The 115,343-nt window shown below is 35.5% G+C and carries 105 protein-coding genes and 1 riboswitch (1 of these 106 only partly in view); of the genes, 37 read left to right on the top strand and 68 right to left on the bottom strand.

The window, feature by feature from the left end:
- The 4 genes from lhgO to KPL75_RS18670 all read right to left on the bottom strand — a co-directional run.
- Positions 1 to 1,017: the 5' portion of an L-2-hydroxyglutarate oxidase gene (gene lhgO, locus KPL75_RS18685; RefSeq protein WP_219917306.1), read on the bottom strand. 186 nt of this gene lie to the left of the window's left edge; the window shows 1,017 of its 1,203 coding nt (coding positions 1-1,017); the start codon lies at positions 1,015 to 1,017; its stop codon lies off the left edge, out of view.
- Between the two features lie 58 nt (positions 1,018 to 1,075).
- Positions 1,076 to 2,014, bottom strand: coding sequence for a glutarate dioxygenase GlaH (gene glaH, locus KPL75_RS18680; RefSeq protein ID WP_219917305.1), 939 nt, complete (start codon positions 2,012 to 2,014; stop codon positions 1,076 to 1,078).
- Between the two features lie 262 nt (positions 2,015 to 2,276).
- The gene (locus KPL75_RS18675; RefSeq protein WP_219917304.1) at positions 2,277 to 2,453 is read right to left on the bottom strand and encodes a hypothetical protein; all 177 of its coding nucleotides are present in this window, start codon (positions 2,451 to 2,453) and stop codon (positions 2,277 to 2,279) included.
- A gap of 137 nt (positions 2,454 to 2,590) precedes the next feature.
- Positions 2,591 to 2,944 (bottom strand): DUF3870 domain-containing protein, encoded by a 354-nt coding sequence (locus tag KPL75_RS18670; protein ID WP_002134650.1) that lies wholly within the window; start codon positions 2,942 to 2,944, stop codon positions 2,591 to 2,593.
- Between the two features lie 240 nt (positions 2,945 to 3,184).
- Between KPL75_RS18670 and KPL75_RS18665 the strand changes: the two genes are divergently transcribed.
- A complete protein-coding gene (locus KPL75_RS18665) occupies positions 3,185 to 3,400 on the top strand; it encodes a YflJ family protein (RefSeq protein WP_219917303.1) in 216 nt (71 codons plus the stop codon).
- A 138-nt stretch (positions 3,401 to 3,538) separates the two neighbouring features.
- Here the strand turns inward: KPL75_RS18665 and KPL75_RS18660 are convergent, their stop codons facing one another.
- The 3 genes from KPL75_RS18660 to KPL75_RS18650 form a co-directional block, all read right to left on the bottom strand.
- Positions 3,539 to 4,492: a TRM11 family SAM-dependent methyltransferase gene (locus KPL75_RS18660; protein ID WP_070138810.1), complete on the bottom strand. Its 954-nt coding sequence runs from the start codon at positions 4,490 to 4,492 to the stop codon at positions 3,539 to 3,541.
- Between the two features lie 172 nt (positions 4,493 to 4,664).
- Positions 4,665 to 6,284 (bottom strand): N-acetylmuramoyl-L-alanine amidase, encoded by a 1,620-nt coding sequence (locus KPL75_RS18655; RefSeq protein WP_219917302.1) that lies wholly within the window; start codon positions 6,282 to 6,284, stop codon positions 4,665 to 4,667.
- A 454-nt stretch (positions 6,285 to 6,738) separates the two neighbouring features.
- Positions 6,739 to 7,788, bottom strand: coding sequence for a M42 family metallopeptidase (locus KPL75_RS18650; RefSeq protein ID WP_219917301.1), 1,050 nt, complete (start codon positions 7,786 to 7,788; stop codon positions 6,739 to 6,741).
- A gap of 128 nt (positions 7,789 to 7,916) precedes the next feature.
- Here KPL75_RS18650 and KPL75_RS18645 point away from each other — a divergent pair, with 128 nt between their 5' ends.
- The gene (locus KPL75_RS18645; RefSeq protein WP_219917300.1) at positions 7,917 to 8,096 is read left to right on the top strand and encodes a hypothetical protein; all 180 of its coding nucleotides are present in this window, start codon (positions 7,917 to 7,919) and stop codon (positions 8,094 to 8,096) included.
- Between the two features lie 20 nt (positions 8,097 to 8,116).
- Here the strand turns inward: KPL75_RS18645 and KPL75_RS18640 are convergent, their stop codons facing one another.
- Complete coding sequence (locus KPL75_RS18640) at positions 8,117 to 8,443, bottom strand: nucleoside triphosphate pyrophosphohydrolase (RefSeq protein WP_219917299.1); 327 nt, start codon at positions 8,441 to 8,443, stop codon at positions 8,117 to 8,119.
- Between the two features lie 290 nt (positions 8,444 to 8,733).
- Positions 8,734 to 9,522, bottom strand: coding sequence for an enoyl-CoA hydratase (locus KPL75_RS18635; protein ID WP_219917298.1), 789 nt, complete (start codon positions 9,520 to 9,522; stop codon positions 8,734 to 8,736).
- Positions 9,523 to 9,851: 329 nt separating this feature from the next.
- Here KPL75_RS18635 and KPL75_RS18630 point away from each other — a divergent pair, with 329 nt between their 5' ends.
- Entirely contained in the window at positions 9,852 to 11,246 is a 1,395-nt protein-coding gene (locus tag KPL75_RS18630) for an O-antigen ligase family protein (protein ID WP_219917297.1), read from the top strand.
- Positions 11,247 to 11,466: 220 nt separating this feature from the next.
- On the opposite strand, the gene KPL75_RS18625 is transcribed toward KPL75_RS18630, so the two are convergent.
- Positions 11,467 to 13,923, bottom strand: a complete 2,457-nt coding sequence (locus KPL75_RS18625) for an S-layer homology domain-containing protein (RefSeq protein ID WP_219917296.1) — start codon at positions 13,921 to 13,923, stop codon at positions 11,467 to 11,469.
- 564 nt (positions 13,924 to 14,487) lie between these two features.
- Positions 14,488 to 16,335, bottom strand: a complete 1,848-nt coding sequence (locus tag KPL75_RS18620) for an S-layer homology domain-containing protein (RefSeq protein WP_219917295.1) — start codon at positions 16,333 to 16,335, stop codon at positions 14,488 to 14,490.
- Between the two features lie 259 nt (positions 16,336 to 16,594).
- Here KPL75_RS18620 and KPL75_RS18615 point away from each other — a divergent pair, with 259 nt between their 5' ends.
- Entirely contained in the window at positions 16,595 to 18,025 is a 1,431-nt protein-coding gene (locus KPL75_RS18615) for a glycosyltransferase family 39 protein (protein ID WP_219917294.1), read from the top strand.
- Positions 18,026 to 18,037: 12 nt separating this feature from the next.
- On the opposite strand, the gene csaB is transcribed toward KPL75_RS18615, so the two are convergent.
- Positions 18,038 to 19,126, bottom strand: a complete 1,089-nt coding sequence (gene csaB / locus KPL75_RS18610) for a polysaccharide pyruvyl transferase CsaB (RefSeq protein ID WP_219917293.1) — start codon at positions 19,124 to 19,126, stop codon at positions 18,038 to 18,040.
- A 147-nt stretch (positions 19,127 to 19,273) separates the two neighbouring features.
- Positions 19,274 to 20,794 carry a putative polysaccharide biosynthesis protein gene (locus KPL75_RS18605; RefSeq protein WP_219917292.1) on the bottom strand — a complete coding sequence of 507 codons (1,521 nt, stop codon included), beginning with the start codon at positions 20,792 to 20,794 and terminating at the stop codon, positions 19,274 to 19,276.
- A 252-nt stretch (positions 20,795 to 21,046) separates the two neighbouring features.
- Between KPL75_RS18605 and secA2 the strand changes: the two genes are divergently transcribed.
- A complete protein-coding gene (gene secA2 / locus KPL75_RS18600; protein WP_219917291.1) occupies positions 21,047 to 23,410 on the top strand; it encodes an accessory Sec system translocase SecA2 in 2,364 nt (787 codons plus the stop codon).
- A gap of 13 nt (positions 23,411 to 23,423) precedes the next feature.
- On the top strand, positions 23,424 to 24,302 hold the full coding sequence (locus KPL75_RS18595; protein WP_219917290.1) for an accessory Sec system S-layer assembly protein: 879 nt from the start codon (positions 23,424 to 23,426) through the stop codon (positions 24,300 to 24,302).
- A gap of 64 nt (positions 24,303 to 24,366) precedes the next feature.
- Here the strand turns inward: KPL75_RS18595 and KPL75_RS18590 are convergent, their stop codons facing one another.
- The gene (locus KPL75_RS18590) at positions 24,367 to 24,735 is read right to left on the bottom strand and encodes a hypothetical protein (protein ID WP_219917289.1); all 369 of its coding nucleotides are present in this window, start codon (positions 24,733 to 24,735) and stop codon (positions 24,367 to 24,369) included.
- Between the two features lie 227 nt (positions 24,736 to 24,962).
- A complete protein-coding gene (locus tag KPL75_RS18585; RefSeq protein ID WP_219917288.1) occupies positions 24,963 to 26,441 on the bottom strand; it encodes a SulP family inorganic anion transporter in 1,479 nt (492 codons plus the stop codon).
- A 387-nt stretch (positions 26,442 to 26,828) separates the two neighbouring features.
- Between KPL75_RS18585 and KPL75_RS18580 the strand changes: the two genes are divergently transcribed.
- Positions 26,829 to 27,299 carry a hypothetical protein gene (locus tag KPL75_RS18580; protein WP_219917287.1) on the top strand — a complete coding sequence of 157 codons (471 nt, stop codon included), beginning with the start codon at positions 26,829 to 26,831 and terminating at the stop codon, positions 27,297 to 27,299.
- A gap of 149 nt (positions 27,300 to 27,448) precedes the next feature.
- On the opposite strand, the gene KPL75_RS18575 is transcribed toward KPL75_RS18580, so the two are convergent.
- Entirely contained in the window at positions 27,449 to 28,267 is an 819-nt protein-coding gene (locus tag KPL75_RS18575) for a MerR family transcriptional regulator (RefSeq protein ID WP_219917286.1), read from the bottom strand.
- Between the two features lie 109 nt (positions 28,268 to 28,376).
- Here KPL75_RS18575 and KPL75_RS18570 point away from each other — a divergent pair, with 109 nt between their 5' ends.
- Together KPL75_RS18570 and KPL75_RS18565 are read left to right on the top strand one after the other, a co-directional pair.
- Positions 28,377 to 29,009, top strand: a complete 633-nt coding sequence (locus KPL75_RS18570) for a GNAT family N-acetyltransferase (protein WP_219917285.1) — start codon at positions 28,377 to 28,379, stop codon at positions 29,007 to 29,009.
- 199 nt (positions 29,010 to 29,208) lie between these two features.
- Positions 29,209 to 29,814, top strand: a complete 606-nt coding sequence (locus tag KPL75_RS18565) for a DedA family protein (RefSeq protein ID WP_219917284.1) — start codon at positions 29,209 to 29,211, stop codon at positions 29,812 to 29,814.
- Between the two features lie 158 nt (positions 29,815 to 29,972).
- Here the strand turns inward: KPL75_RS18565 and KPL75_RS18560 are convergent, their stop codons facing one another.
- The 5 genes from KPL75_RS18560 to KPL75_RS18540 form a co-directional block, all read right to left on the bottom strand.
- On the bottom strand, positions 29,973 to 32,378 hold the full coding sequence (locus tag KPL75_RS18560; protein ID WP_219917283.1) for a Cna B-type domain-containing protein: 2,406 nt from the start codon (positions 32,376 to 32,378) through the stop codon (positions 29,973 to 29,975).
- Positions 32,379 to 32,987: 609 nt separating this feature from the next.
- Positions 32,988 to 34,544: a fatty acid--CoA ligase gene (locus tag KPL75_RS18555; protein WP_219917282.1), complete on the bottom strand. Its 1,557-nt coding sequence runs from the start codon at positions 34,542 to 34,544 to the stop codon at positions 32,988 to 32,990.
- A gap of 274 nt (positions 34,545 to 34,818) precedes the next feature.
- Positions 34,819 to 36,309 carry a coproporphyrinogen III oxidase gene (locus tag KPL75_RS18550; RefSeq protein WP_219921130.1) on the bottom strand — a complete coding sequence of 497 codons (1,491 nt, stop codon included), beginning with the start codon at positions 36,307 to 36,309 and terminating at the stop codon, positions 34,819 to 34,821.
- A 141-nt stretch (positions 36,310 to 36,450) separates the two neighbouring features.
- Positions 36,451 to 40,287, bottom strand: a complete 3,837-nt coding sequence (locus KPL75_RS18545) for a SpaA isopeptide-forming pilin-related protein (protein WP_219917281.1) — start codon at positions 40,285 to 40,287, stop codon at positions 36,451 to 36,453.
- Positions 40,288 to 40,708: 421 nt separating this feature from the next.
- Positions 40,709 to 41,581 carry a Cof-type HAD-IIB family hydrolase gene (locus tag KPL75_RS18540; protein ID WP_219917280.1) on the bottom strand — a complete coding sequence of 291 codons (873 nt, stop codon included), beginning with the start codon at positions 41,579 to 41,581 and terminating at the stop codon, positions 40,709 to 40,711.
- 134 nt (positions 41,582 to 41,715) lie between these two features.
- On the opposite strand from KPL75_RS18540, the gene KPL75_RS18535 reads away from it, so the two are divergent.
- The 3 genes from KPL75_RS18535 (at position 41,716) to KPL75_RS27855 (ending at position 43,676) form a co-directional block, all read left to right on the top strand.
- Positions 41,716 to 42,330: a DNA-3-methyladenine glycosylase gene (locus KPL75_RS18535; RefSeq protein ID WP_219917279.1), complete on the top strand. Its 615-nt coding sequence runs from the start codon at positions 41,716 to 41,718 to the stop codon at positions 42,328 to 42,330.
- A gap of 238 nt (positions 42,331 to 42,568) precedes the next feature.
- Entirely contained in the window at positions 42,569 to 43,438 is an 870-nt protein-coding gene (locus tag KPL75_RS18530) for a cation diffusion facilitator family transporter (protein ID WP_219917278.1), read from the top strand.
- Between the two features lie 154 nt (positions 43,439 to 43,592).
- Positions 43,593 to 43,676 carry an IS3 family transposase gene (locus tag KPL75_RS27855; protein ID WP_375141033.1) on the top strand — a complete coding sequence of 28 codons (84 nt, stop codon included), beginning with the start codon at positions 43,593 to 43,595 and terminating at the stop codon, positions 43,674 to 43,676.
- A 39-nt stretch (positions 43,677 to 43,715) separates the two neighbouring features.
- Here the strand turns inward: KPL75_RS27855 and alsD are convergent, their stop codons facing one another.
- Together alsD and alsS are read right to left on the bottom strand one after the other, a co-directional pair.
- Entirely contained in the window at positions 43,716 to 44,474 is a 759-nt protein-coding gene (gene alsD, locus KPL75_RS18525; protein WP_219917277.1) for an alpha-acetolactate decarboxylase, read from the bottom strand.
- Positions 44,475 to 44,490: 16 nt separating this feature from the next.
- Entirely contained in the window at positions 44,491 to 46,179 is a 1,689-nt protein-coding gene (alsS, locus tag KPL75_RS18520; RefSeq protein WP_219917276.1) for an acetolactate synthase AlsS, read from the bottom strand.
- A 435-nt stretch (positions 46,180 to 46,614) separates the two neighbouring features.
- On the opposite strand from alsS, the gene KPL75_RS18515 reads away from it, so the two are divergent.
- Together KPL75_RS18515 and KPL75_RS18510 are read left to right on the top strand one after the other, a co-directional pair.
- Positions 46,615 to 47,175 (top strand): HAAS signaling domain-containing protein, encoded by a 561-nt coding sequence (locus tag KPL75_RS18515; RefSeq protein ID WP_219917275.1) that lies wholly within the window; start codon positions 46,615 to 46,617, stop codon positions 47,173 to 47,175.
- A 21-nt stretch (positions 47,176 to 47,196) separates the two neighbouring features.
- Positions 47,197 to 47,817 (top strand): NDxxF motif lipoprotein, encoded by a 621-nt coding sequence (locus KPL75_RS18510; RefSeq protein ID WP_219917274.1) that lies wholly within the window; start codon positions 47,197 to 47,199, stop codon positions 47,815 to 47,817.
- Between the two features lie 161 nt (positions 47,818 to 47,978).
- On the opposite strand, the gene KPL75_RS18505 is transcribed toward KPL75_RS18510, so the two are convergent.
- Complete coding sequence (locus KPL75_RS18505) at positions 47,979 to 48,332, bottom strand: YlbF/YmcA family competence regulator (protein WP_219917273.1); 354 nt, start codon at positions 48,330 to 48,332, stop codon at positions 47,979 to 47,981.
- Positions 48,333 to 48,454: 122 nt separating this feature from the next.
- Positions 48,455 to 49,600 (bottom strand): DUF445 domain-containing protein, encoded by a 1,146-nt coding sequence (locus KPL75_RS18500; RefSeq protein ID WP_219917272.1) that lies wholly within the window; start codon positions 49,598 to 49,600, stop codon positions 48,455 to 48,457.
- 125 nt (positions 49,601 to 49,725) lie between these two features.
- Here KPL75_RS18500 and KPL75_RS18495 point away from each other — a divergent pair, with 125 nt between their 5' ends.
- Both KPL75_RS18495 and KPL75_RS18490 read left to right on the top strand, forming a co-directional pair.
- The gene (locus KPL75_RS18495; RefSeq protein ID WP_219917271.1) at positions 49,726 to 50,778 is read left to right on the top strand and encodes a YheC/YheD family protein; all 1,053 of its coding nucleotides are present in this window, start codon (positions 49,726 to 49,728) and stop codon (positions 50,776 to 50,778) included.
- 19 nt (positions 50,779 to 50,797) lie between these two features.
- On the top strand, positions 50,798 to 52,258 hold the full coding sequence (locus KPL75_RS18490) for a YheC/YheD family endospore coat-associated protein (RefSeq protein ID WP_219917270.1): 1,461 nt from the start codon (positions 50,798 to 50,800) through the stop codon (positions 52,256 to 52,258).
- 142 nt (positions 52,259 to 52,400) lie between these two features.
- Here the strand turns inward: KPL75_RS18490 and KPL75_RS18485 are convergent, their stop codons facing one another.
- On the bottom strand, positions 52,401 to 52,646 hold the full coding sequence (locus tag KPL75_RS18485) for a hypothetical protein (protein WP_219921128.1): 246 nt from the start codon (positions 52,644 to 52,646) through the stop codon (positions 52,401 to 52,403).
- A 731-nt stretch (positions 52,647 to 53,377) separates the two neighbouring features.
- Here KPL75_RS18485 and sasP point away from each other — a divergent pair.
- Positions 53,378 to 53,581, top strand: a complete 204-nt coding sequence (gene sasP, locus KPL75_RS18480; protein WP_000013349.1) for a small acid-soluble spore protein, SasP family — start codon at positions 53,378 to 53,380, stop codon at positions 53,579 to 53,581.
- Positions 53,582 to 53,632: 51 nt separating this feature from the next.
- On the opposite strand, the gene KPL75_RS18475 is transcribed toward sasP, so the two are convergent.
- The 5 genes from KPL75_RS18475 to KPL75_RS18455 form a co-directional block, all read right to left on the bottom strand.
- Positions 53,633 to 54,367 carry an amino acid ABC transporter ATP-binding protein gene (locus KPL75_RS18475; RefSeq protein WP_219917269.1) on the bottom strand — a complete coding sequence of 245 codons (735 nt, stop codon included), beginning with the start codon at positions 54,365 to 54,367 and terminating at the stop codon, positions 53,633 to 53,635.
- A 28-nt stretch (positions 54,368 to 54,395) separates the two neighbouring features.
- Positions 54,396 to 55,094, bottom strand: coding sequence for an amino acid ABC transporter permease (locus tag KPL75_RS18470; protein WP_219917268.1), 699 nt, complete (start codon positions 55,092 to 55,094; stop codon positions 54,396 to 54,398).
- On the bottom strand, positions 55,081 to 55,878 hold the full coding sequence (locus KPL75_RS18465; protein ID WP_000732862.1) for an amino acid ABC transporter substrate-binding protein: 798 nt from the start codon (positions 55,876 to 55,878) through the stop codon (positions 55,081 to 55,083). The genes KPL75_RS18470 and KPL75_RS18465 overlap by 14 nt, the downstream gene beginning before the upstream one ends.
- Positions 55,879 to 56,198: 320 nt before the next feature.
- Positions 56,199 to 58,199: an ABC transporter ATP-binding protein gene (locus KPL75_RS18460; protein ID WP_219917267.1), complete on the bottom strand. Its 2,001-nt coding sequence runs from the start codon at positions 58,197 to 58,199 to the stop codon at positions 56,199 to 56,201.
- On the bottom strand, positions 58,196 to 59,956 hold the full coding sequence (locus tag KPL75_RS18455; protein WP_219917266.1) for an ABC transporter ATP-binding protein: 1,761 nt from the start codon (positions 59,954 to 59,956) through the stop codon (positions 58,196 to 58,198). Before KPL75_RS18455 ends, KPL75_RS18460 begins: the two co-directional genes overlap by 4 nt.
- A gap of 645 nt (positions 59,957 to 60,601) precedes the next feature.
- Between KPL75_RS18455 and gapN the strand changes: the two genes are divergently transcribed.
- From gapN to KPL75_RS18435, 4 genes are all read left to right on the top strand, one after another.
- The gene (gapN, locus tag KPL75_RS18450; protein WP_002150320.1) at positions 60,602 to 62,041 is read left to right on the top strand and encodes an NADP-dependent glyceraldehyde-3-phosphate dehydrogenase; all 1,440 of its coding nucleotides are present in this window, start codon (positions 60,602 to 60,604) and stop codon (positions 62,039 to 62,041) included.
- A gap of 179 nt (positions 62,042 to 62,220) precedes the next feature.
- Positions 62,221 to 62,402, top strand: a riboswitch (Lysine riboswitch).
- A gap of 146 nt (positions 62,403 to 62,548) precedes the next feature.
- The gene (locus KPL75_RS18445; protein ID WP_219917265.1) at positions 62,549 to 63,973 is read left to right on the top strand and encodes an amino acid permease; all 1,425 of its coding nucleotides are present in this window, start codon (positions 62,549 to 62,551) and stop codon (positions 63,971 to 63,973) included.
- 60 nt (positions 63,974 to 64,033) lie between these two features.
- Positions 64,034 to 65,233 (top strand): ABC transporter permease, encoded by a 1,200-nt coding sequence (locus tag KPL75_RS18440; RefSeq protein ID WP_219917264.1) that lies wholly within the window; start codon positions 64,034 to 64,036, stop codon positions 65,231 to 65,233.
- A gap of 301 nt (positions 65,234 to 65,534) precedes the next feature.
- Positions 65,535 to 65,738: a hypothetical protein gene (locus KPL75_RS18435; RefSeq protein WP_219917263.1), complete on the top strand. Its 204-nt coding sequence runs from the start codon at positions 65,535 to 65,537 to the stop codon at positions 65,736 to 65,738.
- Between the two features lie 51 nt (positions 65,739 to 65,789).
- Here KPL75_RS18435 and KPL75_RS18430 read toward each other — a convergent pair whose 3' ends face one another.
- Positions 65,790 to 67,052, bottom strand: a complete 1,263-nt coding sequence (locus KPL75_RS18430) for an MDR family MFS transporter (protein ID WP_219917262.1) — start codon at positions 67,050 to 67,052, stop codon at positions 65,790 to 65,792.
- Between the two features lie 106 nt (positions 67,053 to 67,158).
- On the opposite strand from KPL75_RS18430, the gene KPL75_RS18425 reads away from it, so the two are divergent.
- Both KPL75_RS18425 and KPL75_RS18420 read left to right on the top strand, forming a co-directional pair.
- Complete coding sequence (locus KPL75_RS18425) at positions 67,159 to 68,898, top strand: SgrR family transcriptional regulator (protein ID WP_219917261.1); 1,740 nt, start codon at positions 67,159 to 67,161, stop codon at positions 68,896 to 68,898.
- Positions 68,899 to 68,930: 32 nt separating this feature from the next.
- Positions 68,931 to 69,449 carry a general stress protein gene (locus KPL75_RS18420; protein ID WP_219917260.1) on the top strand — a complete coding sequence of 173 codons (519 nt, stop codon included), beginning with the start codon at positions 68,931 to 68,933 and terminating at the stop codon, positions 69,447 to 69,449.
- A gap of 254 nt (positions 69,450 to 69,703) precedes the next feature.
- Here the strand turns inward: KPL75_RS18420 and KPL75_RS18415 are convergent, their stop codons facing one another.
- Entirely contained in the window at positions 69,704 to 70,252 is a 549-nt protein-coding gene (locus KPL75_RS18415; protein WP_219917259.1) for an NAD(P)H-dependent oxidoreductase, read from the bottom strand.
- A gap of 23 nt (positions 70,253 to 70,275) precedes the next feature.
- Positions 70,276 to 70,815: an ester cyclase gene (locus KPL75_RS18410; protein ID WP_219917258.1), complete on the bottom strand. Its 540-nt coding sequence runs from the start codon at positions 70,813 to 70,815 to the stop codon at positions 70,276 to 70,278.
- A gap of 169 nt (positions 70,816 to 70,984) precedes the next feature.
- Here KPL75_RS18410 and KPL75_RS18405 point away from each other — a divergent pair, with 169 nt between their 5' ends.
- Positions 70,985 to 71,323 (top strand): winged helix-turn-helix transcriptional regulator, encoded by a 339-nt coding sequence (locus KPL75_RS18405; protein ID WP_001059473.1) that lies wholly within the window; start codon positions 70,985 to 70,987, stop codon positions 71,321 to 71,323.
- Positions 71,324 to 71,356: 33 nt separating this feature from the next.
- On the opposite strand, the gene KPL75_RS18400 is transcribed toward KPL75_RS18405, so the two are convergent.
- From KPL75_RS18400 to KPL75_RS18380, 5 genes are all read right to left on the bottom strand, one after another.
- Positions 71,357 to 72,559, bottom strand: a complete 1,203-nt coding sequence (locus KPL75_RS18400) for an MFS transporter (protein WP_219917257.1) — start codon at positions 72,557 to 72,559, stop codon at positions 71,357 to 71,359.
- Between the two features lie 211 nt (positions 72,560 to 72,770).
- The gene (locus tag KPL75_RS18395) at positions 72,771 to 73,349 is read right to left on the bottom strand and encodes a TetR/AcrR family transcriptional regulator (RefSeq protein ID WP_219917256.1); all 579 of its coding nucleotides are present in this window, start codon (positions 73,347 to 73,349) and stop codon (positions 72,771 to 72,773) included.
- 138 nt (positions 73,350 to 73,487) lie between these two features.
- The gene (locus KPL75_RS18390) at positions 73,488 to 73,802 is read right to left on the bottom strand and encodes a DMT family transporter (RefSeq protein ID WP_002150343.1); all 315 of its coding nucleotides are present in this window, start codon (positions 73,800 to 73,802) and stop codon (positions 73,488 to 73,490) included.
- A gap of 2 nt (positions 73,803 to 73,804) precedes the next feature.
- Positions 73,805 to 74,161 carry a DMT family transporter gene (locus KPL75_RS18385; RefSeq protein WP_002150346.1) on the bottom strand — a complete coding sequence of 119 codons (357 nt, stop codon included), beginning with the start codon at positions 74,159 to 74,161 and terminating at the stop codon, positions 73,805 to 73,807.
- Positions 74,162 to 74,653: 492 nt separating this feature from the next.
- Positions 74,654 to 75,013 (bottom strand): MerR family transcriptional regulator, encoded by a 360-nt coding sequence (locus KPL75_RS18380; RefSeq protein WP_219917255.1) that lies wholly within the window; start codon positions 75,011 to 75,013, stop codon positions 74,654 to 74,656.
- Between the two features lie 141 nt (positions 75,014 to 75,154).
- Here KPL75_RS18380 and KPL75_RS18375 point away from each other — a divergent pair, with 141 nt between their 5' ends.
- Positions 75,155 to 75,925 (top strand): SDR family NAD(P)-dependent oxidoreductase, encoded by a 771-nt coding sequence (locus tag KPL75_RS18375; protein ID WP_219917254.1) that lies wholly within the window; start codon positions 75,155 to 75,157, stop codon positions 75,923 to 75,925.
- A gap of 80 nt (positions 75,926 to 76,005) precedes the next feature.
- Here KPL75_RS18375 and KPL75_RS18370 read toward each other — a convergent pair whose 3' ends face one another.
- Positions 76,006 to 76,461, bottom strand: a complete 456-nt coding sequence (locus KPL75_RS18370) for an N-acetyltransferase (RefSeq protein ID WP_000686685.1) — start codon at positions 76,459 to 76,461, stop codon at positions 76,006 to 76,008.
- 128 nt (positions 76,462 to 76,589) lie between these two features.
- A complete protein-coding gene (locus tag KPL75_RS18365; RefSeq protein ID WP_219917253.1) occupies positions 76,590 to 77,084 on the bottom strand; it encodes an Lrp/AsnC family transcriptional regulator in 495 nt (164 codons plus the stop codon).
- 205 nt (positions 77,085 to 77,289) lie between these two features.
- On the opposite strand from KPL75_RS18365, the gene KPL75_RS18360 reads away from it, so the two are divergent.
- Complete coding sequence (locus tag KPL75_RS18360; protein WP_219917252.1) at positions 77,290 to 78,201, top strand: DMT family transporter; 912 nt, start codon at positions 77,290 to 77,292, stop codon at positions 78,199 to 78,201.
- A 32-nt stretch (positions 78,202 to 78,233) separates the two neighbouring features.
- Here KPL75_RS18360 and KPL75_RS18355 read toward each other — a convergent pair whose 3' ends face one another.
- From KPL75_RS18355 to KPL75_RS18315, 9 genes are all read right to left on the bottom strand, one after another.
- Positions 78,234 to 78,716: a PRK06770 family protein gene (locus KPL75_RS18355; protein ID WP_002159153.1), complete on the bottom strand. Its 483-nt coding sequence runs from the start codon at positions 78,714 to 78,716 to the stop codon at positions 78,234 to 78,236.
- 87 nt (positions 78,717 to 78,803) lie between these two features.
- Entirely contained in the window at positions 78,804 to 79,205 is a 402-nt protein-coding gene (locus KPL75_RS18350; RefSeq protein ID WP_219917251.1) for a nuclear transport factor 2 family protein, read from the bottom strand.
- Positions 79,206 to 79,362: 157 nt separating this feature from the next.
- On the bottom strand, positions 79,363 to 79,767 hold the full coding sequence (locus KPL75_RS18345; protein ID WP_219917250.1) for a DoxX family protein: 405 nt from the start codon (positions 79,765 to 79,767) through the stop codon (positions 79,363 to 79,365).
- A 153-nt stretch (positions 79,768 to 79,920) separates the two neighbouring features.
- The gene (locus KPL75_RS18340) at positions 79,921 to 80,994 is read right to left on the bottom strand and encodes a DUF871 domain-containing protein (RefSeq protein ID WP_219917249.1); all 1,074 of its coding nucleotides are present in this window, start codon (positions 80,992 to 80,994) and stop codon (positions 79,921 to 79,923) included.
- A 50-nt stretch (positions 80,995 to 81,044) separates the two neighbouring features.
- Positions 81,045 to 82,409 carry a PTS transporter subunit EIIC gene (locus KPL75_RS18335; protein ID WP_219917248.1) on the bottom strand — a complete coding sequence of 455 codons (1,365 nt, stop codon included), beginning with the start codon at positions 82,407 to 82,409 and terminating at the stop codon, positions 81,045 to 81,047.
- Between the two features lie 23 nt (positions 82,410 to 82,432).
- Positions 82,433 to 83,317: an N-acetylmuramic acid 6-phosphate etherase gene (murQ, locus tag KPL75_RS18330; RefSeq protein WP_219917247.1), complete on the bottom strand. Its 885-nt coding sequence runs from the start codon at positions 83,315 to 83,317 to the stop codon at positions 82,433 to 82,435.
- Between the two features lie 156 nt (positions 83,318 to 83,473).
- Complete coding sequence (locus KPL75_RS18325) at positions 83,474 to 84,337, bottom strand: MurR/RpiR family transcriptional regulator (RefSeq protein ID WP_219917246.1); 864 nt, start codon at positions 84,335 to 84,337, stop codon at positions 83,474 to 83,476.
- 30 nt (positions 84,338 to 84,367) lie between these two features.
- A complete protein-coding gene (locus KPL75_RS18320; RefSeq protein WP_219917245.1) occupies positions 84,368 to 84,685 on the bottom strand; it encodes an outer surface protein in 318 nt (105 codons plus the stop codon).
- Between the two features lie 124 nt (positions 84,686 to 84,809).
- Complete coding sequence (locus KPL75_RS18315; protein ID WP_219917244.1) at positions 84,810 to 85,991, bottom strand: cation:proton antiporter; 1,182 nt, start codon at positions 85,989 to 85,991, stop codon at positions 84,810 to 84,812.
- Between the two features lie 202 nt (positions 85,992 to 86,193).
- Here KPL75_RS18315 and KPL75_RS18310 point away from each other — a divergent pair, with 202 nt between their 5' ends.
- Positions 86,194 to 87,630, top strand: coding sequence for a branched-chain amino acid transporter BcaP (locus KPL75_RS18310; protein WP_193657631.1), 1,437 nt, complete (start codon positions 86,194 to 86,196; stop codon positions 87,628 to 87,630).
- Between the two features lie 131 nt (positions 87,631 to 87,761).
- On the opposite strand, the gene KPL75_RS18305 is transcribed toward KPL75_RS18310, so the two are convergent.
- Together KPL75_RS18305 and KPL75_RS18300 are read right to left on the bottom strand one after the other, a co-directional pair.
- On the bottom strand, positions 87,762 to 87,965 hold the full coding sequence (locus KPL75_RS18305) for a hypothetical protein (RefSeq protein ID WP_000391508.1): 204 nt from the start codon (positions 87,963 to 87,965) through the stop codon (positions 87,762 to 87,764).
- 80 nt (positions 87,966 to 88,045) lie between these two features.
- A complete protein-coding gene (locus KPL75_RS18300) occupies positions 88,046 to 90,508 on the bottom strand; it encodes a LamG-like jellyroll fold domain-containing protein (protein WP_219917243.1) in 2,463 nt (820 codons plus the stop codon).
- A 304-nt stretch (positions 90,509 to 90,812) separates the two neighbouring features.
- Here KPL75_RS18300 and KPL75_RS18295 point away from each other — a divergent pair, with 304 nt between their 5' ends.
- Positions 90,813 to 91,232, top strand: a complete 420-nt coding sequence (locus tag KPL75_RS18295) for an S-Ena type endospore appendage (RefSeq protein ID WP_219917242.1) — start codon at positions 90,813 to 90,815, stop codon at positions 91,230 to 91,232.
- Positions 91,233 to 91,295: 63 nt separating this feature from the next.
- Here the strand turns inward: KPL75_RS18295 and KPL75_RS18290 are convergent, their stop codons facing one another.
- From KPL75_RS18290 to KPL75_RS18270, 5 genes are all read right to left on the bottom strand, one after another.
- Positions 91,296 to 91,634 carry a DUF3992 domain-containing protein gene (locus KPL75_RS18290; RefSeq protein WP_002150369.1) on the bottom strand — a complete coding sequence of 113 codons (339 nt, stop codon included), beginning with the start codon at positions 91,632 to 91,634 and terminating at the stop codon, positions 91,296 to 91,298.
- Between the two features lie 20 nt (positions 91,635 to 91,654).
- On the bottom strand, positions 91,655 to 92,023 hold the full coding sequence (locus tag KPL75_RS18285; RefSeq protein ID WP_219917241.1) for a DUF3992 domain-containing protein: 369 nt from the start codon (positions 92,021 to 92,023) through the stop codon (positions 91,655 to 91,657).
- Positions 92,024 to 92,128: 105 nt separating this feature from the next.
- Positions 92,129 to 92,734 carry a DedA family protein gene (locus KPL75_RS18280; protein WP_113936729.1) on the bottom strand — a complete coding sequence of 202 codons (606 nt, stop codon included), beginning with the start codon at positions 92,732 to 92,734 and terminating at the stop codon, positions 92,129 to 92,131.
- Positions 92,735 to 92,745: 11 nt separating this feature from the next.
- On the bottom strand, positions 92,746 to 93,027 hold the full coding sequence (locus KPL75_RS18275) for a YkvA family protein (protein WP_000733844.1): 282 nt from the start codon (positions 93,025 to 93,027) through the stop codon (positions 92,746 to 92,748).
- Between the two features lie 273 nt (positions 93,028 to 93,300).
- The gene (locus KPL75_RS18270; RefSeq protein ID WP_219917240.1) at positions 93,301 to 93,687 is read right to left on the bottom strand and encodes a VOC family protein; all 387 of its coding nucleotides are present in this window, start codon (positions 93,685 to 93,687) and stop codon (positions 93,301 to 93,303) included.
- Between the two features lie 108 nt (positions 93,688 to 93,795).
- Here KPL75_RS18270 and KPL75_RS18265 point away from each other — a divergent pair, with 108 nt between their 5' ends.
- From KPL75_RS18265 to brnQ, 4 genes are all read left to right on the top strand, one after another.
- Positions 93,796 to 94,011, top strand: a complete 216-nt coding sequence (locus tag KPL75_RS18265) for a spore coat associated protein CotJA (protein ID WP_219917239.1) — start codon at positions 93,796 to 93,798, stop codon at positions 94,009 to 94,011.
- Positions 94,012 to 94,019: 8 nt separating this feature from the next.
- Positions 94,020 to 94,283 (top strand): spore coat protein CotJB, encoded by a 264-nt coding sequence (locus tag KPL75_RS18260; RefSeq protein ID WP_002150382.1) that lies wholly within the window; start codon positions 94,020 to 94,022, stop codon positions 94,281 to 94,283.
- A gap of 83 nt (positions 94,284 to 94,366) precedes the next feature.
- A complete protein-coding gene (gene cotJC / locus KPL75_RS18255) occupies positions 94,367 to 94,936 on the top strand; it encodes a spore coat protein CotJC (protein ID WP_000265281.1) in 570 nt (189 codons plus the stop codon).
- Positions 94,937 to 95,153: 217 nt separating this feature from the next.
- Positions 95,154 to 96,470 carry a branched-chain amino acid transport system II carrier protein BrnQ2 gene (brnQ, locus tag KPL75_RS18250; RefSeq protein ID WP_219917238.1) on the top strand — a complete coding sequence of 439 codons (1,317 nt, stop codon included), beginning with the start codon at positions 95,154 to 95,156 and terminating at the stop codon, positions 96,468 to 96,470.
- A gap of 36 nt (positions 96,471 to 96,506) precedes the next feature.
- On the opposite strand, the gene KPL75_RS18245 is transcribed toward brnQ, so the two are convergent.
- From KPL75_RS18245 to KPL75_RS18230, 4 genes are all read right to left on the bottom strand, one after another.
- On the bottom strand, positions 96,507 to 98,429 hold the full coding sequence (locus KPL75_RS18245; RefSeq protein ID WP_219917237.1) for an FtsX-like permease family protein: 1,923 nt from the start codon (positions 98,427 to 98,429) through the stop codon (positions 96,507 to 96,509).
- Between the two features lie 139 nt (positions 98,430 to 98,568).
- Positions 98,569 to 99,573: an ABC transporter permease gene (locus KPL75_RS18240; RefSeq protein ID WP_219917236.1), complete on the bottom strand. Its 1,005-nt coding sequence runs from the start codon at positions 99,571 to 99,573 to the stop codon at positions 98,569 to 98,571.
- 1 nt (position 99,574) lies between these two features.
- Positions 99,575 to 100,441, bottom strand: a complete 867-nt coding sequence (locus KPL75_RS18235; RefSeq protein ID WP_219917235.1) for an ABC transporter permease subunit — start codon at positions 100,439 to 100,441, stop codon at positions 99,575 to 99,577.
- 87 nt (positions 100,442 to 100,528) lie between these two features.
- Complete coding sequence (locus tag KPL75_RS18230) at positions 100,529 to 101,263, bottom strand: YwaF family protein (RefSeq protein ID WP_219917234.1); 735 nt, start codon at positions 101,261 to 101,263, stop codon at positions 100,529 to 100,531.
- A 211-nt stretch (positions 101,264 to 101,474) separates the two neighbouring features.
- Here KPL75_RS18230 and KPL75_RS18225 point away from each other — a divergent pair, with 211 nt between their 5' ends.
- From KPL75_RS18225 to entC, 4 genes are all read left to right on the top strand, one after another.
- A complete protein-coding gene (locus tag KPL75_RS18225; RefSeq protein WP_219917233.1) occupies positions 101,475 to 102,578 on the top strand; it encodes an efflux RND transporter periplasmic adaptor subunit in 1,104 nt (367 codons plus the stop codon).
- A complete protein-coding gene (locus KPL75_RS18220) occupies positions 102,575 to 103,249 on the top strand; it encodes an ABC transporter ATP-binding protein (protein WP_016094728.1) in 675 nt (224 codons plus the stop codon). The genes KPL75_RS18225 and KPL75_RS18220 overlap by 4 nt, the downstream gene beginning before the upstream one ends.
- A 2-nt stretch (positions 103,250 to 103,251) precedes the next feature.
- On the top strand, positions 103,252 to 104,427 hold the full coding sequence (locus tag KPL75_RS18215) for an ABC transporter permease (RefSeq protein ID WP_219917232.1): 1,176 nt from the start codon (positions 103,252 to 103,254) through the stop codon (positions 104,425 to 104,427).
- Between the two features lie 717 nt (positions 104,428 to 105,144).
- Positions 105,145 to 106,557 carry a cell wall-binding protein EntC gene (entC, locus tag KPL75_RS18210; protein WP_219921126.1) on the top strand — a complete coding sequence of 471 codons (1,413 nt, stop codon included), beginning with the start codon at positions 105,145 to 105,147 and terminating at the stop codon, positions 106,555 to 106,557.
- A gap of 177 nt (positions 106,558 to 106,734) precedes the next feature.
- On the opposite strand, the gene KPL75_RS18205 is transcribed toward entC, so the two are convergent.
- The 7 genes from KPL75_RS18205 to KPL75_RS18175 form a co-directional block, all read right to left on the bottom strand.
- Entirely contained in the window at positions 106,735 to 107,820 is a 1,086-nt protein-coding gene (locus KPL75_RS18205) for a DUF871 domain-containing protein (RefSeq protein WP_219917231.1), read from the bottom strand.
- Positions 107,810 to 108,088, bottom strand: coding sequence for a hypothetical protein (locus KPL75_RS18200; protein ID WP_144508364.1), 279 nt, complete (start codon positions 108,086 to 108,088; stop codon positions 107,810 to 107,812). The genes KPL75_RS18205 and KPL75_RS18200 overlap by 11 nt, the downstream gene beginning before the upstream one ends.
- Positions 108,064 to 109,374 (bottom strand): PTS sugar transporter subunit IIC, encoded by a 1,311-nt coding sequence (locus KPL75_RS18195; RefSeq protein WP_002063903.1) that lies wholly within the window; start codon positions 109,372 to 109,374, stop codon positions 108,064 to 108,066. The genes KPL75_RS18200 and KPL75_RS18195 overlap by 25 nt, the downstream gene beginning before the upstream one ends.
- A 76-nt stretch (positions 109,375 to 109,450) precedes the next feature.
- Positions 109,451 to 109,756 carry a PTS sugar transporter subunit IIB gene (locus KPL75_RS18190; protein ID WP_002063902.1) on the bottom strand — a complete coding sequence of 102 codons (306 nt, stop codon included), beginning with the start codon at positions 109,754 to 109,756 and terminating at the stop codon, positions 109,451 to 109,453.
- 1 nt (position 109,757) lies between these two features.
- Positions 109,758 to 110,078, bottom strand: a complete 321-nt coding sequence (locus tag KPL75_RS18185) for a PTS lactose/cellobiose transporter subunit IIA (protein ID WP_000131326.1) — start codon at positions 110,076 to 110,078, stop codon at positions 109,758 to 109,760.
- A 109-nt stretch (positions 110,079 to 110,187) separates the two neighbouring features.
- Positions 110,188 to 112,128 carry a BglG family transcription antiterminator gene (locus KPL75_RS18180; protein ID WP_219917230.1) on the bottom strand — a complete coding sequence of 647 codons (1,941 nt, stop codon included), beginning with the start codon at positions 112,126 to 112,128 and terminating at the stop codon, positions 110,188 to 110,190.
- Positions 112,129 to 112,204: 76 nt separating this feature from the next.
- Positions 112,205 to 113,293 carry a DUF871 domain-containing protein gene (locus KPL75_RS18175; RefSeq protein WP_219917229.1) on the bottom strand — a complete coding sequence of 363 codons (1,089 nt, stop codon included), beginning with the start codon at positions 113,291 to 113,293 and terminating at the stop codon, positions 112,205 to 112,207.
- Between the two features lie 452 nt (positions 113,294 to 113,745).
- Between KPL75_RS18175 and KPL75_RS18170 the strand changes: the two genes are divergently transcribed.
- The gene (locus tag KPL75_RS18170) at positions 113,746 to 114,948 is read left to right on the top strand and encodes an MFS transporter (protein WP_219917228.1); all 1,203 of its coding nucleotides are present in this window, start codon (positions 113,746 to 113,748) and stop codon (positions 114,946 to 114,948) included.
- Positions 114,949 to 115,343 lie beyond the last annotated feature (395 nt).

Raw genomic sequence — 115,343 nt, 5'->3', positions numbered from 1 at the left:
TGGGACGATATCTTTTTCTGTTAGCTCTGGTATTAAGCGCTGTAAACTTTTTAGGAATGATTGTTTACTAAATGAGCGTACCATTTCTTTTATGCCTTCTTTCATATTTGGCATCGCCATTTTCCAAAAGCCTGTGTATGTCATTGTTTCCATGAAGTCTTTTATATCAAAGTCTGTTTTCGTATAGCCTTCTCGCTTAAAGCTTAATACTGCGCTTGGTCCTGCATGTACGTCTCCGTTTATCATTCTTGTGAAATGAACGCCTAAAAACGGGAATTCTGGATTTGGGACTGGATAAATTAAATGTTTTACAAGGTGACGTTTTTCTGGGACAAGTTCGTAATATTCACCGCGGAACGGAACAATTTTCATATCCGTTAATATCCCTGTCTTTTTCGCAATGCGATCGCTATGTAATCCGGCGCAGTTAATGAGAAATTTCGTTTTAAATACACCTTGATTTGTCTCAATCGTTACAGCGTCTTTCTTCTCAGTAATACGCTTCGCCGCTGTTCCTACATGTATTTCTCCGCCTTTTTCTTGAATCAAACGGGCAAATGCATAACTTACTCCTCTATAATCAGCAATCCCGCAAGAAGGAACACGGATTGCCCCAAGTCCTTTTACATGAGGCTCAATTTCAGCTAATTCTTCCTTATCTATTTTTGAAATGTGTAAATCGTTTTGTAAGCCTCTCTCATATAAGTTATGTAAAAGAGGAAGTTCGTCCTTTTCTGTAGCGACAATTACTTTTCCGCACATGTCATAAGCGATGTCATTTTCTTTACAAAATTGAACCATAGCTGCGTTTCCTTCTTTGGCAAACTTTGCTTTATAACTCCCTGGTTTATAGTAAATTCCAGAGTGAATTACTCCGCTATTATGCCCAGTTTGATGATGTGCAAGTTCCTTTTCTTTTTCAATGATTGCGATTTTTGCACGAGAGAATTTTTTCGTTAAAGCCATTCCAGTTGAAAGGCCAACAATTCCTCCGCCAATAATTATAAAGTCATACATCCTACTTCCCCCTTAATAGTATAAAAGGCAGGTCTCCTTGAGAGACCCGCCGTACATATTATTTAGAAAAACAACCACGTTGACGCATTAGTTCTCTATATAAATCTTTATTTTTTTCAAATGCAGCTCTTCCGTGCATCCAAAATAAATTGTTTAACAGAACTAAGTCACCAATTGGCAATTTTAATGCATGTGTTGCTGGTGAGTTTTCAACAGAATATGATAAGTCTTTCAGATAGTTTGCTTGTTCAATATTATCTGGATAAGCGAACTGATCAATAAAACAAATACATGGTGCGTTATTCACATCAAAAAATGTTTCACGATAGACGATTTCTTGCGCATTTTTACTTGGTGGTGCTTTATACGTAACTTTAACAGATGCGAGTGAATGATTTCTAAACTTTTGAAGATCTTCCCAATCGTCTAAATGTAGTAAACGGGATTCCCCTCCTACTGCATTTTGCTCTTCAATTTTCATCATAAGAAGCCAATCTGTCGGCTCATCAACGAATGTACCGTCTGTATGAAGTGTAAACAATCGGTACGCTTGACGAAGGTAAGAATCACTACTATCCGTATCTTTTACATTAAATCTAGCATAATACGTTCCTGTCATTGCATCAAAGTTTGGCTCCCCGATTAAATGTGTTAATGCTGTTGCAAATTTCACGTAGTCTGCTGGATCTGCAGTTTCACCTTGCACCCCAATTGTAAATCCGCCCGTTTCACGGTCATGAATAATGCCGCGAATGTTATCCATAAATGATTGCCCAAAAATCTTTCTCATTCCATCCGCAAGATTAAACCGGGAATAAGGAATATATTGCAGTGACTGCTCTGAATGCTCTTTTACCTCTTCAAAAAACTGCTTAAGCAATTGCTGGTTTAGCGTAATATGATATAAACGTTTATGCTCTGGATGAGGAGCAATTTCATACCCCTCATATTTCTTTGCAAATTTCATCTTCGCATTTTGTTCTGTAATAATCGACATTTCAATTCCTCCCTAATTTAAATATGAAGAACGTATCGACGCTTTTTACAGACAGTTATCCTTATCTTCTTATGCTGAGATTCGGTCTTACTGTCCTAACAACGAAAAAGCCAGTTATACGCATACCACGACATAAAATCGTAGAAACGTACAACTGGCTCATAATTACGAATGTTCTTTAATCTCTTAAAGTACAATAATAATAGACAGTTTGTATGAAAATATTTGTAAAACAGGAAAGCAAGATCGGATATAGAGAAGGCTAATTTCTCGTATGGATCTTATTAATTAAATAATAATTCAAAATATTATAACTGTCAATTCGTTTTTTATTATTTTCTCGACAAACTTTACACATTTTACAAATACCCTTACTTTCAGCACACCCTCTTTTTTTCTCCTCTTGTTTTACAACTTGCCCTTCATTTAATTTTTTCATATCCCTTGCCTCCTCAATAAAGTGAAACTTTAATCAGTGGGGGTTTTGTTCATCCCCCACTGATTATTAGCCTTCACCAATCGGGCGTTTACGGAAATACAACTGGCTCTCGTTTACGGTGATAAACTAGACAGTTTTTATGGTGTTGTTTCCTCGTACTCTCCCCTGGGCTGTTCATCATTTAAATAACTTACGTATTGGCGATGCAAATCCTTTACCGCACTAACGATAGCATTTTGCGCTTTTCCTTGATAATGGTCCATAATATCTTGAACGATTTCTTCAATACCATCTTGCAAACTATGTCCTCTCAACATTTGAGCGACGAAGTCTCTACCGTGCTCTGTCGCAAGCGTACATGACGCTTCAATAATAACGTGATATTTATGATCTGCCTCAATTGTAATCGTTAATGTTTCGTACATACTGCGAACAGCCATCCCTTTCGGAAGTCTCGAATGTCCTGCCATAAAAAATGTCCCTTTACGCATATTTCATCCTCCGTTACTATGTTAAGAGCCAGAAAAACAATGTACACATTTGCATTGAATTTTACTACACTTATCCTTATAGCTCGTACTTCTGCTAAAGAAGCTCAAGTGGAAAGAAGTTACTCTCTTCATTTTCAAACATAAATCCGGGCTTACAGCGAGGCTAATCACTGTCATCCGATAATAAGTTAATCATAATTAAAATAAACTGAATATTCAATATTAAATTCCACAAATTTCATGAATAAAAAAAGAAAATTCTCTCGCCCAGGCACATATACTGTTCAAAAGCAAAAAGGAAGTGGTCTCATGTATTACGGAACAAAAGGCTGGTACGTAGCTGAACTAAAGAAATTAGGTGTTCGCTATCATGAAGGACGCAAACTAGAAAGTTACCGCGGACACGTCTTACGCAATTTACTAATTGTAGAACAGGAAAAGCTGAAGGAAGAGTAATATACTAACAAAACGATTCCCGGAATCTATCGATTTATTGACTACTTCCAGCAAACGCCCGCTCTCAACGACCAACCAATTACACATCACGCTACAATAATACAAACCAAAAAAGGTCACCCAGACGGGTGACCTTTCTTATTCACAAACAAGAATTTGTCTAGAAAATGATCCTTTTCTTGTGATACAGCGGTCTGTAATTTCAAATCCCGCTTCATGAATCATGTCGTCCATTGTTTCCATCGTGACAACGACTACTTTTTTTGCAATGCGGCGCGCACTTGAAAGAATCGAGAGTTGATCTTCTGGTGTTGCGTGCGTAAATAGGTCGTACGGCATATCGATAATTGCGACGTCGTAGTTCTCAGTAATTTCTTCAATTGGGCCTTTTGTTACTGTTCCTTCAAACCCGAAATGTGCAATGTTTTTTCTCGTTCCAAGAACTACAAGTGGATTTATATCTCTACCAACGATGTTAATCCCCATAGAAAGTGCTTCTACTACTACTGTTCCAATACCGCAGCACGGGTCAATTGCTCGCACTCCATCTGGGTTTGGTACAGCGATATTTGCGACAGCTCTAGCAACACGTGTGCTCAGTGATGTCGAATAGCTATGCGGTTTTTTTATATGATGATACCAAACCGGATCACTTTCTACATAGTGCCCGAAGTACCAGCGTCCTCCAAGTGGAACAATCCCGAATACACGCTCTGGATTACGAACATCAGCTTCTCCTTCAATATGCATGCCGAGGTCTCGTTCAATAAGGCGTCTTTCCCCATATTCAATTTTATTTTCTTTACCAAGATCATTGATTTTAACGAAGATAACTTTGAATGTCGCTCCCGCTAAATCAATTTGTTCCACTTGTTCTAAAATACTTTCTAAGTCGTCCCCTTCATACATAACCTCAACGCGCTCTTTAATAAACGGACTTCTACTCGGAGCAATCTTGACTTCACTTTTCAAAATATTAACGTGAGACTCCATCCCAAAGAACGAGCGCATTTCCAAGTAACATAAAGCACGCTCCTCTTCGCGAAACGCATACGTATATATACATGCAGGTGTTTTACTATGATTATTCAATCTATGATCATCCTTTATCGTTTTAAATTGTTATGATTACAATTACTCGAATACTTTTTCACGTAAAGTTAAATGATATCATATGCCCGAAATAAAGAGAAACCTTTATAATTCATTTAATAAATAAAAGAGACTGCCTCTCAGCAATCTCTTCTATCATTCTCTCTATTTATTAACGGTAAGAAGATACGTTGTTACCCGTTTCTTCGTAGTAATCTAAAATACCTTGATAAATAGCTTCCGCTGCACTTTGTCTCTGTGCTGGTGTAGCTAGTTTATCTGCATCACTTTTATTATCTACAAATGCTAATTCTGCTAATACAGCTGGCATTGTGTTTTCTCTAATTACATATAAATCGCCTTTCTTCACACCGCGATCTTTTGTTCCAAGTGCATCTACAAGACGATCTTGAATTTTCTCTGCTAATAAACGACTTTCTGATACATTCGGGTTTGTCCCTCTTGCTGTCGCTGATTCATAGTAGAATGTTTCTGTACCTTGTCCTTGTTTACTATCTGTACCATTACCATGAATACTTACAAAAATATCACCTTTATTTGCCTGAGCAAATTCTACACGTTTTTGTAAAGACTCAGCTGCAGTGTTTCCTGGACGTGTATCATTCTCACGAGTTAACAACACAGTAAACGGTGTCTTTTTCTCAAATATTTTCTGTAATCGTAATGATACATCTAATACGGTTTGACTTTCTTTCTCATAATAACCAGGATTCCCCGAGTCAATTCCACCATGACCTGGATCAATAATAATCGCTTTACCTTCTAAGAAATTACCTTGTTTTACTGGGTTTAATTGATTTTTATCAACCCATTGGAAGCCACTGTTTGTACGGATACGAATCCAGCTATCTTTTTCTTCAATAACCGTTACTGTTTGCGCTCCATATGTACCTAGCACTTTAGACCCATGTGAAGCTTTTTCGTATGCAGTAAATCCTTCATTAATCACATCTGTTTTCTCTGTTAAAGGTGTCCATTTGTCACCTTTACTTGTTACAATTTTAATCCATCCATCTCGCTCTTCTTTTACTTCAACCGTTTGTGGATTATGTTGATTATCTGTAATTCCAGATGATAAAGATGGTCCGTGATATGTAATGAACTTGCGATCTATATACATTTTCTTCGTTTCTTCTGGCTGTTTATTGCCATCATTATTATTCTTTAGCTTGTCCGCTTTATAAGTCATTTGTGCTGCTTGTTCACGTGGAATAAGCATATCTGGGCTCCAAGTTGTCTTTCCTGTACCAGCAGAAATCTCTAACGCTACTAAGATATTAGCTGCTTCTTTACCAAAATGGTTTTCTAAATCAGCAAATTTATTAGTTATTGGGCCTTTCACTTGATCTTTTAATTTATATGCCTTTACAAGCATAGACGCCATCTCAGCACGCGTTATTTTCCCCTCAGGATCAAATACACTTGGTGTTCGTCCTGAAATAATGTCAGCTTTTTCAATTGCTGCAATATACTGAGCTGCCCAATGATCTTTTGAATCGTTAAAGGACGGCTTCGCACTTGGATTAACTGCTAATCCGATTGCTTTCGCTATAATTGTCGCTGCTTCAGCACGTGTTAACTTGCCTTGTGGTGCAAAATTACCATCTGGCATACCACTAATTACATTTTTCTCTACTAAATAATAGATTGCATCTTTTGAATATGCATTATCCGGAACATCAGGAAACTTCTTCGTCTCTGCTAAACTACTAATTGGAAATGCTAATAAATTTGCTGCTAAAATACCTGCAGCTATTGCCTTGTACTTCATGAAAAACAAATCTCCTCTCGAATCTTCACATTATGTAACTCTTTCAATTATGCTAATTATAAAAATATTAACAAACAATTCCTATCATAGTTTATAACATTCTACCTCTATAGTAAATACGTTTTCTATTTATATTACTAAAGATGCTTATATAAAGAATAATAAATGTATATAAAATTCAATTATTGTAAAAAAACGATTAGTACGCCTTACTTGCACTAATCGCTTCCTTATAATATATTACTTAAAATTTTCTTCGGCATATATATTCCCTTCTTCTAAAGGAAGCTTCTTCTCATTAACCCGTTCAGCTTTTCCTGTATCAAGATTTGTTTGGAAAGTCGAAAAATACCATATTCCTTCTCCATTATCATAATTCCCTATAAGGAAAGTTCCTTTATCCCCCAAATGAAAAGCTGATCAAAAATACTATTTCCGATCAGCTTTCTATCTATTAGTCTTCAATTAAATGAGACATCACATATGCATATACGAGTGCTTCTGTATGTGCAATCGAGCTTTCATGCGTACGCTCAAATGCGTGAGAAGAGTCAATACCAGCCCCAATTAACGCATGTTTCACATCAAATCCAGCGCGAATCGCAGCTGATGCGTCTGATCCGTAGTATGGATAAATATCCACTTTATATTCAATAGCATTCGCTTTCGCTAGTTCAACTAAATGTTTACGTAAAGCGTAATGGTATGGACCGCTAGAATCTTTCGCACAAATAGATACTGTATATTCATCAGATGCTTGTCCATCACCTAACGCTCCCATATCAACTGCTAAATATTCTACAGTTTCTTCTGGAATGTTTGAATTTCCACCGTACCCAATTTCTTCATTATTAGAAATTAAAAAATGTGTTGTATATGGTAATGTTACCTTTTCATCTTGCAATCTTTTAATTAGTTTTAATAGAATTGCTACACTTACTTTATCATCTAAATGACGTGATTTTATGTATCCACTCTCTGTAATTTGAACGCGTGGATCAAATGAAACGAAGTCTCCTACTTCAATTCCTAACTCGCGTACTTCATCTGCTGAGAAAACACGCTCATCAATACGAACTTCAATATTTTTCTCATCGCGCTTCGCTTCACCTGCATCTTTGTACACATGGACAGAAGTTTGATGCATTAAAATTGTACCTGTATACTTCTTACCGCTTGACGTTTCAATTTCGCAATATTCCCCTTCTACAGAGTTCCAGCGAAATCCACCAATCATAGATAGACGAAGACGACCGTCAGGCTTAATTTCTTTCACCATCGCACCTAACGTATCAACATGTGCAGTTAATAAACGATGCTGCTCATCGTTCTTCCCTTTAACCGTTAAAATAAGAGCACCTTTATTATTACGCTTCGTCTCTACATTCCACTCACTTACATAGTTTTCAATAAAATTAATAATTTTCGCCGTGTTTCCAGATGGACTTGGAATAGAGACAAGCTCTTTAATTAATTCCATCGTTTCTTTTGCATGATGTGCCATTGTCGTTTTCCTCCTCATTCTCTCTACTATTCAGTATACAAAATTTACTATAAAACCTCTACTAATATAGTTTAATTTTCTAAATTATAGTAAAATTTAGTTTAGTACGTAAAAAGGAGTTAGCAAAAATGACCGTAACGAAAAAACATGTACATATTGCACTCATTTGGTTTTTATCCTCACTCATTTGTTTACAAGTTTCTTATGTCGTTCACACTACTACTTCTATCACAATTGGCTGGACACTAACAGCTATCTTTTTAATCGTTAGCCTAATTGCAGGAAAAAAGCACAGCGTCACTAAGTAAGCTGTACTTTTTCTATGAAACTACTCTTCGGAAACGTCCATCAAATAAATCCCTCTTGTAAACCCGCCTCGCTCTTCTTCTTTCCGCTTACGAATAAGCTCTATATCTTCAATTGTTGCACCCTCTGCGCGAGCTAATGAAATAATAACTTCAAGTGCATCCGCAAGAGAATCTAATGCATGCTCACGCTCTTTCATCGAAGCAAATTCACGAATTTCTTCCGTACCAATTTTCGCTAACGCTTGTATGTAAGCTTGTCCTGTTAATTTTTGTGCTGTATATGTTTTTCCAGACATTAAAATTTTCTCTGGGACACGATCCCTTACTAACTTGTTATAAGTTGACATCTCTTATCCTCCTATATTTAATAACACCCGAGCTCTGCTTTATCCCGCTATTTGCCGGGCAGTAAAACTCCCACCTCAAAATTCAGATGGAGCAAAGAAGTTAGGTTGGAGTGGGGCTGCCTGTAAACGCCCGATTGGTGAGGGCTAATAATCAATGGGAGATGGTGTACTATGCAAAGCATAATATGTAAGTAAAATCATAACGATAACACCGATAATTTTCTTCATCTATTACTCCTAAAAAAAGTGCTAACACAATTATACTAAAATGTGTTAGCACTTTCTTCACTTTATTCCCCTTTAAATGCTGGTAAACGTTTTTCTAGAAAAGCAGCAATACCTTCTTTATGATCCGCTGTTTGTCTCATCGCATATTGACCACGTTTTTCGAGCTGAAGCGTTTGTTCTAAATTAGAACGATTTACTTCACATAAAATTTGTTTCGTTTGAATCATCGCTTTGATTGGTTTTTGTAACCATTCATTAATTTTTTGCTTCACAGCCGTTTGGAAATCCTCACCAATTACTTCATCAATTAAACCGATATCTAGCGCTTCTGTCGCTGATAATTTCTTCCCTTCCCAAATGATCTGCTTCGTCGTATTTTCACCGACGCGCTTTTGAAGGAAGAAATGGCCGCCACCATCTGGAATTAAAGCGATTCCAATAAAGTTCATCGCAATAACTGATGATATATCTGCCATAACATAATCAGCTGTTAATGCAATACTTAATCCGAGTCCAGCAGTTGGTCCATGAATCGCACTAATAACAAGCTTTGGCATCGTATATAACGTCACAACGATTTCAGAAATTGTATTCATGATGCCTTCAAACTTACTTTCATCACTACTTGAAAGCATTGATTTAATATCTCCACCCGCAGAAAAACCACGGCCACTACCGCATAACACAACAACGTGAACAGAACTTTCCGCCACTTCTTTCAACTTTTGTAATAACTCTTTTAACGTTGGTTCATCTAATGCATTTAAAACCTCTGGGCGATTGACCATGACCGTTGCTACGCGCCCTTCATATTTCACAACAACAGATTCTGTTTTACTTGTTACTTCCATTATATATACCCCTCTTTTCCACATAAAGATTATACTTCTATAATTATAGAAAGCATGTTAAAAACCCTTCTTTTTTTCTTAATTTTCTGTCTAATAATCTCGTAATTTGTATATACCTCCGTATAAAACATACAATTCCGTTGAAAAATATAGAAATTAAAGTCGGTTTATCAATGCTTTTCATCTATTTACCATTGCAGTGAAATGGTGTATTCTTAAGTTTGATGCAAAAAACAAACATTGAAATTCATTCGCCTTACTATGTAAATAAGGCTTTTATACCCATCTCTTGGGTGCTTACATAAAGGAATGAAGAAATGGAGGAACATATGGTTAATAAGTTGAAACAAACGGATAACTACTTCCCGCATTTCCTATTGCTATTCATTGTGTTTCAACCAATTTTAGATTTATTAACATCTTTTTCAATCTATGTATTACACATGAGCGCAACTGTTGGAATCGTAGTCCGTTTCGCCTTTATGCTTCTCGCATTAGGTTATCTACTTCTTCATAGAAAACAACCTGGAGCGAAAAAGTACATTCTCTATTTATGCCTACTTGGAATTGTACTAGCAATTGGCCTCGTAAATAATATGATGGTCAAATCCCCGGTTTCATTTGGCGAAGAAGTGAAATTTATTTTAAAGAGTATATATCCTATTGTGCTACTGTTTGGATATATTATCGTCTTTAAAGAATTAAAAAACAAAGAATATGCATTTCACAAAATCATTACATATTTCTTATATGCAACTTTAATTTTAAGTATCACACTGATTGTCGCAATGCTAACTAGTACAGATTTCCCAAGCTATCCTCACTCAAAGATCGGTTCAAGAGGTTGGTTCTTTGCTGGAAATGATTTAAGTGCTATTTTTGCAATTATGTTCCCAATCGTTGTGCTATATTCGATCCATAAAACAACTTCTTTCTCGAAAATCTATTACTGGATTCCAACAATACTTGCGATGTATGCAAGTATTATGGTCGGAACGAAAGTAGGATACGGTGCAATCGTTCTAACACTTGGCGTGGCACTTTTATTCTCATTCATTGAATATATGATTCATCGCAAAAAAGAAGGAAAAGGATCCACATATCTCGTAAATACAGTTGTTGCCGCTATTGTACTAGGAGGCTTAATTGCCCTTACACCACATACTCCTATCTCAAAAAATATGGGCATCCACATGCAAATATACGAATACAAAAAATCAGTACAAGAAGAAAAGGACAGAAAAGAAGGAAAAGTAATTAAAGAAGATCCAGACGCAGAGAAAAAACATGCAAAAGGTGAGCTAACAGACTCTGAGGTCAAAAGTTTAATTTACAGTGATCGCGATAAGTTTTTAAAAGTATACAAACAATACTATAAAGACGCACCACTATCACAAAAATTATTCGGAATGGGCTACGCTGGTAACTATACGGTTAAAATTAAATTAATCGAAATGGACTTCCACGACCTATTCTTTGCATTCGGAATCGTCGGTTTTCTCATTTATTTACTACCATTACTTTACTTCGGTATTAAAATAATCATTTACGGCGTTACAAACTTCAAGAAAATAGTAACTGTAAAATACATGCTACTAGCTAGCACGCTCGTCCTATCGCTAGGAATCGGCTTTATGTCCGGGCACGTATTAACAGCGCCATCAGTGAGTATTTTCTTCTCTGTCATACTCGCTTATATCATTGCTGATTTTGAAATTGAATAATAAAAAAGAAGGTGCTCCAAAAAGTCAGTTACACTGGCTTCTGGAGCACCTTTTTTCTCATGCTTTTATAAACAGATTTAATATGATCCTCTACAAGACAAATTAAATTCCATCCCCTCACGTTTCCAAGCAGATCGTACGGGGGAAACAAGCAAAATAAAAAAACGTTCAAAAGTAGCTATGCAGCTACCTTTGAAACGCCTTTTTTATCATTCATATATTACTTAATGATGTTTTTAACAGTAATGCTTTCGAAAGCAGCAAGTTTGTTATTGTTACTGTCAGTAACTTTAACGCCGTCTTTACCAGGTTTTACTGTAAGTGTTTTAGCAAGTTCTTTGCTGTCTAATGCACGGTTGAACGTGAATGTAACTTTAGAACCTTCTACTTTAGTTGCTTCTACTGTAATTTTGTTTTCTAACTCAGCAGCATTTTTACCGTCAAGAAGAACGATGAAGTCTGCAGCGTCAACATTTTTAACAGCTTCGCTGAAAGTTAATTCTAATTTCTTACCATCTACAAGCTCAGCTTTTTCTACTGTTGGAGCTACGTTTTCAGTAATTTCAACATATAGATTAGCATTTTCACCAGCTTTTGCTTCTACAGATTTCGTGCTATCTTTAACACCGTTTACAGATACAGCATATTTACCAGTAGCTTCTACTGAATCAGCTTTTAATGTAAGTTTTACTGTAGCTGTTTTAGCTTCGTTGTTAGTTAATACAGCTTTTTCTACTTTTGCACCTTCAATTGCATAGTTTGCTGCATTTGTAGCTGAAGCACCGTCAACTTGACCAGCAAATGTAATGATTACTTCATTGTTTTTAGCAGTAGCATCAACACTGTAAGTAAGTCCTTTAACTTCTTCTTTTACTGTACCTACATCAAAAGTAAGTGATTTTGCTTTTGTTGCATTACCAGCAGCATCTTTAGTAAGTCCTGCACCGAAATCAACTGTCCATTTTCCAGCTGCTAATTTTGATAAATCAACTTTAACAACTTTTTTGTTTTTGCTGTCCACTGCAGCTTCAACATTAATGTCAGGTGTTGTAGTTACATAATCCTTAACTAAAGTACCTGCTACTGGAAGTTGTTTAGCATCTAATGTTGCTACATCTTCATTGTAAGTTAATACAAGAACTTGTTTGTTATCTTCAGTTACAACTTCATGCTTAACTAATTCTGGAGCTACTTTATCTTCTTTAATAGTAACAACTACTTGTTTTTCGTAAGCTTTTTCTAATTTAGCACCAACGCTATCAGTTGTACCAGCTTTAACTACGAAATTATTAATACCATCTACTAAGTTAGCTGTTACGTAAGCAACTTTGCTGTTGTCTTTATCTAGTTCAACTTTTTCTGCTTTAACGCCATTTACAGTAATACCATCTTCTAATGCTGTTGCTGTAAAGTCTTTAGAGAATGTTACTTTTAATTGGTTGTTAGAAACAGCTTCTACACCTGTTACTGTTGGTGCAGTTTTATCGATCGCTTGTTTTTTCACTTTTACTTTTGCTGGGTTTGGAGAAATTAAGTTACCAGCAAAGTCAGTAGCACCAACGATTGTTACTACAACTTCAGTGTTTTCTTTAACTGCAGATAAATCGATAGTTGCGAAGTTATCGCCTGCGTTAAATGATTTTAAAGTTGCACCTTGTGTTGCAGTTACTTTACCAATTTCTTGAACTGGCTCAGAGAATAGAACTTTAGCAGTGTTTGCATCTACATATTCTACACCTTTAACTGTTGGGCGAACTGTATCTGTATAAGTAACAACTTGTGAATGTCTACCAGTTTTCACTTTAGCATCTGCTTTCGTTGCAACAGGTTCTACAACTAACACAGCATCTTTAGCACCGTTTAATTCAGCGAAAGTTACTACAACTGTTTTGTTGTCGCTAGAAACTTTAACACCTGTAGCAGCTTTACCGTTTAAAATGAACAATTCTGGTTTAACTTCATCTTTGTTAAGTTCAGTACCGAATTTAACTTCTACTTCTTGAGCATTGATTGGAGTTGCAGAAACAACTTTTGCTTCTGGTTGTTTGTTGTAGTTCATTGCATTGTAAATGAACTGAGCAGCTGCTTCACGTTTTACAACGCCGTTTGGATTGAATTTCCCTTCACCTTCACCTTTTACAAGACCTAAGCTTGCAAGAGTTTCGATTGAAGGTTTTGCACCTTCCCAACCTAAGTTTTCAAGGTCGCTGAAAGTTGCCTTATTGTTTTCATCAGCTTTAAAGCCGTATGCGTTAACAAGAATCTGTGCCATTTGTGCACGAGTTAATTTTTCGTCTGGACCGAATTTGCCACCGCCTACACCAGCCATGATTTTGTTAGATTCAGCAGCTGCGATGTATTTAGCATAACCGCTATTTTCATCTACATCAGTGAATGTAGTTTTTGTTGTGCCAGTTTCAAGACCTTTCGCTTTTACAATGAAAGTAGCTACTTGAGCACGAGTTACGTCTTGACCTAAACCAAATAGACCGCCACCAATACCTGAGATGATTCCTTTTGCAGCCATTTCATTGATTGCTGTTGTGTACCAATCGTTTGGAACATCCTTAAATGCGTTTTCTTGTGCAGATGCAGCAACTGGAGCTACTACTCCCGCCACCATTGCTGCTGTCATTGTACCAGCCATTAATTTGTTAAAAGACTTATTTTTTGCCATTGATCTATTTCCTCCTTGAGAAATATAATACTAGCTTTAGAAATATGTATTTGAAAAACTAGTGATTTACTAAATTCATATATTAATCTACAAACACTTTTTGAAGAATAGTAATTTATTAGCCATAACAAATTCTATCTTTTACCAAAAAGTTAAACCATGTATATAATACGTCATAATTCTTTTTTTTTAAAGATTTTATTATCGCATAATTCGACAAAATCTTAATGTTTGTCGAATTATGTTTTTATCAAGTTTTCTAATATGTAAACGCATATACATCGCTTGTATTTAATATACAGATAGTATTATAACACATATTATAAATGGATTGATAATTTATACTCTTTAAAATTATCGACATCATTCGACATGTATGCGTTTTATTCGTTGTTATTTTGTCGAATTATTTGTTGTTATTTTGAATAAAGTGGAATTGTTTTCATTTTAATGTCACTAAATACCATTAGGTGCCGTCATTTGTTTTATTCGGAAAACAAAAAACTGATCACCTTTTTCATTTTTTACAAAATGTATCTAGGTGATCAGTCTTTGTTTACTTTATTAGTGTTTTACGTACTCTACATTTTCTTTTGCAATATACGCTTCATTTACAGCAGGGTCATCAGAAATGATTTTAACCCATGCTTGTCCATTTATCATTTCTTCGCCTGTAATCGTAACGACTTTATTTGCCGTTAAGTTATACAGTCGTTCATTCGATGTACGAGGGTCTTTTTTCACTTCTACCTTATTCGTTACACGTGCAAGTTTATATTTGTTGTACTCTTTTTTACCTAAATATGAATCAAAACGGAACATATGCCCTGCTACTTTTTTACCCCAGTTCGCATCAGATGCATATTTCATATTTAAACCGCCAGATTTATCGCCTGTATACGCTGCTGTATAGCGCCAGCTTGATGGGTCTAAATATCCTTCATTCATATATAATTTTGCAGCATGTTCAATACAATCTTCTTTTGAATTAAATGTTAGTCCGTTACCAAATGGACTATTATCTGTTGCATTTAAGCCAAATAAATTATTTTTTTCTCGTGCAAGATCACTCGTCCCATATAAACTTTCATGAACTGCTAATGAATATAAGAATAATGCATTTACATTATACTTACTTTCTACTTCTTTAAATTTCTTTCCTAAACCGATCAGTGGAGAATCTGGTTTAACCGATTTTATGTAACTATCTAATTGTTCAGCTGTATAGTCTGTTTTAGAACGTAATGATACATAATTAAAATATTGATAGAACGTTTCATTTCCAAATGTCTTTCCATCTATACTATACATTGATTGCCCTTGCTTCATGAAAGAAGGCGCCGCACCATATCTAAACTCTGTATATCCAGGTGAACTTGTGTCATACGTATAATATTTATGGTATAAATATCCATCTGATTTTACATAATATGATGACTTTTTCATTTCATTTTCAGGAATTAAAGTAATTTCATTTTTCTTCACATAACCTGTTAAATCAGAGAGTTGCACTTTCACGCGATCTTCTCCAACTTCTAACACTTTAAATTCCGTTCCATACTGAAGATATGTATATACAGTTTGTAAATTATCACCATAAATATTAATTATATTTCCAGGGATTTTCTTCGCCGTTGCAAAGCCATCTTTAATCCACACGTATTCGTTTTCATACTTCACTGCATTGATGCCTTTATTTTGTGCAGCTGTAACAGCTTCTTTATATGTAGTGTAACGCTCTACTATTTTTCCTGCATCATTTAACAATACATAATTCTTTGTTTCTACAGGCGTTTCTCCACCGTTGTTACCAATTTTATCAAGCATTAAGTTCAGCATCGCCGAAGCCATACCTCTTGTCGCTGATAAATGTGGTCTAAAGGTATTATCTTCTGGATAGCCTTTAATAATTTGAGTTGCTACCATAACTTGTACATGTTCTTTATAGTTAATACGATTCGTATCAGCAAATGTAAGCGGACTTACAGTTACTTTAACCTTTTTATAATCTAGCGCCTGTTTTACCATTACAGCCATTTCTTCACGTGTAACCACATCACCAGGTGCAAAAGTCTCAGGACTACGCCCTTTAATAATTCCCGCTCCGAATGCTCTACTTACACCGTCATATAAGCCGTATGATTTTGGCACATCATTAAAATTCGAATCTGCTTGTGGAAGTTGTAACGCTTTCGCTATTAATGTAGCAAACTCTGCTCTCGTTATCTCTTTATCCGGTAAATATACATTATCTCCATATCCTGACATAATTCCTTTATTAATAAGAGAACGCATATGCTGCTCAAATTGATGACCTGTAATATCATCGCTCGCCGCATAACTTGAAATAGGAGCTAAAAGCAATGACCCCGTTAACGCAGCTGCTGTAATACCTTTTGAAAATTTCTTCACGGTTATCCTCCTCGTAATCTACGAATTTATCATTCCAACACCGATTATATACTAATTATATAAACATGATAAATAAAAATTAATATAAAGCCTTTTTAAAATACGTATTTTATTATATAAGAATAATATATAAATTCAATATTCTTCTTTCGTACCTCTTTCCTTTTACAACCGTGAAATCCTTTATGATATAATGGCGTAGTTATTTCTGTTTATATAGAAATAACTACAAAGATATTACATACTACGGAGGATAACTATGCCCAGATTATATGCATTTGCATTTAAATCACTGCAAATATTAACAGTATTATTTTTTGTAATGACTCTTATTTTCTCATTGCAATATTTAATAACTGAACCGAAGTACAACACCTTTTTACTTGTAGTTGCACTCATGATTGTTCTAATCGGTATCGTATTCATTTCCATTATCGTGAACCGGTTCTTTACTCAAACACAATTTCTCATATTTCTTTGTTTACTAGCATTCATACTGCGCCTTGCATGGGTGTTAACAATCCATACAAATGTCGTACAAGATTTCGCACAAATGTATAACGGAGCAGTTGATGCAGCAAATAACAATTTCTCATTCGCGGACAAAACATACTTCACTACTTGGGTATATCAATTAGGGTTTACTATGTATCAAGCTGGTGTTATAAAATTGTTTGGCGAAGGTGTATTGGCGATTAAATTACTAAACATACTGTATTGCACTGGCATTACGTACTTTATATATCGCATAGCTTCGCATCTATTTAACGAATTTAGCGGTAGAGTCGCAGCACTTATTTTCGCAACATACATCCCTAACATCATGATGACTTCTGTTTTAACAAATCAGCACCTCGCAACATTTTTATTCTACGCTGGTTTTTATCTTCTCGTAAAAAAAGGAATCTCGCATTCGTATGCATGGATATTTGTTAGTATTCTTATTGCATTTGGCGATATTATGAGACCAATTGGTATTGTTATTTTACTAGCGCTCATTCTTTGCTTACTTATCACTCATGTAATTGGTGATCAAAAAATAAATAAAAAAATGGTCGTATCAAAGTTAATTGGTATGCTTGGCATTTATTATATCGTGCACTTTATCTTTAGCTATACATTAATTACTACAGGGGTTACACAATATCCATTATCTAGTCGCGACCCTTATTGGAAATTTGTAGTCGGATTCAATCCTGATACAACAGGTGGATTTTCTTTCCCTGACCATAAACTTGTTTTTCAATATCCGATTGGCGAGGAACGTTTCGAAATTGAAAAACAACTCATTACAGAAAGAATTGCCGATAAAGGACAGCTATTATTGTTATTCAAGAATAAATTTAAAGTTATGTGGGGAGATTATGACGCATCCATTTATTGGGGGCTAGAAGGATATGCAAAACCCGAATTATCAAGATTACTATGGACGTTAGAAAAATTATCTTACATAAGCATTTGCATATTTGCTTGCATAGCTTCCATCAAAACGATAAAAGAACAAAAAAATAAAACGTTACTATTCTTCTCCCTATTAATTTTAGGTTACGCGGGAGTCCATATATTTATTGAGATACAATCGCGTTATCGTTACTTTATTATACCTACGTTTATGATTATGCAAGGTTACGGCGTCTATCTCATTACGCAATATATGAAAAAAAGATTTCAACGTAAAGAAGTACACTAACAAAAAAACACTCTACTTTTTCTGTAGAGTGTTTTTTTCTATATGATAAATAATTTTCTTGGCCGCTTGTTCCCCTTGCAGTTGAAGCTCATCTACTCTTCTTTGTAAAGATTGTTGTATATCTTCATGCTGCATCACTTGCTTTTTCGCAATTTTATATAAATCTTCGGCACTCCAGTCTCCATCCACACTTCCTATAACAGGTTGATTCACTTGTCGTAAAAACGAATCAATTTTTGGATCGTATGAAATCCCAACCATCGGAGTTTTCGCTACAGCCGAGAAAATAAGGGCATGAAGACGCATACCAATTAAAAGTGAACACTCTGATAAAATAGATATTTTCTCATCAATATCCATTTTATATGGAAGCATATACGTCTCTTCTCCCATTAAATCCACTACGTCACGCGAAGCATTTTGATCAAAAGGACCATGCATCGGGACAAATAAAATTTGGTATCCTTCTTGCTTCAATTTTTTCAGCGCAATAGCTAACTTTTTCATATAATCTTCTTTTGCATTCCAATAACGTACACTAACTGCAATTATTTTTCCATGCAACGAATGCTTTTGCAACCAATCAGATTGCTTCTCTCGTTTCCATGTTAAAACCGGATCTGGAACAAGTTCAATATCCTTTTTCATTCCAAGTTCTTTTAAATATAAAAACGAATCCTCATCTCGCACTGATATGTAGGCAGCTTTCGACAAATGCCATTTTACTAATAGACGATTATGCCTTTTTGTAATCGGTCCTATTCCTTGCGAATAAATATAATATGGCTTTTTTAATAATCGAGCAAACCCCATAATGCCCGTATAATATAAAATGCTCTTCACACTCGTTTGATCCTGAAGGAGGCTTCCTCCACCGCTAATAAGTCCGTCACTTTTTTTAATCGCGCCAAAAACTGCCTTTATATTCCAGCGATCTACAGCCTCTACACCGTACATTTTCCTTGTATAATCAGGGTCATTCGACAGCACAACGAGTTCAATATTCGGATTTTCTTTATTTAACGATTTGATAATCGATTGTAGAATAGCTTCGTCTCCAACGTTATAAAAACCATAATATCCTGATAAAACTAACCGCACTCTTAATCTCCTCCAACATTTGGCAACCAATTTTTTTACCCATCATAAACTGGCGCCAACTCCTTACCTAAAAAACGAGATACCTTAAAATGTATCCTCTTAATAAGCCCGCCCGAATTCCAATACTATAATTTCATAATTGTATATTTATTTATTTAAAAATGGTATTTGTTTTTTTGATATCCAATTTAATTTCAAAGCACATACCCCATACAAAATTGTCGTAATAGTAAGTGCTACACCACTATATAATAACGCAATAATTCTTGAAGATGTAACATCTATAATAGTAGATAGTTCATATAAGCCTAATCCTAAAATACAAGCTATTCCTATTACAGCAAAAAATCTTCCTATATGAATAGAATAGGAAAGAGATTTTCGAATGTACAGATGATTTACGATACAGATTAACACATATATAATCAATGTACTATACGCCGCTCCATCAATTCCATACTTTCTCGCTAATACAATGTTTAACAATACTTTCACAAAGCTTGCTCCAATAACGATCCACGCAGCTTGTACGGAACGGTTAATCCCTTGTAAAACACCTATTGATAATACCATAATCGATGTAAAATACGAACTACCTATCATAACTGCTAACATTCCGCTACCTTTTGCATCTGTAAACAATCCCACATTTAAAGGTACTGTTAATGCTATTAACCATATTGTTAACGGGGCTGTCAACACATGAGCTAGTCGATTTGTATTTTGGACTGTTACTTTCGCCAAATGTATATCTCTTTTTGCCAACGCAGACGTTAATAGTGGTATTAACGGAAATACAATTGCACTTGCGAAAACAACAATCAATTGCGTGAATGCAAAACCACGGCTATATATTCCAAATTGCGCTTGAATTTCTGTCGATGATCCTTGTAACACATGTGGTACTGTAAGAGAATCTACTAAATTTAATAGTGGCATTGATAAAGCACCAATAGCAATTGGAATAGATACTTGCAATATCCTTTTTCCATCTTTTCTCAAATCTCGAAGCGAATATGGGTCTTCCTTATAATTGTATGGACTTTTACTATATGTCATACGTAAATATATAAGTGAACTAATTACACCAAGAAAAGACCCAACCATTGCACCACTAGTAATAACATCACTACTCTTATTCCAAGATACAAGTATATAAGCGATTATTAACATAAAGAACACTCGTACAAATTGCTCAATGACTTGTGATATTCCCGTCGGTTTCATATCACCAAACCCTTGAAAATAACCGCGATAAACTGCCATATATGGTGCAACGAGTAACGCCAATGACGTAACCAGTAACGGCACTCTCGTTTCTTGTCCACCGAGCATATTTGCAATTTCAGTAGAAAACAATATAATCACGAAACATCCGAAAACTCCAAATGCCAATCCTATAATTGATGCTGATTTAAATAATTTCGCAATTCCTCTTTGATTATTCTTTTCATCCAACTCTGCAATCAATTTCGAGATTGCTAATGGAACACCAGCTACTGATAATGTAAGAGCAATCATATATACAGGAAAAACGAGACGAAAAATTCCAAGTACTTCATCCCCTGCAATATTTTGCAACGGAATTTGAAAGAAACTTCCAAGTAATTTCGACAAAAAAGTTGTAATTGTCAAAATTGCTGCACCTTTTACAAACTTCTTATTCATGTTCCTTCTCTTTTCTTTTATACATATATTCTCAAGCAAGTTGTTACAAACTATAGAGATTGCATTTTATCTCATTAAGTTATCATACCAAATTTCTTATATATTGAATACTTTCTTTTTTACAGCAAAAACAAAGAATACTTGCTCAAAAGAACGATTTTACACATATTCCCTCACGCTTTCTATTTCTACTTTTTTCTAGTATAACTATGCTATAATGTATCTATTGTCAGTAAGAGGAGTGTTACAAGAATGCTGAATTCGGTCAAGAAATTATTGGGAGATTCACAAAAAAGAAAGATTAAAAATTATGAACAAATTGTGAATGATATTAATCAATTAGAGTCCATAATGGAAACATTATCAGATGAAGAATTACGTCAAAAAACTGTTACTTTTCAAAATATGTTACAAAGTGGAAAAACAGTTGATGACATAAAAATAGAAGCATTTGCTGTCGTTCGAGAAGCTGCAAAACGAGTACTCGGTCTCCGTCATTACGATGTACAGTTAATTGGTGGCCTTGTGTTACTAGAAGGAAATATTGCCGAGATGCCTACTGGAGAAGGAAAAACACTCGTTTCCTCTCTACCTACTTATGTACGTGCACTTGAGAAAAAAGGTGTCCATGTTATTACAGTAAATGATTATTTAGCAAAACGAGATAAGGAACTAATTGGTCAAGTTCATGAATTTCTTGGTCTAACGGTTGGATTAAACCTTGCTCAAATGCAATCTATCGATAAGAAGCACGCTTATGAAGCTGATATTACATACGGTATCGGTACTGAATTTGGCTTTGATTATCTTCGTGATAATATGGCGTCATCTCAAGATCAGCAGGTACAGCGTCCCTATCATTTTGCAATTATAGATGAAGTTGACAGCGTTTTAATTGATGAGGCAAAAACTCCCCTCATTATCGCTGGAAAAAAATCAAGCAGTTCCGATTTTCATTACTTATGTGCAAAAGTAATGAAAACATTTCAAGATACTCTGCATTACACTTTCGATGCAGAGACACGAACATGTAACTTCACAGAAGATGGCATTACGAAGATTGAAGATTTATTTGATATTGATAACTTATATGATTTAGAGCATCAAACTTTATATCATTATATGATTCAAGCATTACGTGCATATATCGCTTTCCAACGAGATGTAGATTATATTGTCGATGATGAAAAAATTATGCTCGTTGACATTTTTACAGGTCGTGTTATGGATGGACGTTCTTTAAGCGACGGCTTACACCAAGCACTTGAAGCTAAAGAAGGCTTAAAAATTACAGATGAAAATCAAACGCAAGCATCTATTACAATTCAAAACTTCTTCCGTATGTATCCAGCATTATCCGGTATGACTGGTACAGCTAAAACAGAAGAAAAAGAATTTAACCGCGTATATAATATGGAAGTTATCTCTATTCCAACGAATCGTCCTATACTTCGCGAAGATAAAACAGATGTCGTATATTTAACAGCTGATGCTAAATATAAAGCTGTCCGCACAGAAGTAATAAACATAAATAAGAAGGAACGCCCTATCTTAATTGGTACGATGTCCATCCTCCAATCAGAAGCGGTTGCTCGTTATTTAGATGAAGCAAATTTATCCTATCAACTATTGAATGCGAAAAGCGCTGAACAAGAGGCTGACTTAATTGCATTAGCAGGGAAAAAAGGACAAATTACAATTGCTACAAATATGGCAGGACGAGGCACTGATATTTTATTAGAAAAAGGTGTTCATGAACTTGGTGGCTTACATGTAATTGGTACAGAAAGACATGAATCTCGCCGCGTTGATAATCAATTAAAAGGAAGAGCTGGCCGACAAGGTGACCCTGGAAGTTCTCAATTTTTCCTTTCATTAGAAGATGAAATGATTCAACGCTTCGCGGGCGAAAAAGTAGACAAATTAAAAAAATCCCTTAAAGTTGATGAAAACGGTCTAATCCAAAGCCAAAAAATCCATGACTTTGTCAACCGTACACAATTAATTTGTGAAGGTGGCCATTATGGAATAAGAGAATTCAACTTAAAATTAGATGATGTAACTAACGATCAACGAAATGTCATCTATAAACTTCGTAATAATCTTTTAAACAAAGAAACAAATATGATAGAAATTATCATTCCAATGATTGAACATGCAGTAGATGCAGTTGCAAAAAACTATTTAATAGAAGGTATGCTTCCAGAAGAATGGGATTACACTAGTTTAACAGAAGATTTAAAAGAACTTTTACCAAACGAGGAAGTTCCATTATTATCAGCTAATAACGTCCATTCTATCGAAGATTTACATGCCTTATTAAAAGATATTATTTCAGGTTATATAGAGCGTATTAAAAATACAGAAAGCAACATAGAGGCTCAGCAAGCATTTCGCCAAATCGGTTTACATTTCCTTGATTCAAGTTGGACAAATCATTTAAGCGCAATGCAACATTTGAAAGAAGGTATTGGATTAAGACAATACCAACAAGAAGACCCTACACGTCTTTATCAAAAGGAAGGCTTTGAAATTTTCTTACAAACATACAGTCATTTCGAGAAAGAAATGGTTTTATATATTGCACGATATTTAAAAATTCCACAAAATGTATAATGAGGTGAATTACATGTTATCGTTTTTAAAAAGAGCAAAGAAAAAAGGAAAGGACACTGTCGTTTCTAGTTCTCAACTATTGGGCGGAGAAGAAGCTCCACTAAAAAGTAAAAATGTAAAACCTACACTTTACTTCCATCCTTCATGGGGTGAGGTTGTACAAGAGCAAAAATATATTTATCAATTTTTACATAAGTCGTTACCTAGCTTACAAGAAAATCAAATTTCATTGGCCGGTATCGAGGCAGAACGACGTGATAATACTTATTATATTACGACGTTCATTCGCAATAGTGTATCGCAACCTATTTCATTCGAAACAATTACTCTATTACTATTAAACAAAGATGATGAAATTTGCGCGCGTGAAACATTTAATCTATCTACGCTAGAAGATATCCCTTCAAATGTGAATATGCCATGGACATTTACATTTGAAGAGTCTACAATGACTGATGCTAAATTGTCTGCAGAAGATTGGCAATTAGCGTTTGAATTCAAGAAAGAACATACTTTAGATCTAGATCCTGCGTGGGCAGCCCAACTAGCAGACTCCGCCAAGGAGAAATTACAAGATCTTATTGCAGGCCTTACACCACCTAAAGAAAATGAGCTTAATTTCTTAGGATTACAAGCTCGTCTAGCAGAAAACAATGGCTTACATACAACAATTTTACTGCGTAATGGTCACAATCGAAATGTAACAATAGAGCAGTTGCCGCTACATATCTCAGATGCGACTGGGAATGTTATCGCAAAAGCCAGTTTCAATCTGAAGAACTTTGAAATAAAAGCGAATTCAACAAAACCGTGGACATTTACTTTCCCTACAACTGTAGCTGCTCAACAAGACATTGATTTATCAACATGGACAGCATTTGTTCCGAAATAAAACTAAATAAAAACAAGTCGTACTTTCTTACATATACGACTTGTTTTTTTATGTAAAATGTTATTTAATTCATTTTCAAACGCTCAATATGATACTCAGCTTCTAGTTTACACATTTCATCTATATGCTTTATTTCATTCTTTTTTAACAACTCTAATTGCTCTTCAGTTGGATCTTCATTAATAAACTCGTTAATTTTTTCATTTACTTTCATTGCTAATGCTTGATGGAAATCTGGATGTCCTTTCAACTCATCATCAACTTTATTAATCCAAGTCGATTTTGTGTATAAATATTGTTTCCACTGTTCAACAAATTGTTGCATGTCAAACTTTTCTTCGTTCCATTCAATATCCTTCATATATTTCTCAAAAGAAGCAACAATTGAACGTGTAATCCCGATTTTCACTCCATGTGGTAACTGTTTGTACATCAAATATTCCCTCCAACTTAAAGCGATTCCTTTCAAATACAAGAAAATCTTAAAATTCATATACTATTTATCATACTGTTAATCTAAGATGTTACTATACTGCTTAGTTTATCAATTGTCAATAAACGTATAACATCTAGATATATGGATTTTACACATAATAAACCCAGTAAAAATAATAAGGACTTTCACACTCTACAAAGCATTCCGTGTGAAAGCCCTTATTATTATATCGTTTTAATTTCCGAAAATCGTAATTTCTCTTTTTGCTCATCATTCGCCATCATCACTATCGTTTTTTCAACATGCGGTTGTACATGTTCAAGTGTCACACTCGCTCCTAATTTATCCGATTGCTCAACAAAGTTTAATAATGCCATAGCTCCTGATACATCCATATAGCGTACATCTTTCATACGTAAACTAACTGGTGACTTCACATCTTGTAAAGAAGCAAAAATACGATCTACTGATAGAAATGAAAGTGGTCCCTGAATTGTATACGTCGCTTCTTTTTCTTTTATAATAGAAGCTTTACGTTCTTTACACTTCACCATGTATATAATGAAAGAAAGAATAATGCCAAATGCAACAGCAACCATTAAATCGAATTTTACTGTCACAAACATCGTCACGAACATAACAATCACATCGCCTCTCGGTGCTACATGCACTTTCCTCATGCTTTCCCAATCAAACATACCTATGCCAGTTAAAATTAAAATACCTGATAATACAGCAAGTGGAATATATTGTACGACTGAACCGAGTCCCATAATGAAAATAAATAAGATGACACTATGCATACAAGCTGAAAGTGCCGTCTTCCCCCCGCTTCTTATATTGACGATAGATCTAACAGTTGCACCTGCTCCTGCTAATCCGCCGAACAAACCGCTCGCAATATTACCAATACCTTGTCCGATTAACTCTTTATTACTTTTATGACGTGTCCCCGTCACATTATCCATTACGACAGACGTTAATAATGAGTCAATTGATCCTAGTAAAGCAATACTAAGTGCTGGTAATACAAGTGCTAACATGCCATTTGCGTCTAAATTCGGTACGTGAAGAGATGGCATCGCCTCTGGAATTGCACCAATCTTTTCAATCATCTTATTTAAAGAAAGAGTTCCTACAACTGGTAAGTTTACCGTAATTCCTTGTAGCATAGAAGAAAATAACGGCAACGTTACTGTAACACCTACTAATGCTACTAAACTTGATGGAATGGCCTTAATCCATTTTCCAGAAACAATCATTACAATGATCGTTAATAACACAAGTAGAAAGCTATTTTGTACGTGCTTCATTTCACCTAAAATAATAATCAGTGCAATTCCGTTCATAAATCCAGAAACAACAGGATATGGAATGTAACGAACGTAAGAGCCGAGCTTACATACACCAAATAAGATTTGAAATAACCCTGCCATCATAAATGCAATAAAACTTGCTTCTAATCCGTGAGTTGCAATAACGCCTGTTGCAATAACTGTAATCGGCCCAGTTGGCCCCGTTACTTGCCCCGGTGTACCACCAAATAGCGCTGCAAACAAACCAGCAAAAATCGCACCATATAGTCCAACTAACGCTCCCTCAGACGTTCCAGTTGCGGCAATACCAAATGCAATTGCTAGCGGCAAAGCAACAATCGCAACAGTAAACCCTGCTAAACATTCCTTTGCTGTTTTTTGAAACATATAAATAACCACCTTTGTATAAAGTGAAACTTTAATCAGTGGGGGGTTTTGTTCATCCCCCACTGATTATTAGTTGAACCAATCGGGCGTTTACAGGCAGCCCGACTCCCACCTAACTTCCCCGCATTCGCCAAAATTTGAGGTGGGAGTCTTACTGCCCGCAAATAGCGGGATAAAGTCCACATTCCATTGTACATCTAAAACAAATCATTCGTTAGCGTATTTATAAAAAACTCTTTACAGTATCGTGAAGTAAACGTCTACATTTATAAATAGCCTTCCCAAGTCAACCTAAAAAACAGCAATATGACGAATCTACCTTTGGAAACAAACTTGACTATGCTATAATAAACAAATTAAATCTTTTACTATATACTTGGAGGCACTATGCTAACTTTTGAAGAAAAATTATCAATTATTGAATCTTTCCCGGAATTAGAAAGAAAGAACGTATCATTAAAACGCGTAAACTTTCACTTTGAAGAAAGTCGTTTAGATAAAAAGAACGTTGTATATCATTTACACCCAAATGGAAACGGATTTGTATATGCAAACTTTATTAAAGGTTATAAAACAGATGATAAAGGCATGATTAACATCCGTGAGTTTTCAGAAGAAGAACTGCGTTCATTAATTGAAAAAGTAATTGAACGTCTATCACAGGAGCAAGAGGAAATTGTAGCACCAATGGAACCTGCTGCCGAAGAGGAATGGCGTAATGAAGACGGTCATATCCTAACTCTTATCTCAGAGGATGACATGTGGAACGCTTACGCTGGCGTAAACTTAGACGGTACATTCAACTCTTATCCAGAAGCTGCGGAATACCTTGATGAAGAAGGTTTCTCACGTAAATAATACGTTCCTTGCTACTCATGAGGCCGTCCCATTTTTTTTGGGACGGCCTCTTTTTATTAATAAATAGGCTATCATTGTCGTATTTTGCAGTTAAGTCGATATATTTAGGGTTAGGCTTTTGAGACAGTCCCCTCCCTAAAATTATGGAATCAAAACTTCTTATTCTCACTATCCCCTATAAAAATTTGAATTTGACAACTATAAGACTCCGTACTAAAAAAATCATTAACTAACTCTACTTCAATAAAACTCTCCACTTCTATATTATTTTCTTTTATATATTTAATTATAGTATTCCAACGTTCTTCTTCATTTTCTTTACTATACGCTAATGTTACATAGTTCCCGCCCGGTAATACTTTTATATTTTGCATCTCTTCCATATGTACATGATCTTGTACCTTATTAAAAACATACTTCGGTTCTACATCCCACTTTTCATTGACATTGTATAGAATACCCATTTCCATTGCCATTTTCTCTTCATAATCTTGAATAGTTTTCTCTAAATCAGAATAATAAAGTAACTCCTGTAAACTCCCCACTTCTTTACAAGGCGCTACAATGACATAACGCTGTTCAAAGAACTTAATAGATATTTCATCATTATTTAATATATCCTGCGAACTTCCTACCTTCTCATTTAAACAATCAATCGTTTCGATTACTTCTTTCATTTTCTTTATATTTTCTTCCGCTTCCTCTCTCTTCAATTGTAAAAATTGCAGCAATTTATCTGTATTACATTCCTTAAAAATCTTTTGAAGTTCTACTATACTGGTGTTTAGCTCTCTACAGCTTTTTATAATATCAATGTGAATAAATTGCTCTATAGAGTAATACCTATATCCTGTTGATTCATCAATTTGTTTTGGAATAAGAATCCCCATCTTATGATAGTACCTTAATGCTTTTATCGTTATATCCTTTATTTTTGCAACTTCTCCAATAGAAAATAATTTTTTCACCTGAATCTCTTCCTTTATATTTTTTCTCTCATTACCATTGACTCTCCCCTTAGAGGAGACCTTACTATTTATAATAAGTTATTTACATTAATAAAAGGAGTATACAATTATGAACACAGTAAAATATAGAGCTCTTGTTAAGGAAGACTATGAACCTATAAAACATTTAATTGGTGAGGCATTTGGATTTAATCAATTCATTACAGATAAAAAATTTTTAAATTCACTTTTAAACTTCTATCTACAAAGTTGTATTTTAGGCAGTTCCTTTAGTAAGGTAGCTGAAAAAGATAATAAAATTATCGGTGTCATTTTAGGCGATTCTGAAAAAGATAAAAACCGTTTAAAGAGATTTCATAATATTTTTAGCTTTGCCTATAACACGCTTAAACTATTCATGACTAATAAAGAGAATAGAGAATTTTTAAAAGCATTTATAAAAGTTCAAAAAACATATAAAGAACTCATTCAAGGAAAAGAAGATCATTTTCAAGGATGCATACAATTATTCATCGTATCCGAAGAATCTAGAGGTCTTGGAGTTGGGAAATCTTTATTAAATCACTTATTCCAATACATGACAAAAGAAGATGTTACATCTTTATATTTATATACAGATAATGAATGCAACTATGGATTTTATGACAAACAAAACTTCCAACGTATACAAGAAAAAGCCGTTAATTTCGGACCAAAAGAAGAAGATTTCAACATATTTTTATACCGCTATGACTTTAACTAATAGCAACATTTACACTTCGACGCTCTTTGCTAATTAGCAAAGAGCTATATTAAGTATGATATCACTCGCGAGTGGTTATCAAAAAATCATACTAGCTTAAATCCTCCAGCCAAACTCTTCTACTACTATTGTTTGAATTCGATTAGTGCGAAAAAGAGGAAGATTTGTAACAACTTCAATTTAAAAAGGAGTACACAACATGGAATGGATTCACGAATTATTTCAGCAATATGGATATTATGTAGTACTTGTTGGGTTACTTTTAGAATATATTGCTCTTCCGTTTCCCGGAGAGCCGACATTAGCCTATGCAGGATTTTTATCACATCAAGGTGATTTAAGTTTACCAATTTTAATTATTTTATCTTTTATTGGGACAAGCGTAGGTATGACATTCCAATACTTTTTAGGAAATAAACTTGGCATGCCTTTCATTCAGAAATATGGGAAATATGTATTTTTAACAGAACGGAAAATTAATTTAACGAAAATGTGGTTTGATAAATACGGATATTTTCTAATCTTTGTCGCCTTTTTCATTCCAGGCGTTCGCCACTTCACAGGATACTTTGCAGGAATTATCAACTTACCGTTTCGCCGCTTTGCGATGACAATTTATTCAGGCGCCCTATTTTGGGTATCCTCCTTCTTAATCGGTGGTTACTGGTTAGGGGAAAACTTAGAAGATATATTCCTAGTACTTGAACAACACATTTGGAAAATTATCTTCGGTATTATTATCATTACGCTAATCACCCGATTTCGTAAAAAATTAAAGCATGTGGTTTTAAAATGTATAAAGTGAAACTTTAATCAGTAGGGGTTTTGTGCATCCTCCACTGATTATTAGCCCTCACCGATCCGGCATTTACGGGCAGTAAGGCTCCCACTTAGCTGTTCACAAAAATAATAAAAAGCGGAGACCCATAGTCTCCGCTTTTTCACATACATTTTGTTTCCGAACTAACTCTCACGCTCATTAATTTTTTTACGTCTAAACAACATCGCTCCAAAAATTAATGCGAACATACCCGCAATAATAGAAGTAGATTCAGTTGATGCTCCCCCTGTTTGAGGAAGTAATTTGGATTGCTTATTATTTTCTTTACTAGATGGTACTTCTACTTTATCTTGTACATCTTGTTTATTTGATACTTCCGGTTTCTCTGTTACCTCTGGTTTTTCTAACACATTTGGTTCTTCTGTCACCTTTGGTGTTTCCGGTTTTAATGACTCTTCTATTTCTTCTGTTGTTTCTTCTTCAATCTTTTCTTCTTGTTCTGGTGTTACTAAAATTTCCGGTTTTTCTGTTACCTCTGGTTTTTCTAGTACATTTGATTCTTCTGTCACCTTTGGTGTTTCCGGTTTTAATGACTCTTCTATTTCTTCTGTTGTTTCTTCTTCAATCTTTTCTTCTTGTTCTGGTGTTACTAAAATTTCCGGTTTCTCTGTTACCTCTGGTTTTTCTAGTACATTTGATTCTTCTGTCACCTTTGGTGTTTCTGGTTTTAATGACTCTTCTATTTCTTCTGTTGTTTCTTCTTCAATCTTTTCTTCTTCTTCTGGTTTCACCCAGATTTCCGGTTTATCTGTAACTTCTGGCTTCTCTAGTTCGTTCGGCCCCTCTGTTACCTTTGGCTCTTCCGGCTTTTCTTCTTTTAACTCTTCTGTTGTTTCTTCTTCAACTTTCTCTTCTTCTGGTTTCACCCAGATTTCCGGCTTTTCTTTCTCCTCTGGATTCTCAAGAACATTCGATTCTTCTGTCACCTTTGGTTCTTCCGGTTTTGCTGAGTGTTCCAGTTCTTCTGTCGTTTCTACTTCCCCTTGCTCTTCTACTTCTGTTGCTTCATGCATCTTTATATTCGTAATATCATATCCACTAACTTTCGATTGATATCCTGATACTGGTTGTTCTTTCACTTCATACTTATAAGTTTTTCCTTCAGTATCATATGTTTGTAAGTTATTAAACTCATATTTCCAACCATTTGCTGCCGTTACTTCTTTCGTTGTGATCACTTTACCACTTTGCAGTAAATCTACTTTAATTGTTTCCGGGCGATCGTTTACTTTGTCGCCTTCCCACGTTTTCGTTCCTGTAACTGATGTAGTTTTCAACTTATTTGGAACCATAAGTTTTATTCCATTTACAGCATCCTTCTTAATCGTAACGGGAATTTTTGCGTTTGGATCAAACTCTACATAGTTCGGTGCTGAAATTTCTTGCACATAATAATTACCCGGAGTAAGGTTTGGTGCTTCAACTACTCCATCTTTATTTGTTGTATAAGAATCACCGATTTGCTGACCTGATTCTGTGTACAATTTAAAAGACACACCCGGGATAACTTTCCCTTCGTTTCCTTCAATATGCTTAACAATTTGCAGCGTTCCTTTTGCCGGTAACTTCCCTTCAACTTCGCCATCGAATGCTATATTTTCAACCTTTACACTATTAGATTCAGAAGTAGGCTTCTCATATAAAATTTGATAATTAAGTTTATAGTCATTCTGTAAATGTTTTAACTTTTTCCCGGCATCAGTAATCGTTGATGTATAGGCAACAGTAAATGAATTAGCATTCCCCATATGTCTATAAATCACGACTTCAAATGAATTATCACTAGCAAATGTAATATATCCATAACCTCGCTCTTGAAATTGTTTAAGAGACAAAGATTCTTTATTACTAATATTAATAGTAAAGCTGTCTTTATTAAGCATTTGACCTTCTTGTAATGTATCTTTCAAAACGATATTGTCATGTAAATATTGTTTCTTCAAATTTATATTTAGAAACCAGCGTACTTCATTACTTTTATTTGGCTGAATATCACCAGATTTATAGAAAAAGTACCCAGGCTCTTGCCCCTCACTTTTTGGGTGAGTAATGCTTACCGTTTGTTTTTCTAAACTTGTTCCTAAATTCGTTTGTACATCTTTCGTTGTTCCAACTTCTACATTAGTACCTTGAACAGTAAAACTAAACTTCCCTCTAATATCTTCAAGCTGCTCTACTGTATCATTAAACGTACAGACCACATTATTTTTATTAATCTGGCAAGTACCAAAAACGCGCCCTTTTTCATCCTTTAAGGGAATCGTTCCACTATATCCATTTAATTCTGGAGGAAGTGCTAACGTTAATGTATCCCCAGACTTCATCTTCTTTCCGGGTTTTTCACTAAAGTTTACATGTATGCTAGTCTTGTCCCCGTAATTTAATTTTGTTTTTTCAAATGCAAAACTATCAACAAATCCTGTTGTGTTTAATTCTTGAGCATGACTTATAATAGGCATAAAAACTTGCCCAATAATAACAGTAAAAATAAAACAAATTACAGATATTCTTTTTAAATATGTACTCATAAAGCCTCCATTTTTAGTAATTACATTTTTCTGTCGTGAGATTGTTCTCACCCTAAACTAACCCTTAAAGTTAAAACTAAAGATTATTTGCAGCATCAAACTAGCCTTAGTGATTTAACATAAAGCAGTAAAGGACATGGTTAATTAGTCATTTACTTGAACTTCTCCTTTTGGGCAGCCAACAATAAATATTAGTACTTATGAAAATGCATTACAAGACTGTTCATTTACGCGTCAATTTGTTACTATGTTAGTAGTAACCAAAATACACCGAGTGACTATTTAATTCATATGGTCATCTGATGATTGATTATCTTTCTTCTTCAAATATACTCCACCACATTCTCCTCTAATAACTTTATTCCACTCACACTAAAATTATTATTTCAATATCTATAAAATCTATCTCCTAATTTCATCACGCCCTTACTTAAAGCGAATAACACACATTTAAAATCACGATGTCACGATAAAAATATTTTTATATAACAATAAAAGTATTTATAAATAGAAGATACATACTATTTTTTTAATCATTTTCAAAAAAATAAGGCTACCTTTCCTAATTAAGAAAGATAGCCTTATTTGTATAGAAGACCGCTCTACCGCCTAGTTTTTCGCGCCTTTCAACGACTCTCTCAGCACAAATTTTTGTAATTTTCCACTCGCATTACGCGGAAGTTCATCCACAAATAAATAATGACGTGGACGTTTATAGTCTGCTAATTCATCACTTTCTTTACAATATGTTTCTAAATCAGCTTCTGTAATCATTTCATCTTTCTTTACAACGACGGCAACGACACGTTCTCCCCATAGTTCATCTGGCTCCCCAAGCACTGCAACATCTAATACACCAGGGTGACTATGAAGGAAATCTTCAATTTCGCGAGGATAAATATTTACGCCACCGCTAATTACCATATCATCAACGCGGTCTGCAACGAATAAATAGCCATCTTTATCGAAGTAGCCTAAATCACCAGAATGATACCATCCTTTATACATCGATTTTTTATTTGCTTCTTCTCGATTATGATAACCAGCCATCATAGTTGGTCCGCGTAAAATAATTTCTCCTACTTCATAAGGAGATAACATATCATCTGGCTCTGCCGGTGCATCTTCGTTCGGTTTGACGATTCGAATTTCATGGCTAAAGCACGGTGTTCCTGCTGAACCAGCTTTCGTAATTTGATCCTCTTCTACAAGAAACGCAACAACTGGTCCCATTTCTGTCATCCCGTAAATTTGGACAAGATCAATATAAAGACGCTCTTTACATTCCTTCACTAACGCTGGAGCCATCGCAGCCCCGCCATATACACCGATTTTCATCGAAGTTAAATCATACTCGGCTAGATCTTTTTGCAGTAACATATTCCACATCGTCGGTGCTGCAAAAAACGTCGTAATTTTCTCTTCTTGAATGGTATGTAATACTCTATCCGTATCAAAATGATGTAAAATAACATTCTTTCCGCCAACTTGAATGCGCGGTATTATTCCGGCATTTAACTCGCCGCAATGATATAAAGGCGCGACTACAAGACCGACGCTATCTCTATTATATTTTATGAAATACGTACAAATCATACTATGCTCAGCCATATCACGATGGCGATGTAGTACGCCTTTCGGATGACCCGTCGTACCACTCGTATAAAGCATAGAGCAATAATCCATTTCATCGACTACAATATCTACTTCTTCAGCTGATGCTTCATTTACTTTTTCATGGTAGGAACTAGCATAGGAAGGTGCATCGTCTTCTACATACCAAAAAGACGAATTTGGAAAATCTCGTTCAACTATAGCAACAGTTGATTCGACTGCTTTTTCAAAGACAACTACTTTCGAGGCTGCATCTTGGAGGATATACGATAATTCTTTTGCTTTTAAGCGGAAATTAATTGGGTTAAATATCGCGCCAATTTTCGCACAGGCTAAGTAAACGTTTACAAATTCACGGCAATTATATAAGTAAACAGATACACAATCTCCCTTTCTTACGCCTTCTTTCAATAGAGCTTGCGCCGTTTTATTTATTTGCTCATCCCACTGTTTATATGTCCAACGAATATTTTTTTCTGGTTCTACTAACGCCTCTTTATTCGGATACTTGCCAACTGCTAAATCAAAAATTCTCCCTATCGTCATGTACATGCCAACAATTTCCCCCTTTTCTCTTTCATAAATCTATCATTTCGTCTATAAGTAGACATTGTCCTTTAATAATCCGACTAATTTTTCTGATTATTATCGACATAGTTTTACAAACCTTGGCCCTTAACGATAAATGAAATTATATTAACGATTTTTCGAATATATCAACCGCAACTCAATTTATATCAACGATTTTTAAAAATATATCGACTTGCCGACAGAAACTGACAATATAAAAAAGAGGTTGTTCCAACTCGGAACAACCTCCTTCCTCTTACACGAATAGCTCTTCTAAAATTTTCAGTTTATCTTCTGTATATTTCACGAAGCCATCGTTATATGATTTTGGATCTTTCGGATTTGCAAAGTGTGTAATTGCTCCTGTTTGTGGGTGAACAAATTTACTTGATGCACCGCAACCAAGTCCGATAATCGATTGTACTTCTTCCATAATAACAATATTGTAGATACTTTCTTGCGTAGGCATTGCATACCCAACGTTTTCTAAGTTACCTAAAATATTCTTTTGACGATATAAATAGTATGGCACGTAATTGTGGTTCTTCGTCCACTCTTCCGCCTCATGCATCATCGCAGTAATTTCTTCGCGACCTGCTACTTTATATTTACGTTTGTTTTGCGTCATTTCAGAAGCACGTTTAAATGATAACGTATGAACTGTTAACGATTCTGGCATTAACTTTTCTGTTTCATCTAACGTATGCTTAAAGATATCTAATCCTTCACCAGGAAGACCAATAATTAAGTCCATGTTAATATTGTTCATTCCCATTTCACGTGCTAAATGATACTTTTCAATCGTTTCTTCTACAGTGTGATGACGTCCAATTGCTTTTAGCGTCTCTTGATGGTATGACTGCGGATTAATACTAATACGGTCAATGTTCCATTTATTTAACACTTCTAGCTTTGCTGGCGTGATCGTATCTGGGCGACCTGCCTCAACTGTTACTTCACGTACATCTTTCACATCTGGGAACGCTTCGTACATTTCTTCATAAAGCATATCCATCTCTTCTGCTGTAATACTCGTCGGTGTACCACCGCCGTAATAAATCGTCGTAACTGTAACACCTTTTTCTTTTAAAAACTTACCAATTTCACGAACTTCATAATGTAACCCGCCTAAGAACGAATCAACTGACCCTTGGCGTCCGTTAATTGCATAAGCTGGGAACGTACAGTACGCACATTTTGTAGGACAAAACGGAATACCGATGTAAATACTTACTTCTTCTTTCAAGCGGTATAAATCTGGAACAACCGCTAATTGGCAATCAACAATACGCTGAAGAAGCTCAATTTTCTCTTCATGAATTAAATAACTTTCACGAAGTTCTTTATGCGCTTCTTCTTTTGACATACCATTTTGAAGCAGTTTGTGAAGAAGCTTCGTTGGGCGTACCCCTGTTAAAATTCCCCAGCTCTGTTCAAGTCCAGTTAGCTGTTGAAGTACAGAAAGATATACATAAGAAACAACATGTTTCACTTGCTTCATACGTTCTTTTTCTTCTGTGAAAGCAGATAAATCTTTAGAGAATGTTTCTTCATATACATTTCCAGTCGCAACATCTGTTAAACGAGCCGATGCCGTCACATTACCTTCTATCTGTATATCGACGATAAGATTTGCTTCTTCTTTCTCAAACCCTATCGTGCTCTCTTCAAAAAATAAACCGCCAATATTTTGTAGCGGGCGTAAAAAACGATCATCTTGTAACGTTTTAATTGAAATTAACAACATTATCACCTTTTCATTTGCAAACTCCCTTTAGTTTACTTGAAGGGCGTTTGCAGGTCAATACAGAAGCTTTTACCTTATTTCTTCTATTAAAAACTTAAAGGCATAAGAAATAACATTTCTCTTATGCCTTTTATAAATCTATTAACTATTTTTAATCATAAATCTTAAACGTATTCCTAATAACATAAGAATTACACCTATAAATGGAAGGTAATTCTTATTATGCCCTGTAGCTGGAAGTTTTTGATTATTAGAAACGCCTTGTTCTTTTTCTAGTAAGTTAGGCTTTCCTACTTCTTCACTTGAAGTTTCTGTTCCTTCGCCTGGGCTTTCTGTTTCTTCACCTGGCTTTTCTGTTCCTTCGCCTGGCTTTTCTGTTCCTTCGCCTGGCTTTTCTGTTCCTTCGCCTGGCTTTTCTGTTCCTTCGCCTGGCTTTTCTGTTCCTTCACCTGGCTTTTCTGGACCTTTGCTTGTTTCTTTTTCATTGGTCATTTGAAGCTTTATAACTACTATTTTTTCATTAGAAATCGTAAATTCAATTCCCTTATTAGATAAATTATATCCTTCTGGAGCCTGGACTTCTTTTAAAACGTAATCTCCTGGTTCCAGTTTCTTCGAAGTTGCTTTACCATTTTTATCTGATGTTAATGTGTCTATTTTTATTCCGTCTTTCAGAATTTCAAACACTGCACCTTCTAATTTTTTATCTGTATCATTAGCATCTATCTTTGTAATTTCTACTTGACCTGTGATTTTTTCTTTCACTTTTTCATTCAATATTTCTTGTTTTGCTACTTCATTTGCTACAACATTTACTTTTACTGTAACTTCTACCGCTTTGTAGCCTTCTGGCGCTTTCGTTTCTTCTAACGTGTACTTACCTGGCACTACGTTTTCGAATGTCACAACACCATCTTTATTCGTTGTTTTCGCTTCTCCAACTACTTGACCAGTTTCGTTTTTCAGTCTAAATTCCGCGCCTTCTAGAACCTTCCCACTCTCCGCATCCTTTTTGATTACTTGTAAGCTTCCTAGTTCTTTTGCATTTTCAACTGTTACTGGTACTACTCTGTTCGCTTCAACAGTAACTTCAATTTCTTCTTTTAGTAATTTATATCCTTGTGGTGCTTTCGTTTCTTTTAACGTGTATTTTCCTGGTTCTAATTTTCCAGAGATGACTTTACCTGTTTTATCTGTTTGTAACGTCTCTACTTTCTTACCATCTTTATACACTTCAAATTCTGCGTCTGATAAAAGCTTCATTTTATCGTTTGCATCTACTTTTATGATTTCAAATTGACCAAGGCTCTTACTATTCGTTACTTCTACATCAACAACTTTTTCACCGTCTACTGTTACATGAATTACTTGTTTCGTTAACTCATAACCTTCTGGTGCTTTTGTTTCTTCTAACGTATATTCACCTGGCACTAGTCCGTCTACTTTAACAGTTCCAGACTCATCTGTTGTAATTCCTTCTTTTACAACATATCCTTTAGCATCTTTCAATGTAAATTCTGCGCCTGCTAAACGTTTCGCTTGATCTTTATCATCCGTCTTAATAATTTGTAGAGAACCTAACAACTTTTCGTTTTCTGCCTCTATTTTTACTACTTCTTTCTCATTTTGAATTGTTACTTTCCATTCTTTATTAGAAAGTTTATAGCCCGCTGGTGCTTTCGTCTCTTTCACTGTGTATTCACCTAATGGTAATTTCGGTGACATCACTTTTCCACTCTCATCTGTTTTCAGTTCCGCTACCTTTTTACCATCTTTACACACAGTAAATTCTGCATCTGATAATAGCTTCGTTTTATCCTTCGCATCTACTTTTACGATTTCAAATTGACCCAGAACTTTTTCGTTCATTACTTCCTGTTTTACTACTTCATTTGCTACAACATTTACTTCCACTGTTACTTCTACTGCTTTGTAGCCTTCCGGCGCTTTTGTTTCTTCTAACGTGTACTTACCTGGCACTACGTTTTCGAATGTCACAACACCATCTTTATTCGTTGTTTTCGCTTCTCCAACTACTTGACCAGTTTCGTTTTTTAGTCTGAATTCTGCGCCTTCTAGAACTGTTCCACTCTCTGCATCCTTTTTGATTACTTGTAAGCTTCCTAGTTCTTTCGCATTTTCTACTTGTACTTGTACTACTTTGTTTGCTTCCACAACGACTTCAATTTCTTCTTTTAACAACTTATATCCTTGTGGTGCTTTCGTTTCTTTTAATGTGTATTTTCCTGGTTCTAATTTCTTAGAGATTACTTTACCTGTTTTATCTGTTCGTAATGTATCTATTTTTTCACCATCTTTATACACTTCAAACTCTGCGTCCGATAATAGCTTCGTTTTATCATTCGCATCTACTTTTACGATTTCAAATTGACCTGTTACTTTTTCAACGATCTTTTTATTCAACACATCTACAGTCACTGTTTTATTAGCAGCTACATCAACACGAACTGAGCTAGATGATAGTTCATAACCCTTTGGCGCTTCAACTTCTTTTAATGTATATGTTCCAACTGGAAGGTGTTTGGATAAAGCCTCACCTTTATCGTCTGTAATGATTGTTTCCACAACATTCCCATCTTTATCTATAACATCAAATTTTGCACCTGGTAGAAGTTGACCTGATTCACTATCTTTTTTCAATAATTTAAATTGGCCAGTTTCTACTTTTTTCGTATTCTTCATAACAAGTTCAATTACGTTTGTCTTATTAATTGTTACTTTTACTGGTGTATCAACTGTTATATATCCTTCTGGTGCACTAATTTCTTTTACAAAATAATCACCAAGTGGTAAATCTTTAACTTCCGCAATACCCTTTTCATTCGTTGTAACACTAGCCACAACATTATTTTCTTTGTCTATAACATCAAATTTTGCATCTTTTAAAACAATGTTTTCATCGTTTGCATCAACTTTTTTAATTTGTAAATTTCCTTTTTCCACTGATGGATTTTTCCATTTCGGCCAGTTAAATTTAAAATTATGAACCTCAAATCCATCTCTTTGGTGTAATCCACCAACAAAGGCTTGTCCGTTAATAGAACCACCTTTTGTCTCTACAACTGCATTAGGCGCAAAAACACTTCCTACTACGCCATATCCTTTTGTTGATATCTTTGTAGCATTAGGGAACACCCAAATGACTTTACTAGCTAACTCAGTAAAAAAGGAATTAGGATCATATGGTTGAGATGTATTAACTAATGTGAACCCTCCCTTATCTGTTGTATCATACAAAATTGCACCGCCACCAAAATTCACTTCTTCTGCATCTGAATAAATAACAATAAAGTCTTTATTATCTACATTCGGAAGAAAAACGTCTTTTACATCAAATGTTTTCTTTCCATTTTGGCCTGAAGAAACGTAAATATTAGGGTTATTTACATCTTCACCCATCCCAAAGGTCATATTAGGTTTTGGTTTATCGGTATGTAATTGGCCCGCATCCCCAATTACACCATCAACGTCTTTTCTAAATTCTTTAAATTTAGCATCAATCTCCGCTTGCTCTTTATAAGAGATACGGTCATATGATGATTTCATTGCGCCTTCTGGGTCACCATCTTTTGTCATCGCCACTGTTCCATCTTGGATAATTACTTGCCCTGCTCCCGCTTTCGTAAATTGACCACCTAGTAATAATGATGGATATCCTTCATCTTTCCATTTTGCTCCAGCTAAGTTGTTTGCTCCAGTTGCAGCCGCTACGACTGTATAACTTGATGCGTTCATGTTCTTTTGAACAGCCATCGCACCCTCAATATCCGCACTCGTTGCACTATGATCACCAAAAATGATTGCGTTATAATAAGATGTATCGCCTAAACCTTTTAATTCTGTTGTAGCTGCCTCTGCTTTATACGGTAAATGGATTAAAAAATTCATACATACTAACAATATAATTATAAAACTACTGCATATCTTTTTTACTTTTTGACTTAATGATTTCCTCAAGAAATTCATTCCCCCTTTTCAAATTTCAAAAACTTATAACAAGAAGTACATTTCAGATGTACTTAAAACCTATTCATACTAATTTACAAATAATCCATTTAAATAAAACAAAGAAGCCCTACAACTAATTGGCGAAACTACTACAATTCATTTTTGAGATAATACGTGAACTAAACTAACATGCGGGAGCACTTTTGCTTATGGGAGCTCAATGAAATTAACCTGAAGAATATTTCATGTGGTGTAACTGTTTTGGCAACATCATCCACTCTACAACAGTTTTCTAAAGTATTCAAGTTAATTGTATGTATTTCAGACACAATTCACCACCTGAAACGCTTTCATTTTTCATTGGAATATAAATTTAAGTTTTTTAAATCAGGTCGACAAAAAAACGTAGCCAAAAGGCTACGTTTTTCTTTCATCGTTTCGGTGTATGTTTATGATTCTTTAAAAAAGGAAGCGGGAATTGCTTACGAAAATGCTCTTTAATCATATACTCTACGCCGTTCTCAGTATTAGAACGTGTAATCCAGTCTGCGGCTTGCTTTAACTCTACAGGAGCGTTCCCCATTGCTACCCCAAGCCCAACATTTTCAATTACCTCTAAGTCTTCTATGCTATCTCCAATCGCAACCATTTCACTAAGGTTAATATTTAAATGCTCCCCAAGTAATTGTAAACCACGTAGTTTTGATACATTTTGAGGGAGAATTTCTATATGCCTCGCATCACACTCGATGTACTCTACATCTTGAAATGCCTTTCTTAACGTATTCATCCCTCTTTCTTTTTCACCTTTCGTATGGAAAACGACATCAATTTTTGGCGCTGCTACCGGATGATCACGCAGTGCATCTCCTAAAGAATCTACAAATTGAACCGGATAAAATAATGGATCTGCGCTTGATAATACAGTACGCGCAATTAAGTTTGGTGTATTTCTCTCACGATTCCCAATTGAAAATCGTTCATGAGAAATGCGAACATTACAATCAAAATGCTCTAACACTTGCACGATATTAAAGGTTTTCTCTTCAGATAATCTCCTTTGAACGAACGGCTTATCTAACGTTGCTGAAACGAAAGCTCCACCGTGTGTAACTAATATAGAATCTAATTTTAACGCCTTCGCTATTTTATAAGCAGATTGAAAATTGCGCCTCGTAAACAATGTAACGTATACATCTTTTCTTTTCACAAATTCAATTGTCTCCCGTAACCCTTTAGCAATTCTTCCGTTGTTGTATAGTAGTGTCCCATCTATATTAAGAGCTAGTAAGCGATAAATCATGTCGCACTCCCCCTCTTCGCTGTTGTACTCTATCCATAATTTATGAAATAAATGTAGTAAATAGAACGAGTTAGAATTACTACTTAAAATTTGGTTTACTATATACATATACAACTCGCAAAGGAGATAGTACAATGCAGGCACCACCTTCTTTTTATGAAGACGATACGTTAGAGGTCGCAAAGAAGTTACTTGGACATAAACTCGTTCATATTGTAGACGGCATAAAGCGAAGCGGAATTATTGTAGAAGTAGAAGCATACAAAGGTCCAGATGATAAGGCCGCTCATAGTTATGGAGGAAGACGGACTAATCGAACAGAAGTAATGTTCGGTGCACCAGGACATGCTTACGTATATTTAATTTACGGTATGTATCATTGCTTTAACGTAATTACAGCACCAATCGGCACCCCGCAAGGAGTTCTTATTCGTGCTCTTGAACCTGTAGACGGAATCGAAGACATGACACTAGCGCGCTACAACAAAACTAACATTACGAAAGCTCAGTATAAAAGCTTAACAAATGGCCCCGGAAAACTATGCCGCGCACTCGGAATCACTTTAGAAGAGCGCGGCGTATCATTACAAAGTGATACGTTACATATTGAACTCGTTCCAGAAGAAGAACATATGTCATCACAAAATAAAATAACGGCAGGACCTCGTATTAACATCGACTATGCAGAAGAAGCTGTGCATTATCCGTGGCGTTTTTATTATGAGGGGCATCCGTTTGTTTCAAAATAAAAAGGGGAGCTTAAATGATAGGCTCCCCTATAGTAAACAATACAAAGAAAGCACATTAATCTGTTCACTAATGAATAATCATATTTTTTTGATTAATAACCAACTATGCCCAAGGGAAACATATTGAAATGCTTTCAAATTTCATTGTCCTTTACAAAAAGGTTGCTATAGACCCACTGTATTTTGAACTGATAACATAAAAAAGGTAAATTATAAGAGCTAGGAGGAACATATAAAAATGAATTCATCCAAAGTAGCCTTTTTATCAGTATTAAGTAATTCTTTTGTTGTTGTTTTAAAAGTTGTTGTTGGTATATTTACTGGTTCAGTAGCCATTCTTTCCGAGGCTATTCATTCCTCATTAGATTTATTAGCTTCAATCATCGCTTTCTTTTCTGTCCGAATTTCGAATAAACCAGCTGATAAAATACACCCCTATGGACATGGAAAAATAGAAAATATTTCTGGAACTATTGAAACATTACTAATTTTTGTAGCTGGTTTTTGGATCATTTATGAATGTATTCTTAAATTAATACATCCTGAACCAATTAAACTTCCATTTTTAGGAATATTCGTGATGTTGATAGGAGCATCCATCAATTTTGTAGTATCACGAATTGTTAACAAAACTGCTAAAAAAACAAATTCTATTGCAATGAAATCTAATGCACTACATTTACTCACAGATGTTTATACTTCATTGGGTGTTGCAATTAGCTTATTTCTAGTTAGCTTAACTGAATGGTATTTTCTAGACCCAATTATTGGGATAATTTTAGCTGTTTATATTATGTTTGAAGCTTACAAATTAATGAAAGAATCCTTCCCTCCACTAGTTGATGCACGCTTATTACCCGCAGAAGAAGAAAAAATCATAAAAATTATTGAATCTTATAAAGATGAATATATTGAATTTCATGATTTTCGCACAAGACGTTCAGGCCCAACTGAATACGTAGATTTTCATCTTGTCGTTTCATCTCACTACAACATTGAAACAGCACATAGATTATGTGATCGAATTGAAGAAAATATTATAAAACAATTTGAACGTGCTCATATAATAATCCATTTGGAACCAGAACATGAAATTTCATTAAAATAAATTAAAAAAATATCAGATGAAAGCAAGTATGTCTTGAAGGAGAAGCGATTGGGATAATGCTTGTATAGAAAACTGCTTCAGCCATTTTAAATCAAAGTGTTTTCATTTATACTCTTCTCTGTAAAGCCGATGAGGTTAAACTTGCCCTGCGCAAATATATATACTTTACAATCAACAAAGATTCCAAAAGAAATTAAATAACCTGAGTCCATATAAATATAGACCTCAGGTTGTTTAATTGTGCTGTTTAAATACTATCTACTTAACAGAGGTCCTTTTACTCCGCGCCTTCCGCGGTCGCGATATCACTTTCTAAGTTTTCTCTTGATAATTCAGCTGCCATAAAATCAGCTGTTTCCGGAAGTGCTAAATGCATATGAGCTTTTTGACAAATTTGGATCGTACAGTTTTCTACAACATAATCGAAAACATGTCCGCCCCCGCGAATTTCATCATCAATATAATGTAAGTGGAACCCCGCTACACCAATACCTTGCGCGTAATCTGGTGTCCAAAATCCAGCTAGCGTACCTTCTGTATTTTTAAATGAAAAAATCGGTTGTGATTTCGTCACTTCAACGAGCGGCGTATACGGTTTTTCTTGTCTCGGAACAGTTCTCGTTCTTACTTCACGGAACGTGCCGTCCATTCGAATCGCATAAAATAAGTTTTTACTTGGCATTAATTCATGTAATAATGCTTCCACTTCTTCACGATTCATTGGACGCTCTACCGTATAACTCATTTCTTTTTCAAAAAATGTTACAGTCGCAAACGGCGTTGTTTCTTCCGGTTCTACTTTTTCTGCTGAACCGTCTGAACGTAAATGATAAAATTCATTATCAAATGCGATCATTTCACCATCTAATTGATCAAATGTACCGATGCCGAAATCCCCGCGCTCTTTCAATTCTTCAAAGCTAATAACACCATCGTATATACCATCTAATAACGCAAGCATCGTTGAAGTTTGATATACTTCATTATTCGTTTTCGTTCTTTTCGCATCAATATCAATTACTTGTGCAACACTCATCTCACTCACGCCCATCTTAATTTAATTGATTTGGTAATAGTTTTTCACTTAACTTAATGTTGTCACGGTAATCGATTGGAATATCAACAATGACAGGGCCTTCTGCTTCTAACGCTTCTCTCAATACACCTTCTAATTCGTCTGGTGTATTAACACGAAGACCTATTGCACCGAAACTTTCTGCATATTTCACAAGATCAACATCGCCAAACTCTGTAGCTGATGTTCTGCCGTATTTCATCATTTGTTGGAACGCAACCATATCATATGTACCGTCTCTCCAAACGAGATGTACAACCGGTGCATTTAAACGTACCGCTGTTTCTAACTCCATTGAAGAGAATAAGAAACCGCCATCACCTGACACGGAAACAACTTTTTTGCCCGGTTCAACTAAAGTAGCGGCAATTGCCCAAGGTAGTGCAACACCTAACGTTTGCATACCGTTACTAAATAATAGTCTACGTGGTTCATAAGAACGGAAACATCTCGCCATCCAAATAGAATGGGAACCGATGTCACACGTAACCGTTGTATCGTCACCAATTAAAGAACGCAGTGTACGGATGACTTGAAGTGGATGAGTAACACCTTCTGAAGCACGATTTGGAACTTCCGCTTGTTCTGATAATTTCGCGCGCAATCGTTCTAAAATTTCTTCTGATTCCGTAGATAGTACAAGTTTTGGTAATTCTTTCGCAATGCTATTTACAGTTAAAGCGATATCACCAATTAATTCACGCTCTGGTTGGTAATCATGATCGATATCTGCTTGATGATCATCAAGATGAATAATCGTTCTGTCCCCAAGTTTATTCCAGAATTTCGGATCATACTCAATTGGGTCATAACCGATAGAAATAACAAGATCCGCTTCTTCTAGTAAAATATCACCTGGTTGGTTACGGAATAATCCAACGCGACCAAAGAAATGATCTTCTAACTCACGTGAAATTGCTCCAGCTGCTTGATATGTTTCAACGACAGGAAGCTCTGTATCCGCAATTAATTCACGAACCGCTTTCGTTACTTCATTCGTGCTCGCTCTCATACCGAGTAAAATAACTGGTAATTTCGCTGCTTTTATTTTTTCTACTACATATGTAATATCCTGTGTGGGAGCGATTCCAAGTTGTGGCTTAGAAAGCGCACCGATAGACTCTACAGTCGTTTCCGCAGTCATAACGTCTTGCGGAAGACTTACTAAAGTTGCTCCTGGATTTGTGGAAGTAGCACTTCGAAATGCATTTATCAGTGCTTCTGGCACATTATCAGGATGCTCTACTTCTACGCTATATTTTGTGATTGGTTCGAATAGTGCAGCATTATCCATAGATTGGTGCGTACGTTTTAATCGATCAGTACGCGGAACTGCACCAGCTAAAGCAACAACGGGATCACTCTCCGCATTCGCAGTAACAAGACCTGTCGCCAAATTTGATGTCCCTGGTCCTGAAGTTACAAGACACACGCCTGGTTTCCCTGTTAATCTACCAATAGCAGCTGCCATAAATGCTGCGTTTTGTTCATGACGACAAACAATTAACTCTGGTCCTCTTTCTTGCAGCACATCAAATACAGAGTCAATCTTCGCTCCTGGAATACCGAAAACATGTGTAACACCTTGTTTAATTAAACAATCAACAACAAGATCTGCTCCTCTTGTTTTTGTTTTCACGTCGTTTGCTTTTACACCTGTACTCAAACTAATCATCCCTTTATTTCATAATGTGTGTAATAAAGATTTTTATTTTGTATACTTCACCACATTAATTAACATAGTGTAATATATCTCGTTTATCATTATAGTACAAATACATTATTTTTCCAACTCTATGAATTTGACAGTATTTTGACAATCATTAGGGAATACGCTTACAATCTTTTGTTTATCTTAAAATACCATTCTGATATCCTCCTCTAGAAACATATAAAAAGACGTTTATCTATTCTGGTATTAACAATATTACAGTACCTTGCAAAGAATACTAGAAAATGGTATATTTGTAAATAATTAAATAACCATTAATTGGAATCAGTATGTACCCATTTCAAAAATGCAGAAAGGTTATGCTATTTACTCAAAAACAGATAAGATTCCCAGGTGTAATTAATCATTTTATAAAGGAAAGTGATTGAAATGGACAAAAGTGAATTTTTAAAACAACTTAGTTCTTCTCTACGGAATATGCCTAATTCAGAAAGACAAGATATTATCTCGGAATACGAAACTCATTTTATTAGCGGTAAACAGGACGGAAAATCTGAAGAAGAAATTTCTAAAAAGCTAGGAAACCCTAAAACTATCGCTAAAGAACTTAATGTTACATATGCAATAAGCAACGCTGACAAGAAACGAAGCCTCAAAAATATTATAACAGCAATATTTTCTGTTATGAGCTTAAGTGTTTTAAACTTTATATTTATCATTATCGCCTTTTTCTTATTACTCTTTCTATTACCGATTCTTCTAGCACTTATAATTGCCACACCATTGTTAATCATTTCACCTATTTTATTACTAGGATTAGGATTTTTTAAAGGATTTCATCAAATCAGTTATTCAGATGTATATAGTGTGTTCATAGCTTTTTGCATCGGTTTACTAATTTCTGTGATATCTTACCAAATGATAAAACATGTATACTCAATTTTAGTAAAGTATTTAAAGTGGAATTTTGCCATTTTACAAAGATATTAATGAATGAAAAAGGAGATTAAAATGAAGAAATATACTTTATATCCACTCATACTGCTTACTCTTTTATTTATATCAGCTTGTTCACACAGTGCACAATCTAATGATACGAACAATAAACAATCCGATAAATTTGACGATGTACAATCTATTAAAGATGTTACTATTAAAATTCCAGAAAATATATTTAACTCTCAAAAAAAGAACGAAAATATTAATGAAGACGAAATGAAACAAAATGTAAAAAATTATTTAGATTATAGCGGAGAGTTATTTGAAAACACCGTTCCCCTTTCATCAGCCATGTCTGACGAGAATGTCACTGAATCCGACCGAGAGAAATTAAAAAAACTAATAGATTTAGCGAAACAAAATGATGCGAATTTCCATGATTTTATTAGTAACAATACTATACCTGATGATTACAAAAAGCCTTCGAAAGAAATCTATGAATTTATTTCATCGTCTACAGCACTTTCAGTAGAGCTAGATCAAGAAATAGAAAAAATCGCTCAAGATGGTAACTTATTTAAGGCCGATTTTTCTTTTACAAAGCGCTTTGAGAAAGTTAATGGTAGAAAGCAAAAAGAGATTGAAAAGTTTTTGAAGGAAAAGAATATTGAAACTGAGTATTTCAACAAATGATGAAATATTCAAAAATTGTAGAATCTATCATAAGCCCATTCAAAATAGTCACTAAAAAAGACTGTTTTGAATGAGCTTTTTTGCGAAAGGACTATCAAAATGCAATTCATCCATTTCCTAAACAAAAAGACGCCCCTATATTCTAGGAGCGTCTTCCATCATTACGCTTGTTGCGCGCTATATAATTCTTCAAGTGGCTGCATAATGATTTTGTTAACGTCAGTGATAACGATATTTAAACGTTGCTCAGTTTCCATTAACTTTGTGATTTTAACATCTTGTTGAATGCGAGCTACAACTTCTTGCGCTTTTTGGTTATCTTCTTCAGTGATTTCTTGACCTTGCATCATTTTTTGTTGTAGGCCAAGTTGCATTGTACGGAACTCTTCAAATAAGTTCTTTGAAGCTGCATCTCCTTGTACTGCTGCGTAGCTTGCTTTTAATGTTTGGAAATCTTCGTTTTCAGCGATTGCTTTTTGTAATTCATATGCAACATCATGAATGTTTTTTGTCATTTTATTTTTCCTCCTTTAGAAGGCTAGCGCTTTTCGCTCGCACTGCCTTTTAAGTGCTTTTTATCCGCACCTCTTCTTACCATATCAAACTATGCAAGAGATGTGAAGAAATTTCACTTTTATTACTTAAGGAACAAGAGCAACAAGCCTTGCATAAATCCAATCGTTCCTCCTAATAATGCCCCTAAATATGTAATCATCTTCAACTCATTTTTTGTAATAGATAGTACAAGATCTTCTAGTCTTTCTGTAGAAAATGTAGACACTTCTTGCTGTACGATTTCCGCAAGGTGTAGATTTTTCAATATACTCCCGACGTTTTCTGTCCCCCACTGCAATCCTTTCTGCATCAGGCCAGGGACCAACTTTTCAATGATTGTTTCTCGAACCGGCTCACATACTTGCTGAACAGACTGATTTAAAAATTTACTCACTCTTTCCTCAACTTTAACTGCTGACAGGATAGAGCTTACAATCATTTCTTGTTCTACAAACGTTTCTAATTCTTTTACATCTCTTCCTTTTAACTTTTCCCACTCTTTTTGCAGTACATCACTTAAAATCTGCTTCGTACCATCTTGACCTAAAAACTTAATTACTTCCGGCTGCACACGATCCACTACACTTACATTTCCTAAAAACATCCCGACTAAGTTAAGCAGTGTTCCTCTAGAAGCAAAGAAATCATCAATCATTTTTGAAAGACGTGCTTTTCCTTCTTCACTTTCAAAAAAGCGAATTCCTCGCTCTAAAATAAACGCCGAGACATTCGGAATCGCATGCTCTACTTTTTCATGAACAGAATGAGGCAATGCTTGTTCCCATGTATATGTATAATACTCTGCTAAAAATGCATGAATTTTTTCTGTAATAACATGTTCGATTTTTTGAGTCGCCTCTTCTTCGACATGTGTTAAACTCCATTTTTCTAACATATCCCGTAACGATTGTTCATTCGTAATTACTTTCTCAACTTCAACTTGCGCCCAGCGGATTAAACCGGCTTGAAACTCTTCGTTTGTTAGTTTCTTTCCGATTCCTTCTGGTGTTAACAAATGGTCTACAACCATTTTTCCTAATTGAACAGCAAGCTCATCACGGCGCTTCGGAATTAACCCTGGCGTAAATGGAACTTGAAACTTCCCAATATATATAGGACGATGAGGACGAAATAACATTTTTATTGCTAAATGATTTGTGTACCCTCCAATAATTGCCCCGAGTCCTGTCGTTGTTAACATATTCAACCATATATTCATCACAATCAACCTTTCACTTCTCCAAAACTATAGCATATCATCATACGGACAAAAGTATAATGGTATAAAAACGTATTTGCAATATATAGCTTCGCCTATTATGCAAACATCCTGTTAATAAAGGAGTGATTTCGTTGGTTCTTGGTCTTTTAACTTCCGGGCTCCATCACGAGCAAACGTATTACACCGAAATCGCTAAGCGTGCTCGTCTTTATCATAACGTCGTTGCTCAATTCACACCGTTTAGCATTGATTCAAAGACAGATCTTATTTCCGGTCTTATTTACGATACAGATACAGGAAATTGGATAAATCAAACCTTTCCCATTCCTTCATATATATATGATCGTTGTCATTTCAAAGAGGATGAGGAATTCCAACAAGCAAATGCGATTATTCACTCATTACACAAACGTTCTTCCACTACTTTTTTAAACAACACGCTTATTAATCCAAACGATTTGCACAATCTTTTTCTTACTAATAAACGTCTTTCTCCTTACGTACCAAAAATAAAAAAAGGGACAGTACAAGGAATTTTTAAATTACTACTAGAAACAAGAGATATCATTATAAGACCAATCAATATACATTCCAATGAAAATTTATATCGGGCCACTTACAAAAATAAAACATTTCATATCGATACAATAAATGAACAGCATCATACTTCTACTCAATTCAAACGGACAGATGAATTTATATCATGGTGCAAATTTCACATACACGCATCCCGTTATATGATTCATCCAATGTTACAACCTCCAAATCAACTATCATATCCAATTCATATTCGAACCATTATGCAAAAAAATAAAGAACAGAATTGGGAAGTACTCGGTCAATTTATACAAAAGGATACCTTCCCTACACAATTTTTACTTTCAGCAACAGAACGTTCTATGTTACATCCATTTCCTAAAATTAAATATTTACTTTCTTCAACTGGCGTTCAATTATTGAAAGATGCTTTACATGACGTTGTAACTGAAGTTTTTAAAACACTTGATCAGTCCTATTCTTCATTATTTGAATTAGAGCTTTCTACCATTATGGATCACAAAGGTGCCATTTGGCTTATGTACGTCAATACAATGCCGTCATACGAAATTTACACCAAGTACAACGACCAGTTAGCTGAACAAATTTTTCATGGTCCATTAAAGTTTAGCCGATTTACACCATAACGAAAGGAGGAAATCCCCGTTGAAAGAGCACATATATACATTACGTATTTCAGATGAGAATCCAAATAGTATTACTTTACCTTACGTTTTTTCTATTACACCACCAATTACATCACTTTCCTTTGGCTTACGTTATATTACATGTGAGAATATTAAAATTCATTATTCATTCACTCGAGAAATCATTATTGGAGAACAAATTGCAGCTAAACTTTTACTACCGCATTCAGCAACAATCGATGCCTTCATACAAAATCAAACCATTGTTTTCGGTCCATTAATCGGGATTTTCACAACTGGATTTAACGATGATTCTAATTCTCCTTTAGGAAACCGTTCCCTCTCTCTCGGTGAGCTACTAACACCACCATTCACATTGCAGCCATTTGTATTTGTCTTTGGCATTCAACATATAGACTGGGAAGAGGAAACAATTGAAGGGTACTTCTATCAAGAAGAGAAATGGGTGAAAAACAAAGTCCCTTTACCAAATGTCATTTACGACCGTTTACCAAATCGCCAATCAGAAAATTACAAACCTATCGTAAGAGCAAAGAAACGATTAGAAAGCGACTATGCAATCCCGTGGTTTAATCCAGGATTTTTTAACAAATGGGAAGTCCATCAACTTTTAATAAAAGAAGATCCGATTAAACCATTCTTACCAAAAACAGAGGCATTTCAACATTTTGAACAAGTAGAACGACTCCTTGGTACGTATAAATATATTTATATGAAACCGATACATGGTAGCTTCGGAAGAAATATTCATCAAATACTCTATTCTCAAACGGAGAATTGCTACTATTGTCGTTATCGTGAAAATGACCAAAATAAACTAAGAAAGTATCAATCATTAGAAACACTTCTGAACCATGTATTAAAAGGACATGATTTAAAGAAATTTATCGTCCAACAAGGTATCTCACTACTCCGCTTCGAAGGGCAACCCGTAGATTTTCGCATTCATACAAATAAAAACCATTTTGGTAATTGGGTAGTCAGTGCAATCGTCGCAAAAATCGCCGGCAAAGGTAGCTTAACAACTCATGTAAATAGCGGTGGTGATACGAAATTACTTCAGGAACTGTTTCCTGATTCAACAAAGCAAGTTCAAATTGAAAATAAACTAAAACAAACAGCCTTACAAATCAGTTACGCACTCGACCAACAAGTAACCGGGAACATTGGAGAAATTGGTTTTGACATTGGTTTAGACACCGCGGAAAATCCGTGGCTATTTGAAGCAAATTCTAAACCGGGGCGAACTGTATTCCAAGATGAAAAGTTAAAAGAACAAAGTGAACTTACGCGCCAATTATTTTATGAATATGCCATCTATTTAACTGAACATTCTTTGTGCGGTCCGAAAGAAAAAACATCTCAAATACAATCAAATCCTGCACCTGACACCGGAAGTATCCCGTCCCCTATGATTAACTCACAAATACAAAAACAAAAACTTCCACCTCACTCATAAGGTGGAAGTTTTCTATTTATCCTGCTATTTACGGGCAGTAAGACTCCCGCCTCAAAATTCGGAGAATGCGAGGAAGTTAGGTGAGAGTCGGGCTAATAATCAGTGGGGGATGAACAAAACCCCCACTGATTAAAGTTTCACTTTATACAAACTTCACTACAACTTCCGTTTCCACATTACATACTCCGCAATAAAAAATATGATTGCAGTAATCATTTGAATTATTATGTGTTAGACCATCTACCGCACTTAATAAGTCCTGATCCATATATGCACTGTAATCATCTATGTAATCTACAGCTTTCCCATAATCTTGGAGTATTCCTTGGCAATTTTGACAAGAATATGTTTGTGATTCTAGTGCGTTGCAAAGCGGACAAATTCCCATCATGATTCCTCCATACGTTATCGTTTAAAACAATTAAAAAGCCTCTTTTTTAGATTGAAGAGAGCATCTATCCGCGCATAGGAGCGGTTAGTTTCTTTTTCTGCCCCATCTCAGGTTAAAACAGATATACGAAGTTGATACCATTTTCATTTTTGTTTCTCTAATCTGTTTAATAACATCAAGCTGAAAAAACGTCTAGCCATGCATAGGAGCGGTTAGTTTCTTTTTCTGCCCCCTCCTGGGTTAAAACAGGACTATGCAGTTGCTGCCGATTTAATTTTTATCCCGCTATTTGCGGGCAGTAAGACTTCCATCTCAAAATTCGGCAGGATCAAAGAAGTTAGGTGGGAGCCGGGCTACCCGTAAACGCCCGATTGGTGAGGGCTAATAATCAGTGAGGGATGAACAAAACCCCCACTCCACTGATTAAAGTTTCACTTTATTTTACTAAGCTGTAAGCACAAAAAATTAACGCATATGATTTCGCTCTTAGTTTAGCCTTCTTTCTTAAAAATACAACGATTACTCTTATTTCATAATTTACGAAATCACTACGTTTTTTTGACAAAATTTACAAATTATTATTTTGTATATCTTTCTAGGTAACATCCATACTATGAGTACAAACTTAATTACCGATGGATTAGCGCCAAACGGGGCGATAATATCTGGTTCAAATCCAGCTAGTCCAACCAAAAAAACTTTTATAACTCTAAGGAGGATATATTCCTATGGCAAACCAAAGTTCTTACAATCAATTAGTAGTACCAGGTGCAACAGCAGCAATCGATCAAATGAAGTACGAAATCGCTCAAGAATTTGGTGTACAATTAGGAGCAGATTCTACGGCTCGCGCTAACGGTTCTGTTGGTGGAGAAATTACAAAACGTTTAGTTGCAATGGCTGAGCAAAGTCTTGGCGGATTCCAAAAATAAATATATATGGCAAAAAGGTCTCAGGGCATATGCCCTGAGACCTTCCTTAATTTATTGCAACATTTGTAAAAACTTCTTCGTTCGTTCTTCTTTTGGGTTTGTAAATACAGCTTCCGGTGTACCTTGTTCGACAACGACACCGCCATCCATGAAAATAACACGGTTCGCAATTTGATGAGCAAAGCGCATTTCATGCGTTACAATGACCATCGTCATTCCTTCTTTAGCAAGTTCTTTCATAACCTTTAAAACTTCTTGAACTAGTTCAGGATCAAGAGCTGACGTTGGCTCATCAAATAGTAATACTTCCGGCTCCATCGCAAGCGCACGAGCGATCCCGACGCGCTGTTGTTGTCCGCCTGATAATTGGAACGGATATAAATCCACTTTATCCGCAAGACCAACTTTTTCAAGGAAGTAGTTCGCTTTTTTCTTCGCTTCTTCTTTCCCCATCTTTTTCACTGTAACGAGCCCTTCCATTACATTGTGAATTGCTGTTAAATGCGGGAATAGATTATGGTGCTGGAATACCATACCTGTTTGCGTACGAAGATTTACAATATCTTTCTTCGATACTTTTTTAGAGAAATCAAGCTCTTTATTACCGATGCGAATACTACCAGCGTTCGGCGTTTCTAGTACATTGAGGCAACGCAAGAATGTCGTCTTACCAGATCCAGATGGCCCGATAATAACAACAACTTCGCCCTTCTCAACTGATAAATCTATATGTTTTAGTACGGTATTATCTCCGAAACTTTTTTGTAAATGTTGAATTGAAATCATAAAAACAAAAACTCCTTTTATGAAAGGGTTATTTTAGAGTATAACGTTCTGAACGTTTTTCTAATATTTGTTGCACGATAGATAATAAGAAGCAAATTACCCAATAAATTAGACCTGCTTCGAAATAAACAATTAAAAACTCATAGTTCATTGCCGCAATTTCCTGCGCTTTTCGGAACATTTCTGTCACTAAAATTAACGACGCTAATGAAGTATCCTTCACTAAACTAATAAATGTATTCGAAAGCGGCGGGATTGATACACGCGTTGCTTGCGGTAAAATAACACGTTTTAATGCTTGCGGATATGTCATCCCAATTGTGTAAGCTGCTTCCCACTGTCCTTTCGGAATAGAAAGAATAGAAGCACGAATAATTTCAGATGCATACGCACCAACATTTAATGAAAAACCAACAATTGCTGCTGTATATGGCTCAACCTCAATATTAAGAGTTGGAAGGCCATAGAAAATAATAAATAAATGTACAAGAAGTGGCGTTCCGCGAATGATAGATACATAGATACGAGCAATCCATTGTAAAATACGACTACCTGAAATACGCGCGAGCGCTGTTAGCGTCGCAAGTATAATACCGATAATAAATGTAATAAGCGTTAACGGAATTGTCGTAAAGACAGCTTCCTTCAGCATAGGCGCGAAGGAAGTCTGCATAATATCCATCCAAGTAGACAATCGATCTGACATCAATGCGCTACTTAGATACATTTTCACCGAACCATTTTTTCGTTATTTTATCGTACGTACCATCTTTTTTCATATCTTCTAACGCTTTATTTACTTCTTGTACAAGTTTGTCGCTACCTTTACGGAATAAGAATCCACTTTGTGACGCTTCTTTTTCTGTATCTACAATTTTAATTTTTGCATCTTTTTTCGTTTCTAAATAGTTTAACACTGATAATTTATCATTGATTGTGAAATCAACGCGGCCAGAACTTAATAATTCTGCTGCTTGGCTAAATCCTTCTACACCTGTGATTTCCGCACCATTTTTCTTAGCAATATCTGCGTAGTTACTTGTTAAAGATTGTGCTGCTTTTAATCCTTTTACGTCAGCAAATGTAGCAGGTTTATCTTTATCTTTCGCAATAACTAATGCTGCTGAAGAAGAAATATATGGACTAGAGAAGTCATATTTCTTTTGGCGATCTTCACGAATACCAACTTCGTTCGCAACCATGTCGAAACGTTTTGCATCTATTCCTGCAAGTAAGCTATCCCATTGCGTTTCTTTAAATACAGGTTTTACACCTAAACGTTTTGCAACTTCTTCTGCTAATTCAACGTCAAACCCCGTTAATTTATCGTTTGTATCGTGGAACGTAAATGGTGGATATGTACCTTCTGTACCAATTACAAGCTCACCGCTTTGTTTTATCTTCTGTAACGCATCTTGACTAGCTGTATCTTTTTTCTCTTCTTTGCCACAGCCCGCTACAATCCCAATCGCTAATGTAGTTACTGCAAGCACTGAAAATAATTTTTTCATGATAGTAGTCCTCCAAGTATTCTGATAGGAATTTAAAAACTATATTGATTGTATGCAATTTCGAACAATTTTTCAATGAAAATGTTCTTATTTAGTTTAACCTTTTTCTTCATAATCAAACAAAATGGAAAAATAACGCTACATACAAAAAATAAGTAACATTTTTAAATATAGCATTTATAAAGAAAAAGGTAAAACAATACTTCTTATTATATTACCTTGTCGTGGTTTGTCGAAGAGTCGATATCCTTTGTCGAATCGCTGATATATTTGCCAATCAAAAAAGAACTTGCGGTTTCCGCAAGTTCTCTCTATACATATTAAGCACTCTGGTTTCCTTCCATTTGCGTTTTGTACATATCGTAATAACGCCCGCGCTTTTTCATTAATTCATCATGGGAACCTTTTTCCAAAATCGTTCCTCTATCAAGCACAATAATTTGATCAGCACTTTTAATTGTTGAAAGACGATGAGCGATAATAAACGTCGTTCGTCCTTTTTTCACAACTTCTAGCGCTTGTTGAATCATCGCTTCTGTTTCTGTATCAATACTGGAAGTCGCTTCATCTAGAATTAAAATCGCCGGATCAAAAGCAAGTGCCCTAGCAAACGATATAAGCTGACGTTCTCCGGTTGAAAGTGTACTTCCTTTCTCCGTAATTTTTTCATCTATGTTGTTTGCAAACCGTTCAGCACCAACATCACGTAACGCCTTTACGATGCGATCCTTTGAAATCCCTTCATTTTCTAAGCTTACATTGGATGCCACTGTCCCGCTAAATAAAAACGGATCTTGCAATACAATTCCCATATGTTCACGTGTTGCTTGTTTCGGCATCTTTGTTACATCGTGACCATCAATCGTAAGCTTCCCTTTTTGAAATTCATAAAATTGAAAGAGCACATTCATAATTGAACTTTTTCCCGATCCAGTATGGCCGACAAGTGCCACTGTCTCCCCTTGTTTCGCTTCAAAAGAAATATTTTTTAACACTTCGTCTTTTCCATTGTAAGAAAACGAAACATTATCGAATTTCACATTTCCGGTTAAGCGAGGCATACGTTCTTCTTCTACTGCCTCTCCCTTTTCCTCTAGCAATTCAAAGACACGCTCTGATGCAACACGCGATTGCTCTAAGTTAGCAAGTTGGTTCACCATGTTCGTAATTGGTGAGAATAACCTCGTTAAATAATCGACGAAAGCATAAAGTATCCCAAGTGAAACGATGCCCGAAGCGCTTAATGAAGCACCACCGAAATACCAAATTACACCTGTAAAAGCGATGTTTCTTAATACGGACACTAAATTATGCGAAGTTGCTGCATTTAAATTTAAAATTTTATTTTGATATTTAAAATAATCGCCATTGAGTTCTTCAAATTCCTTCTTCGTTTCACGCTCTTGACGAAATGCTTGAATAATTGGCATCCCTTGAATCGATTCATTCACTGTTCCGTTAATATCCGATAAACGCGAACGCATTTTATGATTGTATACAGACGCATACTTTCTATACATAATCGCCCAAACAATTAAAATTGGGATGATAAGTAAACATAGCGCCGCCAGTTTTACATCAAGTAAAAATAGCGCAGCGAAAATCCCGATAATATAGATGATACTAGAGACGAATGTCGCAAGCACTGTTACATATAAATCACGAATCGCTTCTGTATCGTTCGTTACACGCGATACAATTTTCCCTGCTGGTAAATGATCGAAATAACGAATTGGCAACGTTTGTATATGAGAAAAAGCATCCTCTCTCATAATTTGAATAATTTTGTTTGCTGCCTTCTGTAAGAAGAACTGCTTTCCGTATGCAAATAATGATACGACTACTAATAAAGCGAAATATCCGCCACCAAGTAGTAATAGTCGGTTTATTTCTGGTTTATAAAACGCAAATACTTCTTCTTTCGTTAAGGCTTTCACTTTATACACTTGCACTGCCTTACCACTTTGTACTGTAAGCATATCACCCTTAACAGAACGCGTTCCTTCAAGCGTTATTTTATTCGGTACAAAATAGTACTGAAAACCAACTTGAATCACTCGGACCTCTTTCCCTTTTTGCTCACCTTCCTCAAAGCGATCACTTCGCTTATAAAAGGCTCCATTATATGAAACAGCATCCTCACTCTTCTCTGTTTCATACCAAGGTCTCTCTATTCCAACGATATGCTCATCAATCATCGTTTTTGCGACGAAAGGACCCGCGAGTTCTGCAATGACGAAAACAAATAGCATCGCCATCGCTGCAAAGATTGGCCCCTTCACTTTCATCGCATATTGAAACAATCGTTTTGAAACACTCATATTTTCACCCCACTATCCGCACTTTCACTTTCACCTTGTTGTCTGCCGAACTGCTCAGCATACCAGCCCCCATTTCGAACGAGCGCTTCATGCGAACCTTCTTCAATAACTTCACCGTTATCCATAACGAGAATCCAATCAGCATGCTGCACCGCTGATAAACGATGCGTCGTTATAATCGTCGTCTTCCCGCTTCTTTCTGTTCGTATATTTTCAATAATTGCTGCTTCTGTGCGAGCATCAACAGCTGATAAAGAATCGTCCAAAATTAAAATTTCTGGATTTTGAATAACAGCCCTCGCAATAGAAATCCTTTGCTTTTGCCCACCGGATAAAGAAACACCTTTCTCTCCAACAAGCGTTTCTAAACCTTCTGGTAAAAACTCTAAATCCTTTTTAAACGCAGCTATTTCAATCGCTTTTTCAAGTTCTTCTTCAGTCGCTTCTCTATTTCCAAATAAAATATTTTCCTTCGCTGTTTTTGAAAACAAAATGTGCTCCTGAGGTACATACCCGATCCAGCCAAGTACGTTATCATTCGTAATTTTATCTAGCTTCACATCAGAAACCGCAATATCCCCTTCCCCAAGTGGATATTGACGAAGAAGCTGACGAACGAGCGTCGTTTTCCCGCTTCCTGTTTTCCCAACAACTCCAAGTGTGTCTCCTTGTTTTAATGAGAACGAAACATTTTTTAAATTTGTTTCAATTGATGAAGGATATGAAAAAGTAACGTTATCAAACTGAATGTAATCTGGCTCTTGTACAACCTTTGGATTTTTTGGATTCTTTACATCTGGTTCATAAGCTAACGTTTCATTTACACGATCGAGCGAAGCATTTCCTCTTTGCATAACATTAATCAATTCACCAATTGCAAACATCGGCCAAATCATCATCCCTAAATAAACGTTAAAAGAAACGAGCTCACCAAGTGTCACTTTTGATTGGAATACGAGATATGCACCGTACACTAAACCAATTAAATAACTAAGACCGACGAGCATTTTCACAGTTGGCTGGAATAATGCATCGATTCTTGCTACTCTCATATTTTTCTCGTATACGTCATCTCCTAAATGATGAAACCTTTCTTGATCAGCGTTCTCCTGTACGTACGCACGAATAACGCGTACACCCGCAATTGATTCAAGCACTTTATCGTTCATATCTCCGAACGCATCTTGTGCGACTGTAAATCGTTCATGTAATTTCTTTCCGTATCTATTCATCGCATATGCCATAATCGGAAGCGGTATAAGCGCAGCAAGTGTTAGTTGCCAACTAATTGAAAAGCCCATCATACAAACGATTGTAAGCATATATAGACTAGAATCAACGAGCGTTAATATACCAAAACCTGCTGTCATGGAGATTGCTTTTAAATCATTTGTCGCTCTCGCCATTAAATCGCCAGTACGATTTTTTTGATAAAACGTCGGTGTCATCTTAAGTAAATGCCCCATAAATTTTGAACGCATCGTTTTCTCAAGTACGAACGCACCGCCAAATAGTTGGTGCTGCCAAATGAAAGTAAGCACATACCCACCAATCGTTACCCCAAGTAAAATAAAAATATATTGCATAATCGCCTCGTTCGTTAAGGCTCCTGTTTTAATGTTATCAATTGTAATTCCTAATACTTTCGGAGGAATTACCTCTATCACGTTTACAATTAAAAGTACCCCAATTGCGATACTATACCTTTTCCAATGCTCCCTAAAAAACCATCTTAACTTTAGTAATACTGAAAACAATGTAACCTCTCCCTTCTCGTTCTCGTTTGATGAAGGCTTCTTTATCCACTATCTAGAGTCATCTCATTTACATTTCGAAAACCATAACATTTCATCACATTTTTCCACCTTCCAAATTCTGATTTTTATAGTAACCATACAAAGTATGGAAACAAGCAAATTAGACAAAAAAAAGCATACCGCCGCTTGACGATATGCAAAGGAATGCATAAAAGCGTACGTTACGATATACGCAACGTACGCTTCTCATAAGACAAAAAAGTCCTATATATCCGCACGGGTTGCGTAATAATATGAATGTTTTCCGCCGTTTAATACAGCTAAGCCCATTACATTTACGATTACAATCATTACGCACACCCCCTTCATTTATTTTCCATTTATAATCTTACAACTTTATTGAGTATTCTGTCAATTATTTTTTTCGTTATAGATTAAAATAATTTTTTATCACAAAAAATGAAGAATGGTTCATAACACGATAAATAAGTTTGAAATGAGGGAATCTTCTGCAAGAAAGGGCATACAAAATAAAAAAAGAATAAGAAATCGTTTTCACAAACATTTCATTTGAAAAATGTTATCAAACCCCCTACAATCACCTTATACTCACTCTTACAAGTTGCTATTTTAGGAGGACTAATCATGACAACTAGCAATACGTACAAATTTTATTTAAACGGAGAATGGAGAGAAAGCTCTTCAGGTCAAACAATTGAAATTCCATCTCCATACTTACACGAAGTAATTGGTCAAGTACAAGCAATTACTCGCGGAGAAGTAGATGAAGCAATTGCATCTGCAAAAGAAGCTCAAAAATCATGGGCTGAAGCTTCTCTACAAGATCGCGCAAAATATTTATATAAATGGGCTGATGAGCTCGTAAATATGCAAGATGAAATTGCCGATATCATTATGAAAGAAGTCGGTAAAGGATATAAAGATGCGAAAAAAGAAGTTGTTCGTACAGCTGACTTCATTCGTTACACGATTGAAGAAGCTCTTCATATGCACGGAGAAAGCATGATGGGCGATAGCTTCCCTGGCGGAACGAAATCTAAACTTGCGATCATTCAACGCGCACCACTTGGTGTTGTGTTAGCAATCGCACCATTTAACTACCCAGTAAACTTATCTGCTGCAAAACTTGCACCAGCATTAATGATGGGTAACGCTGTTATCTTTAAACCAGCAACTCAAGGTGCAATTAGTGGTGTTAAAATGGTTGAAGCACTTCATAAAGCTGGACTTCCAAAAGGTCTTGTAAACGTAGCTACTGGACGCGGTTCTGTAATTGGTGACTACTTAGTAGAACACGAAGGTATCAATATGGTATCGTTCACAGGTGGTACAAACACAGGTAAGCACTTAGCGAAAAAAGCTGCAATGATTCCACTTGTATTAGAACTTGGTGGTAAAGACCCTGGTATCGTTCGTGAAGATGCTGACTTACAAGATGCTGCAAATCATATCGTAAGCGGTGCATTCTCTTACTCTGGTCAACGTTGTACAGCTATTAAACGTGTACTTGTACACGAAAACGTAGCGGACGAGCTTGTTAGCTTATTAAAAGAACAAGTAGCTACATTATCAGTTGGATCTCCAGAACAAGACAGCACAATCGTTCCATTAATCGACGATAAATCTGCTGACTTCGTTCAAGGTTTAGTTGATGATGCTGTAGAAAAAGGTGCAACAATCGTTATCGGTAACAAACGTGAGCGTAACTTAATTTATCCAACATTAATCGACCACGTAACAGAAGAAATGAAAGTTGCTTGGGAAGAGCCATTCGGCCCAATCCTTCCAATCATCCGTGTTTCTTCTGATGAACAAGCAATTGAAATTGCTAACAAATCAGAGTTCGGTCTGCAAGCAAGTGTCTTCACAAAAGACATTAACAAAGCATTTGCAATTGCTAACAAAATCGAAACTGGTTCTGTTCAAATTAACGGACGCACAGAGCGCGGCCCTGACCACTTCCCATTCATCGGTGTAAAAGGTTCAGGTATGGGCGCACAAGGTATTCGTAAGAGCCTTGAGTCTATGACACGTGAAAAAGTAACTGTATTAAACTTCGTTTAATCTTATATTCAGCAGCTGATCTAATATTTAGGTCAGCTGCTTTTTATTTCAAAACCTTATTCATTCTCAATAACAAACTCTTCCCTATAATCTGATTATTACTATATCCATTGACGTATAAAAATACATTTGTTACTCTTAAACATGTTAATTTAATACATAAATCCTCATTCGTATCTCGATGAGGTAGAGGTTGCAATCATTAAGAGTATCATTTCAGGAGATGTAGTGGCATTGATGAATGAATGAGAAAGGAATGGTTGCCGAAGTAAGACGTGCCCACCATGCGCGCTTGCTGGGTCTGCATTTAATAAGTGCAGAACTGTCACAAACGTTTCGTTTGTGGAGAGCTATCGAGAGGTATGTCGTGGGTTTCTTATAAGATAGAAAGCATGTAGCGGCAAATTACGTGCTTTTTTTGTTTTGTTTGGACCTTCTCTTCCTTATCAGGAAGACATACATATCTCCTCGCTTGACTTGGTTATACTAACTTTGGAGGTATTTTCTATGCAACAAAAAAAATGGGGCTTTTGGGTACTAACAGCTTTCGTTGTCGGTAACATGGTTGGCGCTGGTATTTTCATGGTACCAAGTACGTTGGCACAAACAGCTAGCCCTCTCGGTGTCACTTTAGCTTGGTTAACAACAGGGTTTGGTGTTTTAATGCTAGCTCTTGTTTTCGGTAATTTAGCAATTCGTCGTCCTGATTTAACAACAGGGCCACAAAGTCATGCATATGCTTTATTCTCATCACCAAAAAAGAAAAAAATGGCTGGTTTCAGCATGGTGTGGGGATATTGGGTTGCAAACTGGGCAAGTAACGTTGCCATTATCACATCTTTCGCAGGATATTTATCACTCTTCTTCCCGATTATGAAAGATACACGACTACTATTTTCAATTGGCTCTTTCAATATAGAAGTCGGAAAACTAATTACATTTACTATTTGTTCCATCTTACTATGGGGAACACATTTAATTTTAACAAACGGTGTAAGCGGAGCCGGAAAACTAAACTTCTTAGCAACAACAACGAAAGTAACTGGATTCCTTCTATTCATCGTCGTTACTTTATTTGCATTCGAAGCTTCAAAGTTTGGACAATGGTACACACCGATGATTGATAAAGAAGGCGTATCACACGGTCTTCTATCACAAGTAAACTTAGCTGCTCTAACAACGCTTTGGGCATTTATAGGGATTGAATCAGCCGTTCTTTTGTCAAACAGAGCTACCTCTCCCAAAACAGTAAAACGTGCAACAGTTGCTGGTTTACTAATTACAGTTGCAATTTACTTAGGAATTACAATTTTAACAATGGGTGTACTTCACGTTGATAAATTACAAGCATCTGAACGTCCATTAGCAGATGCATTAAACGCTGCGATGGGTCATGGCGGCGGGAAACTTATGGCATTACTTGCTCTTACTTCCCTATTCGGTTCCATCTTAGGCTGGATTTTATTAAGCTCAGAAGTACCTTATCAAGCAGCAAAAGAAGGTTTCTTCCCTTCCTTCTTTACAAAAACAAATAAAAAAGGAAGCCCTATTTACTCACTACGATTAACAAACATTATGTCGCAAGTGTTCTTATTCTCAACATTATCAGGAACAATCGCGGAAGCTTATACATTCGTTATTACCGTATCAACTTTAGCCTATCTCATTCCATATCTCGTTTCACCAATCTTCCAGTTAAAACTAGTCGCAACTGGTGAAACATATAAAAATGAAATGCGGGCAAGAATTACGGATGGCGTAGTCGCAGTTATCGCAATTTGCTATGCACTATGGGTTATTAAAACCGGCGCATCCGATATAAAAACATTCCTTCTTGGAATTGGTTTATTCGTAATTGGCTTTGCCTTCTATCCATTAATGAATCGTGATCAGAAAAAAAATAAAGAAAAGAAAAACGAGCAAGTTGCATAACGCAATTTGCTCGTTTTTTCTTTTGTAAAACATATATAATAGAACAAAGAGGTGAAAAACATGTCAATTGAATCGCTATGGAGCAGTCGCTTCCAACAACATATTCAAAATATCATTACATACTTTGCACGTATGATTAACGGTTTACTATATAGCTTTATCTTTATTTCATGCGTTGGTGCATATTATTATGCTCAGTTTCTGAAAACATCTCCTTCTAAAGGAATATCTTTAGTACTCATTACAATCGTACTTACAACGATTATATCGAGATGCCCAATGCGTACATTTATTCAAAAACCTGATGCTGTCTATTTACTAGCACTAGAAGAGAAATTAACTTCTTATTTTAAAAAATCTCTTCTATATAATTACATCATTCAGCTTTTCCCATTATTATTTACGTTCCTTATTCTCGTACCGCTTGCACTGCAATCATTACAATTAACTGTACCTTTCTTATGTACAATCTTTACCGTTTTAATGATTACGAAAGCTTGGAATATTTACATGCATTGGATGTGGCGTGATAGTTATGAAAAAAACATATGGCTGATCATTCGTATCGCTTGTAACGCCCTAATCATTTACATGCTGTTTTATACAGCAAATGTGATCGTATTAGGCGGCGTACTCTTACTTCTTGCTTTTCTACTTCTATATACGAAAAAACAACCCACAAAACGAATACCGTGGGATTACATAATCGAGCAAGAAGAAAAAATGGATGTTCGCTTTTATCAATTTGCCAGCATCTTTACTGATATTCCGCAACTTAATAAGCAAGTAAACAAAAGAAAATGGCTTACCAATTGGATTGAACCTTTATTACATAAAAAACGAGCAACTTTCTTCTATTTACATACACTAGCGTTTTTACGTGGGAATGATTATTTCGGTATATATATTCGCTTAGGAGTAATCGGTGCCTTCGCCTTATATTTTATACCAAACATATACGCAAAAGGTGCTATCGCTTACATCGTCCTATATATGATTTCTATGCAACTCCGTTCCCTGTGGAAATATTTTTCGGGAAATATTATCGTAGCATTATATCCAATTGATACTGAAAAACGAATGAATCAATTTCTTCGCTTAATCTTTATATTGCTAAGCATTCAACTCATTGTATTTTCAAGTGTTATACTCATTGCCACAGGACAATTACTACATGCTTTGATTATTATGGTAATCGGTGTACTTTGGATAAGGTTTATTATTGTACCAAAAACGAAGAAACGCATTTCTTCATTTTAACGAAAAAGAGGCTGCACATAACAGCCTCTTTTCTCGTCCTAAAATTTCTAATCACTTTTCGTAGGCATTTCTCATATAGTGAAAATGACTATACAATTCCTATCCATACGTTAAATAATGATTTCGCACATATAAAGTGAAACTTTAATCAGTGGGGGTTTTACCCATTCCCCACTGATTATTAGCCCACACCAATCGGGCAATTATCTCCCACCTAACTTCCTCGCATTCGCCGAATTTTGAGGTGGGAGTCTTACTGCCCGCAAATAGCGGGGTAAATAAAAAAGATAGGAGCTCTATTATGAACAACAATCCGCCTTCAACGCCCCAAAACAACTCAGAAGAAAATAGCCGTGACATTAAATTGCAAACATTACGAGTCATCGGACTCATCGTCCTCATTAGTGGTTATATCCTCGTCGCTCTCTCAGAAGTAGGTGAGCTGAAAAACTTATTAACAAATCCAAATGCCAATCCTGATTTAGCTGAAGTTGATCCATTTTAAAAATGATATAAAAAGCGATCCTCAGTATAACTGGTTCGCTTTTTATATAGTTTACCCAATCTGAGAAACATTCCTTTCATCCTGATACTTCTCTTTCCCTATCGCCTTCATAAATAATAAAATACTGCTCATACCAACAATAAAGTACAGAGCACTCATGCCCCAAGATGCAATTAATGAACCTAACATAACTCCTAATGCCCCGTTCATTTTTGCAAATTGAAAGACCATTCCGTTAATCGCCATATAAGAACCTCTTGCCTCATCCGACACCATATCTGCCATAATGGATTGACGAACTGGCACATACATTATCTCTCCTACCGTTTGGAAAAGCCCTGCAATTAATAAAATCCATAAGCTATTGCTCGTTCCGAGTATTGTAAATCCAATTGTATAAATGAATAACCCTACATATAAGATTTTTAAATCGTTGAAGCTTTTCAGCACTTTAATAAGAAGCGCTGAACATAAAACAATTAAAATTGTATTCTCTGCTGAAATCCAGCTCAGCATTCGAATCCCCGTTAAATCAAACGTAAAACCATTACCAAAGAAAAAGTGCACCGTTTCAAATTCCTTCTGCAAACGTATTCCTAAATAATTATTAATTTGAAATTCTAACGATAATGTACATATACTCGCTGCACAAAAAATTAAAAACGCCCGGTCTTTCATAACAACTTTATAACTATCCGCCATATCTCTTAATACATTTTTCTTCTCTTCTGTTTTCCGAGCCACATACACTTCTTCCATATATACAGCCATCACATATAAAGTAATGATCGCAACAACCGTTAATACGATAAACAATTGTAATCTATAGTTTTCAAAAAGTAGCCCACCAAATATCGCTCCAATTGCAATGGATAAGTTAATAGCCCAGTAGTTAATGCTGTACATGATTTTTCGATTTTCAGGTGTACTCACATCTATTAACATCGCCTCGGTCGCTGGATTCATAAGCCCAGACCCTAAGCTGTTCACTAGCATAAATACAAATGTTAGCCACGGTGAATCTACATAATCTGAGTTCGCAATTCCCATACAAGCAATAGAAACAACTTGTATACTTTGACCGATAATCATTACTTTTTTACGCCCAAGTCGATCGCCAATATATCCACCATATAAACCAATTATTAATGAAGCTATTACATTAATTAATAGTAAAGCACCCGCAATCGCACTACCTAACTTTATTGAAAAATAAATCGCCATAAATGGAAAAATCATCGTGGACACAGTACGTGTTAAAAACGAAGTTATAATTCTAATTTTTATATTTCGATGCATACTCCAAAACCCCATCGTTTCCCCCTCCTTATGCTTATTCATTTTACTTTGAAAAAAAGGAAGAAAAAGGTTAGAATATTCTAAAGAGTTTCCCCTTTTATAAAGAAGGAAGTGTACACGTATGAAGATTATGGACTATTACATTAGACTGAGATTACATGCACAAGACCAACAACATATACGAAATAGCTTACAAGAATTAGCTGATGTTTTATATTGCAGTACGAAAAACGTGAAGATTTTATTAAAGAAAATGAGTGAGGAACAATTCATTAAGTGGACACCAGGGCGTGGTCGCGGAAATAAAACAGAAATTCTATTTATACATAGTTTAGTAGAAGCGATTGAATTCTATACAGATGAACTGTTAATCCAAGAAAAATTAAAAGATGTCTTTCTTCTTTTAAAAGAGCCCCTTCCTCTTGCACTTCAAAAAAAGATAGAAAATAAACTCCATCATCATTTTGGCTATGAACCTTCAAATGATATGTACGATATATTAAAAATCCCCATATCACGAAAAGTAATGCCGCTAGATCCGGCTTTTGCGGCTGTCACAACAGAGAGCCATCTTACTAGTCAAATTTTTGATACATTAGTCGTTTATAACGATGTTACCGAAAAAATGGAACCACACATTGCTCATACGTGGGAATTAAGTGAAGACCAGCTTACATGGACGTTCTATTTACGAAAAGATATACATTTTCATAATGAAACGGTTTTACCTTCTACAGATGTGCAATTTTCATTTGAAAGATTAAAGCAAATTCAATCTCCTTTCGAATGGTTAACAGAAGAAATTGTTCAAATTGAAACACCGTCACCACTACAAATACGATTCCATTTAGCAAAACCGAATTTATTTTTCTTACATTATGTAAGTTCCATGCAACTCGCAATTTTACCGCATGATGCGAGTATCCAAAATTATCATTATATAGGTACTGGGCCTTTCAAACTTACTCATTACTCTGAAGATAATATCGTGCTTGAAGCTTTTACCCATTATTTTAAAGAACGTGCGTTACTAGACCGCATTGAGTTTTGGCGTATTCCAGATCATGTGCAAATTGATGCTGATTATGAACTACCAAATGAAAAGGAAAACGAAAGACACAATATACAAATAGAAGAAATAGGTTGTATTTACGCTAGCTTCAACTTTACAAAACCTGGTCCACATCACGATATTTACTTTCGTAAAGCTTGGAGAGAAATATATGACGTTGAAACGATCCTCCGTGATTTAGAAGGAAATCGAACAATCACAGCATCAAGCTTCTTTCCTGAAAGAAGCCGCCAAGCTCCTAATAGGTCCTACTCTTTAGAAAAAGCGAAAGAGTATTTGAAAAAGAGCACCTATAATGGCGAAACGATACATATTTACTTCTTCGCATTTAAAGATAGTGCAAACGACGCAAACTTCCTAAAAGAATGTTGTGATAGTTTAGGTATACAAGTAGAACTCCATCCATTTCTCGTTTCAGATTATATGGATCGTTCTATCGATAAACACGCTGATATTATTTTCATGGGAGAAGTTTTTGCTACCGAGCATGAAATTGCATTTTTAAATGTATTTAAAAATAAAAGTTGTTTTATAAGTCGATTCATGGATCCGCACTATGAAAAACAAATTAATTGCTTACTAGATATATTCCTATTAGAAGAAAGTAAAGAAAAGCGCTATGAACTCATGTATGAGATTGAAGAGTTTTTACAAACTGAATACATTATTTTATTTAACTATCACGTTTTAAAAAGAAAAACATATCCTTCTGCTTTAAAAAACGTAACAATTGATTCATTCGGTTGGGCGAATTTTGCGAAGTTATGGATACAGCCATCCCTGCGTTAAAATGCAAAGTTTTTTATAAAAGGAGAAGAACCATGAAAAGCAACCTAGAAAAAAGGCTTTCCTATCTATATACAGGTGAATTATTTTCAGTCATTACTTTTATTTTTACAAGTTACTTACTTAATTATGCTTATCCTACACTATATCTATATTCCCTATACTCTTTTTGGGTCTCGTTTCTTCTTTTAGAGTTTCTCTTACTACAAGGAACTGCTTACTGGTACGTAAAGTGGAAAAGATTAAAAAAAGAAAAAACATCTGTTACACCTATTTGGATTATTCAATATTTAAAAATACTAAAAAAGTTTAATATAGGATTGATTATCACAGGACTTATTATGTTTATTATCGATTTTTTAATTTGGTATCCCCAATTACCTTTGGGCGGGCTATCATTCGCCCTATTCGTTTATGTTTTTGCATTATTTGAGTATATTAACTATTATCATATTCAGCTTTCATATGATAACACCTCTGATATTAAATATTTGATAAAATCAAAAAAACTAAAACAGTCCTGTATGAGTAAAGATTTTCAACGTATTTCATAAAGTGAAACTATGATCAGTGGGGGTTTACGGGTAGCCCGACTCCCACCTAGCCTCTTTGCTCCAGCCGAATTTTGAGCTGTGAGTTTTACTGCACGGCAAATAGCGGGATAAAATATTAGATTCCGCTTATGAAGACTTTAAGCCAATAAAAACGAAGCGATTTTCACGAATACAAAAGAAGGTACTACACTCTTAGTAGTACCTTCTTTTATATTTTTAAAGATGAACCTTCTTACGCACAAGGATGCAAACTATTATTTAATTACTTCATCCAAATGATTTTTCAAGTTTAATAAGTATTGCTCTATATTAGGATTCTTCACCACATCATAACAAGCAAAACTCTTTAACAGACTCATACCGAGAAACTTCTGCACACGGTGTAAATGACTAAGCGTTGATTCTAAACTTGCTCCTTCAAAAAACTTCGTCTTATCTCCAAATGCTTTTTCAGGTGCATTCCAAGTTGTAGAAAACATATACCGCTTCTCTTTTAGTAAACCACCTGTTCCGTATTCATTCGCACCTTCAAAAAACAAGCCGTATTCATATACTTCATCCATATATGTTTTAAATAATCCCGGTACACTAAACCAGTAAATTGGTGTTTGATAAACCACAACATCGGCCCATAAAAACTTCTCTTGTTCTTCTTTAATACTATATCCATCTTGAATCGTTGTTGTTTTCACATGATGATTCTCGCTTAATACCGTTACCATATAATCAACTAACGTTTTATTTAATCGTCCTTCTTTCGTACCGTATTTCTCATGTCCATTTATAATAAAAATATTTTTCATCGCTTTTCTCTCCCCTATTTGATCTACTCTTCAGCTATTAAGCCCAGTTGCTGCTTCAGCGTAAGATTATCTTCTAAATGCCAATCTTCCGTTATCTTTCCGTCTTTCACATGCAAAATATCAATTGCAAAAAAATTGATTTTCTTATCATTATGCGTTCCTGTAAAAGAAAGACGAGCTGTTACTTTATCTCCAACAACTAATAAATCTTCAATCTCACAATGTATATCAGGAACGACTTTACGAAAATTTTGCGCCGCAAATTTTAAGCCTTCAGTACCTTGTGGACGGCCTTTTGGCAATGTATTATCGGTAAAATTTTCAGTAACAGTCTGCGGAATAAGTTCCTCTTTACCTGTATCCCAAAATGTGTAAAAACGCTGAACTGCATGGACGATTTCTGTCGCTTCCTTTTTACTTAATGAAGGATCAATTGTCATTGCTTTTGGCTTCGGCATTTCCTTTAATAACTGAATTTCAATTTTTTGCTCACCACTACATGCTACAAGCACAATACAAATGACAAAAAAACTAAGGAACACAAACAACTTTTTTATACCCATGGAAATCACCTCCTCCTCATACAAACCCTTTGTATTTCGTATTGCTATTGTATATGCACTAACTTCCTTTATGGAAGTAGTAATATTTTTTTCATATAGTTACCAAAAGGATAGTTTTGTGATACTATAAAGCAAATTCATTCAAAATTTTTTTATGGAGGCTAGTTCCATGAACAATATAGATCCGGTTGTATTAACGAAAGGCTTACCTGGAATCCCATGTCCTATCGCTAAAACGCTTGACGTAATTAGTACAAAATGGACATTTTTAATTATTCGTGACCTTCTTATCGAAGGGACATTACGGTTTAGTGATTTACAAAAATCAATGGATGGGATTAGTCCGAAAACATTGTCACTTCGCCTAAAAGAATTAGAAGCACAAGGGATTATAACGAGAAAAGTATATCCAGAAGTTCCGCCTCGTGTAGAATACACATTAACGGATAAAGGAAAGCAATTAGAGGGGATATTTATTGAATTAAAGCGGTTTGGATTAAGTTTGTAAAACAAAAACCCCTTACAACGGTAAGGGGTTTTATTACTTCGCGAAACTTTGAGCTAACTGTTTCTCTCTCCACATAAATGTAATGCCGAGACCAACGATTAAAACAACACCTGAAAATGCATATGGATAATTAATGTTTATATCAAATAATATTCCGCCCATCGCTGGTCCTGCGATATTTCCTAAACTCGTATACGTTGAGTTCATACCAGCAACGAATCCTTGCTCTTTTCCAGCTGCTTTTGATAAAAATGTCGTTAAAGCTGGACGAAGTAAATCAAATGCTAAGAAAATAAAACAAGTAACAAGGAGCACACTCCAATAATTAAAGACGATAGTTGAAACGAATGCTAACACTGCTCCTACAACTAAACATATTTGAATTAATACTTTCTCACCGAACATGTCTACCAATTTTCCAAACATAAATACTTGCACAACTACCCCAAAGATTGAGCTAATTGTAATAATGGCAGCAATATCTTTCGGTGTGAAACCAAATTTATGATCAGAGAACAGGCTAAACACAGTTTCATATGCTGATAATCCAAATGCGAGTACAAATACAATAATAAATGCGATTGCATACATTGGATTTAATGATTTCTTTAAATCCCCGATAAAACTTGATTCTTTCGTATTAGCGGAAATCTCTGCAAGTTCCTCTTTCGTTAAAGGCTCTTTCAAAATAAAGATGGAAATAACACATGCTACAAAGGCAATCACTGCTGCCACAAAGAACGGCACACGTATACCGTATTCTGCAATAAACCCGCCGATTCCAGGCCCTATAATAAATCCGGTACTAATAGCCGCTGAAAGATATCCCATCGCCTTTGGACGTTCTTGAATAGAAGTAATATCAGCAACATATGCCGTAACACCCGGCATAATAAACGCGGCACTAATTCCGCCTAACACCCTCGCTGCATAAAGCATCCACACATCTGTACCTAATCCAAAAAGAAGCTCTGAAACACCAAAAATAAATAATCCAATGATTATCATTTTCTTCCTACCGTAAATGTCGACCCAACGACCCGTAATAGGTGAAGTAATAAGCTGAGCCATTGCAAACACTGCAACGAGATAGCCCATCGTCTTTCCTGTTAAATTCATATCATTCATAAAGGATGGCATAACCGGAATGATTAATCCAATCCCTAAAAAAGCGATAAATATATTACTCAAAAGAATGATCAATACCATCTTTTGTTCTTTTATCGGTTTCTTCACTTTTTAACACCTCTTCCCGTAAGTTCCTCTCAAAAATAATGCCCAAGAAGCTTTTTCTTTATCCTGCTATTTGTGGGCTAATAATGAGTGGAGATGCCCCCACTCATTAAAGTTTCACTTTATCCTTCCACACATACATAAACACACGGTGAATGACTATCATTCAGTTTTTCGCAGAAATGAACCTACCTTTTCAGACAGGTTCATCTTACTATTTCTTTATATGTAGTGCATGTGTTAAAAAATCTAATACTTCTGCCTTTTGTAGCTCGACTTGCTCATCATCTTTATGATCGTATAAATAAACTTGTTCCGCTGCTGATTCAACAAGAGCGATAAATAACTTGGCTGTTCGCTCTGCGTGAACCGAATCACGAATTTCACCAGCTTCTTTTGCCTCGCTTAAAAATTCGCTTAGCCACATATAAAGAGGCTCATACACAGCTTCCCATTCTTTTATATGTTCAGTAGATGCAAGGCCCGCATACATTAATGCCTGTATTTCACGATATTCAGCTATAAAGTTAAATACTGCATCTATTACTTGCTCAACTTTACTTGAAAAAGCTGCATCGTTCTGTACTTTTTCTTTCACTGCAAGTATCATCTTCTCAACCATCACTTCTGCTATTGCAGGCATAACAGATAACTTAGAAGGAAAATATAAATAGAAAGTTCCTTGTGCAATGCCAGCCAATTTCACGATATCAGAAATCTTCGTTTTTTCAACGCCCTTTTCCTGAAACACTTCAATAGCTGCATAGACAATTTTTTCTTTTTTATTCATCATCTAAACCCTTTCACACGCGTATTGAATGACTGTCACTCATTTTATAAAATAACTAGCTGTACTGTCAATCATCGTGCACTTTTCATAATAAAAATCCCCCAACAAATCGTTAGGAGATTTAACTTTAATATCCTTTTCTTATGAAAGGGCCTTTAATCCCGTAACTCCACATACGATAAGAGCTACGCTAATCAAACGCGCCTTACTTTTCGATTCACCAAACAGAAACATATTTAATAAAACTGCGCCTGCTGTTCCAATGCCAATCCAAACCGCATAAGCCACACTTACTTGTAAGAACAAGAAAGAAGTGTATAAGAATGCGAAGGAAGTTGCAAATCCACCTATATAAATCGCTCCATTTGCTAGCGTCTTATCTTTACTATACATTTTAAGGCCTATCACACCGACTATTTCACTAATTGCAGCAAAAAATACGAAAATCCAACCCATTTTTAAGCAGCTCCTTTCACAATTTCTTCCGCGGTTTCTTCTTTATTATCAGCCAGTTTTAAACCGATAACACCCGCCACGACCATCACGATAAAGAATAGTTTTCCTACACTGAAGCTACCGCCGAAAAGGAATACATCCATTAAGAAAGTACCTACCGTACCAGCTCCGGCAAACACAGCATATACAGTCCCTGTTGCAAGATGTTCGCACGCTTTAGAAAGAAAATGAAAATCAACAGCGATAACTCCTACAATAATGACCCAATGCCACCAAGTATGAGCTGTATTAAAACCGAACACCCAAAAGACTTCAAAAATACATGTTAATATGACATATAACCAAGCTTTATTTTTCATATCTCTCACCTTCTATTATTTACTGACTGATCGTCAGTCATTTTTAATTTAAAAAATATAATCTCACTCTAACTACTATTTAAAAAACCAATATCATCCTCATTTATCCTTATATTTGTTCCGTTATTAAGCTAACTACATATAAAAGTTGCTTATCTACACCCTTTCACAGAAAAAAATGACTGAATGTCATTCATAAACATTCTACATGACCAATTGATAAAGTGTCAACACCCGGATTCTATTAACCAAAAAATATTTTAAATTTCTCAAATCTACATGTATAGTTCTTAATAATCTGTCAATAATGGTAGTAACAAAATATTTTCTCCATTCCCCCTTGGAGATCCCTTTGAATTGAGCAGTTGCTTTTAGCTAACTGCTCTTTTTTAATTTATCGGCACATTATAATAAAATACTCATAGATAAATTCCAAAACAAAGACCTGTACTCCCTTTTCAACATGCAACAAAGAACGAAATATTTTGTACGCTATTTACTTTTCAACGAGTCTTTGTATGCAATGATTTTATTTTCGAGCATCTTCTCTGTAATTTCTAAGTTTTCTCTTTGAGTTCGAATAGATTTCCTATGATTTTCTAACAGTTGTAAACGAGCTTCAGTTGTATGCTCCCCTTCTAAATATAATCTAGCGTATTCTCTTATTTTCGCTATCGGCATTTGTGTTTGTTTTAACTTCATTACAAACTGCAACCACTTTATATGTGACTCTTCATACAATCTATTCCCATTTGCATCGCGATTTGCAATTAATATATTCTCCTTTTCATAATAACGTAATGTATGTGTGCTCACTCCTAATAATTTAGCTACCTCGCTAATTGTGTACATACTAAAAACCCCCTCCTCATACCATTTACCCTCATATATTTTGCGCTCTTATCAAATTTATAAAAAACATTTGACTTAGAGTATACTCTAACAAATACAATCTAACCATAATAAAATAATTTGAATTTAGGAGGCTTTTATATGAAATATACTGTTATTACTGGTGCTAGTTCAGGAATTGGCTATGAATCCGCTTTAGCCTTTGCATCTCGCGGAAAAAATTTAATACTTGTAGCTCGAAGACAAGAAGAATTAAACGGATTAAAATTAAAAATTAATGAAATGCATCCGGAGTTGGATGTTATCATTCGAAAAACCGATTTATCCGTCACGGAAAATGTTTATAAACTTTATGAAAGTCTACAAAGTTTCCAGATTGAAACGTGGATTAACAACGCAGGTTTTGGTAATTTCGCCTCAATTGCTGAACAAAATTTAAACAAAATAGAAACGATGTTGCATGTAAATATAGAAGCACTAACAATACTATCTTCTCTTTTCGTTCGAGATTATTCAATGATTGATGGAACACAGCTTATTAACGTTTCATCGGGCGGTGGATATACGATTGTCGCTAATGCTGTTACGTATTGCGCTACGAAATTCTATGTAAGTGCATTTACAGAAGGATTATCTCACGAACTGAAAGAACAAGGTGCAAAATTACAAGCAAAAGTTTTAGCTCCTGGTGCAACTGAAACAGAGTTCGCGAAACGCTCATTTGATATTGATGAATTCCAATACGATAATGTTGTACCAAAATTCCACACTGCAAAACAAATGGCACAATTTATGCTCGACCTTTATGATAGCGATAAAGTTGTAGGGCTTGTCGATGGTTCTACTTATAACTATGAGCTTAAAAATCCCATTTTTAATTTTGCAGTAAGAAAAACAAATTCAAATTCTTAACAACATCTCATTTCTGACTAAAATATAGATGCCCACTATTTCTTAAATAATAGTGGGCTTTTTTTCTCTCTCTAAAAATTTCACCCAACATACCTAATCATCGCCACTTCATCACAATAATCAACTTTTGGACAATGCCTGCAATCAATCCATACTTTCTCTGGCAACACTTCTTTATTCACAAAATCAAACCCACACTTTTGAAAAAATTCCGTTTCATATGTTAAAGAAATTACCCTGTTCACTTTTATTTTTGCTGCCTCATTCATTACATGATTCACTAACATACGCCCGATCCCTTTTCCTGCATATGTATGCGAAACTACTAACGATCGTACTTCTGCAAGATCCTCTCCTAACACATGTAAACCGGCAACTCCAACGACTTCCTCTCCTTCTTTCATAACATATAAACATTGCAAATATTGATAGAGAGACAAAAGCGAACGCGGTAAAACCACTCCCTCCTTTGCATAAACTTCAATGAGACTATAAATTCCTTTCACATCACTCGTAACCGCATTACAGATTTTCATATTATATCCCCTTGCCCCCGATATTAATATTTATAACTCAAAGTGAATTTTAATACATAATTTCATATAATAATACATCTCTCTTTTCTCCTCGTCAATCACTTTATACAAACAAAAAACCAAGCAATCTAATCGATGCTTGGTTCTTCATTTCGTATCGGTAATACCGTCGAATATTTAATTTCACGAAGTGCTAAACTCGTCTGTATCCGTGTAATACCAAGCTTATTCAGCTTTCTAATAAAATGCTCCAGTTCCTTACGATCACGATTTGCAACTTTTAATAAATAATCATATTCTCCTGTTAAACAGTGACATTCTAACACTTCAGGCATAGATTCTAATTCTCGTTCTAGCACTTCAAGCTTTTCATACTGATGAATATTCGTGCTCATAAAAATGAAGCAAAGTAAATCAAAACCTAGCTTTCCTTGGTTTAAAATTGCGACTTGCTTATCAATAAACCCTTCCCCATCTAACCTTTTTATTCGTGCATGCATCGCAGCTGGTGATAAATTAACGCGGCGTGCAAGTTCCGCATTACTTACTTGCGACTCCTTTTGCAGTATATCTAAAATTTGTATATCCAAATCATCTAACACCTTAATAACAGATGACTCCATCAAAATTCCCCCTTTTTTCTTACCGACGATTATTCGAAGAAACATCTCATAACTTATATAAAACTGAATGTTTTTCTGCAAATAAGATTTCTAACAAAACATTTTATTGAGTTTTAACCATTATACAAAAGAATATATTACACAATAAAGAAAAATGCTAAAATTATTTACAATTCGTATTGATTATAACAAAGGGGATTTTAATATGCCTTATTTTTATGTCTTTTTACTATTATTAACGAGCTTATTATGGGGAGGAAATTTTGTCGTCGGGAAATCACTTGTCGATCATGCGTCTCCGACGACACTGACAAGTTTAAGATGGATGATTGCGATTGTTTGTTTATTACCACTCGTATGGTTTAAAGAGAAGAAAGTTATTCCACCGCGTGCTGCTATAATCCCATTAGTAATTATGGGAATTACAGGCGTCGCTCTTTTCAACATTTTTCAATTTTTAGCACTAGAAAAAACATCCGCAACGAATGTAGGTCTTATTTCTACATTGAACGCTATTTCGATTGCATTATTTTCTGTGCTATTTCTAAAAGAAAAAGTAAATACACTTCAAATTCTTTCTATGATTCTTTCATTTTTCGGGGTCATCCTCGTTCTTTTAAAAGGAAATTTCGCTCTTTTATTTTCACTACATTTTAATAGCGGAGATTTATGGATGATTGCAGCAGTTTGTATTTGGGGCATTTATTCTGTTTGTAGTAAATGGGCGACAAAAACAGTTACACCACTAATGGCGACGTTATATTCTGGCATTTTTGGCTTCATTTTATTGCTTCCATTTAGCATAGGCAACTTCACTGTTTCCAATATTAATTCTTCCTTCATAACATCACTTTTATATACAGGACTCGTTTCAACGGTCCTTTGTATGGTATTTTGGAACATTGGTGTACAGAAATTAGGAGCTACTACATCGGGTATTTTTCTAAATTTCAATCCAATTTTCACAGCTATTTTAGCATTTATTTTCCTCGGAGAAGAACTAACATGGATTCAAATTTTCGGGACAGTTATCGTTGTGACAGGATGTTATTTATTTTCTCATTTCAAAACAGTTGCTGTTCAGCCAACTAGAACTTTAGTGCGAAAGCATTCTTAATGAAAAACATCGCCACCAGAGTGGCGATGTTTTTATTTACCTTTCATTTCTTTCACATACTGTTTTTCTTCTTCTGGCGATAAACGTTCTGTTGCCTTTCCGGTATCACCACCTTGAATTTCCCACAAAAAGTTATGCTCCTCAACCGTTTGTGAAAAGTCTCCTTTCTCCCAACGCTCCAAAGTAGAAAGTAACTTTGATTTATGTTTAAAATTTGTACTACTTTCTACTGCATTTTTCGCACTACGAATTTCCTTATTTGTCATTTCAATAAATCCCCATTTTTCAGAGGATTTCACTTTTTGATGTACCATCCTATGCATTGTAGAAATAATTTCATCTTCACTAGCTTGTTGTTTCTCTTCCTTTGCTTTCTTCCCTTGTTGCCCCATTACATTTTGTGCTTTAAGACTCTTCTCCTCTTCTTCTATATAATTAAGAAGTTTAGTAACACCGAATACAGCTCCTATCGCAATTACAATCATTGTAATTGTCCCTATAATCCATTTTTTCATATTATGTATTCCCCATTCCCCTAATAATCACATAAACAAATAGAATCGCCTGCGCACAGCCGATTCCATTTGTTTCCTTATTTCATTTTAAACCTTAATAGCTTCTCGCACAATATAACTATCCACATATTGCTTGAATTTTATGATTTTTCCATTTTTAAGATTCCATATATGAACGAATTCTGCTTCAAATGATTTTCCCGTTTCTTTATAAACTCCAGAATACATACCTTCAGCAATAATTACATCTTTTCCGTTTACTTCATGGTACGTATTTACGCTCGCTTTATAATCATCCCATTCTGATTCTAAACGACTAAATACATTTTCCATTATAGCTTCTATACCTATATACGTTCCGCCGTACGGGAAACCTTCTGCCTCTGTCCATTCTACTTTTTCAGAGAGAGCTTCTGCTAAATGTTTTGCATTTGAAGAAGATGGTCCTTCATATGTGCTTCGAATAATTTCTAAATTTGATTTAGACATAGTAATTCCTCCCTCGTTTATTTATTTTTTACACAAGTTGTAACCGAAATAGTTACAACTTGTGTAAAAAAATATTCTAATTATTTTATTCTTAACTCAGTTATTGTAACTATTATAGTTACAATAACTCTTTAAGTCAACAATTTATAAATAAAATTTACTTCGTTTTCACTACTTTCTCTTTTAAGAAACGATCTACATATCCTTCTGCTTTTACAACGAATAAATACGCACCCATTGATAATAATGCAAGATCTAATTCATATCCTGGATTCTTTCCATCGCCTAATAACCCTGCTGCTCCATTTACCTTTACGATAGCTCCAGCCAAAATAAGAGCGAATAACAATCCTACATATCGTACACCTAAACCGATGATTAATAATATACCACCTACTAATTCAACTGTTGCTACGCCGTATGCAAGACCACCTGGTAAGCCGATGCTTGTAAACCACCCTGCTACGTTATCGATACCTGATTGAAACTTTGCTAAACCGTGTGCAAAAAACGTAACTCCTAACACGATACGAATAATTAAATTACCAATATATTGATTCATTCTGAACTCTCCTTTTTCGTTTTGTTATGGTGAACATTTATTTACAAGACAAAACAATACGGTATTTCTTTTCATTCGTCAAATACTTTTTTTAAAGAAAACAAAAAACATTATCCGTTTTACGAATAATGTCTTTTATAAAATAGCGCTAATTCAAGCTTTTACTCTATCGCACAGAAAAAGTTGAAACTTTTTTCCAGCATCAACATAAGGCAATAAAGACACATCTTCTTCAATCACCATCCCAACAACATTCACTCTCTCATCTTCAGGTAAATCATTTATAACAATTTGCATCTCTCCAGCATATCTACCGTACAATTCATTATCGATTGTAATACTGCCTTTCTTTCTTGAAATTGTATTCACTGGCTGTAAAATCACTTTATTTTCTTCTCGCGATTCTACAGAACGAATTACGTCACGTGCTGGATCTAATCTATTTGTATGCACTTGCTCTACCACTTTTAATACTTCACTTTCATTTATAAATGACTCATACCGCACCGGAATAATCCCTCTACTCGCGCTCGCGATTTCTTGTACACTTTCGAGACTTCCGCTTATATCCCCAATTAACACTTTATCAACATTGCACTCTTGAACAAGCTCTAAATACGCCTCAAGCGGGCGCATATGTCGATGTTTTTCCAAAGTCGGTAACCCTTCATATAACGGGCCACGTTTTTCCCCATCTCCTGGAATAAATGCCATCGTTTTTATTCCGCGCTCCTGTAAATATTGATTTTGTTTTTGTAAGAAGGACTTTGCTAGTCCCGTTTCTGGACGCGGGTAAAAATTATGCCACGCTTCTACACGATCTACTCGTATATTTTCCGCAAGTAACTCTTTCCAAAATGATTCTGTAATCGTACTCGCATTTAAAGCCACTTTCATTTTATGAGATACGAGCGCAATTTCTTTTGGTGCAATACCGTAATCCATTCGCAAACCAGTAATGCCCCACTCTACTAACTCTTCCACATTTTCATACGTTATTCCTAAATGCTGTAAAGATTTAGGAGAGACATCGACCATTAATTCCATTCCATACTTCAGCGCTTGTTTCCCAAGTATTTGTATTAATTCTTTATACGTATTCGGATCATCTTCTGGAATGTGAAGAGATGTAAAAATAGATAAAAAACCGTTCTCCCTCCCCATTTTTAACCATTCTTCTTGTTTCTCTACTCGCTCTTTTGAAAGATAAATTGAAACTCCTAACATATAAATCTCTCCTTCTACTAATATAAAAAAAGAGAAAGGAATCCCTTTCTCTATATGTTTTCTGCCATTTCTTCTTTAAAGCCGAAGAAGTACGTAAAGATAAATCCGAAAGTATATGCAATCACTAACCCTAAGAAATATAATAAATATTTATTATCAGCAATTAACGGAATTAAAGATAATCCTGATACACCGATTCCGAGTGAAGCCGTTTTCATTACTGCCTGGAATGCCCCACCGACAGCCGCTCCTAAACAAGCAGTAATAAATGGTTTCCCAAGTGGTAATGTAACCCCATATAATAACGGTTCGCCAATTCCTAAAAATCCAACTGGCAATCCACCTTTAATCACATTACGAAGTCGTTTATTTTTTGTTTTTACATAAATCGCAATCGCTGCTCCTACTTGCCCAGCGCCAGCCATTGCGAGTACTGGTAATAAAGGTGTTACATGTGTTTGATTAATGAATTCCATATGAATTGGTGTTAAACCATGATGTAACCCGACCATAACGAGAGGTAAAAATGTTCCTGCAAGCACAGCTCCCGCAAATGCTCCGCCAACATTTAAAATTGCGTTAATACCGCTCGTAATACCATCAGATAAGAATCCCGCTGCTGGCTGGATCGCTAACATCGTTACTATACTTACAGCTAATACAGTAATAAGCGGTGTTACAATAATATCTACTGCATTCGGCACTGCTTTTCGTACTCGTCTCTCAACTACTACCATAAGCCATGCTGCAAAAATAACTGCAAACAATCCGCCCCGGCCAGGTACCATTGCTTCACCAAATAATTTCACATTTGCCATCGCCGGATTAAAAATTAAAATACCAGCAATCGCTCCAAGAACTGGTGTCCCGCCAAATTCTTTCGCTGTATTCCAACCGACTAAAATCCCTAAAAATGTAAAGATACCGCCGCCAATAAGTAGTAACATTTGTAGCCATGTAGCATTCGGATCAGCACCTGCGTTTTTCGCGAAGTTAGCAACTCCGTTTATAATTCCTGATGCAACAAGACCAGGTATTAACGGAATAAAAATGTTACCTATTTTTCGTAAAAAGTTCTTCACTGGTGTATTATTTTTCTTCTTCATCTCTGATTTAATCTCTTGACCAATATCTTCAAGATGATGATCTGCAACCTCACCAATTCGTAATCCTGTTAAAACTTCCATTTCAGCTGCTACTTTATTTACCGTTCCTGGACCAACAACAACTTGAAGCGTTTCATCTTCAATGACGCCCATAACGCCTTCAACCTTTTTCAAAAGGTCCATGTTCACTTTACTTTCATCATGAAGCGTTAATCGTAACCTCGTCATACAATGAGCAATGCCACGAATATTTTGTACTCCCCCAAGTTGCTCCGTAATCCTACTGGCCATTATCTCTTCTTTCTTCATAACAGAATCCCCCTCCCCATAGTTTAAAGTGCCTTCTTCACAAATCCTTTCGCCGCTTTTAATTTTTCTAGTGCTTCCCCATATTCACACTGTAGTAATATCATAACGATTGCAACTTTCACATTTCGATTTGCTTTCTCATAATACTCTGTAGCTACTTCATAACTAGCTCCTGTCGCTTCCACAATAATTCGTTTTGAGCGTTCTACCAATTTTGCATTTGTAGATTGAACATCTACCATTAAGTTTTTATATACTTTCCCTACGCCAATCATAGACGCTGTAGAAATCATATTCAGTACTAACTTTTGCGCTGTACCAGCCTTCAATCGTGTTGAGCCTGTTAATATTTCTGCGCCTGTCTCCACTTCCACATTTAGTTTTGCATATTTACTTATTTCAGCATTTTTATTACAAGAAATACTCGCCGTACTAGCTCCCACGCTACTTGCGTATTTCAATCCACCAATTACATAAGGTGTTCTACCACTTGCTGCAATTCCAATCACCGTATCTTTCTCGTTTAATCCTATACTTTTTAAATCTTCTTCTGCTAACTCTTCACGATCTTCGGCGCCTTCCACCGCTTTAGTAAACGCTTTCAATCCACCCGCTATAAATCCTTGCACCATTTTATCATCCGTTCCAAATGTCGGTGGACATTCAACCGCATCTAAAATACCTAAACGGCCACTCGTACCAGCCCCAATATAAATTAATCGGCCCTCTTCTTCAAAAGATTTAATAACAGTCTGTACTATCTTTTCAATTTGTTCTATCTCTTTTTCAACTGCTAACGCAACCGTTCGATCTTCTTCATTCATACTTTGTAACACTTCTTTTATACCCATCTCATCTAGATTCGTCGTTTTCTCATTACGGTGTTCTGTCGATAAATTTTCTAACATATTGCCACCCTCTTTGAAATTATATTTCACACTTTTATTATAACTTCAAGAAATTAAAAATCAATAACTCTTTCTTATTTTATGAAATAAAATTTCATAACATGACATATTTGTGTCAAAGATAATAAAAAAAGATGAGTCTCCTCATCTTTTCTTCTACTTTAACTTCCGTAACCGCAACGCTTCTTCTCGCGTCTCCATAAATTGATCCAACACTTTATTACCAATACGATTAAAAGTAATCACATATAAAGCATCAATCATATTCAGTTGTGTCATTCTCGAAGCAATACTCGCAATACGATGATCTTGCTCTACATCCGGCATACAAAGGCGAATGTCTGCAGCTTTATATAAAGGAGATGATTGATCTAGCTTCGTAATCGCAATAACTGTAGCTCCTCGCTTCTTCGCATATTGCGCCATTTCGAGCACATCTTTCGTCCGCCCAGAAGTTGAAATCGCCACAAATATATCTCCTTCTTTTAAATTCGTTACGAGTGGCAACATCATATGAAAATCAGATAGCATCATCGCAGTAAATCCAAGCCTAGTAAATTTATAAGCTCCGTCCATCGCCGGTGTAGCTGATCCACCTACACCATAAAATATGATCTTATTAGCATTTACAATACTATCTGCAGCTTTCTCAAGTTCCTTCTTATCTATCGCAGTAACACTCGCCTCAATTGCAGCTTTATTCACATATGTAACTTTATTAAACAAATCGTACGGTCCGTCTTCTGTATTCATCACTGAAAAATCGTTAATATTATAATCAACAATTGTTAATTCACGAACGAGTGCTATCTTAAATGCTTTAAAGCTTCCAATACCGATTGTTTTACAAAAACGTACAACACTCGCCTCACTCGATCCCGCATTTGTAGACACTTCTTTTGTCGTTAAATTTGGAACAATCTCTGCGTTCTCCATTATGTACATGGCAACCTTCTTTTCAGCTGGTGAAAATTGATCCATATTATTTTCAATTTTAAATAGTAATGTTGAAGCTTTCACTATTTAACCTCCACTTCTTACGGTTGCTTTTTATTTCTCATTTTCTCCTTCTTCATAGAGATAATAGCCATCATCACCAGGAGGATGAAACACATTTACAGTGCGATTCCCTTTTTGATAAACGGTTCTTTCCCCTTCTGTCCACTTCTTTTCCCATCCTTTTATCCAAACTGCAAAGTCTGGTAAAAATGCAGTGTATTTATATTCTTGTGGATAACGGCCTTCGACATGAGAAGAAAACATAGAAACCGGAAAATCTTTCACCTTTGATTCTTTTCCTACAATAAATGGCATGCACAGTAAAAGAAGTATAACTACGCCTATAACTTTCCCCCTCGTAATCTTCATCTATTTCTCTCCTTACCCTACATATACGTAGATTTTACCATAATTACAACCCATTCATGCTACATAATCAGTGCTTTTTTCGCTTAAAAAAAGAGCTTACCTATATAAGATAAGCCCTTTCTCGCTATACAAAATATTTCTTCAAAAGTGGCGGCGTAATAATCGTCGTCAATATAACAACAATGACAATAGCTGTGAAATTTTCTTTCGCTAATAAATTCGCAGTTAATCCATTTGCTGCAATAATGAGCGCTACTTCTCCGCGTGATACCATCCCTGCACCGATACTAATAGAAGATTGTAAGTTAAATCCTGTTAGTCTTGCTCCTAAACCTGATCCAATTAACTTTGTGAAAATCGCAATGAGCGTCATAATGATAATGAACCAAAGTTGGCTTCCGATACCTTGAAATGTAATTTCCATTCCGATACTTACGAAGAAAACCGGTACGAATATCGCGTAAGCAATCGGTTCAATTTTATGTTCCACTTCATGCTTATACTCTGTTTGAGAAATCGCAATCCCAGCTGCAAATGCTCCAATAATACCTGCAATTCCCATCATTTCACTGTAATACGAAAAAGAGAAACAAATAATAAGTGCAGCACTAATTAACGCTTCTGTTACGCGAAGTGGTACGAGCATTTTCATAATCCACGGAACAACTTTCCAAGCGATAAAAACGATACTTACAAAAAAGATGATTTTTTTTGCAATTACAAGTGTTACATTTACATCTTGTGTGCCTAAAAAGCTCATGACAAACGCTAATAAAATAACGACAATCACATCGTCAAATACTGCTGCGCCTAAAATTGTTGTACTTTCTCTCGTATTCATTTTCCCTAAATCTCTTAGCGTTTGAACAGAAATACTAACCGATGTGGCACAAAGTAATAATCCTAAAAAAATCGCATGCGACTGCAACATTCCAAAAGCAAGCCCCGCTAAATACCCACCAAGGAATGGGAAAATAATTCCTCCCATCGCTACTGCGAATGCAGATTTTAAATTACGATTTAACTCTTCTAAATCAGTTTCGAGTCCTGCCATAAACATAAGTAACAAAACACCAATTTCGCTAAGCTCATCAATAAGTTCAGAACTATTAATAATACCGAGTACTGCAGGACCGATAATAATACCAACGATTAATTTACCAAGTACAGAAGGCTGTCCAAGCCTAACACTAATATCACCAGCTAATTTCGTACAAAGTAAAATGACAACAAGTTCAAAATAAAATAACATAGCATCTTCTCCTACTATATGAAGTAAAACTTTAGTCAGTGGGTTATTCTTCATCCCTACTGATTGTTAACCTGCATCTATTTCTGCACATAGTTTCTCCTTACAGCCGGCATTTTATTTGTTAAAGTTTTATTTGACAAAATATTCTCAATTATAATAAGATTAATCCAGAAATTTCAAAAAAACTACATCTCATAACTGTATCTTCATTCACTTACATACTCTTTTCCAATGGGCTCGTACTATATTCGCAGTTATGGAGATGAAAACTAAAGGAGGAGAGTTCAAAGTGAAGTCATTATTACGAAAAAAAGCGCTTAGTACTGAATCACCACGGCAGCTAGATAGAACATTAACGGCACTCGATTTAACGTTTTTAGGAATCGGCGCCGTAATTGGGACAGGGATTTTTGTATTAACAGGTATTGTAGCAGCAAAACATTCTGGTCCTGGTATTATGCTATCATTCCTTATTGCTGCATTTACTTGTGCTTGCGTAGCTTTTTGTTATGCCGAATTCGCTTCTTCTATACCAGTCTCAGGAAGTGTTTATACTTATGCATACATGACCGTAGGAGAAGTTGTCGCCTTCATCGTTGGTTGGTGTTTAATGCTCGAATATTTACTCGCAGTTGCAGCGGTAGCTGTTGGCTGGTCTGGATATTTACAATCATTGCTTCAAGGATTCAATATACACCTTCCCGCCATTATTTCCTCGGCCCCCGGAACGGGAAAAGGTGGTCTCATTGATTTACCGGCTGTTTGTATTTTACTTCTCATTACTGGGCTTTTAAGTTTTGGTATACGCGAAAGCGCACGCATTAATAATATTATGGTCCTTATAAAATTAGCAGTTATTATCGCCTTTATCATAGCAGGCGCAAAATATGTAAAGCCTGAAAATTGGACACCGTTCATTCCATTCGGGTACGACGGTATTATTACTGGTGCTGCCACTGTCTTCTTTGCCTTTTTAGGTTTTGATGCAATCGCAACTGCGGCAGAAGAAACGAAAAAACCGCAGCGTGATTTACCAATTGGCATTATCGGTTCCCTTCTTATTTGTACAGTTTTATACATGATCGTATCTTTCGTTTTAACAGGTATGGTTCCTTATACGCAATTAGATGTTTCTGATCCAGTTGCATTTGCACTGCATTTCGTTGGCGAAGATACTATTGCAGGGCTACTTGCAGTTGGTGCGATGACAGGAATGACAACCGTTCTTTTAGTCGTTATGTATGGACAAGTTCGTGTTTCTTATGCAATGAGCCGAGACGGCTTGCTCCCAAAAGCGTTATCACGCGTAAATAAAAAAGTAAAAATCCCTTTACTAAACACATGGATTACCGGGGTATTTGCAGCTTTATTAGCAGGGCTTTTAGATTTACATTTACTAGCGAATTTAGTAAACATCGGTACGTTAACAGCCTTCACATTCGTTTGCTTTGCTGTACTTATTTTACGGAAAACTCATCCTGATTTAAAACGTGGCTTTCGCGCACCACTCGTACCTGTACTACCAATTGTCGCTATTCTTTGTTGTTTATATTTAATGATTAATTTATCCAAAACGACATGGATCAGCTTTGCAGTCTGGCTTATAATCGGTCTATGCGTCTACTTCTTCTACTCTAGAAAACATAGTCATTTAGCTAATGAAAAAACAAATGATGAGAAGAAAAATGCGTAATAAAATAGCTCGCCTATAAAACGGCGAGCTATTTTCATGTCTATTATGTTTTTTAGTTAACGATTGTAAACTGAAAAATATACCGATGCAAGTAAGTACATAACCTACAACTTTTGCATACGTATTTCCCCTTACTTCGTCTCCTTCTTTTTCTTCCTCCACGCATTTACACTATCAAAGAAAAAGTTAATAAATAGCGTTCCTAATCCCGCTAATAAAAATGTCATTAAAAATAGAACCCATATACTTTTATCTTTTAATAAATAATATCCTACAAGGAGCACAACCGCGATCCATACATATTCAAGAATTCTTTTTAGTTTTTTCTCTTCCAAATTATTCGCTCCCTTTTGTTATACTATTTTTAGTATAACAAAAAAGAAGCCTATCATGATAAGCTTCTTTTTCTTCTATCTTATTTATTCATGCTTTTTTCAACGAGTGAAATCGCATGCTCTAATGTACGATTCATCGTTTCTACCTGCGTATCTTTTACTTTCGCATCTTTTAATACAGCTTCTGCAACTGTAATTTTTTGCTGTAATGATTTCACTGAACCGTCTGTTATATTTCCATCTTGCGCTTTCTTTACGGCAGCTTTGGCCGATTCAATGTTGATTTGTAATTTTTCTTTCGGTGTTTTTGGCTGTTCTTCTGCCACTTTTGATTGTACGAATGTTACATTAGCTGTTTTTAATTCGTTATATATTTGTACAATTTGTTCTCCAGTACGTCCTACATTTTCAAACGCTTGCTTTGCAGTGTTATAGCTTTTCTCTAGTTCTTGAAATGCTTCCTTTGAGTACTGACCTGACTTATCACCAAATTCATACGTGCCAGCTAACACTTCTTTTACTTTTCCTAGCTCTTCATATAACGCGTTTACTTGCTCTAACTTCGTACGATTAAAAAACTCATTGTACGCTGCTAATACTTCTGAAGAACTTAATGCTTTACTATATAATTTTGCTAACGCAATTTGTCCATTTAACGGAATACCGCCATTTCCGTTACTATCTGGATCTGCACCAAGTGCAAATGGTACGTTCGGGTGATATACTTTCCCTTGAGCTGGCTGACTATTTACTTTTTTACCATCTACATAAATTGCTACTTCACTTCCATTATACGTTCCTGTTAAATGATACGTTTTGTTTGCTTCTAATTGAACGCCCACACGTTTATAGCTTCCGCCAATATGAGCCCATAATTCTACATATCCACTTCCTGTAGACTCAAAACCAATTCCACCGCTCTCTGTATTTTGCAAAATACCTTGTCCGCGAATTTCATTCATTGAAAATACAGTTTCTAACGTAAATGAATTTGCTACTTTTTCTTTTTGTGTTGCTGAAAATGGAAGGTATCCAAATGTATTTGCTTTTCCATTTAATTTCATTACATTTGTTTTCAAAGCTTTATCATATTCAATAGATACATTCCCTTTCATATCACCTTTCGTTCCAAACGGTGAGTTATCTTTAAATGTACCATCTAAGAAATTCACATCAAAAACGTCTGCCTTTGGTACTTTCACATTCGGATCAATATTATCTTTTTTCGTTGTGATTTCTGCAGTTAGTGGCTGCGCGCTTTCATTGCCAAACGAATCAATTGCAACTACTTCAAGTGTATATGATTTCCCGCCATCTAATCCTGCAAGCGTAAATGTAAGTTCTTTCGGCACTGGATCACGATAAAACTCAGAGAACGCTAATAGCTTATTTTTAATCTCACCTGTTTGTTTATCCTTTGCTTGCAAGCGATAAGAATGAACAAGAAGGTTGTCCAACGCTTGCGGGAATGTTACTGTTGCCGCATTTTCCGTTACATTTGATACAGTAAGCTTTGCATCCTTCGCAAAGTATGGCTTTTCTTTATCACGATCTTCTACATAGTTGAATCCTTCTTTTTTCGTTGGTAATTTAATTTTCCAAGGCTCACCTGTCCAAGAGTTTGTATGGAAATCACGGCGATTAATTGTTACTTCTTTATCATCCACTTCTACTAATAAACCTTGGCTTAATGTACTAGCTCCTGGCGGGATATTCCCTTGTACTTTACCGCCTTCAACTTCCATATAGCTTACAGAAGATGTTCCAACAGACGTAAAGTCTTTTTGATGAATCGATTTTGGATCATCTAACGGATAATGTGAATGACCTGAAAACGTAATTACTTGTGGGTATTCTTTTAATACCGCATTAATTTTTGCACTATCTTTCGTTCCCCATTCTTGACTACCGTACACTGTATCTTTAATATGTTGATGTAAAAACACAAAAATCGGTTTTTCCGGATCATCTTTTTGTGCCTTTGCCATTTCTTCTTTTAACCAATTAATTTGCTTGTCCGAATAATACCCATGTGTCGTTTCATTTTCTGGAGACATTACGATAAAATGATAGCCTTTTACCACTTTATGATAATAAATCGATTCCATTCCTGTCTTTTCTAAGAAGCGCTTTTGCGCTCCCTCTACAGATAAACCGTTCCAATAATCATGATTACCTAGAGAATTCATTCGTACCGCATCTTTATTTGCATTTTCGTTATACACTTGCATAAAACGATCATATTGCTTTACTGAACCCGAATCAGTAAAATCACCTACAATGACAAACGCATCTTGCTTTGGTGCAAGCGTATTAAATTGCTCAATCGCTCTTTTCCAGCGGAACGTATCATCTGTTCCACTATCTTTAATATGCACATCACTTACAACTGGAAAAACAAGCTTCTTCTCACTTGGTGCCTTTTCTTGCTTTTTCTCTTCCGCTTTAACCGACGCACTCCACGGAAATGACACGAATGCTAATACAAAAACCATCAATAATCCAATAAGTCCTTTTACTTTTCTTAAAGCAGTTCTTTCCACGTAAATCCTCCTCATATAATAAACTATTTACAATGGTTATTGTATCGAATGCATATTAACTTCGTTTAAATTAAGAATGAAATTTATTTAAGTTTTGTAAATATACAGTCAATTTTGCGTAACATCCCACATTACTTGTATTATCTTATACAACCACCTTTTGTCTTACAGACTCTCATAACTTATTATGAGCTGTAAGCCTATTAAACATCTTTCGTGAAATTTTTCGCCCCTTTATTAACACAACTATCGTTTTACAACATTTAATAGTAATAAAAAGAAACTATGAAGGGAGGAACTATTAATGGCTTGTAAAAAAAATATCGGCTGCTATGCCCCTTTATCTATCATCTGCCCTCCCTACGATCCACCTAACCCACCTAAACCACCAAGCTGTGAACTAGTCACGAATGAATTCGCTGGTAATTTTTTTATAACAAAAGAAATCCCTCCACCTTCTGAAAATTCCACATTAGTTTTATGGGAAGGAGATGGTTTACTTAAAATATCAGGTACCATTTCTGTGTATAATAGCACTAGTAGTACTGGAGGGATTACCGTTCAAATTATTGGGCAGGTGACAAATAATTTTACTGTCTATCCTGGCAACACAATGTCATATACAGGTCAATCATTACAATCTGTGACAATCATTAATATTCCAAATAACCCAACTCAATATATAGAGGGAAAATATTGTTGCCAATTCTCATTTTGTTTATAAAATTCTTTACCACCCTAACTTACAAACTATACAAAAAAGCATACCATTACGGTATGCTTTTCCTTATGAAATCGGATAACGCACTGTAAGGCATAATTGCCCTTGGCTCGTTGTCGTCCCTGTTGTTACAATTTGAATTGTAGTAAAATACCTTACTGTAAACGATCCACTACTTTGTGGTTGTACAGTAATTGTATTAACTACTGTCGCTCCTACTAAAAAGTTTACTGTAACTGGATTTACACCCACATCATATTTTACATATCCAGATGCGTACAAGTCTTGTGTAATATTATTCGTATATACCGTTTCAGTGACCGCACCAGTAGCAGCCCAATCTATACACACCTGATCTTGAACAAGTGTTTTACTGGAACAGCATGATAAGTTAGAATTGCACATCTTAGTCCTCTCCTTTTCTATTATGAAAGTGGATAACGTGTTGTTATACAAAACTCTCCTTGATATGTTCCAGCTGTTCCAGCAGGTAAAGTTACTTCAATTGTCTGGAAACGACGGTACGTAAAAGCTATACTCGTTCCAGGATTTAATGTTTGTGTGTCAATTGTAGCCCCTGTTCCATCTAAAACTGTCAGCGTGATTGGACCTGGCCCGACGTCATACCTAACAAACCCTGTTCCAATCATATTTTGATTAATATTGTTGTTATACAGCACATTTGTAATTGCAGTAGCAACTACAGTTCCTGACCATGGACTACACACTTTATCTTGTACAAAATTTTTATCTGGACAACAAGTTAACGCCGCCCCTGAGCATTCACAAGCCATAGAAATTTCCCCTCTCTCTTACTTATTCCTTATATGTGTATGTCCTTAAGAGTCCTTTGCCTGTATTATTCATCTATATTCACCAAAAATTATGCGCCTTTATCTTTAAATAGATTCCGTTTTGTCCCTCTTTTTCATATATTTATAGATTAAGATACAAGCCACAATTACAAGGACAACGACTAATATAGGTAACATGTACTCCCCAACAATAGCCCCTGCTTTTTCCCAATGCGGACCTAATTTCATTCCAAAATAAATATACAAAGTCGTTAACGGGAACATTGCTACAAATGTATATATGCTAAATTTCCATATATTCATTTTCGCCATACCACATGGAACGGAAATAAGTGTTCGAACTCCCGGGATGAAGCGTCCTAAAAATGCTACAACCGGCCCATATTTCTCAAAGAAATCATCTGCTTTTTGAATTTGTTCTTCTTTAATAAAGAAGTATTTCCCGTATTTTATTAACAGAGGACGACCACCGTAATAACCGAGTGCATATAACGTTAATGGTCCTGTCGTTCCTCCAATTGTTCCAGCTAATACAGCAAGCCAAAAATTCATATCACCCTCGTATACCCAATACCCAACAAGAGGCAAAACTACCTCTGCTGGAATAAATTCAAAAGTTAAAGCCAACACAACTCCAAAATAAGAAAACTGCTTTAAATACTCGATTATATCTAAAATAATTTGCTCCATACTTTTAGCTCCTATCCTACATTTACATTATGCTTTTCTTGCAATTGAACTGGTGCCATCTTTACAATTCGGTTCAAAATGAATAACACAATTCCAATATCATCTAAAATACCGATAAACGGCAGGAAGTCTGGAATTAAATCGAGCGGCATAGCAACGTAACCAACTAAAAAAGCAATAGATAAGATTTTCTTCTTTATGGAAACCTCTTTTGAAGTAAAAAAGTCAAATAAAAATGGAACAAAACGGCGGACATGAAATACAACTCTTAATCTACTAATAAGTTTTTTCATTTTTATATCTCCTCTCTTTGTATACAAAAAGGACCCTACCAAATATGGTAAGGGTCCTAAAAAGACAATAAGGGGCCTTTACCATTGCTGGTAAAGGTCTCACTAACAACGAATCGTTGCCAATAAAGCCGAGGGTTTCTCCCTGTAATGACGACTTTACTGTAATAAGTTACTCCCCTTTATATACACAATTTTATACAATCACATTAAGATATTTGGAGAGGCTTGTCAATATTTTTTTCATTACTTACATTGCCTATTACGATTATAAACTCAAAAAAGACTTTCTTCCATATTCTCTTTTGAGACAATTTGGAGCTTATAACTATTCGGATCATAGAAAATTATTCTTACTTCTTCACCATGGCGCTCTTCTACAAATGATATTTGATAAAACTCTAACTTTTTCTTTAACCGCTCGATATTTGTAGTTTTTAACAATAGTTCCTTCACTGATGATATAACAGTCTCTCTATACTCTCCCAGTCCCCTGTTTACAACAAAACAAATTCTCGTTGAACCAATATCATACCACACACCTGTTACACGTAATTGTGGTCTCTCCTTGCTCGGTTTAAATCCTAGAATTCCTTCATAAAAATATAATGTTTCCTTTAAGTTTTTAGATTCTAATACAATACATGTTGTAATACTTTCCATCCGCACTCCCCCTGTCTCTATTAGTTTTCTATATGAGTCATAATTTACAATTATGTACGAATACAATACGTAGTGATGAATATTTCATTTATAAAGGAGGAGTGTAACGTGGATAAATATATGAAATCCTACATACCTTACCATAGCCCAAACGATCCTTGCCCTCCAATCGGAAAGAAATATTACTCAACTCCCCCCCACTTATATATGGGCTTTCAACCAGCTAATTTACCCCAATTCTCACCAAGAGAAGCTTTAAGAAAAGGGACTTTATGGCCTGCATTTTATGATTATTATGAAAATCCTTACAAAAAAGGACGGTGAATAAAAACGTGACACAAACATTGCCTGATGAATATTACAAATGGATTGAAGAACTACAAGAGCTAGACTTTGTATTAGTTGAACTTACCCTCTATTTAGATACGCATCCCGACGATATTGCAGCTATAAATCAATTCAATGATTTCTCCTATAAACGAAGAGTATTAAAACAAAGAATTGAAGAAAAATACGGGCCACTTCAGCAGTTTGGAAATAGTTATTCTAACGCTCCATGGGAATGGAGCAAAGGCCCTTGGCCATGGCAAATATAAAGTGAAACTTTAATCAGCCCGCACCAATCGGGCGTTTACGGGCAGCTCGACTCCCACAAATAGCGGGATAAAGGAGAGAAACTATGTGGATTTATGAAAAAAAATTACAATATCCTGTTAAAGTGAGTACTTGTAATCCAGCACTCGCAAAATTATTAGTTGAACAGTACGGTGGTGCAGATGGTGAATTGGCTGCTGCCCTTCGCTACTTAAATCAGCGTTATACTATTCCTGACAAAGTCGTTGGCTTACTAACCGATATTGGTACAGAAGAGTTCGCACATTTAGAAATGATTGCTACAATGATTTATAAATTAACAAAAGATGCAACACCTGAACAAATGAAAGCTGCTGGATTAGACGCGCATTATGCGAATCATGACAGCGCTTTGTTTTATCATAATGCAGGTGGTGTTCCCTTTACTGCTACTTATATACAAGCGAAAGGAGACCCTATCGCAGATTTATATGAAGATATTGCCGCTGAAGAAAAAGCACGAGCAACTTATCAATGGCTAATTGATTTATCTGACGATCCCGACATAAATGACAGCTTACGCTTTTTACGCGAACGAGAAATTGTCCATTCGCAACGCTTCCGAGAAGCCGTTGAAATTTTAAAAGAAGAACGTGATAAAAAGATTTTCTTTTAATACACATATCGTGACGATATGTGTTTTTTTATATTTAAAGTTAAATATTTCCTAATTAACATATAAATAGTATATTTATTCAATTTAATGCATTATTTTTTAATATTTATAAAATTCCTTCTTGCTTTATAGTCATCAGACCTTTAAAATAATAACAGTTACTCGACAAATTATTTGAATTTTCGACAAAAACACTCATTAGGAGGATTTTCTTTATATGCGTACAACTTTAAAACCAGCGCAAATACTTTCGATTAGTTTACTACTATTCGCAGTTTTCTTCGGTGCTGGTAATATGATTTTCCCGCCCCTTCTCGGTCTTTCTTCCGGAGAGAACATGTGGGTTTCCATTACAGGATTTATTATTACAGATGTCGGTTTATCTTTACTAGCTATCGTCGCTGTTGCCCTTGCCGGTGGTAGTTTTAATACTTTAGCAAGCCGTGTTCATCCAAAATTCGCAGCAGTATTCGCTATCATTATTTATCTTTCAATCGGCCCACTATTTGTTATTCCACGAACTGGAACTGTATCTTACGAAATTGGAATCGCACCACTCTTCCCGGACCAATGGTATTCTATGTTAGTTTTTAGTGCTATTTTCTTTACAGTCGTCTACTTCTTATCATTAAATCCATCCAAATTAGTAGATCATATCGGAAAAATATTAACGCCAATTTTACTTGTAATTATTGCAATTATGGCAACAAAAGCAATTTTTTCACCAGGATCATTCACAGAACCTATCGGTGACTATAAAGACATCCCATTTTTCAAAGGATTTCTTGAAGGATTTTTAACTTTAGATGCAATCGGAGCTCTCGTATTATCAACAATTGTTGTAAATGCAATTCGTCAAAACGGTATACAAGATAAGAAATCGATTGCGAAATATACAATTATTTGCGGAAGCATTGCTGCCCTATTCTTAACAATTGTTTATTTCTTACTCGGTTATATCGGTGCTTCAAACGGGAACTTAGGACAATTTGAAAACGGCGGTCAGCTATTAGCTACTGTTATGTATCAATTCTTTGGGACAAGCGGGAATGTTTTATTAAGTATCGCAATTATCTTTGCTTGTTTAACGACTGCAATCGGTGTTGTAAGTGCATTCGCCAACTATTTCGCAACAGTATTAACAAATGTTTCATATAAGAAGCTTGTATTATACGTTTGTATCTTTAGCTTCGTTATTTCAAACTTAGGATTAAGTTTATTAATCAAAATTACATTACCCGTATTAATTATTTTATATCCAATTACAATCATTTTAATTTTCGTATCATTTATCGATAAATATACGAAACGTAAACCTTCTGTCTATATCGGAGCGATGATCGCAGCATTCATTATTAGCTGTATTCATGCACTTGATAATGTGGAAATGATTCCAAACTTTATCGCTAATATCGTACACACAATTCCTTTTTATAACTTAGGAATCGGCTGGATTGTTCCGGCAATTATCGGTGGTATAATCGGATACTTTATCCCGCAAACAGAAGCTGAAGGTGAAGTTTCTACAAAATAAAGAAGAAGCAAGCATGAAATCCATGCTTGCTTCTTTTTATTTTCTATCGCTAAATACAGTATTTGTATATGAGCGAACAGTTAACATATAGTAACTAAAGTAAATCATGATATATACTCCTATACTACCTAGTACAGGAAGGCTATATTCAAACATTCCTTGAAAGCCCATCAAACTTAAAAATGCAAAGAACGTATGACAAATCGCAAGCAGTAATGGTACTAAGAAAATTGCACCTACTTGCTTTCTTACAGACTCTATTGCTTCCTTTTTCGTTAGTCCAATTTTCTTTAACATTTCGTAAGCTGGTCGCTCTGCCATCGCTTCTGTTATTTGTTTAAAGTATAAAATACAACCCGTTGCAAGAATAAAGACAATCCCTAAAAATACACTAGCAAATAATAACACTGCACCATCTTGCAATTCAGATTCGCTCGCCTCTTCAAAGGATTGGAATTTTGCTTCCTTAGATAGGATAGTCCCTAACTCTTTCGTTAGCTCTCTACTACCGTTTCCTTCAACGATAAATCCGCTAACTGTTGAAACAGCATTTCCTTGCTGCAGCTTATTAAATAACGAATCTTGAACAACAAGTCCAACTGGTGCAAGTTTCGCACTCACAATTGTTTCCTCACGATGATCAACGATTGTTATACCATTCTTCATCCCTTCGAAGGATACGTCGTTTCCTTCAAGCGAATTCTTTTCTATGTTATATGATTTATACGGATCTAATAAAACAACTTCCTTTTCAGAACCTAGAATAACTTGTTTATTACCTAACATAGAAGCTGATTTATTATAATCCGACACTTTTATAACTTGTACATTATCATTCCCTATTAAGTACCCAGTTAGTATTTGTTCTCCCTCTATCTTTCCTTTCATAGAGAGCATAGCTACAGACGTTTCATTTTTGATTCCTAACTCATGTTTTTGAATTTCTTTTCTAACTTTCTTATCTAACTCCTTTCCAGTTGTTACATACTCATAACTAACTGGATTCATTAATGTCGCCGTTTTCTGCGCTCCATAATACATACTAGAACTAATTCCAATTGTACATAGTGTCACTGCACTTAATAAAGATAATAGCGCAAGCATCTTTACATTTCCTTTTATTCTGAAGAACAAGGAAGAAATCGATAAAATGTTCGTTCCATTCCAACATTTCGTTTTATCTCCCTTTATTTTATGGAGTGATTTCACTGTATACTGCTCGAATAGTAAAAACGTACCTTTTACAATACACCCAAAAATAAGTAGACCTGTAATAAAGATTGCTCCAAATCCAAAAACTTGTGTGAGTAACGCAATTATATAACCTGTAATTAATAAAACAATCGCTCGTTTTGCCTTCTTACTTGAATACGTAGGTGCCTCTTCTTTCTGATTTTCACCATATAGTAATTCAACTAAACGATGCTCATAAATTAACTTTTTACTTTTCCATGATGCAATAAAGAAAATCGCACCTATCGTTATAAGAACTTCTACTATAGATAAAAATGAAATCGTAAATGTAAAAGTAAACGCACTTCCCATTAACTTCACAAGAAGCCCTGCACATATATTCGCTATAAATAAACCAGAAATAATACCTAATACACTTGCCGCAGCACCAACTAATAATGTTTCATAAAAGAGTAACTTAGCAATTTCCTCTTTACGAATTCCTAATAAACTGTATAATGCAATTTCTTTTTTCTTCTTTCGCAAAAAGAAGCTATTACAATAAAAAATAAAAATCGTTAAAAAGATAATCAACAAAATTTGTGCAAACGTAAATGTCGTTTCCACCTTATCCGATTCTTTCAAAAGCGCTACTACACTTTCGTTTCGTTTAATCGATACAAATGTAAAATAAATAATAATGCTGCCTACTAACGAAATAAAGTATAGAAAATAATCTTTAATATTTCGTTTTATACTACGTTTTGATACTTCTAAAAAATCCATCGTATACCTTCACCTACTCTCGCGTTTCTCTATGCATGAAGTGTATACGAAATTGTATTTCTTCCCTATCGATTTTCATTACACCTCTCTTACGATATTGTAATATAACAAAATAAAAGAACCTAGTTTCCTAGGCTCTTCACATCGTATGTTTAAAAGTAAATAACTCTTCTTTTGACTGCGCAGCAGATTGTTCTTCTTCTACAACTGTCTTCTTTATCTCTCCCCCTAACCTTACTTTCATCATCGCCTCTTCTATACTTTTTACAATCATATTTCCTGAAAAAATAGTAAGCCCGAAAAATGTAATTGGGACGAGAGGAATCCATGGATGCACTGTTAAAGATCTAAAATAGACTCCAATTAAACCTGACCATTCATGCGTGTAAGAGTCTATTTCTTCTACCGGTCCTAAAAACTGAACAGTTCCACCAAAGAATACTTCTAGTAACCCTAAGTGCAGTAAAATAGTAAGAGTCTGCGTAAACTGCTGAAGAAATACGAGTATAAACGTCATATAGAGATGCGGAAAAAGATGCTTTATAACAATATGTCTTCTTGATCCACCTAATATGCGCGCGGCATCAATAAATTCTTCCGTTTGTAATTTACGAACTTCCTTCGCAACATACAGTGCAATAACTGGCATCGCAAGCAGTACAAGTAATACAACTTGGAACGAAGCCCTTTCAAAAAAAGTTGTTGTTTCCTCTCCACTTCCAAATCTATTCACAGATTGAAGAAAGAAATACGCAATCATAACTGTAGGAATAACTGTGAAACTATCAAAGAAAGCCTCAATCTTTGCAAAGCCTCTTTTTATGTATGTTCCGAGCAAAACACCGAAAAATACACCCATTACCATTCTAAGTAATGCGATTAAAAACGATATTCCAATCGTCCACTTTGCTCCCTCAATTACTAAATGTAAAAGGTCATATCCATTCCGGTCTGTCCCGAGTAAAAATTGTAATGAAGGTGAAAACGGTGGTACTTCTGGGTTTCCAGCCGCATCGTATTGCAGTGTAACTTTTCTAATCTGTCCATCATTCCATATCGTATTTCCGATGCTCAAAAGAACTAATATGAGAAGAAATCCAATGCTTATCCAAAACCTTTTATCACGTTTTATATACGTCCACATATTATAATCTCTCCTTCATCGCAGCTGGAACGAGATAATGAAACAGTTTAAATAAAATAAAAATTGGAATATAAATAAGCAGCACACTAACGATGAAAACCTCAACCCTAATACCCTCATACGATTTCAAAAACATAAAAATACCACCCGTATTAAAAATCCATTCTATAATATATAAATTAGATAACATAAAAAAAACATTCGTTTTCGCAAAGAAAAGTGTACTAAGCAACACATTTCGTAAAATATGACGATTTAAAATATGAAAGCGATCGAGCCCTTTCGCTTTAGCAAATAGTACATAATCTTTTTCTAGCTCATTTTCAAAACGAAGCACTAACATTTTTACAAACATAATCGTAGTCGGTATACTCAAACAAAATATTGGCAATCCTCTAATCGACTCGCCTCCAATTGACGCAATTTGAAAAGGTAAAAAACCTGTTTGTTTAAAAAACCATATAACTAAAATTTGCGATACTAAAATAAGAAGAATATCTGGAATGGATTCTAGGAAGATAAGAAATGATTTAATTCGATGTTGTATACGCGGTGAACTACTCATAATCATATAAACGATACAAAATGCTACAAATAATGAAATGAAAAAAGCGGCCAAAAAAATAACAATCGTTTCTTTATAATGGACAAACAACTGTGGGAATAAAAATTTATCTCTCACATATTGCAAATTGGAGAGATCCATTAAGTTCAAAAATACTTCTTTTAAACTCTTTATGTACTTTGATACATGCAGCTCAAATCCATAAAATAATTTCGGCAGTGCCCCTAAACAAATAATCCCCAAAATCGAAATAATAAATTGAATCGTCATTTCCATCCCATTCAAAAATACTTTTTTGACCATTTTTCCCCTTCTCTCTCTATGATTTACCCCTTAATTTTATTCTTAATTTTCTGAATTGTAAATATTCAAACATAAAAAATCGCTAGGTTATGATCCCAGCAATTCCGTATGCACATGCTTTTCTCTTTTCGCAAACGGCATATACAAAATAAAACATCCAATCAAAGCCGCAATTTCCAATGAAATAATATAGTAAGGATGCGGACCTAACATATCAAGTAATGAAGCAGTTTCTGGCTTATGAGCTAAAAACATATAATTTCCACCTGTTTTAAAATTCACAAACGAAACGATAGGAATTAAGATGTTTAAAAATATCATCGTACGCTTAATAGATTGTAATGTTGGACGATATCCTTCCACCCAAGTCATAAAGAGCGGTGCCCAAATGAGCAATATATGTGCGATAAAAAACTCAATGAAACGAAAATGCGGAAAAGCATATTGCACGTTTGGCGTTAAAATGGCTTGTGATGCACCAATAATTCCTGTGAAAAATACAATCTCATATATTCGATAACTTTTCGTTACAATCATAATCGACGCTAACAATAAACTTATCGTACATAACTCAAATGGTAATGAAATGCCTAGCTCAAAAATACCCGCTTTCCATTCCCATATATGAAGTCCAATCTCACTTCCTACAAATAGAAATGCAATCGCATATCGAACCGTTATATTCCACTCACTTTGACGTAATACATCTTGGTATTGATACAGAAAAACTATCCCCACCAACATAATAAATAATATAATGGCATGTTGTCTTGAGTATGGAATAAATGATTTTAATGGATACGCACTAAAATAAGCTTCCATCTTCCTTCCTCCTCTCCTTCATACAATATTATTGTAAGAAAGAAACAACGAGTCAATTCATTTGCTTAAACTAGGACAACCTCTACCTTACATTTAGATATTCATACCTTACAAAACTGTAAGGTTATTGTAAGCTAAAACGATTTGTCAGATTCTTCACCTCCTCTATACTTAATGTAGATACTAAAACGAACGAAAAGGTGATAAATAGATGAAGAAGAAAAATAAAGTGTTAATTACTAGTGTAGTAGCAATCGGAATTGCAGCTGGATCATATTTTGCATTTGCTGGCGGTGGTTCAGAAGTAGCAATGGCATATAGCGGTTATAAAGTTACGGAAAAACAAATTGAAAATGCACAAAAATTTGGCGGCGAAGTTATTCCAAATGGAATTGAAACAATTTCATTCGATCCAACAAAAGGCACATATGAATTAGCTGTTAAAAAAGGTGATGAAGTGAAAAAAGGTCAGCTTCTATTTAAATATAATGACCCTACTGCTAAACAAGGTGTAACGGAAGCAGAAATGCAAAAGAAACTTGCTAACAAAGAAGTTGACTTACTAAACAAACAACTAAATGCAGCAAAACAAAAATTACAAAAAGATAAAAATGCAGGCCTTCCTCAGGAAGCATTAAAAGCATCGGAAATCGAAGTGCAACAATTAGAATCACAACTTGAAATGAAGAAGTTTGAAGTAGAAAAAGCTGATGAAATGATTAAAGTAGCAAAAGAGAAAGTAAACACACTTTCTGTAACGAGCCCTGTTGATGGCGTAATTGATGATATCGTGAAAACTGCCGATGAAAAAACAGGTATGAGTGGCATTACACTTCGTCACGCTGGTCAATTTAAAGTAAAAGGTCAACTTTCTGAATATGAGCTTGCTAGTATGAAAGTTGGGCAAGAAGTAACTGTTTCATCAAAAACGGTCGCTGGTAAGACTTGGGCAGGAAAAGTAACGGAAATCGGTTCTACACCATTAAAGAGCATGGACGAAAATAAAACTGTTTCTAACTATCAATTCACTGTCACATTAGATAATAGTGAAGAATTACAAAACGGCTTCCACGTTTACGTAACAAGTAAATCTGGCGAAGCAACTGGTACGATTGTTCCGCAAAGCAGTATTGTGAAAAAAGGTGACAAAAATGTTGTCTTCGTTGTGAAAGATGGTAAAGCGAAAGAACAAGCGGTTACTGTTGAATTCGAGACAGATAGCGAAGCAAAAGTTTCTGGAGTGAAAAAAGGAGAGCAAATTATCTCTAAACCTGAAAAAGGCTTAAAAGATGGTATGGAGGTTGTCGTTGAATGATTAACTTAAAAGGCATCACGAAATCCTTCCAAAATGGTGCAGAGTCCGTTCAAATATTACACGGAATTGATGTAACTCTAAACCAAGGAGAATTTACTTCTATTATGGGACCATCTGGTTCTGGTAAATCAACTTTAATGAACATTATCGGTTGCTTAGATAAACCAACGACAGGTACGTATGAATTAGCGGGACAAAATATTTCAAACATGTCTGAAACCGAACTTGCACACGTTCGTAATAAAGAGATCGGGTTCATATTTCAAAACTTCATGTTATTACCGAGACTTACAGCACTTCAAAATGTAGAACTACCTCTTATTTACGCTGGAGTCGATAAAAAAGAAAGACGCGAACGCTCATTAGCCGCTTTAACAAAAGTTGGTTTAGCTGATCGAGCTACTCACTTACCAAACGAATTATCTGGTGGTCAAAAGCAGCGTGTTGCCGTTGCCCGTGCAATTGTAAATAACCCAAAATTCATTTTAGCTGATGAACCAACGGGTGCACTTGATACGAAAACGAGTACACAAATTATGGACCTCTTTTACGAATTAAACAAACAAGGCTCAACAATCATTATGATTACCCATGACCGCGAAATCGGGGAAGCTGCAGCACGTCAAATTGTAATTCGTGACGGAAATATCGTCCAAGATTGGAGAGGTTAATTTTGAACACGAGTGAAAATATACGCATGGCCCTTTCCTCTATCTTTGCTCATAAAATGCGTTCTATATTAACAATGCTAGGTATTATTATAGGTATTAGCGCCATTATTACTATCATTTCAATGGGTGATGGTACAAATGCAAAGTTTAAAAAAGAGTTAGGCCAAGGAAAAGATACGGAAGTAACGATTTACTACAACAACCCTGATTACGGAACTGATAGTGCCAAAATTACAGCTGATATGTTAAAACGTCTTCAAACTGTGCCAGGCGTTAAAGATGTTTATCCCGATGTAAGTATGAAAGTAAAAGCATCTTCTGGTTCAAAGGATGTCTCTCTTGATTTAAAAGGTGGAACAGGCGCCTTTATGACAGATGCGAAAATAAAATTAGTTCACGGTCGTGAATTAAATGATAGTGAATTAAAACAAGCAATCCCTGCTGTTATTTTAAATGAAGAAGCTTTCAAGAAACTATTTAACGGCTGGGAATCAAATTTATACACTGACATAAAAGGAAAGCCATATAAAGTAGTCGGTGTGTATGAAACGAAAAATGATTTCGGAATGGCTATGTCAGAAGGTTATACATCACTTGAAAACGCTCCTGTAATCTCAGGAGTAACTGAGTATGACTCTGTAAGATTAATATTAACTTCACCAGCAGAACGTAAAAGTGTAGAAAAACAAGCCGCTTCTGTTCTAAACGAAATGAAAGCTCCTAAATTTGAGCATAAATTCGAAGCTCAAGATATGGGTGAATTTACGAAGCAGCTAGATGAATCAATCGGTATGATGAAAATGGTATTCGGTGGTATCGCCGCTATCTCCTTACTTGTTGGTGGTATCGGTGTAATGAACATCATGCTTGTATCTGTAACAGAACGTACACGTGAGATTGGTATTCGTAAAGCACTTGGTGCAACACGCGGTAAAGTATTAACGCAATTCTTAATCGAATCGTGTATTTTAACGGGACTCGGTGGTTTCATCGGATTCATGCTTGGTATCTTCTTCGCTTGGATCGTCTCAATCTTTGCCGGATGGCCACTCGTTATCTCAAAAGAACTTGGACTTCTTTCAGTAGGTATCTCAATGCTAATCGGTATTGCATTCGGACTACTACCAGCTAACAAAGCTGCAAAACTTGATCCAATTGAATGTTTACGATATGAGTAAATAAAAAACGTAGGAGTTTACACTCCTACGTTTTTTATTTTATTGAAGGCAAATGTAATTTTATCGACGTTTTGACAAAAATAAGAACCTCTAACTTCTATTATATAAAGTGAAACTATACTCAGTGGGAGTTTTGTTCATCCCCCTCTGAGTATTAGCTTTCCCCAATCGGGCGTTTATGGGCAGTTAGTCTCCCACCTAACTTCTTTGCTCCAGCCAAATTTTGAGGTGGGAGTTTTACTGCCCACAAATAGCGGGATAATTCTACTGCAATTCGTGAACCAATTCATAACGATATCGTCCCTTTAAATCATGTTTCTTCTATTATATATGTTTCATGTTACGAATATCTTTTTATCATTTAAACTTTCATTTCTCGCGAAAGCTATCAAGCAATCCTATTATTACAAAAATAATATGTAAAAGAACAAATTCAAGGCGTAATTTTTTCCATACTACAACTTATTTTGTAACAATTATATCTCTATTTCATTAAAATTCACCCTATATATATGACTTCACACACAAAAACATTATATTTTCATAACTAGATTGCGATTCAAACAGTTAAATCCCCCTATTTTGTAACGTTACAGAAACAATCTAGTAACACTTCCGATACATTATTAATCTATTAGTAATTAAAATAGTATTGATTTTATGAATCATATGTTCTAATCCCCTAAAAAACGCAAAGGAAGCGTTAACAGGATATTACTGGAATTATTACAGAATATTAATACCCCGTTACGAAAGCTTTGTAATTCTATGTTTTTCGCAAATAAGAAAATAATGGTTGCTATAATGAGGTCAACGAAAACAAATGCAATGGAGGCTATTATGAAAAAATTTATGGGTATAGCAACAGCAGCGGTTTTTGGTCTTGGGATTTTCACAACATCTGCTAAAGCAGAAACAATCGTAACGACTGATGTACTAAATGTACGAGAAAACCCAACTACTGAATCACAAGTTGTCGGAAAGTTATTAGATGGATATAAAGTTAACGTTTTACATACAGAAAACGGATGGTCAAAAGTTAAATTAAATAGTGGTAAAGAGGCTTTCATAAGCGCTGACTACACAAAAGATACTTACTACGTAACAGCAAACGTATTAAACGTACGTGCTGGTGCAAACACAGACTCAGAAATTCTTGGTAAGTTGAAACAAGATGATGTAATCGAAACAACACACGAAGTGCAAAATGACTGGATTCAATTTGAATATAACGGAAAAACAGCTTATGTTCATGTTCCTTACTTAACAGGTAAAGCACCAGTTAAAGTTCAACCAGCAGTTAAAGTTGAAAAAGCAATTAAAGTTCAAGACACAGCTAAAGTTCGTGAAGCAGTTAAAGCTGGAGAAGTAGCTGAAACTCAAGCAAAAGCTAAAGCTCAAGAAGCAACTAAAGCTCGTGAAGCAGCTGAAGCTCAAGCAGAAGTTAAAGCTCAGGAAGCAGCTAAAGCTCGTGAAGCAGCTAAGGCTCAAGCAGAAACTAAAGCTCAGGCAGATGCTGAAGCTCAAGCAGAAGCTAAAGCTCGTGAAGCAGCTAAAGCTCAGGAAGCAGCTGAAGCTCAAGCAGCGGCTAAAGCTCAAGAAGCAGCTAAAGCTCGTGAAGCAGCTAAAGCTCGTGAAGCGGCTAAAGCTCAGGCAGATGCTGAAGCTCGTGAAGCAGCTAAGGCTCAAGAGGCAGCAGCTGAAGCTCGTAAAGCAGCTAAGGCTCAAGAGGCAGCTGATCGTGAAGCGGCTAATAAGGCTCAAAAACCAGCTACACAACAACCTGTTGCAAAAGAAACTGAGAAAAACACACAATCCTCTTCTCGTGAGTTCCAAGTTGTAGCAACAGCTTACACAGCAGATCCACTTGAAAATGGTTATAAAGCAGGCGACCAAGTAAAATCAGCTTTAGGCCATAACTTAACAGCTAATCCAAACATGAAACTTATTGCAGTTGATCCAAGTGTAATTCCATTAGGTTCAAAAGTATGGGTTGAAGGTTACGGAGTAGCAATCGCTGGTGATACTGGTGGAGCTATTAAAGGAAATAAAATTGACGTTTTAATGCCAGATAAAGGTACATCAAGTAACTGGGGACGTAAAACAGTTACAGTGAAAGTTTTAAACTAGTTAATAAAAAAAGAGTCAGTCTCGTTGTTGAGGCTGACTCTTTTTTATAATTCTTACATTCTTTCTTTCTCCTTCTCTCCCGTCCAAATTAAATCTACCCCTTTGAATTCTATATACGATAGACTACTATTTCAACAGAAAAAAGAGGATGCCATCGCATCCCCCTCCTTTTCTTCCCTATTCCACACAAGTAAACTGTGTCCAAGCCCCTACATAATCTAATAAGAACAACTCTTCTTCAGCAATTGTGCCGACAATATTTTTCCGTTCATCTATCGGCATTTCTTTCAAGATGATTTGTAGTTCACCTTTATACTTTCCGAATGAGTTGTTACCAATTACAACTTGGCCTCTTTCCTGCGGTAAACTTTCTCGCATTGGGAAATCGTCGTCTTTGTACTTTTTACGTACTTCTGTAGAACGTACCATATATTCTGTTATGTCGCCGCGTCTTACGTGTAATTCTTGCAGTGTCGCTCTCTTCTCTACTTCAGTCGCTCCGTCTACAAATTGTACTTTTAGCTGTAACATGTAACGATTTAAGTTTCCGAGTCTCTCTAACTCTTCTTCGCTCGCATAAGCATTTCCGATAATAACATCATCAATAAGCCCTGTCGCCCATAAATGCTTCGCTTGTACTTCAATTGGTAAATTACGATGTTGTTCAAGCGTACATAATCCGTCGTTAATATCCCATGGACCAATGCAAGCAGCATGCGATGTAATAAATGCTGCACTGCGAATACCATGCTTTTTGAAGCGTTCACTACAGCGAATGAAATAATCATACGGAAGACCAGTGAATTTTTGCGGATAAAAATTATGACAACCGATTAAAGCTGATTTATTCGCCTGATGCGAAAGAATATTTTCTAAATACGCAATATCGTTACTTACGTTTAACTCAATTTTTAAACCGTACGGATTATTCGTCATTTTTGCTTCAGTTAATCCGTCAAACCCTACATCTAAACGAATACCGTCTGCACCCATCTCTGCGAAGAATGATAGATCATTATAACTAATACCAAGTTGATCGAATACAGCTGGAGCTACATCTAAAATAACTTCCATATTGTTATCTTTTGCGTGATTAATAATTTCTTTAAATTCAGCTACAATTTCCTCTTTCGGACGATTAACAGATAGTAAACAAGTGAATATTCTTGAAAAACCGTGGCGGGCCGCTGCTGAAATGTATGCCATATCTTTTTCTTTCGTTGAATGCTCTGGATAAAGTGAAATTCCTAATTTACGCTCCATGCTTTTGCATCTCCTTCACACGTTGTATTAATGCCATGCTCGTAAATCTATATTTTGCAGATAAACATGTCGCACATAAAATCGTTGGTACAATGATAAAGAATGGTGATTGTAAACTAAATGCTACATAAGCTCCCATTGAACATCCGATAAATAATATCGATACTAGTAGTAACACTAATAAAGATTTACTTTGTACCCATTTTGAATAATGAGCAATGCATTGTCCGACCACGAATGTAATTAAGATGATAATTGCTCCGAGCATTCTGTTTTCTCCTCTCCTGCTAATTGTTGTTTCTCATACATTTTGAAGAATGGATAGTAAATAACAAATGAGATAACAAAGTTAATAAGTACAAGTACACCAGCCATAATTGTCCAGTCCGTACTAATAATCGCTGCAATTGGCGCTAACATCGTAAATGGCAGCTTCGCCATCATGAGCGGAATCATACCTGAAACAACTGCGAAATATGATACCGTCGTTGTAACTAGCGGTGTAATAACGAACGGAATAATTAAGATCGGGTTCATTACAATTGGTGCCCCGAAAATAATTGGTTCGTTAATATTGAACAAACCTGGTACGAATGATAGTCTACCTAACTCTTTTAAGAACTTAGATTTAGAGAACATAAACATAATAACTAAAGCTAACGTTGAGCCCGATCCGCCAATCCATACGAACCATTGAATAAATTGCTCTGTAAATAAGTTTGGTAACTGATGTGCATTTCCTGTAGCCGTGAATACTTCCATATTTTCAAGAATTGCTGAATCCCACATCGGACGAATGATTGGTCCTAAAATCGCTGGACCATGTATACCGAACGACCAGAAGAATACGATTAGGAATACTGTTAATAAACCACCGAATAAATTATTCCCTACTAACACTGACTTTAATGGCGCAATTAAATATGTGATCGTTGTATTTACATCAAATTTTAAACCGTAACGAATGCCCCAGAATAAAAGAATAACTACTAAAGTTGGAATTAATGCTGCAAATGAATTTGCAACTGCTGGTGGTACACTATCTGGTAATTTAATCGAGATATTATGCTTAATCATGAAATGATAAATTTCAACTGCAATTAATGCTGTCACAATAGCTCCAAATAAAGACGTAGCACTTAATGTCCCTACTGAAATATATCTTCCTGCATCAATAACACCTGGTACAGCTTTTGTTATTTGAATAGGTTCAACTGATGCTAGTAAAAAGGCGAGTACAGATAACAATCCTGCACTTAACTGATTGAGCTGATAAAAGTTCGCGAGTGAGGCCCCTACCCCAAATGCTGCGTATAACGCCATTAAGCCTACTGTAAATCGGAATGGAATATCTAAAATATGGCGAAACGGTGCAATCCACTCCATATATGCATCAATTGGTAAGTTTAAAAAGATAACGAAAAATGACCCGACAATCGTTAACGGTAATGTAGAAATAACTCCATTTCGAATTGCTAATAAATGTCGTTGCCCCGCAATCTTTTGCGTTGTTGGCATAATCTTCTGTTCCATAAAACTCATAAAACCATTCATCGATAACCCTCCCTATGTTCAATCTGACAAAAATAAAAGTTATAACATTATAATGTTTGTATTTAAAAAAATATAATTACGCTAAAACTAATTGTTCAGCTTGCTTAAGTACTTTCAAACCATCACACATGCCATAATCTCGCTGCTCTATAATTGCAACTGGTATATTGTATGACTTCGCAAGAAACTCTACTGTTGGAAACAAATACTTCACCTGTGGCCCAATTAAAACAACATCAGCATTTTTAATTTCCAATTTCACAAGTTCCGAATCAACTGCTTTAATTTTATAATCCTTCCCTTGTTTCTTTGCCTCTTCTTGCATTTTTCTTACAACCATACTCGTTGACATGCCTGCTGCACAACATAATAAAATGTACATATTATACTGTCACTTTCTCTTCCACTCTTTTATGAAGAGTAATAAACTCCTCAGCAAGTTCTTTTACTGTAATTGCATTCATTAAATGATCTTGTGCATGCACTAATAGTAAACTTATTTCTGCATGATTCCCTCTTGCTTCCTCTTGAATTAAATCTGTTTGAATGCGATGAGCTGCTGAAATTTCCTCACTAGCAAGTTCCATCTTTTCACTCGCATTCTCAAAATCTCCTTGTCTTGCAAAAGCGATTGCCTCAAGCGCTGCGCTTCTAGCATTGCCACCATGTAAAATTAACGCAAATGGAGTTTGCATATCAGTCATTTTAAATTCCCCCAAGCTTTGTTTTTCTATATTTTAATCTTATTATGAAAACGCATACAATTAAACATAAAAAACTTCCGTTATGTAACGGAAGTTTTTATATACTTTTTCAAAACGATAGTAAACTCTCTTGAAACTCTTCAATTACTTCAGTCTGAGTTAGTTTCTCTATCGTATTTTGATTAGACATAATATCATATAAAAAATCATAAAGCCTTTGCAAATCTTCATTATTATTGCGCTTCACACTAAATAAAATAATCAATTGTACTTTTTTATCTCCCCACTCAACAGCCTTATCAAGTGTACAAAACATCAAAAATGTTTCCTCACTTAATAATTGCATCGGATGCGGAATCGCAACTAAATTCCCAACCGCTGTAGGAGATGTGTTCTCTCTCTCCATAACAGAATCATAAAAGTTTTTGGGTACATAGTTTTTCTCAGCAGCTTTCTCACATAAAAACTGGATAACTTCTTCTTTCGTAGAAGCACTACGATTTAAAAAGATCAAATCTTCCTTAATATATTGCTTCACACTATTATCCACATGTGTAAACAACTGCTGACCAATCGATTTAATCTCTTTATCATCAAATATTGAGTTCACTTTTATAACTGGCACAGGCAAACCACTCGGTATATGAATCGTACTAATAATACAATCTACTTTATCTTTATAAAGATCTTCTACTTTCAATTGATAATAGCCTGTAATACCTACAATCTCTAATTTATCTCGGAACTGTGATAAAATTTTATATTTCAATAGTTGTGCACTTCCTTGCCCAGTCGCACAAACTAATAAACATCTTTTCTTTTGATTCTTTTCCTGCAAACGGCTCATCGCTCCGCCAAAATGAATGGCAATATAACCAATTTCACTTTCCGGAATCGATTCTCCCGTATATTCACCAATTATATCTCCAACGAGAACCGCAATTTCAAAAGCATACGGATAATTCTTTTTCACTTCTGCCAAAAGGGGGTTTCTCGTATTTAACTTATATTTCAAACGGTTTAATAACGTTTTTAAATGAACACCAAATCCAAATAATAATTCTTCATCATAATAAAAAATAAGATTCCGTTCTTCCGCAACTTTGAAAAGAATGTGCTGCATGAATGCATATACATCTTTTCCTAATAGCTCTTCTACATTTTCATAGCGATCTCTCGCTGTAACAGCTGTACTCAACAAATGCATCGTCACATATAAAATTTCTTCTTCTGGAAATTGAAGATTCAGCTCTTCCTCTAATCCCCCTAAAATTTGTTTCGCAATTATATATTCTTTCTTTATTATCAGTTCAGATTTCTCTACATGCAGTACTTGAATGTAATGATTATCTTGGCATCGCTTTAACGCAATCGCAATATGAATCGCTAAATTATCAATTTCTATATCTGATAAATATATCGTTCCTCCCTCAATATACTTTAATATAACTGAACGGATAAGTGATATATGAGGTAACGATACATATGTATTTGTCTGCTCATATTGCTCATGAAACGGAGTATGGACATAACGTGGTAAACCATATTGTGATAAACAAGAACGAATATTAAATTCCTCTCCAACAATACGTATACCATAGTATGGTCTCTTTTCAATTTGTAATTTATAGCGACCGCAAATATCTGTAACATCTTTCATAATTAAATTTACAGTTGATTTACTCACATAAATCTCTTCTGCTAACTGAGAAAGCTTCACATATCCCTCTGTCGTTAAAACACGTTGTAAAATGTACGCTACTCTTTCTTCATAAGAAATTGGAATCTTTTCCGTCTGTTTTTGAAATAGGCTCATACAAAACTCTTCAAATTTCTTCGTTTGTATAATTTCTAGTTCGTATCCAGTCCCTCTTTGTGATTCGATTTCCGCTCCGTGTTCTCTCAATATATCATTTAATAATTTGATATCCTTTTGAATCGTCTTCGTTGATACATGTAATCGGCTCGCTAAAAAAGCTCGATTTAACATCGATTTCTCTTCTAAAAACTCCTCTAAAATAGAAATTAATCGCTGATGCACCTTTGTCATAGCTCTTCCTCACGCTCTTTATATATAAAAAGGAAAAACCTGCTGAAATCAGTAGTTTTCCCCTTTTATATTTTATCTATTTCTTTAATGTAAATCCGAATTTATCCCAAGCTTGTAAATAATCTAGTAAGAAAATCTCTTCTTCTACAATTCGCCCAACTACATTTGTTTTTCCTGTATTCACCATATCTTTTAATGCAATTTGTAATTCACCTTTATACTGGCCATATTGCTCATTATCAATTAAAAGATCGCCACGCTTAATTTCACGTGTATTGTGTGGTTTAAACTCTTCTTTTTTATATTTCACACGACTTTGTGTAGAACGAATCATATATTCAGATACATCCCCGCGATAAAAATGTGGTTCTTCTAACACAATAATTCTTTCTAACTCTGTTGTCGTTTCATAAATCTCTATATCAAAAGTTTGCTTATCTTTATTTAATTCACCAAGCGCCTCTAGTTCTTTTTCTGATGCATAAGCATTCGCAATAATAACATCATCAATTAATTCTGTCGCAAACAAATGCTTCGCCTGTGTTGTCATTGGTAATTCACGATGCTCTTCTAACGTACATAAACCTTCTGTTACCGGCCAAGGTCCGTATGTTGCATCAAATGATGAAATAAAAGCAGCTGTTCTCATGCCGTAATCTTTAAATTGTTTCGAGCATTTAATAAAATGATCGTATGATAATCCTGAATAACGGTGCGGATAGAAGTTGTGACAGCCAATTAAATTTTCACGATTTGGTCTATGACTCATAATGTTATCTACATACTTCGTACCGTTGCTCATATTAATCTCAATTTTTAAATCATACGGATTGTACGTCATAATCGATTCTTCTAATCCTGAGAAGCCGACATCTAAACGAATACCGTAAGCACCTAGTTCATGGAAAAACGATAAATCATTATAAGAAATACCTAGTTGCTCAAAAACAGACGGACTAATATCAACCAATACTTGAAATCCTAATGCATTCGCATGAGAAATCGTTTCTTTAAACTCTTCTATTATTTTCTCTTTTTCCCCATCCACAGATAGTAAACATGTGAACACACGTGTAAATCCATATTTACTTGCTAATGTTAAATACTCCTTATCTTTCTCTACTGTTGAATGTTCCGGATAAATAGAAATACCTAATCGTCTCATATGTACACGCCTCTTTCTTCATTGTTTTGTAAACCTTTTCAAATATATGTAGTGAAAAAGTATATATCCCCTTCTCATCCACTACTTTTTGAATCCGCTTTCTTTAAAGAAAAAACAATTTCTATCATTCATAACAATTACTAGTCTATACATCTATACTTTACATCTTTTTTTCATAGTTGTGTAGCTTTTACACAAATTTGTCAGTTTTTCATCTTAAAAATTATTATCCGCTTTCAAGACACCTTCCTTGACTGTTACATTGACCAATACATATACTCGAAAGAACAGAGATAAAGTGAAACTTTAATCAGTGGGGTATTGTTCATCCCCCACTGATTATTAGCCTTCACCAATCGGGCGTTTACGGACAGCAGGGCTCCAACCAAATTTTGAGGTGAGAGTCTTACTGCCCGTTAACGCGGGAAAACTTTTATATAGGGGATGAATATATGGGAGAGGCAGTACTCGTAAAACGAGAACCGTTATGGACAAAAGAGTTTATTGCGCTAATTCTAGCAAACTTATGTATGTTTTTAGGATTTCAAATGTTAATTCCAACTTTACCTGTTTATGTGAAAGAAATTGGGGGCACAAGTTCAAATATCGGATTCGTTGTCGGCATGTTTACCGTTGCAGCACTTTTTATTAGGCCGCTAACTGGAAATGCCCTGCAGAAATTCAACAAAAAAATCATTTTAATGATCGGTACCGCTATTTGTTTACTCGCTATGGGCAGTTATCTTTTCGCTTCAACCGTTTTCCTATTGCTTGCCGTTCGAATTTTACACGGAGCTGGTTTTGGTATTACAACGACTACATACGGAACTGTCGTTTCAGATTTAATTCCGCAAGCTCGCCGCGGTGAAGGCATGGGGTACTTCGGTCTTTCTGGAACTATCGCCATGGCGCTCGGCCCGCTTATCGGACTTTGGCTTATGCAAGCATATAACTTCACGATTCTTTTTTTATGTGCACTTTCATGCACAATAGTTTCATTAATATTAACGAAACTACTTCAAATCAAAAAATCGCCGCAACCACCACAGCAAACATCTGGTACCTTTCTCGATGGATTTATTGAGCGTAAAGCTTTACTTCCTTCATTATTAATATTATGTATTACATTAATGTATGGGGGAATTGGGAGCTTTATCACATTATTTGCTACGGAAGTCGGGATTGCTGATATCAGTCTCTTCTTTTTATTTAACGCACTTGCAATCGCTGTAACTCGGCCATTTTCTGGAAGATTATATGATACGAAAGGTCATACATTCGTCATCATTCCAGGAGTTATTATTACGTTTACAGGGATTATCTTGCTGTCGTATACAACTACAATTCCGAGTTTAATTATTGCCGCAGCGTGCTATGGCAGTGGTTTCGGAGCAATTCAACCGGCACTACAAGCATGGATGATTGACCGCGTAGCACCGCACCGGAGAGGAGTAGCAACAGCAACATTCTTCTCAGCATTTGATCTTGGAATTGGTGCTGGAGCGATTATTTTTGGATTCATTGCACGCTTTACCAACTATGCAACTGTATATCGATATTCCTCTTTATTACTTATTGCTTTTCTTTTCATTTACATCACAAGCTTACGGAAGCAAAAACAGGGGGCAAAAACAAAAGAAAAAGCCGTTGGGTAATGCTACTTGGTTCTTTTTCGAAGTACTTGGACCAAAAAATCATGTATACACATTTGAAAAAAGCAGTGGATTCCTAAAAAAATCACACTGCTTTTTCATTTTCATTTAATACATTCATTTTAAACCTCCCCATTTCCTCTACATATTTTTCTAACTTTAATCAAAAAATATACAAAGAAGCATTATTATAAATAAGGTGACACTTTACTTAGCGCATCCAATTTGGATAGTTTACCTCTCCTATTTTTACTATCCGCAAATAGTGTGATAAATGTGATTTCTTTACACACCGATTAGATATATCATCTAAAAACCAATTAAATACAGGTGTTTCTTTAAATATTTGTAAACTTTTCACCTCTTTGTAAATTTAGTGTAAATTTTACTAGCAAACC

The sequence above is a fragment of the Bacillus sp. NP247 genome (genome assembly GCF_018966865.1).
GTDB lineage: Bacteria > Bacillota > Bacilli > Bacillales > Bacillaceae_G > Bacillus_A.
The sequence above is the reverse complement of the archived record's forward strand: the minus strand, read 5'-3'. Positions and strand labels throughout refer to the sequence as shown.

Excerpts from the sequence above, each read along its gene's own strand:
- KPL75_RS18555 (WP_219917282.1), bottom strand. The coding sequence starts at position 34,544 with ATGTACATGACGATAGGGAGAATTTTTGATTTAGCAGTTGGCAAGTAT.
- KPL75_RS18585 (WP_219917288.1), bottom strand. The coding sequence starts at position 26,441 with ATGTTTCAAAAAACAGCAAAGGAATGTTTAGCAGGGTTTACTGTTGCG.
- KPL75_RS18670 (WP_002134650.1), bottom strand. The coding sequence starts at position 2,944 with ATGCGTAAAGGGACATTTTTTATGGCAGGACATTCGAGACTTCCGAAA.
- KPL75_RS18440 (WP_219917264.1), top strand. The coding sequence starts at position 64,034 with ATGTCAATTGAATCGCTATGGAGCAGTCGCTTCCAACAACATATTCAA.
- KPL75_RS18420 (WP_219917260.1), top strand. The coding sequence starts at position 68,931 with ATGAAAAGCAACCTAGAAAAAAGGCTTTCCTATCTATATACAGGTGAA.
- KPL75_RS18205 (WP_219917231.1), bottom strand. The coding sequence starts at position 107,820 with ATGGAGCGTAAATTAGGAATTTCACTTTATCCAGAGCATTCAACGAAA.
- KPL75_RS18590 (WP_219917289.1), bottom strand. The coding sequence starts at position 24,735 with ATGTACAAACAGTTACCACATGGAGTGAAAATCGGGATTACACGTTCA.
- KPL75_RS18630 (WP_219917297.1), top strand. The coding sequence starts at position 9,852 with ATGGTTAATAAGTTGAAACAAACGGATAACTACTTCCCGCATTTCCTA.
- KPL75_RS18675 (WP_219917304.1), bottom strand. The coding sequence starts at position 2,453 with ATGAAAAAATTAAATGAAGGGCAAGTTGTAAAACAAGAGGAGAAAAAA.
- KPL75_RS18505 (WP_219917273.1), bottom strand. The coding sequence starts at position 48,332 with ATGACAAAAAACATTCATGATGTTGCATATGAATTACAAAAAGCAATC.
- glaH (WP_219917305.1), bottom strand. The coding sequence starts at position 2,014 with ATGTCGATTATTACAGAACAAAATGCGAAGATGAAATTTGCAAAGAAA.
- KPL75_RS18655 (WP_219917302.1), bottom strand. The coding sequence starts at position 6,284 with ATGAAGTACAAGGCAATAGCTGCAGGTATTTTAGCAGCAAATTTATTA.
- KPL75_RS18335 (WP_219917248.1), bottom strand. The coding sequence starts at position 82,409 with ATGAAGAAAGAAGAGATAATGGCCAGTAGGATTACGGAGCAACTTGGG.
- KPL75_RS18530 (WP_219917278.1), top strand. The coding sequence starts at position 42,569 with ATGAATTCATCCAAAGTAGCCTTTTTATCAGTATTAAGTAATTCTTTT.
- KPL75_RS18640 (WP_219917299.1), bottom strand. The coding sequence starts at position 8,443 with ATGTCAACTTATAACAAGTTAGTAAGGGATCGTGTCCCAGAGAAAATT.
- KPL75_RS18385 (WP_002150346.1), bottom strand. The coding sequence starts at position 74,161 with ATGAAAAATAAAGCTTGGTTATATGTCATATTAACATGTATTTTTGAA.
- KPL75_RS18445 (WP_219917265.1), top strand. The coding sequence starts at position 62,549 with ATGCAACAAAAAAAATGGGGCTTTTGGGTACTAACAGCTTTCGTTGTC.
- KPL75_RS18240 (WP_219917236.1), bottom strand. The coding sequence starts at position 99,573 with ATGTGGACGTATATAAAACGTGATAAAAGGTTTTGGATAAGCATTGGA.
- KPL75_RS18535 (WP_219917279.1), top strand. The coding sequence starts at position 41,716 with ATGCAGGCACCACCTTCTTTTTATGAAGACGATACGTTAGAGGTCGCA.
- KPL75_RS18665 (WP_219917303.1), top strand. The coding sequence starts at position 3,185 with ATGAATAAAAAAAGAAAATTCTCTCGCCCAGGCACATATACTGTTCAA.
- KPL75_RS18375 (WP_219917254.1), top strand. The coding sequence starts at position 75,155 with ATGAAATATACTGTTATTACTGGTGCTAGTTCAGGAATTGGCTATGAA.
- KPL75_RS18340 (WP_219917249.1), bottom strand. The coding sequence starts at position 80,994 with ATGTTAGGAGTTTCAATTTATCTTTCAAAAGAGCGAGTAGAGAAACAA.
- KPL75_RS18245 (WP_219917237.1), bottom strand. The coding sequence starts at position 98,429 with ATGGATTTTTTAGAAGTATCAAAACGTAGTATAAAACGAAATATTAAA.
- KPL75_RS18230 (WP_219917234.1), bottom strand. The coding sequence starts at position 101,263 with ATGGAAGCTTATTTTAGTGCGTATCCATTAAAATCATTTATTCCATAC.
- KPL75_RS18355 (WP_002159153.1), bottom strand. The coding sequence starts at position 78,716 with ATGAAAAAATGGATTATAGGGACAATTACAATGATTGTAATTGCGATA.
- KPL75_RS18515 (WP_219917275.1), top strand. The coding sequence starts at position 46,615 with ATGGACAAAAGTGAATTTTTAAAACAACTTAGTTCTTCTCTACGGAAT.
- KPL75_RS18320 (WP_219917245.1), bottom strand. The coding sequence starts at position 84,685 with ATGAAGATTACGAGGGGGAAAGTTATAGGCGTAGTTATACTTCTTTTA.
- KPL75_RS18560 (WP_219917283.1), bottom strand. The coding sequence starts at position 32,378 with ATGAGTACATATTTAAAAAGAATATCTGTAATTTGTTTTATTTTTACT.
- KPL75_RS18360 (WP_219917252.1), top strand. The coding sequence starts at position 77,290 with ATGCCTTATTTTTATGTCTTTTTACTATTATTAACGAGCTTATTATGG.
- KPL75_RS18285 (WP_219917241.1), bottom strand. The coding sequence starts at position 92,023 with ATGGCTTGTGAATGCTCAGGGGCGGCGTTAACTTGTTGTCCAGATAAA.
- KPL75_RS18390 (WP_002150343.1), bottom strand. The coding sequence starts at position 73,802 with ATGGGTTGGATTTTCGTATTTTTTGCTGCAATTAGTGAAATAGTCGGT.
- KPL75_RS18170 (WP_219917228.1), top strand. The coding sequence starts at position 113,746 with ATGGGAGAGGCAGTACTCGTAAAACGAGAACCGTTATGGACAAAAGAG.
- KPL75_RS18550 (WP_219921130.1), bottom strand. The coding sequence starts at position 36,309 with ATGTTGTTAATTTCAATTAAAACGTTACAAGATGATCGTTTTTTACGC.
- KPL75_RS18465 (WP_000732862.1), bottom strand. The coding sequence starts at position 55,878 with ATGAAAAAATTATTTTCAGTGCTTGCAGTAACTACATTAGCGATTGGG.
- KPL75_RS18270 (WP_219917240.1), bottom strand. The coding sequence starts at position 93,687 with ATGGAAAGTATTACAACATGTATTGTATTAGAATCTAAAAACTTAAAG.
- KPL75_RS18605 (WP_219917292.1), bottom strand. The coding sequence starts at position 20,794 with ATGAATAAGAAGTTTGTAAAAGGTGCAGCAATTTTGACAATTACAACT.
- KPL75_RS18235 (WP_219917235.1), bottom strand. The coding sequence starts at position 100,441 with ATGGTCAAAAAAGTATTTTTGAATGGGATGGAAATGACGATTCAATTT.
- KPL75_RS18475 (WP_219917269.1), bottom strand. The coding sequence starts at position 54,367 with ATGATTTCAATTCAACATTTACAAAAAAGTTTCGGAGATAATACCGTA.
- KPL75_RS18290 (WP_002150369.1), bottom strand. The coding sequence starts at position 91,634 with ATGTGCAATTCTAACTTATCATGCTGTTCCAGTAAAACACTTGTTCAA.
- KPL75_RS18370 (WP_000686685.1), bottom strand. The coding sequence starts at position 76,461 with ATGAAAATCTGTAATGCGGTTACGAGTGATGTGAAAGGAATTTATAGT.
- KPL75_RS18345 (WP_219917250.1), bottom strand. The coding sequence starts at position 79,767 with ATGAATCAATATATTGGTAATTTAATTATTCGTATCGTGTTAGGAGTT.
- KPL75_RS18430 (WP_219917262.1), bottom strand. The coding sequence starts at position 67,052 with ATGGGGTTTTGGAGTATGCATCGAAATATAAAAATTAGAATTATAACT.
- gapN (WP_002150320.1), top strand. The coding sequence starts at position 60,602 with ATGACAACTAGCAATACGTACAAATTTTATTTAAACGGAGAATGGAGA.
- KPL75_RS18565 (WP_219917284.1), top strand. The coding sequence starts at position 29,209 with ATGGAATGGATTCACGAATTATTTCAGCAATATGGATATTATGTAGTA.
- KPL75_RS18405 (WP_001059473.1), top strand. The coding sequence starts at position 70,985 with ATGAACAATATAGATCCGGTTGTATTAACGAAAGGCTTACCTGGAATC.
- KPL75_RS18460 (WP_219917267.1), bottom strand. The coding sequence starts at position 58,199 with ATGAGTGTTTCAAAACGATTGTTTCAATATGCGATGAAAGTGAAGGGG.
- KPL75_RS18595 (WP_219917290.1), top strand. The coding sequence starts at position 23,424 with ATGTTATCGTTTTTAAAAAGAGCAAAGAAAAAAGGAAAGGACACTGTC.
- KPL75_RS18220 (WP_016094728.1), top strand. The coding sequence starts at position 102,575 with ATGATTAACTTAAAAGGCATCACGAAATCCTTCCAAAATGGTGCAGAG.
- KPL75_RS18395 (WP_219917256.1), bottom strand. The coding sequence starts at position 73,349 with ATGATGAATAAAAAAGAAAAAATTGTCTATGCAGCTATTGAAGTGTTT.
- KPL75_RS18570 (WP_219917285.1), top strand. The coding sequence starts at position 28,377 with ATGAACACAGTAAAATATAGAGCTCTTGTTAAGGAAGACTATGAACCT.
- KPL75_RS18485 (WP_219921128.1), bottom strand. The coding sequence starts at position 52,646 with ATGGGAATTTGTCCGCTTTGCAACGCACTAGAATCACAAACATATTCT.
- KPL75_RS18425 (WP_219917261.1), top strand. The coding sequence starts at position 67,159 with ATGAAGATTATGGACTATTACATTAGACTGAGATTACATGCACAAGAC.
- brnQ (WP_219917238.1), top strand. The coding sequence starts at position 95,154 with ATGCGTACAACTTTAAAACCAGCGCAAATACTTTCGATTAGTTTACTA.
- KPL75_RS18190 (WP_002063902.1), bottom strand. The coding sequence starts at position 109,756 with ATGTACATTTTATTATGTTGTGCAGCAGGCATGTCAACGAGTATGGTT.
- cotJC (WP_000265281.1), top strand. The coding sequence starts at position 94,367 with ATGTGGATTTATGAAAAAAAATTACAATATCCTGTTAAAGTGAGTACT.
- KPL75_RS18200 (WP_144508364.1), bottom strand. The coding sequence starts at position 108,088 with ATGCTCGGAGCAATTATCATCTTAATTACATTCGTGGTCGGACAATGC.
- KPL75_RS18365 (WP_219917253.1), bottom strand. The coding sequence starts at position 77,084 with ATGGAGTCATCTGTTATTAAGGTGTTAGATGATTTGGATATACAAATT.
- KPL75_RS18315 (WP_219917244.1), bottom strand. The coding sequence starts at position 85,991 with ATGAAGAATAACCCACTGACTAAAGTTTTACTTCATATAGTAGGAGAA.
- KPL75_RS18350 (WP_219917251.1), bottom strand. The coding sequence starts at position 79,205 with ATGTCTAAATCAAATTTAGAAATTATTCGAAGCACATATGAAGGACCA.
- KPL75_RS18225 (WP_219917233.1), top strand. The coding sequence starts at position 101,475 with ATGAAGAAGAAAAATAAAGTGTTAATTACTAGTGTAGTAGCAATCGGA.
- KPL75_RS18175 (WP_219917229.1), bottom strand. The coding sequence starts at position 113,293 with ATGAGACGATTAGGTATTTCTATTTATCCGGAACATTCAACAGTAGAG.
- KPL75_RS18415 (WP_219917259.1), bottom strand. The coding sequence starts at position 70,252 with ATGAAAAATATTTTTATTATAAATGGACATGAGAAATACGGTACGAAA.
- KPL75_RS18580 (WP_219917287.1), top strand. The coding sequence starts at position 26,829 with ATGCTAACTTTTGAAGAAAAATTATCAATTATTGAATCTTTCCCGGAA.
- KPL75_RS18470 (WP_219917268.1), bottom strand. The coding sequence starts at position 55,094 with ATGTATCTAAGTAGCGCATTGATGTCAGATCGATTGTCTACTTGGATG.
- KPL75_RS18295 (WP_219917242.1), top strand. The coding sequence starts at position 90,813 with ATGGCTTGTAAAAAAAATATCGGCTGCTATGCCCCTTTATCTATCATC.
- KPL75_RS18310 (WP_193657631.1), top strand. The coding sequence starts at position 86,194 with ATGGAGATGAAAACTAAAGGAGGAGAGTTCAAAGTGAAGTCATTATTA.
- KPL75_RS18635 (WP_219917298.1), bottom strand. The coding sequence starts at position 9,522 with ATGGAAGTAACAAGTAAAACAGAATCTGTTGTTGTGAAATATGAAGGG.
- sasP (WP_000013349.1), top strand. The coding sequence starts at position 53,378 with ATGGCAAACCAAAGTTCTTACAATCAATTAGTAGTACCAGGTGCAACA.
- KPL75_RS18540 (WP_219917280.1), bottom strand. The coding sequence starts at position 41,581 with ATGATTTATCGCTTACTAGCTCTTAATATAGATGGGACACTACTATAC.
- KPL75_RS18185 (WP_000131326.1), bottom strand. The coding sequence starts at position 110,078 with ATGACTGATATGCAAACTCCATTTGCGTTAATTTTACATGGTGGCAAT.
- KPL75_RS18280 (WP_113936729.1), bottom strand. The coding sequence starts at position 92,734 with ATGGAGCAAATTATTTTAGATATAATCGAGTATTTAAAGCAGTTTTCT.
- KPL75_RS18510 (WP_219917274.1), top strand. The coding sequence starts at position 47,197 with ATGAAGAAATATACTTTATATCCACTCATACTGCTTACTCTTTTATTT.
- KPL75_RS18380 (WP_219917255.1), bottom strand. The coding sequence starts at position 75,013 with ATGTACACAATTAGCGAGGTAGCTAAATTATTAGGAGTGAGCACACAT.
- KPL75_RS18410 (WP_219917258.1), bottom strand. The coding sequence starts at position 70,815 with ATGGGTATAAAAAAGTTGTTTGTGTTCCTTAGTTTTTTTGTCATTTGT.
- KPL75_RS18645 (WP_219917300.1), top strand. The coding sequence starts at position 7,917 with ATGACCGTAACGAAAAAACATGTACATATTGCACTCATTTGGTTTTTA.
- secA2 (WP_219917291.1), top strand. The coding sequence starts at position 21,047 with ATGCTGAATTCGGTCAAGAAATTATTGGGAGATTCACAAAAAAGAAAG.
- KPL75_RS18650 (WP_219917301.1), bottom strand. The coding sequence starts at position 7,788 with ATGGCACATCATGCAAAAGAAACGATGGAATTAATTAAAGAGCTTGTC.
- KPL75_RS18435 (WP_219917263.1), top strand. The coding sequence starts at position 65,535 with ATGAACAACAATCCGCCTTCAACGCCCCAAAACAACTCAGAAGAAAAT.
- KPL75_RS18275 (WP_000733844.1), bottom strand. The coding sequence starts at position 93,027 with ATGAAAAAACTTATTAGTAGATTAAGAGTTGTATTTCATGTCCGCCGT.
- murQ (WP_219917247.1), bottom strand. The coding sequence starts at position 83,317 with ATGTTAGAAAATTTATCGACAGAACACCGTAATGAGAAAACGACGAAT.
- KPL75_RS18615 (WP_219917294.1), top strand. The coding sequence starts at position 16,595 with ATGCCCAGATTATATGCATTTGCATTTAAATCACTGCAAATATTAACA.
- KPL75_RS18195 (WP_002063903.1), bottom strand. The coding sequence starts at position 109,374 with ATGAATGGTTTTATGAGTTTTATGGAACAGAAGATTATGCCAACAACG.
- alsD (WP_219917277.1), bottom strand. The coding sequence starts at position 44,474 with ATGAGTGTTGCACAAGTAATTGATATTGATGCGAAAAGAACGAAAACG.
- KPL75_RS18625 (WP_219917296.1), bottom strand. The coding sequence starts at position 13,923 with ATGGCAAAAAATAAGTCTTTTAACAAATTAATGGCTGGTACAATGACA.
- KPL75_RS18180 (WP_219917230.1), bottom strand. The coding sequence starts at position 112,128 with ATGACAAAGGTGCATCAGCGATTAATTTCTATTTTAGAGGAGTTTTTA.